The 114,922-nt window shown below is 74.4% G+C and carries 102 protein-coding genes, 1 tRNA gene and 1 riboswitch (1 of these 104 cut by a window edge); of the genes, 45 read left to right on the top strand and 58 right to left on the bottom strand.

The genetic code is table 11. From position 1 onward, the window contains the following. Both EDF32_RS04580 and dapE read right to left on the bottom strand, forming a co-directional pair. Positions 1–343: the 5' portion of a TIGR00730 family Rossman fold protein gene (locus EDF32_RS04580; RefSeq protein ID WP_123307353.1), read on the bottom strand. It extends 521 nt beyond the left edge of the window; only the first 343 of its 864 coding nucleotides appear in the window; it begins with the start codon at positions 341–343; its stop codon lies off the left edge, out of view. Between the two features lie 48 nt (positions 344–391). Next, a complete protein-coding gene (dapE, locus tag EDF32_RS04575) occupies positions 392–1,513 on the bottom strand; it encodes a succinyl-diaminopimelate desuccinylase (protein WP_123307352.1) in 1,122 nt (373 codons plus the stop codon). A 46-nt stretch (positions 1,514–1,559) separates the two neighbouring features. Here dapE and dapD point away from each other — a divergent pair, with 46 nt between their 5' ends. Both dapD and EDF32_RS04565 read left to right on the top strand, forming a co-directional pair. After that, a complete protein-coding gene (dapD, locus tag EDF32_RS04570) occupies positions 1,560–2,540 on the top strand; it encodes a 2,3,4,5-tetrahydropyridine-2,6-dicarboxylate N-succinyltransferase (RefSeq protein ID WP_123307351.1) in 981 nt (326 codons plus the stop codon). 5 nt (positions 2,541–2,545) lie between these two features. Next, entirely contained in the window at positions 2,546–3,505 is a 960-nt protein-coding gene (locus EDF32_RS04565) for a hypothetical protein (protein ID WP_199734820.1), read from the top strand. Positions 3,506–3,541: 36 nt separating this feature from the next. Here the strand turns inward: EDF32_RS04565 and EDF32_RS04560 are convergent, their stop codons facing one another. The 3 genes from EDF32_RS04560 to fdxA form a co-directional block, all read right to left on the bottom strand. Next, positions 3,542–4,840 (bottom strand): citrate synthase, encoded by a 1,299-nt coding sequence (locus EDF32_RS04560; protein ID WP_123307350.1) that lies wholly within the window; start codon positions 4,838–4,840, stop codon positions 3,542–3,544. A gap of 248 nt (positions 4,841–5,088) precedes the next feature. Next, positions 5,089–6,267, bottom strand: coding sequence for a succinyldiaminopimelate transaminase (gene dapC / locus EDF32_RS04555; RefSeq protein WP_123307349.1), 1,179 nt, complete (start codon positions 6,265–6,267; stop codon positions 5,089–5,091). A 7-nt stretch (positions 6,268–6,274) separates the two neighbouring features. Next, on the bottom strand, positions 6,275–6,592 hold the full coding sequence (gene fdxA / locus EDF32_RS04550; protein ID WP_123307348.1) for a ferredoxin: 318 nt from the start codon (positions 6,590–6,592) through the stop codon (positions 6,275–6,277). Positions 6,593–6,708: 116 nt separating this feature from the next. Here fdxA and EDF32_RS04545 point away from each other — a divergent pair, with 116 nt between their 5' ends. Beyond that, a complete protein-coding gene (locus EDF32_RS04545) occupies positions 6,709–6,993 on the top strand; it encodes a hypothetical protein (protein WP_123307347.1) in 285 nt (94 codons plus the stop codon). On the opposite strand, the gene EDF32_RS04540 is transcribed toward EDF32_RS04545, so the two are convergent. The 12 genes from EDF32_RS04540 to EDF32_RS04485 all read right to left on the bottom strand — a co-directional run bounded on the left by EDF32_RS04540 (position 6,983) and on the right by EDF32_RS04485 (position 23,127). Further along, on the bottom strand, positions 6,983–8,020 hold the full coding sequence (locus EDF32_RS04540; RefSeq protein WP_123307346.1) for a prephenate dehydrogenase/arogenate dehydrogenase family protein: 1,038 nt from the start codon (positions 8,018–8,020) through the stop codon (positions 6,983–6,985). The two genes, EDF32_RS04545 and EDF32_RS04540, sit on opposite strands and share 11 nt — an antisense overlap. Next, positions 8,017–8,982, bottom strand: a complete 966-nt coding sequence (locus EDF32_RS04535; RefSeq protein ID WP_123307345.1) for a prephenate dehydratase domain-containing protein — start codon at positions 8,980–8,982, stop codon at positions 8,017–8,019. The genes EDF32_RS04540 and EDF32_RS04535 overlap by 4 nt, the downstream gene beginning before the upstream one ends. After that, positions 8,979–9,863 carry a hypothetical protein gene (locus EDF32_RS04530; RefSeq protein WP_123307344.1) on the bottom strand — a complete coding sequence of 295 codons (885 nt, stop codon included), beginning with the start codon at positions 9,861–9,863 and terminating at the stop codon, positions 8,979–8,981. Before EDF32_RS04530 ends, EDF32_RS04535 begins: the two co-directional genes overlap by 4 nt. Positions 9,864–9,933: 70 nt before the next feature. Then, entirely contained in the window at positions 9,934–11,694 is a 1,761-nt protein-coding gene (locus EDF32_RS04525) for a VanW family protein (RefSeq protein ID WP_148061564.1), read from the bottom strand. A 54-nt stretch (positions 11,695–11,748) separates the two neighbouring features. Further along, complete coding sequence (locus EDF32_RS04520; RefSeq protein WP_199734819.1) at positions 11,749–12,213, bottom strand: DUF6113 family protein; 465 nt, start codon at positions 12,211–12,213, stop codon at positions 11,749–11,751. Between the two features lie 31 nt (positions 12,214–12,244). Beyond that, positions 12,245–13,267 (bottom strand): PIG-L family deacetylase, encoded by a 1,023-nt coding sequence (locus EDF32_RS04515; RefSeq protein WP_123307342.1) that lies wholly within the window; start codon positions 13,265–13,267, stop codon positions 12,245–12,247. Between the two features lie 16 nt (positions 13,268–13,283). Further along, positions 13,284–15,212 carry a translational GTPase TypA gene (gene typA / locus EDF32_RS04510; protein ID WP_123307341.1) on the bottom strand — a complete coding sequence of 643 codons (1,929 nt, stop codon included), beginning with the start codon at positions 15,210–15,212 and terminating at the stop codon, positions 13,284–13,286. Between the two features lie 183 nt (positions 15,213–15,395). Next, positions 15,396–17,399, bottom strand: a complete 2,004-nt coding sequence (locus EDF32_RS04505) for an ABC transporter ATP-binding protein (protein WP_123307340.1) — start codon at positions 17,397–17,399, stop codon at positions 15,396–15,398. After that, complete coding sequence (locus tag EDF32_RS04500; RefSeq protein ID WP_123307339.1) at positions 17,396–18,379, bottom strand: ABC transporter permease; 984 nt, start codon at positions 18,377–18,379, stop codon at positions 17,396–17,398. The genes EDF32_RS04505 and EDF32_RS04500 overlap by 4 nt, the downstream gene beginning before the upstream one ends. Continuing rightward, positions 18,372–19,298: an ABC transporter permease gene (locus EDF32_RS04495; protein WP_123307338.1), complete on the bottom strand. Its 927-nt coding sequence runs from the start codon at positions 19,296–19,298 to the stop codon at positions 18,372–18,374. Before EDF32_RS04495 ends, EDF32_RS04500 begins: the two co-directional genes overlap by 8 nt. A gap of 142 nt (positions 19,299–19,440) precedes the next feature. Then, the gene (locus EDF32_RS04490; RefSeq protein WP_123307337.1) at positions 19,441–21,072 is read right to left on the bottom strand and encodes an ABC transporter substrate-binding protein; all 1,632 of its coding nucleotides are present in this window, start codon (positions 21,070–21,072) and stop codon (positions 19,441–19,443) included. A gap of 243 nt (positions 21,073–21,315) precedes the next feature. Beyond that, positions 21,316–23,127: a BCCT family transporter gene (locus EDF32_RS04485; protein WP_233565704.1), complete on the bottom strand. Its 1,812-nt coding sequence runs from the start codon at positions 23,125–23,127 to the stop codon at positions 21,316–21,318. 235 nt (positions 23,128–23,362) lie between these two features. On the opposite strand from EDF32_RS04485, the gene EDF32_RS14975 reads away from it, so the two are divergent. Together EDF32_RS14975 and EDF32_RS04475 are read left to right on the top strand one after the other, a co-directional pair. Further along, positions 23,363–24,001 (top strand): CHAD domain-containing protein, encoded by a 639-nt coding sequence (locus EDF32_RS14975; protein ID WP_123307336.1) that lies wholly within the window; start codon positions 23,363–23,365, stop codon positions 23,999–24,001. Beyond that, positions 23,910–24,539, top strand: a complete 630-nt coding sequence (locus EDF32_RS04475) for a CHAD domain-containing protein (RefSeq protein WP_158614054.1) — start codon at positions 23,910–23,912, stop codon at positions 24,537–24,539. The genes EDF32_RS14975 and EDF32_RS04475 overlap by 92 nt, the downstream gene beginning before the upstream one ends. A 79-nt stretch (positions 24,540–24,618) precedes the next feature. On the opposite strand, the gene EDF32_RS04470 is transcribed toward EDF32_RS04475, so the two are convergent. The 6 genes from EDF32_RS04470 to EDF32_RS04445 all read right to left on the bottom strand — a co-directional run bounded on the left by EDF32_RS04470 (position 24,619) and on the right by EDF32_RS04445 (position 29,302). Further along, a complete protein-coding gene (locus EDF32_RS04470) occupies positions 24,619–25,113 on the bottom strand; it encodes an HIT family protein (RefSeq protein ID WP_123307334.1) in 495 nt (164 codons plus the stop codon). Next, positions 25,110–25,409 (bottom strand): HigA family addiction module antitoxin, encoded by a 300-nt coding sequence (locus tag EDF32_RS04465; RefSeq protein WP_123307333.1) that lies wholly within the window; start codon positions 25,407–25,409, stop codon positions 25,110–25,112. The genes EDF32_RS04470 and EDF32_RS04465 overlap by 4 nt, the downstream gene beginning before the upstream one ends. Continuing rightward, positions 25,396–25,677 carry a type II toxin-antitoxin system RelE/ParE family toxin gene (locus tag EDF32_RS04460; protein ID WP_123307332.1) on the bottom strand — a complete coding sequence of 94 codons (282 nt, stop codon included), beginning with the start codon at positions 25,675–25,677 and terminating at the stop codon, positions 25,396–25,398. Before EDF32_RS04460 ends, EDF32_RS04465 begins: the two co-directional genes overlap by 14 nt. A 33-nt stretch (positions 25,678–25,710) precedes the next feature. Beyond that, positions 25,711–26,796: a redox-regulated ATPase YchF gene (gene ychF / locus EDF32_RS04455; protein WP_123307331.1), complete on the bottom strand. Its 1,086-nt coding sequence runs from the start codon at positions 26,794–26,796 to the stop codon at positions 25,711–25,713. A 62-nt stretch (positions 26,797–26,858) separates the two neighbouring features. Continuing rightward, entirely contained in the window at positions 26,859–28,442 is a 1,584-nt protein-coding gene (locus EDF32_RS04450; protein WP_123307330.1) for a hypothetical protein, read from the bottom strand. After that, the gene (locus tag EDF32_RS04445; RefSeq protein ID WP_123307329.1) at positions 28,424–29,302 is read right to left on the bottom strand and encodes an ABC transporter ATP-binding protein; all 879 of its coding nucleotides are present in this window, start codon (positions 29,300–29,302) and stop codon (positions 28,424–28,426) included. Before EDF32_RS04445 ends, EDF32_RS04450 begins: the two co-directional genes overlap by 19 nt. Positions 29,303–29,460: 158 nt before the next feature. On the opposite strand from EDF32_RS04445, the gene rmuC reads away from it, so the two are divergent. After that, a complete protein-coding gene (gene rmuC / locus EDF32_RS04440; RefSeq protein ID WP_123307328.1) occupies positions 29,461–30,801 on the top strand; it encodes a DNA recombination protein RmuC in 1,341 nt (446 codons plus the stop codon). A gap of 23 nt (positions 30,802–30,824) precedes the next feature. On the opposite strand, the gene EDF32_RS04435 is transcribed toward rmuC, so the two are convergent. Next, positions 30,825–31,811 (bottom strand): 4-hydroxy-3-methylbut-2-enyl diphosphate reductase, encoded by a 987-nt coding sequence (locus EDF32_RS04435; protein ID WP_123307327.1) that lies wholly within the window; start codon positions 31,809–31,811, stop codon positions 30,825–30,827. A gap of 250 nt (positions 31,812–32,061) precedes the next feature. Here EDF32_RS04435 and xseA point away from each other — a divergent pair, with 250 nt between their 5' ends. The 5 genes from xseA (at position 32,062) to EDF32_RS04410 (ending at position 36,937) form a co-directional block, all read left to right on the top strand. Next, positions 32,062–33,300: an exodeoxyribonuclease VII large subunit gene (xseA, locus tag EDF32_RS04430; RefSeq protein ID WP_233565703.1), complete on the top strand. Its 1,239-nt coding sequence runs from the start codon at positions 32,062–32,064 to the stop codon at positions 33,298–33,300. Positions 33,301–33,388: 88 nt separating this feature from the next. Beyond that, a complete protein-coding gene (locus EDF32_RS04425) occupies positions 33,389–33,685 on the top strand; it encodes an exodeoxyribonuclease VII small subunit (protein WP_123307325.1) in 297 nt (98 codons plus the stop codon). Then, positions 33,682–34,692, top strand: a complete 1,011-nt coding sequence (locus EDF32_RS04420; protein ID WP_370449912.1) for a carbohydrate kinase — start codon at positions 33,682–33,684, stop codon at positions 34,690–34,692. The genes EDF32_RS04425 and EDF32_RS04420 overlap by 4 nt, the downstream gene beginning before the upstream one ends. A gap of 98 nt (positions 34,693–34,790) precedes the next feature. Further along, positions 34,791–35,462 (top strand): carbonic anhydrase, encoded by a 672-nt coding sequence (locus tag EDF32_RS04415; protein WP_123307324.1) that lies wholly within the window; start codon positions 34,791–34,793, stop codon positions 35,460–35,462. Between the two features lie 47 nt (positions 35,463–35,509). After that, positions 35,510–36,937 (top strand): aspartate ammonia-lyase, encoded by a 1,428-nt coding sequence (locus EDF32_RS04410; protein WP_123307323.1) that lies wholly within the window; start codon positions 35,510–35,512, stop codon positions 36,935–36,937. An 84-nt stretch (positions 36,938–37,021) separates the two neighbouring features. Here EDF32_RS04410 and EDF32_RS04405 read toward each other — a convergent pair whose 3' ends face one another. Continuing rightward, positions 37,022–37,645 (bottom strand): NTP transferase domain-containing protein, encoded by a 624-nt coding sequence (locus EDF32_RS04405; protein ID WP_233565702.1) that lies wholly within the window; start codon positions 37,643–37,645, stop codon positions 37,022–37,024. Between the two features lie 140 nt (positions 37,646–37,785). On the opposite strand from EDF32_RS04405, the gene EDF32_RS04400 reads away from it, so the two are divergent. Genes EDF32_RS04400 through EDF32_RS04385 form a run of 4 tightly spaced genes read left to right on the top strand, consistent with a single transcriptional unit; the run spans position 37,786 to position 41,400 of the window. After that, positions 37,786–38,865: an ABC transporter substrate-binding protein gene (locus EDF32_RS04400; protein WP_123307322.1), complete on the top strand. Its 1,080-nt coding sequence runs from the start codon at positions 37,786–37,788 to the stop codon at positions 38,863–38,865. Beyond that, the gene (locus EDF32_RS04395; RefSeq protein ID WP_370449927.1) at positions 38,862–39,698 is read left to right on the top strand and encodes an ABC transporter ATP-binding protein; all 837 of its coding nucleotides are present in this window, start codon (positions 38,862–38,864) and stop codon (positions 39,696–39,698) included. The genes EDF32_RS04400 and EDF32_RS04395 overlap by 4 nt, the downstream gene beginning before the upstream one ends. Continuing rightward, positions 39,695–40,498: an ABC transporter permease gene (locus EDF32_RS04390; RefSeq protein ID WP_123307320.1), complete on the top strand. Its 804-nt coding sequence runs from the start codon at positions 39,695–39,697 to the stop codon at positions 40,496–40,498. Before EDF32_RS04395 ends, EDF32_RS04390 begins: the two co-directional genes overlap by 4 nt. Beyond that, positions 40,495–41,400, top strand: a complete 906-nt coding sequence (locus EDF32_RS04385) for an ABC transporter permease (protein WP_123307319.1) — start codon at positions 40,495–40,497, stop codon at positions 41,398–41,400. Before EDF32_RS04390 ends, EDF32_RS04385 begins: the two co-directional genes overlap by 4 nt. Before the next feature lie 79 nt (positions 41,401–41,479). Here EDF32_RS04385 and EDF32_RS04380 read toward each other — a convergent pair whose 3' ends face one another. The 3 genes from EDF32_RS04380 to EDF32_RS04370 form a co-directional block, all read right to left on the bottom strand. Continuing rightward, the gene (locus EDF32_RS04380; RefSeq protein WP_233565745.1) at positions 41,480–42,823 is read right to left on the bottom strand and encodes a PhoH family protein; all 1,344 of its coding nucleotides are present in this window, start codon (positions 42,821–42,823) and stop codon (positions 41,480–41,482) included. Positions 42,824–43,155: 332 nt separating this feature from the next. Then, positions 43,156–44,850 (bottom strand): DHA2 family efflux MFS transporter permease subunit, encoded by a 1,695-nt coding sequence (locus EDF32_RS04375; protein ID WP_123307318.1) that lies wholly within the window; start codon positions 44,848–44,850, stop codon positions 43,156–43,158. After that, positions 44,847–45,452, bottom strand: coding sequence for a PadR family transcriptional regulator (locus tag EDF32_RS04370; RefSeq protein ID WP_123307317.1), 606 nt, complete (start codon positions 45,450–45,452; stop codon positions 44,847–44,849). Before EDF32_RS04370 ends, EDF32_RS04375 begins: the two co-directional genes overlap by 4 nt. Before the next feature lie 127 nt (positions 45,453–45,579). Here EDF32_RS04370 and EDF32_RS04365 point away from each other — a divergent pair, with 127 nt between their 5' ends. The 3 genes from EDF32_RS04365 to nhaA (EDF32_RS04355) are packed head-to-tail and all read left to right on the top strand — an operon-like array spanning position 45,580 to position 49,045. Further along, positions 45,580–47,082, top strand: coding sequence for an amidase (locus tag EDF32_RS04365; protein ID WP_123307316.1), 1,503 nt, complete (start codon positions 45,580–45,582; stop codon positions 47,080–47,082). Continuing rightward, a complete protein-coding gene (locus tag EDF32_RS04360; RefSeq protein ID WP_123307315.1) occupies positions 47,079–47,636 on the top strand; it encodes a DUF1697 domain-containing protein in 558 nt (185 codons plus the stop codon). Before EDF32_RS04365 ends, EDF32_RS04360 begins: the two co-directional genes overlap by 4 nt. A 41-nt stretch (positions 47,637–47,677) precedes the next feature. Beyond that, positions 47,678–49,045, top strand: coding sequence for a Na+/H+ antiporter NhaA (gene nhaA / locus EDF32_RS04355; protein ID WP_233565701.1), 1,368 nt, complete (start codon positions 47,678–47,680; stop codon positions 49,043–49,045). On the opposite strand, the gene EDF32_RS04350 is transcribed toward nhaA (EDF32_RS04355), so the two are convergent. Beyond that, on the bottom strand, positions 49,042–50,583 hold the full coding sequence (locus EDF32_RS04350; protein WP_233565700.1) for an XRE family transcriptional regulator: 1,542 nt from the start codon (positions 50,581–50,583) through the stop codon (positions 49,042–49,044). The genes nhaA (EDF32_RS04355) and EDF32_RS04350 overlap by 4 nt on opposite strands. Before the next feature lie 264 nt (positions 50,584–50,847). On the opposite strand from EDF32_RS04350, the gene aceA reads away from it, so the two are divergent. Both aceA and aceB read left to right on the top strand, forming a co-directional pair. Further along, positions 50,848–52,173, top strand: a complete 1,326-nt coding sequence (aceA, locus tag EDF32_RS04345; protein ID WP_123307634.1) for an isocitrate lyase — start codon at positions 50,848–50,850, stop codon at positions 52,171–52,173. A gap of 10 nt (positions 52,174–52,183) precedes the next feature. Beyond that, the gene (gene aceB / locus EDF32_RS04340) at positions 52,184–53,881 is read left to right on the top strand and encodes a malate synthase A (protein ID WP_123307314.1); all 1,698 of its coding nucleotides are present in this window, start codon (positions 52,184–52,186) and stop codon (positions 53,879–53,881) included. A gap of 117 nt (positions 53,882–53,998) precedes the next feature. Here the strand turns inward: aceB and EDF32_RS04335 are convergent, their stop codons facing one another. The 4 genes from EDF32_RS04335 to eda form a co-directional block, all read right to left on the bottom strand. After that, positions 53,999–54,283 carry a DUF3175 domain-containing protein gene (locus EDF32_RS04335; RefSeq protein WP_123307633.1) on the bottom strand — a complete coding sequence of 95 codons (285 nt, stop codon included), beginning with the start codon at positions 54,281–54,283 and terminating at the stop codon, positions 53,999–54,001. A 132-nt stretch (positions 54,284–54,415) separates the two neighbouring features. Continuing rightward, positions 54,416–55,378, bottom strand: a complete 963-nt coding sequence (locus EDF32_RS04330) for a bile acid:sodium symporter family protein (RefSeq protein ID WP_123307313.1) — start codon at positions 55,376–55,378, stop codon at positions 54,416–54,418. Positions 55,379–55,415: 37 nt separating this feature from the next. Next, complete coding sequence (locus EDF32_RS04325) at positions 55,416–55,643, bottom strand: hypothetical protein (protein WP_123307312.1); 228 nt, start codon at positions 55,641–55,643, stop codon at positions 55,416–55,418. Further along, positions 55,640–56,353 carry a bifunctional 4-hydroxy-2-oxoglutarate aldolase/2-dehydro-3-deoxy-phosphogluconate aldolase gene (gene eda, locus EDF32_RS04320; RefSeq protein WP_123307311.1) on the bottom strand — a complete coding sequence of 238 codons (714 nt, stop codon included), beginning with the start codon at positions 56,351–56,353 and terminating at the stop codon, positions 55,640–55,642. The genes EDF32_RS04325 and eda overlap by 4 nt, the downstream gene beginning before the upstream one ends. Positions 56,354–56,496: 143 nt before the next feature. On the opposite strand from eda, the gene EDF32_RS04315 reads away from it, so the two are divergent. Further along, positions 56,497–56,886: a universal stress protein gene (locus tag EDF32_RS04315; RefSeq protein WP_123307310.1), complete on the top strand. Its 390-nt coding sequence runs from the start codon at positions 56,497–56,499 to the stop codon at positions 56,884–56,886. A gap of 46 nt (positions 56,887–56,932) precedes the next feature. Here EDF32_RS04315 and EDF32_RS04310 read toward each other — a convergent pair whose 3' ends face one another. Next, entirely contained in the window at positions 56,933–57,943 is a 1,011-nt protein-coding gene (locus EDF32_RS04310; protein ID WP_233565699.1) for a LacI family DNA-binding transcriptional regulator, read from the bottom strand. Positions 57,944–58,164: 221 nt separating this feature from the next. Between EDF32_RS04310 and EDF32_RS04305 the strand changes: the two genes are divergently transcribed. From EDF32_RS04305 to EDF32_RS04290, 4 genes are read left to right on the top strand one after another with little or no spacing between them, the layout of a single operon-like run. Further along, positions 58,165–59,496: an extracellular solute-binding protein gene (locus EDF32_RS04305; RefSeq protein WP_123307308.1), complete on the top strand. Its 1,332-nt coding sequence runs from the start codon at positions 58,165–58,167 to the stop codon at positions 59,494–59,496. After that, a complete protein-coding gene (locus EDF32_RS04300; RefSeq protein WP_123307307.1) occupies positions 59,496–60,389 on the top strand; it encodes a carbohydrate ABC transporter permease in 894 nt (297 codons plus the stop codon). The genes EDF32_RS04305 and EDF32_RS04300 overlap by 1 nt, the downstream gene beginning before the upstream one ends. Beyond that, positions 60,386–61,330 (top strand): carbohydrate ABC transporter permease, encoded by a 945-nt coding sequence (locus EDF32_RS04295; protein WP_233565698.1) that lies wholly within the window; start codon positions 60,386–60,388, stop codon positions 61,328–61,330. Before EDF32_RS04300 ends, EDF32_RS04295 begins: the two co-directional genes overlap by 4 nt. A 46-nt stretch (positions 61,331–61,376) precedes the next feature. Further along, on the top strand, positions 61,377–63,749 hold the full coding sequence (locus tag EDF32_RS04290; protein WP_123307306.1) for a glycoside hydrolase family 3 N-terminal domain-containing protein: 2,373 nt from the start codon (positions 61,377–61,379) through the stop codon (positions 63,747–63,749). A gap of 36 nt (positions 63,750–63,785) precedes the next feature. Here EDF32_RS04290 and EDF32_RS04285 read toward each other — a convergent pair whose 3' ends face one another. Continuing rightward, on the bottom strand, positions 63,786–64,718 hold the full coding sequence (locus EDF32_RS04285; RefSeq protein ID WP_123307305.1) for a VOC family protein: 933 nt from the start codon (positions 64,716–64,718) through the stop codon (positions 63,786–63,788). Positions 64,719–64,826: 108 nt separating this feature from the next. On the opposite strand from EDF32_RS04285, the gene moaA reads away from it, so the two are divergent. After that, positions 64,827–65,906 carry a GTP 3',8-cyclase MoaA gene (moaA, locus tag EDF32_RS04280; RefSeq protein ID WP_199734818.1) on the top strand — a complete coding sequence of 360 codons (1,080 nt, stop codon included), beginning with the start codon at positions 64,827–64,829 and terminating at the stop codon, positions 65,904–65,906. A 55-nt stretch (positions 65,907–65,961) separates the two neighbouring features. Beyond that, positions 65,962–66,651 carry a vitamin K epoxide reductase family protein gene (locus tag EDF32_RS04275; protein ID WP_123307304.1) on the top strand — a complete coding sequence of 230 codons (690 nt, stop codon included), beginning with the start codon at positions 65,962–65,964 and terminating at the stop codon, positions 66,649–66,651. Between the two features lie 30 nt (positions 66,652–66,681). Here EDF32_RS04275 and EDF32_RS04270 read toward each other — a convergent pair whose 3' ends face one another. Further along, on the bottom strand, positions 66,682–67,137 hold the full coding sequence (locus tag EDF32_RS04270; RefSeq protein ID WP_233565697.1) for a molybdenum cofactor biosynthesis protein MoaE: 456 nt from the start codon (positions 67,135–67,137) through the stop codon (positions 66,682–66,684). After that, on the bottom strand, positions 67,134–68,360 hold the full coding sequence (gene glp / locus EDF32_RS04265; protein ID WP_123307303.1) for a gephyrin-like molybdotransferase Glp: 1,227 nt from the start codon (positions 68,358–68,360) through the stop codon (positions 67,134–67,136). The genes EDF32_RS04270 and glp overlap by 4 nt, the downstream gene beginning before the upstream one ends. Positions 68,361–68,450: 90 nt before the next feature. On the opposite strand from glp, the gene nhaA (EDF32_RS04260) reads away from it, so the two are divergent. After that, positions 68,451–69,842, top strand: coding sequence for a Na+/H+ antiporter NhaA (nhaA, locus tag EDF32_RS04260; protein ID WP_233565696.1), 1,392 nt, complete (start codon positions 68,451–68,453; stop codon positions 69,840–69,842). On the opposite strand, the gene EDF32_RS04255 is transcribed toward nhaA (EDF32_RS04260), so the two are convergent. The 4 genes from EDF32_RS04255 to EDF32_RS04240 all read right to left on the bottom strand — a co-directional run bounded on the left by EDF32_RS04255 (position 69,830) and on the right by EDF32_RS04240 (position 74,929). Beyond that, positions 69,830–70,396 carry a DsbA family protein gene (locus tag EDF32_RS04255; RefSeq protein WP_123307302.1) on the bottom strand — a complete coding sequence of 189 codons (567 nt, stop codon included), beginning with the start codon at positions 70,394–70,396 and terminating at the stop codon, positions 69,830–69,832. The genes nhaA (EDF32_RS04260) and EDF32_RS04255 overlap by 13 nt on opposite strands. 21 nt (positions 70,397–70,417) lie before the next feature. After that, positions 70,418–71,536 carry a DUF2235 domain-containing protein gene (locus EDF32_RS04250; RefSeq protein ID WP_123307301.1) on the bottom strand — a complete coding sequence of 373 codons (1,119 nt, stop codon included), beginning with the start codon at positions 71,534–71,536 and terminating at the stop codon, positions 70,418–70,420. Positions 71,537–71,715: 179 nt separating this feature from the next. Continuing rightward, a tRNA-Met gene (locus EDF32_RS04245) sits at positions 71,716–71,789 on the bottom strand. 86 nt (positions 71,790–71,875) lie between these two features. Further along, entirely contained in the window at positions 71,876–74,929 is a 3,054-nt protein-coding gene (locus EDF32_RS04240; RefSeq protein WP_233565695.1) for a UPF0182 family protein, read from the bottom strand. A 193-nt stretch (positions 74,930–75,122) separates the two neighbouring features. On the opposite strand from EDF32_RS04240, the gene EDF32_RS04235 reads away from it, so the two are divergent. Continuing rightward, positions 75,123–75,740: a PPA1309 family protein gene (locus tag EDF32_RS04235; protein ID WP_233565694.1), complete on the top strand. Its 618-nt coding sequence runs from the start codon at positions 75,123–75,125 to the stop codon at positions 75,738–75,740. Positions 75,741–75,757: 17 nt separating this feature from the next. On the opposite strand, the gene EDF32_RS04230 is transcribed toward EDF32_RS04235, so the two are convergent. Continuing rightward, entirely contained in the window at positions 75,758–76,930 is a 1,173-nt protein-coding gene (locus EDF32_RS04230) for a PDZ domain-containing protein (protein WP_233565693.1), read from the bottom strand. 151 nt (positions 76,931–77,081) lie between these two features. On the opposite strand from EDF32_RS04230, the gene EDF32_RS04225 reads away from it, so the two are divergent. Continuing rightward, on the top strand, positions 77,082–78,623 hold the full coding sequence (locus EDF32_RS04225; protein ID WP_123307299.1) for a zinc-dependent metalloprotease: 1,542 nt from the start codon (positions 77,082–77,084) through the stop codon (positions 78,621–78,623). Between the two features lie 21 nt (positions 78,624–78,644). Here EDF32_RS04225 and EDF32_RS04220 read toward each other — a convergent pair whose 3' ends face one another. Then, the gene (locus tag EDF32_RS04220; protein WP_233565692.1) at positions 78,645–79,208 is read right to left on the bottom strand and encodes a YgjP-like metallopeptidase domain-containing protein; all 564 of its coding nucleotides are present in this window, start codon (positions 79,206–79,208) and stop codon (positions 78,645–78,647) included. A gap of 136 nt (positions 79,209–79,344) precedes the next feature. On the opposite strand from EDF32_RS04220, the gene EDF32_RS04215 reads away from it, so the two are divergent. Next, positions 79,345–80,556, top strand: a complete 1,212-nt coding sequence (locus EDF32_RS04215) for a ThiF family adenylyltransferase (protein WP_123307298.1) — start codon at positions 79,345–79,347, stop codon at positions 80,554–80,556. On the opposite strand, the gene EDF32_RS04210 is transcribed toward EDF32_RS04215, so the two are convergent. The 3 genes from EDF32_RS04210 to EDF32_RS04205 form a co-directional block, all read right to left on the bottom strand. Next, entirely contained in the window at positions 80,545–80,961 is a 417-nt protein-coding gene (locus tag EDF32_RS04210) for a WhiB family transcriptional regulator (protein WP_123307297.1), read from the bottom strand. The genes EDF32_RS04215 and EDF32_RS04210 overlap by 12 nt on opposite strands. Positions 80,962–81,114: 153 nt before the next feature. Beyond that, positions 81,115–81,258, bottom strand: a complete 144-nt coding sequence (locus EDF32_RS14540; RefSeq protein WP_158614053.1) for a hypothetical protein — start codon at positions 81,256–81,258, stop codon at positions 81,115–81,117. Positions 81,259–81,363: 105 nt separating this feature from the next. Next, complete coding sequence (locus EDF32_RS04205) at positions 81,364–83,442, bottom strand: ATP-dependent helicase (RefSeq protein ID WP_199734831.1); 2,079 nt, start codon at positions 83,440–83,442, stop codon at positions 81,364–81,366. A 164-nt stretch (positions 83,443–83,606) separates the two neighbouring features. Here EDF32_RS04205 and EDF32_RS04200 point away from each other — a divergent pair, with 164 nt between their 5' ends. Then, positions 83,607–83,873 (top strand): mycoredoxin, encoded by a 267-nt coding sequence (locus EDF32_RS04200; RefSeq protein WP_123307295.1) that lies wholly within the window; start codon positions 83,607–83,609, stop codon positions 83,871–83,873. 21 nt (positions 83,874–83,894) lie between these two features. Here EDF32_RS04200 and nudC read toward each other — a convergent pair whose 3' ends face one another. After that, a complete protein-coding gene (gene nudC, locus EDF32_RS04195; RefSeq protein ID WP_233565691.1) occupies positions 83,895–84,947 on the bottom strand; it encodes an NAD(+) diphosphatase in 1,053 nt (350 codons plus the stop codon). An 82-nt stretch (positions 84,948–85,029) separates the two neighbouring features. On the opposite strand from nudC, the gene EDF32_RS04190 reads away from it, so the two are divergent. Then, positions 85,030–85,944, top strand: coding sequence for a phosphotransferase (locus tag EDF32_RS04190; RefSeq protein WP_123307294.1), 915 nt, complete (start codon positions 85,030–85,032; stop codon positions 85,942–85,944). Between the two features lies 1 nt (position 85,945). Here EDF32_RS04190 and EDF32_RS04185 read toward each other — a convergent pair whose 3' ends face one another. Continuing rightward, a complete protein-coding gene (locus EDF32_RS04185; protein WP_123307293.1) occupies positions 85,946–89,323 on the bottom strand; it encodes an ATP-dependent DNA helicase in 3,378 nt (1,125 codons plus the stop codon). Next, positions 89,320–92,652, bottom strand: a complete 3,333-nt coding sequence (locus tag EDF32_RS04180; protein WP_233565690.1) for a UrvD/REP family ATP-dependent DNA helicase — start codon at positions 92,650–92,652, stop codon at positions 89,320–89,322. The genes EDF32_RS04185 and EDF32_RS04180 overlap by 4 nt, the downstream gene beginning before the upstream one ends. Before the next feature lie 89 nt (positions 92,653–92,741). Here EDF32_RS04180 and EDF32_RS14655 point away from each other — a divergent pair, with 89 nt between their 5' ends. Together EDF32_RS14655 and EDF32_RS04170 are read left to right on the top strand one after the other, a co-directional pair. Continuing rightward, positions 92,742–93,338 (top strand): TetR/AcrR family transcriptional regulator, encoded by a 597-nt coding sequence (locus EDF32_RS14655; protein ID WP_199734817.1) that lies wholly within the window; start codon positions 92,742–92,744, stop codon positions 93,336–93,338. Positions 93,339–93,461: 123 nt separating this feature from the next. After that, positions 93,462–93,686 (top strand): DUF3107 domain-containing protein, encoded by a 225-nt coding sequence (locus tag EDF32_RS04170; protein WP_123307292.1) that lies wholly within the window; start codon positions 93,462–93,464, stop codon positions 93,684–93,686. A gap of 21 nt (positions 93,687–93,707) precedes the next feature. Here EDF32_RS04170 and EDF32_RS14535 read toward each other — a convergent pair whose 3' ends face one another. Beyond that, positions 93,708–94,475 carry a ferritin-like fold-containing protein gene (locus tag EDF32_RS14535; RefSeq protein WP_158614052.1) on the bottom strand — a complete coding sequence of 256 codons (768 nt, stop codon included), beginning with the start codon at positions 94,473–94,475 and terminating at the stop codon, positions 93,708–93,710. Between the two features lie 364 nt (positions 94,476–94,839). On the opposite strand from EDF32_RS14535, the gene EDF32_RS04160 reads away from it, so the two are divergent. Beyond that, positions 94,840–96,516, top strand: coding sequence for a DEAD/DEAH box helicase (locus tag EDF32_RS04160; protein WP_123307290.1), 1,677 nt, complete (start codon positions 94,840–94,842; stop codon positions 96,514–96,516). A gap of 144 nt (positions 96,517–96,660) precedes the next feature. Here EDF32_RS04160 and EDF32_RS04155 read toward each other — a convergent pair whose 3' ends face one another. Both EDF32_RS04155 and EDF32_RS04150 read right to left on the bottom strand, forming a co-directional pair. Then, positions 96,661–97,290 carry a MarC family protein gene (locus EDF32_RS04155; protein WP_123307289.1) on the bottom strand — a complete coding sequence of 210 codons (630 nt, stop codon included), beginning with the start codon at positions 97,288–97,290 and terminating at the stop codon, positions 96,661–96,663. 18 nt (positions 97,291–97,308) lie between these two features. Further along, positions 97,309–98,148, bottom strand: coding sequence for a PHP domain-containing protein (locus tag EDF32_RS04150; RefSeq protein ID WP_123307288.1), 840 nt, complete (start codon positions 98,146–98,148; stop codon positions 97,309–97,311). Positions 98,149–98,244: 96 nt separating this feature from the next. On the opposite strand from EDF32_RS04150, the gene EDF32_RS04145 reads away from it, so the two are divergent. Further along, positions 98,245–99,096 (top strand): alpha/beta fold hydrolase, encoded by an 852-nt coding sequence (locus EDF32_RS04145; RefSeq protein WP_123307287.1) that lies wholly within the window; start codon positions 98,245–98,247, stop codon positions 99,094–99,096. Further along, positions 99,093–100,649, top strand: coding sequence for an aminopeptidase P family protein (locus EDF32_RS04140; protein ID WP_123307286.1), 1,557 nt, complete (start codon positions 99,093–99,095; stop codon positions 100,647–100,649). Before EDF32_RS04145 ends, EDF32_RS04140 begins: the two co-directional genes overlap by 4 nt. 45 nt (positions 100,650–100,694) lie before the next feature. Here the strand turns inward: EDF32_RS04140 and EDF32_RS04135 are convergent, their stop codons facing one another. Then, positions 100,695–101,684 (bottom strand): general stress protein, encoded by a 990-nt coding sequence (locus EDF32_RS04135; protein ID WP_123307285.1) that lies wholly within the window; start codon positions 101,682–101,684, stop codon positions 100,695–100,697. Positions 101,685–101,771: 87 nt separating this feature from the next. Here EDF32_RS04135 and EDF32_RS04130 point away from each other — a divergent pair, with 87 nt between their 5' ends. The 6 genes from EDF32_RS04130 (at position 101,772) to galK (ending at position 108,433) form a co-directional block, all read left to right on the top strand. Next, on the top strand, positions 101,772–103,193 hold the full coding sequence (locus tag EDF32_RS04130) for a magnesium transporter MgtE N-terminal domain-containing protein (protein WP_123307284.1): 1,422 nt from the start codon (positions 101,772–101,774) through the stop codon (positions 103,191–103,193). After that, positions 103,186–103,713 (top strand): DUF1003 domain-containing protein, encoded by a 528-nt coding sequence (locus EDF32_RS04125; RefSeq protein ID WP_123307623.1) that lies wholly within the window; start codon positions 103,186–103,188, stop codon positions 103,711–103,713. The genes EDF32_RS04130 and EDF32_RS04125 overlap by 8 nt, the downstream gene beginning before the upstream one ends. 30 nt (positions 103,714–103,743) lie before the next feature. Then, positions 103,744–104,907 carry an Mrp/NBP35 family ATP-binding protein gene (locus tag EDF32_RS04120; RefSeq protein WP_123307283.1) on the top strand — a complete coding sequence of 388 codons (1,164 nt, stop codon included), beginning with the start codon at positions 103,744–103,746 and terminating at the stop codon, positions 104,905–104,907. 126 nt (positions 104,908–105,033) lie between these two features. After that, positions 105,034–105,879 carry a DeoR/GlpR family DNA-binding transcription regulator gene (locus EDF32_RS04115; protein WP_123307282.1) on the top strand — a complete coding sequence of 282 codons (846 nt, stop codon included), beginning with the start codon at positions 105,034–105,036 and terminating at the stop codon, positions 105,877–105,879. Positions 105,880–105,908: 29 nt separating this feature from the next. Continuing rightward, on the top strand, positions 105,909–107,174 hold the full coding sequence (galT, locus tag EDF32_RS04110; protein ID WP_123307622.1) for a galactose-1-phosphate uridylyltransferase: 1,266 nt from the start codon (positions 105,909–105,911) through the stop codon (positions 107,172–107,174). Further along, positions 107,171–108,433, top strand: a complete 1,263-nt coding sequence (gene galK / locus EDF32_RS04105) for a galactokinase (protein ID WP_123307281.1) — start codon at positions 107,171–107,173, stop codon at positions 108,431–108,433. Before galT ends, galK begins: the two co-directional genes overlap by 4 nt. Positions 108,434–108,448: 15 nt before the next feature. On the opposite strand, the gene EDF32_RS04100 is transcribed toward galK, so the two are convergent. From EDF32_RS04100 to EDF32_RS04080, 5 genes are all read right to left on the bottom strand, one after another. Further along, on the bottom strand, positions 108,449–109,258 hold the full coding sequence (locus EDF32_RS04100) for an exodeoxyribonuclease III (RefSeq protein WP_199734816.1): 810 nt from the start codon (positions 109,256–109,258) through the stop codon (positions 108,449–108,451). Between the two features lie 4 nt (positions 109,259–109,262). Further along, a complete protein-coding gene (locus tag EDF32_RS04095) occupies positions 109,263–110,582 on the bottom strand; it encodes an MFS transporter (RefSeq protein ID WP_123307280.1) in 1,320 nt (439 codons plus the stop codon). Positions 110,583–110,592: 10 nt separating this feature from the next. After that, positions 110,593–111,468, bottom strand: coding sequence for a bifunctional methylenetetrahydrofolate dehydrogenase/methenyltetrahydrofolate cyclohydrolase (locus tag EDF32_RS04090; RefSeq protein WP_123307279.1), 876 nt, complete (start codon positions 111,466–111,468; stop codon positions 110,593–110,595). Positions 111,469–111,632: 164 nt separating this feature from the next. Beyond that, positions 111,633–112,928 carry a serine hydroxymethyltransferase gene (gene glyA / locus EDF32_RS04085; RefSeq protein ID WP_123307278.1) on the bottom strand — a complete coding sequence of 432 codons (1,296 nt, stop codon included), beginning with the start codon at positions 112,926–112,928 and terminating at the stop codon, positions 111,633–111,635. A 119-nt stretch (positions 112,929–113,047) separates the two neighbouring features. Next, positions 113,048–113,136: riboswitch (ZMP/ZTP riboswitch) on the bottom strand. Between the two features lie 13 nt (positions 113,137–113,149). Next, positions 113,150–113,665 (bottom strand): GNAT family N-acetyltransferase, encoded by a 516-nt coding sequence (locus EDF32_RS04080; RefSeq protein WP_123307277.1) that lies wholly within the window; start codon positions 113,663–113,665, stop codon positions 113,150–113,152. 92 nt (positions 113,666–113,757) lie between these two features. Between EDF32_RS04080 and purU the strand changes: the two genes are divergently transcribed. After that, positions 113,758–114,609 carry a formyltetrahydrofolate deformylase gene (gene purU / locus EDF32_RS04075; protein ID WP_123307276.1) on the top strand — a complete coding sequence of 284 codons (852 nt, stop codon included), beginning with the start codon at positions 113,758–113,760 and terminating at the stop codon, positions 114,607–114,609. Positions 114,610–114,922: the final 313 nt, after the last annotated feature.

Here is a 114,922-nt window from a genome sequence, read left to right as displayed (position 1 = left end):
CCTCCATGATGCCGGGACCGCCGCCCGTGATGACGGCGTAGCCCTCCTCGACGAGGCGGCGCCCGACGTCCTCGGCGAGCGCGAAGTCGGGGTGCTCGGGGCGCGTGCGCGCCGAGCCGAAGACGGAGACCGCGGGGCCGAGCTCGGCCAGCGCGCCGAAGCCCTCGACGAACTCGCTCTGGATCCGCAGCACCCGCCACGGGTCGTTGTGCACCCAGTCGGCGTCCTGCGTGGAGTCCAGCAGCCGGGCGTCGGTGGTCCGTCGCGGGATCTGGGAGCCGCGCAGCAGCACCGGACCCTTGCGGTAGCCCGAACCGGACTGCGGGAGGCCTTCGTCGCTCATGCCGCCGAGCCTACTGGTGCCCGGCCGAGGGGCGCGGAGGCCGCACGCTCAGCGCGTCAGCCACTCCCGCAGGGCCGCGTAGCAGGTCCGCACGTCGGCGACCGGGCACCGCTCGTCGTCCTTGTGCGCCAGCAGCGGGTCGCCCGGACCGAAGTTCACGGCGGGCACGCCGAGGGCGGAGAAGCGCGCCACGTCCGTCCAGCCCTGCTTCGCGGCCGGCTCGACGCCGGTGAGCCCGAGCACCGTCGCGGCGAAGTCCCGGGCCAGCGGCGAGTCGAGGCCGGGGCGCGCGCCCGGCGCGGCGTCGGTCACGACGACGTCGTACCCGTCGAAGAGCTCGCGCACGTGCGCCTCCGCCTCCGCGACGGTGATCGACGGCGCGAAGCGGTAGTTGACGGTGACGGTGCAGCGGTCGGGGACGACGTTGTTCGCGGTCCCGCCGGCGATGCGGACAGCGCTCATCCCCTCGCGGTACACGAGGCCGTCGACGTCGACCTCCCGTGCCCGGTACGCGGCCAGGCGCCCGAGCACCTCCGCCGCCGCGTGCACCGCGTTCCGGCCCGCCCACGGCCGGCCGGAGTGCGCGGCCACGCCCCTCGTGGTCACCTCGGCACGCAGCGTGCCCTTGCACCCGCCCTCGATCCCGGCGTTCGTCGCCTCACCGAGGATCGCGAGGTCGCCCGCGAGAAGCTCGGGACGGTGGCGCACGAGACGCCCGAGCCCGTTGAGGTCGGCCTGCACCTCCTCGTGGTCGTAGAAGACCCAGGTGACGTCCTTCGCCGGCGCATCGAGCGCGACGGCGAGCGCCAGCTGCACCGCCAGTCCCCCGAGCATGTCGACGGTGCCCCGGCCCCACAGGACCGCGTCGTCGCCCTCGCCCTCGAGCCGCGTGGGCAGGTTCGGCGGGTCCGTCAGCGGGACGGTGTCCAGGTGCCCGGCGACCACGACGCGGTGCTCGCGACCGAGGTCCGTGCGCGCGACGAGGGCGTCGGCGTCGCGCACCACGTCCAGGTGCGGCGCGGCCCGCAGCGCGTCCTCCACGAGGTCCGCGAGCGCCGTCTCGTCGCCGCTGACCGACGGCACATCGCACACCGCGCGCCACAGCCGGACGAGGTCTCCGGAGGGGTCGAGCGGCGGGTACGTCGGGCCGGGGGCGGCGGTCTCATGCATGGGACGCGACTCTAGCGCGCGGGCGCCCTCCGTCTAGGCTGGCGCCATGACCTCCGCGCGCACCGCACCCCCCGAGAGCCCGGCCCCCGGCGAGAGCCGTCGCGCCTGGGCGGACGGCCTCGCCACCGTGGCCGACGACGGCACGACCCTCGACGTCTGGTACCCCGCGCCCGCTCTGGGCGAGCCGTCGGGCCCGGTGCCGGAGTCGCTCGCCCTGCTCGCCGAGCGCGACGAGGCGCGTCGCGTCGACGTCCGCGCCGTCCGCACCTCGATCGACCTGGACGCCGCGCCGGCGGACCCGGCGGACGCCTACCTGCGCCTGCACCTGCTCTCCCACCGCCTCGTGCGCCCGCACGGGCTGAACCTCGACGGACTCTTCGGCGTGCTGACCAACGTCGTCTGGACCAGCCAGGGCCCCTGCGCGGTCGAGGGGTTCGAGGAGACCCGCCTGCGCCTGCGCGCCGCGACCGGCCAGGCGGTCACCGTCTACGGCGTGGACAAGTTCCCGCGCATGGTCGACTACGTCGTCCCGAGCGGCGTCCGGGTGGCCGACGCCGACCGGGTGCGGCTCGGTGCGCACCTCGCGCCGGGCACCACGGTCATGCACGAGGGCTTCGTGAACTTCAACGCGGGCACGCTGGGCACCTCGATGGTCGAGGGGCGGATCTCCGCCGGTGTCGTCGTCGGCGACGGCTCCGACGTCGGCGGCGGCGCGTCCGTCATGGGCACCCTCTCCGGCGGCGGCACGGAGGTCATCTCGATCGGCCGCCGCTCGCTCCTCGGGGCGAACGCCGGCGTCGGCATCCCGCTCGGCGACGACTGCGTGGTCGAGGCCGGCCTCTACGTCACGGCGGGCACCAAGGTGAGCGTCGTCGCCGGCGGCGGCGAGCCCACCGTGGTCAAGGCGCGCGAGCTCGCCGGCCGGGACAACCTCCTGTTCCGCCGCAACTCGCTGACCGGCGCGGTCGAGGTCGTCGCGCGCGCCGGGACCGGCATCGAGCTCAACGCCGCGCTGCACGCGAACTGACGCCGGTGACCGGTCGCACCCCGCACCGCGCGCGGCGCACGCTGCTCGCCGTCACGGGGGTGGTGGCCGCCGGCGCCCTGGCGATCGGTGGCGTCGTGGTCGGGCTGAAGGTCCTCGACGACCGCCGGCCCGTCACGGAGCGCTGCACCGCCGCGGTCGACGGGACGAGCGCCGACCTCACGCCGCAGCAGGCCGACGTCGCGGCGCTGGTCGCGGTCACCGCCGAGCGTCGCGGGATGCCCGCGCGGGCCGCGACGATCGGCCTGGCCACCGCGTCGGCCGAGTCCCACCTGCGCAACCTCGACCACGGGGACCGCGACTCGCTCGGGATCTTCCAGCAGCGCCCGTCCCAGGGGTGGGGCACCGAGGCGGAGGTCACCGACCCGGTGCACGCGACGAACGCGTTCTACGACGCGCTCGAGGACGTCGACGGCTACACGCGCATGCGGGTGACGGAGGCCGCGCAGGCCGTGCAGCGCTCCGCCTTCCCGGAGGGCTACGCGCCGCACGCGACGCGGTCCGGGATCTGGGCCTCCGCGCTGACCGGCTGGTCGCCGGCCGCGCTGACCTGCACGCTGCGCGACGTCGCGCAGCCCGCTCCCGCGCCCGACGCCGTGGCGGAGCTCGAGGGGCGCGTGGTCCGCGACCTCGGCGACCTGCCGACGCGGACCGCCGGTGTCGGTGCGGCGCCGCAGGGGCGCGCCGGCGTGGAGGTGGACGCGCGGGGGCTCGGCGGCACCGACCCCGGCGACGCGTCGGCCGCGGCGCGGTCCGCCTGGTCCGTGGCGCAGTGGGCGGTCGCCACCGCGAGCACCACCGACGCCGTGGCCGTCGCCGTCGACGGTCAGGTGTGGACGCGCGAGAGCGCGGCGTGGAGCCGTCCGGACGAGGACGACGACGGGCCCGCTGGCGCCGGTCCCCCGCCGGCACCGGGCCGCGTCGCGGTCACCGTCGCGACGTCCTGAGCCTCCCGGGGACCGGGCGGCTCGGCGCCGCGGGGCTCAGCGCTCCTCGACGGGGACGTACGGCCGCGCGGGCGCGCCCGTGTAGATCTGCCGCGGGCGGCCGATCTTCGTCTGCGGGTCCTGCATCATCTCGCGCCACTGGGCGATCCACCCCGGCATGCGCCCGAGCGCGAACAGCGGCGTGAACATCGCCGGCTCGAAGCCCATGGCCTTGTAGATCAGGCCCGTGTAGAAGTCGACGTTCGGGTAGAGCTTGCGCTCGATGAAGTAGTCGTCGTTGAGCGCGATCTCCTCGAGCCCCATCGCGATCTCGAGCAGCTCGTCGTTCTTCCCGAGGCTGGAGAGCACGGCGTGGGCGCTCTCCTTGACGATCGCGGCGCGCGGGTCGTAGTTCTTGTAGACGCGGTGCCCGAACCCCATGAGCCGGACGCCGTCCTCCTTGTTCTTGACCTTGGTCATGAACGCGTCGACGTCGACGTCGCTGCCCTGGATCTGCTGGAGCATGTCGAGGACCGCCTCGTTCGCCCCGCCGTGCAGCGGCCCGGAGAGCGCGTTCACCCCGGCGGCGACGGACGCGTAGAGGTTCGCGTTGCTCGAGCCGACGATGCGGACCGTGGAGGTCGAGCAGTTCTGCTCGTGGTCGGCGTGCAGGATGAGGAGCTTGTCCAGGGCGTCCACGACGACCGGGTCCGCCTCGTACTCCTGGTACGGGCGGGCGAAGGTCATGCGCAGGAAGTCGTCGACGTAGCCGCGAGAGTAGTCCGGGTACAGCAGCGGCTCGCCCGAGCGGCGGCGGTGCAGGTAGGACGTGATGGTGCGCGTCTTCGCGAGCAGGAGCACGGTGGCCAGCTCGACCGTCTCCGGGTCGTGCGGGTCGAGCGACTCCGGGTAGAAGGTCGAGAGCGCGTTGATCGCCGAGGCGAGGACGGCCATCGGGTGCCCGTCGCGCGGGAACGTGCCCATGAACGTGCGGAAGTCCTCGTGGACGAACGTGTGGCGGTTGACCCGCTCCACGAACGCCTCGAGCGCCGCGGTGTCGGGCAGCTCGCCGTGGATCAGGAGGTAGGCGACCTCGAGGAAGGTGGAGCCCGCGGCGAGCTCGTCGATCGGGTACCCGCGGTAGCGCAGGATGCCCGCGTCGCCGTCGATGTAGGTGATGTCCGAGCTGCAGGAGGCGGTGTTCATGAAACCGGGGTCGACGGTGACCAGCCCGGTCGACTTCAGGAGGCTCGACACGACGATCCCGTCGTTGCCCTCGACGGCCCGCACGACCGGCAGGTCCTGGGTCTCGCCTCCGGCGGTCAGCTGCACCGTCGCGTTGTCCGTGCTGGTCATGGGTGTCCTTCCTGCGGCCCGTCGCCGGGTCTCTCGTGGAGCCGGCGTGGACGTGTGGTCCGATGTGACATCACGGTCGCCCGCGCGCGGCGGGCCGATCGCAGGCACGCGCGCGAGGGACGTCGCTGCCCAGGGCGACGCTATCCCGGAACAATCTCACGTGACCAATCCGGAACCGTCACAGAACCGACACATGGGTGTGATCCGGGTCACAGCGTCACGCTCGTCACCGGGCGGTCAGCCGCGCGTCACGCACCCGCCAGGCGGGCGGCGGCCTCGCCGACGCGCTCGTCCGGCGCCGTGAGCGCCAGCCGCACGTGACCCGCCCCCGCCGGCCCGTAGAACGTGCCGGGGCCCACCAGGATGCCGAGCCCGGCGAGCCCGGCGACCAGGTCCCAGCACGGCGCGGCGGCCGGGTCGACGGCGTCGCCGACGCCCCGCGCGTCGGGCGCGCCCGAGGTGCCGCCCTCGGCGCGGACCCACAGGTACAGCCCCGCCTCCGAGCGGTCCACCACCAGGCCCGCGGCCTCCAGCCCGCCGCGGAGCACGGCGCGACGGCGCGCGTACACCGCCCGCTGGGCGGCGACGTGCGCGTCGTCGCCCAGCGCGGCCGCGGTCGCGGCCTGCACGGGCGCCGGCACGATCATGCCGAGGTGCTTGCGGGTGGCCAGCAGGTCGGCGACGAGGTCGGCGTCGCCGGCGACGAACGACGAGCGGTACCCGGCGAGGTTCGACTGCTTCGACAGCGAGTAGACGGCGAGCAGGCCGTCGTGGGACCCGCCGCACACCTGCGGGTCGAGGATGCTGGGCACGCCCGCGCTCGCGTACGGCTCCTCCCAGGCGAGCTCGGCGTAGCACTCGTCGCTCGCGACGACCGCGCCGATCTCCCGCGCGGCGGCGACCACGCGTGCCAGGTGCTCGCGGCTCGCGACGGCGCCCGTGGGGTTGCTCGGCGAGTTGACCCAGACCAGGCGCACGTCGGCCCGCCCGGCCCACGCCTCGACGTCGTCGGTCGCGAGGGTGGACGCCCCGGCGAGGCGCGCGCCGACGTCGTACGTCGGGTACGCGACCTCCGGGTGGACGACGACGTCCCCCGCACCCAGGCGCAGGAGCGAGGGCAGGAGCCCCACGAGCTCCTTCGAGCCGACCGTCGGCAGCACGGCGTCCGGCGAGAGCGACGGCACGCCGCGCCGGCGGGCGAACCAGGCGCTGACGGCCTCGCGCAGCGCCGGCGTGCCTTGCGTCGTCGGATAGCCGGGGGCGTCGGACGCGCCCGCGAGCGCGTCCCGGACGACCTCCGGGGTCGGGTCGACGGGAGTGCCGACCGACAGGTCGACGATCCCTCGCGGGTGCGCCCGGGCCGTCACGGCGTAAGGCGCCAGCGTGTCCCAGGGATAGGCGAGACCGCTCAGGTCACCGAGGCCCACGGCAGGCTCAGGCCTGGGGCGGGAGGGCGGCGATCATCGGGTCGTCCTTCGCGATGAGTCCCATCTTCGCCGCACCGCCGGGCGAGCCGAGCGAGTCGAAGAACTCGACGTTCGCGCGGTAGTAGTCGCTCCACTCCTCGGGCACGTCGTCCTCGTAGTAGATCGCCTCGACCGGGCAGACCGGCTCGCACGCCCCGCAGTCCACGCACTCGTCCGGGTGGATGTAGAGCGAGCGCTCGCCCTCGTAGATGCAGTCGACCGGACACTCCTCGACGCACGCCTTGTCCTTGACGTCGACGCACGGCAGGGCGATCACGTAGGTCACGACGCGGTCCTCTCAGGGTCGGGGTGCCGGTGCCGGAGGCACTCTGGCACCCTAGTATCTCTCAGCGCCCGACCCGGTCGAGCCGCCGTCCACCCGCCGGACCCGAGGAGCGCGCCGTGCCCGAGCAGCACCCCGGACCGCCGCCGGGCTGGGCGTCGTGGCCGGCGGGCACGCGCGCCGTCGTGCGGGCGCGGGTCCACGAGCCGGGCGCGACGTACGCGGACGTGCTCGGCGTGGTCGTCTCGGCCGACGCCGGCGGCATCGTCCTGCGGCGCGACACCGGCCCGCGGGCAGGCACGCTGGAGCGCATCGGGGCCGACGACGTCGCGCTCGCCAAGCGCGTGCCGCCGCGGCCCGCGCCGCGTGCCCGGCGGGAGCGGCCCGGGCGGCCTACGCCCTGACGTGCTGCAGGACCGTCGTGCCCGCGGGCCCCTCCTCGACGCCGACGACGACGGCTCCCGCGGCACCGGCCCCGAGGAGCCGTTCCCGCCACCCGGGCGCCCCGAGCAGCTCCCGCCCGGGCGGGGTCCCGGCGCGCGGGCCGGGCACGACGGAGCCCCGGTCGAGCGCCTCGCGCACGGGGTCGGGGGCATCGAAGAACCCCGCCACCGCGGCGCCGCGCTCGAGCCGCTGCGCGAGCGCCGACAGCGCGTCCGCGGCCTCGCGCAGCAGCGGCGCGACGGCCGACGCGTTCTGCACGACCATCGCCTCCGTGCGCCGGGGGTCCGTCCGGGCGACCCGCGTGCCGTCCCGGAAGCTGCCGGCCGCGAGGGCGAGCGCGGGGCCGGCGGAGCCCGAGCGGGCGACGAGCCCCAGGAGCTCCGTGGCGAGCACGTGCGGCACGTGGCTGACGAGCGCGACCGCGCGGTCGTGCGCGGCGTCGTCCAGCAGGGTCACGGTGCCGCCCAGCGGACCCGTGACGAGGTCCAGCACGGTCGCCAGCGCGTCGGGGCGCGTCCCCGGTGCGACGGTGACCGCCCAGCGGGCGCCGGGGAGCAGGTCCGCCGAGGAGGCCTCGAAACCCGAGCGCTCCGTGCCCGCCATCGGGTGCGCGCCGACGTACCGCTCCCCCAGCCCCGCCGCGTCGACCGCCGCGCGCACGGCAGCCTTGACGCTGCCGACGTCGGTGAGGACCGTCCCCGCGCCCACCAGGGGCGCGACGGCCGCGGCCGCGGTGCCCATCGCGCGCAGCGGCACGGCGAGGACCACGACGGACGGCGCACCGACCGGACCGCCGCCCGGCCCGCTCGCCCCGGCGATCCCGGTGGCGTCGGCGACCGCCGCGATGCCGCAGGCGCGGGCGGCGGCCCGCGTCGCCGGCGACGGGTCGACGCCCACCACCCGGTGGCCGCCCGCGGCGAGGGTCCGCGCCACCGACCCGCCGAGCAGCCCCAGCCCGACGACGACGACCGCCCCCGAGACGTTCACCGGGCCGCCCCGGGCGGGGTCTGCGCCCAGACGAGCGCCGCGTCCAGCTCCGCGGGGGACGCGTCGCGCGTGACCCCGCCGCCCGGCAGGTGCTGCACCCCGACCGACTCGTCGAGCTCGCCGCGCACCGGGAAGACGCCGAGGGTCTTGAGCGAGCTGCCGTCCTCGAGCAGCGCGCGGAGCACGGCGCGCAGGCCCGGCTGCCACGGCGCGGCGTCCACCGTCAGGACGAAGACGTACCAGCCGTCGCGGGCCTTGAGCGGACGGGTGATGAGGCTCGACAGGTTCACGCCCGAGCCCGCGAACGCCGCGGTGATCCGGGCCAGCACCCCCGGCCCGGTGACCACGGGCGTGACCGCGAGCATCGTCCGCCAGCCGCGGGCGACGTCGTCGTCCCGGTGCGCGGCGAGCAGGTCGCGGGCGACGGCGCGGCGCGCGAGCGTCAGGAACCGGGTGCGCGCCCCGCGGAAGTCCTGGACGCCCCGCGCGAGGGTCGTCAGTCCGTACAGGTCGCCGCAGATGCTCGGGCCGAGCGCCACCTGGTGCGGCCCGACGTCGCGGCACGCCGCAGCGTTGGACTGCGCCGGGACGGGCGTCAGGCCGCTGGACCCGATGAACCGCCGGCACTGCGCGAGCCCGTGCGGGTGGGCGGTGACCTCGCTCGCCTCACCGTGCCCGGGCGCCACGAAGGCGTCGAAGGAGATCTCGAGGACCGTCTCGTCGACCGCGACGACGTCCCGGGCCTCGACGATCGCGTCGAGCGACGGGACGACGTACCCCTCGACGGTGTTCTCGATCGCCACGACCCCGAGCTCGTGGGTGCCGTCGGCGACCGCCGCGTACACGTCGCCGACCTCCGCCAGCGGCACCACCGCGGGCGCGGGTCCCGGGCGGCACGCCGCCCACGCGAGCGCCGCCTCGTGGGTGAACGTGCCCTCCGGGCCGAGGTAGGCGACGCTCACCGCGCGCCCCCGACGGCGTCGGACCAGCGCGGCGCGAAGGCGGGCGGCGACGGGACGAACGCGCGGCCCGGGAGCACGGCCAGGACCCGGTGCGCCACGCCCCGCGACCGCAGCCCGGCCGTGAGCCGCTCGAGGACGTCGCGGCCGGGGCACCCGAACGACGCGAAGAAGACGTGCGGGCCCCCCGAGGACGGGTGGCTGCGCAGGTGGTCGAGGTCGATGCCGACGTCGGCGACCACGCCGAGCGTCTGCTGCAGCGAGCCGCGGTGGTCGTCGCGGGGTCCGAACGCGACCCAGACCTGCGCGCCCCCGTCCGCGATCGTCGCCTCCGCCCGGGACTCGACGAGGCCGTACCAGACCGGGTCGCCGTCGACGAGCCGCGCGCTGCCCGCGAGCTCGACGTGACCGGCAGGGATGCGCTCGCGCTCGAGGACGAGCGAGCCGTTCGGGCCGGCGAGCTCCACCCGCTCCGCGACCGTCGTGCGCGAGGAGACCAGGCGCGGCGACGCGCCGGTCGCGCGCAGCGCGTGCCGGCAGTCGCGCATGCCCGCCTCGTCGACGACGACCTCGCCGCTCGCCTCCGGGGAGCGCCCGACCCAGGCCCAGCTCGGCACGACCGCGACCGCGTCGGTGACCACCAGCGTCGGGTCGGCCGCCAGCAGCGCCTGCTCGAGGTCGTCCGAGGGCTGCAGCGGGTGCCCGAGGTGCAGCACCGCGCGCAGCCCCTCGATCCGGGCGGCGGTCGCCAGCGTCGCGCCCGTCGTGCCGAGGTCGAGCAGCTCGGACTGCCGTTCCGACCCGTCGTCGTCCCGCGCCCACCCCGCCGCCTCGACGGCGTGGCGGACATGGGTGCCCGAGTCCCTCTCGCTGCGTCCGAGCATCGTCCTGCTTTCGACTCGCGCCCCGCTCGACGTGAACGGGGCGGCTGGTGGTGGTGGCCCGGCCGTCACGCTACTTGCACACGACGGCGTTCTCCGGCTGGTAGGTCCACGTCTTGTGCTCGTCCTTGTCGACCTTCCCGGCACGGGAGACCTTGCGGTCCACCGTGATCGTGAAACCGTCGTTGCCCGCGGACTGGGGCGTGCAGCCCGCGCTCGTGTCCGTGGTCGTCGTCGTCGGGACGACGTCGCGGTGCGGGCCGCTGTGCGACGTCACGGTCCAGTACTTCGTGCTCCACGCCGCGGTGTGCAGGCGCCCGCCCGAGACCCACGCCTGCAGGAGCACCCCGAAGGGCGTGTCGTTCTCCCAGACCATGTCGATCTGGCCGATGTACATCGTGGACTCGCGCCCGGCCGGGTAGCGGTCGTACCAGTAGGAGTGCGGCTTGTGCGTGATGCTCTCGTAGCCCGCGAGGAAGCCGATGTTGTACGTGTTGGTGGCCATCTGGGACAGCCCGCCGCCGATGGCGTCCGTGGTGCGGCCGTCCGTGACGACGTGCGCCTGGCCGTACCCGGCCTCCGGGGTGATCGGGCTCAGGGCGTCCGTCACCGAGAACCGCTTGCCGGGCTCGACGAGCGTCCCGTCCACGTGGGCGGCACCGACCCTGAGGTTCTGCGTGCGGACCGCGTCGTCGGTCAGCGGCGTGGAGAACTCGACGATGCGGTCCTTGACGCCGAGCTTCGACAGGTCCGCCTTCGAGTGCTCCGGCTCGACGGGGACGAGCTTCGTGGTGGCCGTCCGGTCGTCGTCGGACGTCGCGGCGGCGTCGACCGCCTTCGTCAGGGCGTCCGGGTCGAGCGACGCCCCGTCCGTGCCGCCTCGGATCACGGGCTTGGCGTCGACGAACACGAAGTGCGCGTCCTTCGGGCTCGACTCGAGGTCCTTCGTCCGGTCGTCGACCGCCGCGACGAGGGCGTCCTCGTCCCACGTCAGCGCCAGGTCGCCGTCCTTCGCGGGGAACGAGGCGGAGTCGCCGAGCGCGTCCGGCGGCAGCTCGGCACGCTGCCCGCCCACCTCCACCACGACCGGCGCGGACACGACCTGCTGCGCGACGGCGAGCGCGGCGTCGGTCTCGTCCTGCGTGACGTCCGGCTCCGTCGGGTGCGAGGGGAGCACGATCGGCGGCTCGGTGACGAGCCACTTCGTGCGGATCGTCGCGGCCGCGGCGTCCACGTCCACGCTCGTGCCGGCCGAGGCCTCGGTCGAGCGCGCCTCGTCGCCCGAGAACGTCACCGTGCCGTCGACCGGGGCCACGTCGACGCTCTTCGCCGCCCCCTCGACGCCGTCGCGGAGCTCGTCGGGGTCCACGTGGACCACCGGCGGGCGATCGGTGCCGCCGAAGACCTGCTCCCACAGCCGCTGGGGCCGCAACGAGAACGAGGTGAGCGCGTCCGCCGTCGCCCGGGTGTCGAGGGTCAGGCCCGAGGCGGCGGGGTCGATCGAGGTCGTCGTGCCCGCCAGCTCGACCGGCAGCGGCTCGCGGGCGACGGGGCCCAGCTGGTCGTCCAGGGTCGCCTTCGCCTCGGCCGAGCTCTGCCCGCCGACGTCCACCCCGGCGACGGTGGTGCCGGTCGGCACCGTGTCCGCCAGCGCCCACTGGGCCCCGACGTACAGCCCGGCGAGCACGACGACGCCGATCCCGGCCCAGAGGGCGACCTTCGGCACGCGGCTCGGGGCCGGCTCGGCACCGACGCCGGACAGGAGCGACGGGTCATGCTCCGCGCTGGTGCCCTCGGGCACCCGCTGCGGGTCCGTCTGCGGATCAGGTCCCATGCGAGTCTCCGGGGGGTCGGCGAAGGACGGCGCACCGGCGTGCGCGCGCCGATTCTATGCGGTCGGCGGGGGCTGATCGTCCGCCGGCTGCGGCTGTCCTGGTCGCGGTCCTGCTGCCGCGTCGGAGAACCACCGCCGCGGCAGGAGGGCCGCGACGAGGACGAGCACGACCCCGCCGTAGGACCAGACGTACCCCGTGGGGTCGGCGACGATGAGGACGTCGCCGCCCGGGCCCTCGAGCGCCATGAGCTGGACCGCGAGGAGCCAGCCGACCCCGAGGGCCAGCACGCCGGCCCCGCGCGCCCACGCGCGGGCGACCACGGCGGCCGCGAGGGTGAGCGCCCCGGCGAGCACGAGCCCGAGCGGCAGGTGGCCGAGCACCTGGGTGCGGTGGGTGACGGTACCGATCACGCCGACGAGCACCCCGAGCAGGAGGCACAGCACGACCCGCAGGACGGTGCGGGCGACCGAGGTGCGGCGCGGCGTCTGAGTCGGGGGCGCGGGGATCGAGGTCGTCACGCGGGCCACGCTACCGGGGATCTGCCGGGGGCTACCGCGAGCCGGGCACGGCGACGTCGGCCGACGCCGCCCCGCCCACGGCTGGGCGGACGACGGCATGGTGCTCGTACGCCGGCACCGGTGCGAGGACGTCGTTGCTCAGCGCGTACCGCGCGAGGACGGTGCGACGGTCGGCGGCCGCGACGTCCTCGGCCCGCGCGTCGGCGGCAGGGGCGGGCCCGTCCCCCAGCTTTTCGACGGCCCGGACCTGCGTCGCGTGCGCGCGCAGCGCCGCGAGGACGCGCCCGAGCACGGGCCCGACGGGCACGGCCACCAGCTCGCCCGGGGCGTCGTCCGGCACGGCGACGGGCGGCAGCGGCCCGTCCGGGTCGGGCAGCGTGAGCCCCGCCGGGACTCCGGCCGCGCACAGCGCCCGGCGCCCGGCGCGGGCCAGGGACTCGGGGACGACGGCGCACCACAGCTCTTCGACGAAGCTCTCGCCCGCCGCGGCGTGCGCGAGGTCCACGGCCGCCACCGTCACCTCGTGGGCCCGCACGTGGTCCGGGTGCCCGTACCCGCCGCCCGGCTCGTACGTGGCCACGACGCGCGGGCGCCGGTCGAGCAGCACCTCGGCGAGGCGGCGGGCGGCGTCGTCGAGCGGCACGCCGACGAACGCCCGCTCGGGCAGCGCGGCACCGGCGGCGGCGATGCCCGGGGCGAGCCAGGCCATGCCGGAGTCCTCGAAGCGGCGGCCGGCGGCGCTCGCGCCGGGGCCGCCGGCGGCGCCGGCGCCCACGGCGTCGAGGAACACCTGGTCGCGCACCCCGAGCGCGTCGAGCGCCGCCGCGAGCTCGGTCTCCCGGTGCGCGGCGAGCGCGGGCCCGTCGCCCTCGAGGTGCGCGAGCCCCTCGCCGATCACCTCGCCACGCTCGCCCCTGGTGCAGGTGACGAGCGTGACGGGCAGGCCGGCGCGGGACCACGTCGCCAGCAGCGCGCCGCTGGTCAGCGTCTCGTCGTCCGGGTGCGCGTGGACGGCGAGGAGCCCTCCGGCGGGCTCGACGGGACGGACCTGCACCGCGCCGGCACCGGCGTCAGGCGCGCTTGAGACGAGCGACCGCGCGGGCGCGGTCCGTCGCGTCGAGCAGCACCTTGCGGATGCGGACGAACTCCGGGGTGACCTCGACGCACTCGTCCTCGCGGGCGAACTCGAGCGACTCCTCGAGCGTGAGGTGCTTCGGCGGCGTGAGGTTCTCGAACGTGTCGCTCGAGGCGGCACGCATGTTCGTGAGCTTCTTCTCCTTGGTGATGTTCACGTCCATGTCCTCGGCGCGCGAGTTCTCGCCGACGATCATGCCCTCGTAGACCTCCTGCGTCGGGTCCACGAAGAACGACCCGCGCTCCTGGAGGTTGATCATCGCGAACGGCGTCACGACGCCCGAGCGGTCGGCGACGAGCGAGCCCTGGACGCGGGTCTCGATCGGGCCGGCCCACGGCTCGTAGCCCTCGGCGATCGAGGACGCGATGCCGGTGCCGCGCGTGTCGGTGAGGAACCGCGTGCGGAAGCCGATCAGGCCGCGCGCCGGGACCATGAACTCCATGCGCACCCAGCCGGTGCCGTGGTTGCTCATCGACTCCATGCGGCCCTTGCGCTGCGCGAGGAGCTGCGTGACGGCGCCGAGGTACTCCTCGGGCACGTCGATGGTCATCCGCTCCATCGGCTCGTGCACCTTGCCGTCGACCTGGCGGGTGACGACCTGCGGCTTGCCGACGGTGAGCTCGAAGCCCTCGCGGCGCATCTGCTCGACGAGGATCGCCAGCGCGAGCTCGCCGCGCCCCTGGACCTCCCAGGCGTCCGGGCGGTCGGTGGGCAGGACGCGGAGCGAGACGTTGCCGACGAGCTCCTTGTCGAGGCGGTCCTTGACCTGGCGGGCGGTGACCTTGTGGCCCTTGCCGCCCTTGCCGGCGAGCGGCGAGGTGTTGATCCCGATGGTCATCGAGATCGCGGGGTCGTCGACCGTGATGAGCGGCAGCGGGCGCGGGTCGTCCGGGTCGGTGAGGGTCTCACCGATCGTGATGTCCTCGATCCCGGCGACGGCGACGATGTCGCCCGGGCCGGCGGAGTCCGTCGAGACGCGCTCGAGCGCCTTGGTCTCGAGGAGCTCGGTGATCCGGACGTTCTGCAGCGTCCCGTCGTGGCGCGCCCAGGCGACCGTCTGGCCCTTGGTGATGGTGCCGTTGAAGATGCGCAGCAGCGCGAGGCGGCCGAGGAACGGCGACGCGTCGAGGTTCGTCACGTGCGCCTGCAGCGGCGAGCCCTCGTCGTACGACGGCGCGGGGATCTTCTCGAGGATGGTGCGGAACAGCGGCTCGAGGTCCTCCGACGCGGGGAGCGTGCCGTTGTCCGGCTGCTCGATCGACGCGCGTCCGGCCTTCGCGGAGGCGTACACCACGGGGACGTCGAGGATCGCGTCGAGGTCGAGGTCCGGGACCTCGTCGGCGAGGTCGCTCGCGAGGCCGAGCAGCAGGTCGGTCGACTCGGCGACGACCTCGTCGATGCGCCCGTCGGGGCGGTCGACCTTGTTGACCACGAGGATCACCGGGAGCTTCGCGGCGAGCGCCTTGCGCAGCACGAACCGGGTCTGGGGCAGCGGCCCCTCGGACGCGTCCACGAGGAGCACGACGCCGTCGACCATGGACAGCCCGCGCTCCACCTCCCCACCGAAGTCGGCGTGCCCCGGGGTGTCGATCACGTTGATCGTGATGCCCTCGGGCTCGCCCACGGCCGCCGCGGCGGGACCCGCGTAGCGGATCGCGGTGTTCTTGGCGAGGATCGTGATCCCCTTCTCGCGCTCGAGCTCGCCCGAGTCCATGGCGCGCTCGTCCACGTGCTGGTGGCTCGTGAAGGAGCCAGCCTGGTGGAGCATCGCGTCCACGAGTGTCGTCTTGCCGTGGTCGACGTGGGCGACGATCGCGACGTTGCGCAGGTCGGAGCGCACGGAACGCGCTGCGGGCACAGTCATGGAAGGGCTTCTCATCTCGATCTGGGGGGACGCGCGGAGATCGCGCACGACCATCGTACCGTTCGGGGGCAACGCGCAGGCCGGAACGTGCCCCGTCTCACAACGACGACGGCGCGCACCCCGCGGGGTGCGCGCCGTCGTCGGCCGTACGGGACGCCGGGCCGGCCGGCGGCCGGGCGGCGGTCAGACGACGGGCGGAGCGCCCGTCCCGATCTCGAGGCTCGCGCCCGGGATGGCCGCGAGCAGCTCGCGCGTGTACTCCTGCTGGGGGTTGTCGAACACCTCGTCGGTGGTGGACTGCTCGACGATCTTGCCCTGCTTCATCACGCAGACGCGGTCGGCGATCTGACGGACCACCGCGAGGTCGTGCGTGATGAACAGGTAGCTGAGGCCGAGCTCGGCCTGCAGGTCGTTGAGCAGCGTGAGGATCTGCGCCTGGACCAGCACGTCGAGCGCGGAGACGGCCTCGTCGCAGACGATGACCTCCGGCTCGAGCGCGAGCGCCCGCGCGATGGCGATGCGCTGGCGCTGTCCGCCCGAGAGCTCGTTGGGGAACCGGCGCATGGTCGCCTGCGGGAGCGAGACCATGTCGAGCAGCTCGCGCACCCGCTTCTCCCGGGACCTCTTGTCCCCGACCTTGTGGATGCGCAGCGGCTCTTCGATGGACCGGAAGATCGAGAACATCGGGTCGAGCGACCCGTAGGGGTTCTGGAAGATCGGCTGGACCCGCCGGCGGAACCGGAACATCGCCTTCTTGTCCAGCGTGCTCAGGTCGACGCCGTCGAACACGATCTTGCCGGACGTCGGCTCGAGCAGGCTGAGCACCATGTTCGCCGCGGTGGACTTCCCCGAGCCCGACTCCCCCACGAGCGCGAGGGTCGTGCCGCGAGGGAGCGTGAAGCTGACGTCGTCCACGGCGGTGAAGTCCGTGTGCGACCCGGGGCGCTGACCCGGCAGACGGAACACCTTGGTGAGGTTCTCCGCGACGATGATGTCGTCCTTGACGACCTCGTCCAGGTGCGACGCGAGCACCTCGTCCGTCTCGATCCCTGCCGCGCGCGCGCTCTGGATGCGCCGCGAGGTGAGCGAGGGTGCCGAGGCGACCAGCCGGCGGGTGTACGGGTGCTTGGGCGCCTCGAGGATCTGCCGGGCGGGGCCCGACTCGACGACCTTGCCCTGGTACATGACGATCAGGTGCTCGGCACGCTCGGCCGCGAGACCGAGGTCGTGCGTGATGAACAGCACCGCGGTGCCCAGCTCGGACGTCAGCTCCTCGAGGTGGTCGAGGATCGTGCGCTGGACGGTCACGTCCAGCGCCGACGTCGGCTCGTCGGCGATGAGCAGGCGCGGCCGGGCCGCGAGCCCCATCGCGATGAGCGCGCGCTGGCGCATGCCGCCCGAGTACTCGTGCGGGTACTGCCGGGCACGACGCTCGGCGTCCTTGAGCCCCGCCTCGGCGAGCAGCCCCGCCACCCGGTCGTCCGTGGACGCGCCCTTGACGAGCGCGTTCGTGCGGGCCTCCGCGTCGGGCAGGCCCGCCTCGGTGAGCACGGCGCGGGCCCGGCGACGGGTCGTCGATCCGACGTGCAGGGCGTCGTCGGCACGCTGGACGACCGCGTCGACGTCGTCGGCACCCGCCCTGGCGGTCCGCAGCTCGGCCAGCAGCGCCTTCTTCGCGGCGCTCGACATGTAGAGGTCGTCATCGCTGTTCAGCTCGTTCGCGACGAGACCGCTGGTCAGGGCGTTGCGCTCGGCGCGGGTGGACGAGATCCCGTTGGCCCGCAGGGCCTCCTTGATCTGGTAGCCGATGCGCCACACCGGGTTGAGGTTCGACATCGGGTCCTGCGGGACCAGGCCGATCTTGCGCCCGCGCAGGTCGACGAAGTCCTTCGTCGAGCCGTGCGTGATGTCCTTGCCGTCGAAGAGGATCTGGCCGCCGGTGACCTTGCCCGTACCGGGCAGGAGGCTGATCACCGCGTGGGCCGACGTCGACTTGCCGGAGCCCGACTCGCCGACGATCGCGACGGTCTGGCCCGGGTAGACGGAGAAGCTGATCCCCTTGACGGCCTTGACCTCGCCGGCCGCCGTCGAGAAGGACACCTCGAGGTCGCGGACCTCGAGCAGGGGCCGCTCGTCGGACGCCGGGGTCGCCGGGGTCGCCGGGGTGCTGTTGTCGGTTCCGCTCATCGCTTACGCGCCTTCGGGTCGAGGGCGTCGCGCACGACGTCGCCCATCATCATGAAGCTCAGGACGGTCAGGCCCAGGGCTCCTGCCGGGTAGAAGAGGACCTGGGCGTTCGTCCGGATCGCCGACTGGGCGAGCGAGATGTCGCCGCCCCACGAGACCGTCGTCGGTGGCAGGCCGATGCCCAGGTAGGACAGCGTCGCCTCCGCCACGATGAACGTCCCCAGGGACACGGTCGCGATGACGATGATCGGGGCGATCGAGTTCGGCATGATGTGCCGCGCCAGGATGCCCGGCCGGGAGAGCCCGAGCGCCTCGGACGCCGTGACGAACTCCGAGCTGCGCACCGTGAGCACCGCGCCGCGCGTGATCCGGGCGATCTGCGGCCAGCCGAAGATGATCAGGACCCCCGAGACGGTCCAGACGTTGCGGTCGTCCGAGAGCACCGACATGACCACGATCGCCGCGAGCAGCAGCGGGATGGCGAAGAAGATGTCGCCGATGCGCGAGAGGACCGAGTCGACCCACCGGCCGTAGAAGCCCGCGATCCCGCCGATGATCGCGCCGAGGACCACGACACCGATCGTCGTGACGAGGCCGACGACGACCGACGCGCGCGCGCCGTAGATCACGCGGGAGTAGATGTCGCAGCCCTGCCGGGTGAACCCGAACGGGTGCCCGTCGGACGGCGGGCCGTAGTTGTCGACGAGGTCGCACTGCCGCGGGTCCACCGAGGTGAACAGCTGCGGGAACGCCGCGACGAGCACGACGAGCAGGATCAGCGCCGCGGAGACCCAGAAGAGGGGCCGGACCTTGACCTGGTTCCAGGCGTCCTTCCACAGGCTGGTGGGAGGCACGTCCTCCTTCGGCGCATCGACGGACGCCAGCGCGATCGGCTGGTCCTCCTGTGCGAAGAAGTGCATCTGGGTCGGGCGGACCGTGCGCTCGGCGGCCGAGACGCCGGTCGGGATGTTCTCAGGCATAACGGATCCTCGGGTCGAGCACGGCGTAGAGCAGGTCCACGAGCAGGTTGGCGAGCAGGAAGACGATCACCAGCACCGTGACGATGGAGACGACGGACGGCGAGTCCTGCGCCTTGATCGCGTGGTACAGCGCGTTCCCGATCCCGGGGACGTTGAAGATGCCCTCGGTGACGATCGCGCCGCCCATCAGGGCTCCCAGGTCCACGCCGAGGAAGGTCACGACGGGGATCAGCGAGTTCCGCAGGACGTGGACGTTGATCACGCGGCGCCGCCCGAGGCCCTTCGCGGTCGCCGTGCGGACGTAGTCGGCCGACAGGTTCTCCGCGACGGTGGTGCGCGTCAGGCGCATCACGTAGGCGAAGGAGACCGATCCGAGCACGAGCGCCGGCAGCATCAGCGTGTACACCGAGACGTCGGAGCCGACCGTCGTCGGGAACCAGCCGAGCTTCACGCCGAAGACGAACTGGGCGACGAAGCCGATCACGAAGATCGGGACCGCGATGACGAGCAGCGAGACGACGAGGAACGTCGCGTCGAAGATCCCGCCCTTGCGCAGGCCGGCGATCAGGCCGACACCGATGCCGAGGACGGCCTCGATGATCAGGGCCATCACGGCCAGCTCGAGGGTCGTGGGGAACGCCTGGGCGATGATGTCCGAGACCTCACGGCCCGAGAACGAGACGCCCAGGTCGAACGAGAACAGACCCTTGAGGTAGAGCAGGTACTGGACGATGAACGGCTTGTCCAGGTTGTAGTGGGCCCTGAGCTGATCGGCCACCGCGGGTGACAGACCACGCTCTCCGCCGAGCGCCTGGATCGGGTCGCCGGGGAGCAGGAAGACCAAAGAATAGATGAGCAGCGTCGCCCCGAGGAACACGGGGATGAGCTGCAGGACCCTACGGGCCACGTACCACGCCATCAGGATGCCTTTCTTCCGGTCGTCGCCGTGCGGCAGACGTACGCGGGGTGCATGGCACCCTATCTCCGCACGTCTGCGAACGGCGAACCGCCGCGTCGGTCCGGGCCCGGGGGGCCCGGACCGACGCGGCGGCAGCGCGGGGTCAGTTCTTCGTGACCTCGTACAGGATCGGAACGCTGTTCCACCCGAACTCGACGTTGTCGACGGTCTCGGCGGAGCCGCCCGTCACGTTCGAGTACCAGAGCGGGATCGCGGGCAGGTCCTTGAAGAGCATCTCCTGGGACTGCTGGTAGAGCTTGTTCGCGTCGTCGATGCTGCTGGCAGCACCGGCCTGGTCGAGCAGGGCGTCGAAGTCCTTGTTCGAGTAGTCACCATCGTTCGAGCCGGCACCGGTCTTGTAGAGCGGGCCGAGGAAGTTCGACAGCGACGGGTAGTCCGCCTGCCAGCCGGAACGGAACGCGCCCTTCATCTTGCGGTCCGTGATGTCCTGGCGGAGGTCCGCGAAGGACGGGTACGGCTGACCCTCGGACTTGATGCCGAGGACGTTCTTGATCGAGTTCGTCGTGGCGTCGACCCAGGCCTGGTGGTCGGAGTCGGAGTTGTACGCGATCGTGAACGTGTCGTCCGCCGGCCACTTCGAGATGGCGTCGGCCTGGGCCCAGAGGTCCTTGGCCTTGGCGGCGTCGAAGTCGAGGACCTCGTTGCCCGGGATGGAGTCGGACCAGCCGTCGATGACCGGCGACGTGAAGTCCTTCGCCGGGGTGCGGGTGCCCGCGAAGATCGCGTCGGTGATCGTCTTGCGGTCGATCGCCTCGGAGATCGCGGCGCGGCGCAGCTTGCCCTCCTCGCCCTTGAAGTGGGCAAGGGTCTGCGGGATGGTGAACGACTGGAAGATCGCGGCCGGCTGGTTCACGGCGCGGTCGCCGAGGTCGTCCTTGAACGTGTCGAAGGCGCTCGCGGGGATGTTCGTGACGATGTCCAGCTGGCCGGAGAGCAGGTCGTTGTAGGACGAGTCCTCGGTCTGGTAGAACTTCACGTCGATCCCGCCGTTCTTCGGCGTGCGCTCACCCTTGTAGTCCGGGTTCGGCTTGAACGTCGCCTCCGCGTCGTGCGTCCACTTGTCGAGGAGGTACGGGCCGTTGCCGACCGGGTTCTCCCCGAACGCGTCCGTGTCGTCGAAGAACGACTCGGGCAGCGGGTAGAAGGCCGAGTAGCCCAGGCGCAGGGGGTAGTCCGACTCGGGCTGCTTGAGCTTGACCGTGAAGGTGTGGTCGTCGACCACGTTCAGGCCCTGGCCCTTGAGCGCGGACTCCTTGTCGTAGCTGAAGCCCTCGATGTCGTCGAAGAAGTAGCTCGAGAGCGTGGCGTTGCTGAGCAGCGCTGCCCAGTTCCACGAGTCGACGAAGCTGGACGCCGTGACCGGGGTGCCGTCCGAGAACGTCCACCCGTCCTTGATCTTGATCGTCCAGGTCTGCTGGTCGTCGGAGTCGATCGACTCGGCGACCTCGTTGTGCGTCGCACCCTTGGCGTCGTAGTACACGAGGCCGGAGAAGAGCTGGTCGAGGAGCAGACCGCCGCCCACCTCGTTGGTGTTGGCCGGGATGAGCGGGTTCTGCGGCTCGGTGCCGTTGACCGAGACGATGCCGGTGCTGGTACCGGACGACGCGCTGTCGCTGCTGCTGGAGTCGTCGTCCGACGAGCTCGAGCAGGCCGTGAGCGCGAGGGCACCGGCGGCAACGACCGCCGTCAGCCCTGCGAAACGCTGGATCTTCACTGTTCCTCCTAGGACATCGACGGTGGATCGCTCCGTCGACGGGACCACGGGTCACGCGGGGGCTCCCAGGTCAGGATGTCCCGGACTCGCAGCGTGACCTTACGTTCGGACGGCGTGAGCCTACGACGGTGCGCGCACGGTTGGTCCCGTTCGCGATGATTGCCGTGGCTCCGTTATCGCATCGGTACTGGCCGGTAACAACCGTTACCGTTCCGTGATCCGGTGGACACTTGACGGCGACCTTTATGACCCATTCGGCACGTCCTCGGCGCCCTCGGCTCCCCGGACGCGACGCCGTCCGCCCCGTCCGCGGTGCGTCGACGTCGGCCCGGCGATCGCAGAGCCCACACCGAACCACTCCCCGAACTGCGTGGTGATGGTGTCCGTGACGCTCGACGAGACGCTGGTCGTCAGGCGCTCGTGCACTGCGCGGCGCTCCGCCCGGACCATCACCGAGTGCTCCTCGCGGAACGCCTTGAGGACGGAGACGAGCATCCCGATCGTCACGAAGGAGAACGGCAGGGCGATGAGGATCGCCGCCGTCTGCAGCGCGTCCAGGCCCCCCGCCAGCAGCAGCGCCGCCGCGACGAGCCCCTCCGTGACCGCCCAGAAGATCCTGCTCCAGACCGGCGGGTTCGGGTCGCCTCCCGAGGCGAGCATGTCGACGACGAGCGAGCCCGAGTCCGAGGACGTGACGAAGAAGAGCGCCACCAGGATGATCGCGAGACCCACCCAGATCGAGCCGCCGGGCAGCGCGCTGAGGACGTCGAACAGCGCGGTGTCCTGGTCCACGCCGTTGCCCGCGGCGATCGAGGCCCCCGAGACCGGGTCGTCCGTGAACATGTTGCGGTACAGCGCGCTGCCGCCCATCACGGAGAACCAGAGGAACGTCACGACCGTCGGGACCAGCAGCGTGCCCGCCACGAACTCGCGCACCGTGCGGCCCTTGGAGATCCGGGCGATGAACACGCCGACGAACGGCGCCCACGAGATCCACCAGCCCCAGTAGAACGTCGTCCACGACGCCTGCCAGTCGCGCCCGGCCTCGCCCTGGAACACCGTGTTGTCGAAGGTCATCTGCAGCACGTTCGCCAGGTAGTAGCCGATCGACTGGACGAAGTTCTCCAGCAGGAACAGCGACGGGCCCAGCACCAGGACGACGACCAGGAGGAACGCGGCGGCGATCATGTTCCCGTTGGACAGCCACTTGATGCCCTTGCCGAGCCCCGAGACGACCGACAGGGTCGCGATTCCCGTGATGAAGGCGATGAGCACGATCTGCAGGGTGGTGCTGGAGTCCACCACGTCCTCGTACTCGAGGCCCGCGCTGATCTGGAGCACGCCGAAGCCCAAGGACGTCGCGACGCCGAACACCGTGCCGATGATCGCCACGACGTCGATCGCGTCCCCCCACCACCCCTTGACCCGGTCACCGAGGACCGGTTCCAGCGCCCAGCGGATGGACACGGGCCGGCCCTTGCGGTGGATCGAGTACGCGAGAGCCAGGCCGACGATCACGTAGATCGCCCACGCGTGGATCCCCCAGTGCACGTAGCTCTGCGACAGCGCCTGCTGGGCGAGCCTCGACGGCGAGCCCTCGACGCCCGGCTTCGGGTCGACGTAGTGCGAGAGCGGCTCCGCCACGCCCCAGTACACGAGCCCGATCCCCATCCCGGTCGCGAACAGCATCGCGAACCAGACGGGCATCGAGAACTCCGGCTCGTCGTCGTCCTGGCCGAGCACGATGTCGCCGAACCGGCTGACCCCGATCCAGATCGCCACCGCGACGAACACCGCGACGAGCAGGATGTAGTACCAGCCGAACCCTCCGACCACGTCGCGCTGCAGGGTGGCCATCACCGACGTCATCGTGTCCGTGAAGATCAGCGTGAACGCGACGAAGACGAGGATCAGGGCGGCCGAGGGGATGAACACCCGCCGCGCGACCGAGTGCAGCCCGGGGCGCCTGGCCGGCCCGGCCGACGCGCTGTCGTCCGGGGCGACGGCCGGCTCCGGCGCGTCCTCGGCGCCCGGCGTCCTCGAGGGCTCGCTCACGGTCGTCCTCCCGTCGTCGGGAGCCCGTCGGCAGCGGGCTCACCTGCGACCAGACTGGCCGAGGGTGACGAGGGGCACAACCGGGCGAGAGCACCGGCCCCCGGCGACGCTCCTGAGCGCCGGGTCGACCAGACGTCCGTAGCAGGGCGGGCGAGATCCGCGCCCCGGGGGGGGAGACCGCATGAGCACGCACCGCGAGGCCGAGACCACCTAGGCGCCCGACGCCGATGCCGAGGTGCCCGACCTCGGCGCCCTGGACGCCGTCCAGCAGGTCCGGGGCGAGCCGTCCGTCGACCTGGACGCCGTCTACCTCGACACCGCGGGCCTCGTGCTGACGCAGAGCCGGGGTGAGCCTGCGCCGGCGCACCGGGGCGCCGGTGCGCCGGGGCGCCGGGGCGCCGACGAGGGATGGCACCTCAAGGTCCCGTCCGGAGAGGCGCGCCTCGAGATCCGGCGACCGCTCGGGAGCGCGACCGCCCGACCGCCCAAGGCGCTCCTCGAGCTCGCCGACGACGACGTCACGTCGACGCCGGACGTCGGCGTGGCCCGGAAGATCGACCGGGTGCTCGGCGACCGCGCCGCGGCACCGGCGCCGCCTCCGCGTCCGCGGCGCACGAAGCCTGTCGCCCGGCTGGTCCGCGCGCGCCTCGTGGAGCAGCTGCGGATCCTGGCGCTGAGCGACGTCGGTGCCCGGCAGGGCGACGACGGGGCCGTCCACGACATGCGGCTCGCATGCCGGCGCCTCCGTGCGCTGCTGGCCACCGTCCGTCCCGTCCTCGAGCGTGACGTCACCGACCCGCTGCGCGGCGAGCTGCACTGGCTCGCCGGCGCGCTCGGCCGGGCGCCCGACCTACGACGGGCGCGGCGAGCCTGAGCTGCGGGCGGCACTGGGGTCGCCCCGCCACCTCCGGCTGCGCGAGAGGCTGGAGCGGCTGACCGCCGAGCCTCCGTGGACGGACCTGGCCGCGCCGTCGGCGCGCGAGGTCGCTCCGGCGCGACTGCGCAAGGAGATGAAGCGTTTCCGCCGGCGCGCCGAGGCGGCCGCTGCGGCCGACGACGCCGCCGTGGCGCTGCATTCGGCCCGCAAGGCCGCGAAGCGGTTGCGGTACGCCGCCGAAGCGGTCGAGCCCGTGGGCGGGAAGGCCGCCCGCCGGCTCGTCCGGGACGCCCGCCGGGTCACCTCCCGGCTCGGCGAACTGCAGGACACCATGGTCAGCCGCAGCGAGCTGCTCGGCCTCGCGCGGGCCGCCGACGCGGGCGGTGGTGAGCCGACGTTCGTCTGCGGGCGTCTGCACGCCCGTGAGGAGGCGCGGGCGGAGCGCGTCGCCTCCGCGTACGAGGGGTCGGACGCGGTGGGTGCGCTGCACGCCGGCACGAAGAAAGCGCGCACCGCCGTGCGCACGAGTGGGTAGGGCGCTGCCCGAGCGCGACGTGCACGTCGTCCAGGACTCCGCGGGCTCCCGCTCCCCCGAGGTGCTCCGCCCGAGGTCGCTAGACGTTGAACCGGAACTCCACCGCATCCCGTCGTGAGTCCACCTCTGCGGTCAGCACAGCGCGAAGCTCGTCGTGACCGGGCCCCAAGGCCGTCGCAGGGTCACGCCACCGTTCGGCGGGGTACAACCACACGGGCTTGCCGACGATCGTCGGCGGCTCCCACTCGTAGCGCGGCCAGATGTGACAGTGCAGGAACGCGTCCGTATTGCCGAGGATCTCGACGTTGACCCGTCGGAAAGCGGGATCGAGCCGCCGGCACGCCACCTCGACGGCGTCGGCGACGAGGTCGACGTCGGCGAGGTACCGGAGCCGTTCGGATCGCGGCAGGTCAGAGAGCCTGTCGACGCCGGGGACCTTCGTCAGCGCGAGCGCGTAGCCAGGGAGGAACTGCACGTCGCCTATCACCGCGTACGAAGCGGTCAGTTCCGCGAGCACCGTCGGGTTGCGCCCTTGGTTCGCCGCCTGGACCCGGTCTTCTCGCCAGCCGATCATGCCGAGATCGGCGTGATCGCGTCGATCTGTTCCGACACGCGATCCTCTGCCAGGTCCAGGTCGTAGTGCGTCTGCAGGTTGAGCCAGAACTGCGCGGACGTGCCGAAGTACTTGCCGAGCCGCAGGGCCGTGTCGGCCGTGACCGCGCGATTGCCGTGCACGATCTCGTTGATCCGACGCGGCGGCACACCGATCGACACGGCAAGCTTGTTCTGCGTAATGCCGAGGCCCTCGATGAAGTCCTCCATGAGCACCTCACCGGGATGGATCGGCGCGATCTTGTCAGTGGTAGTCAACGATCTCCACCTCCTCCGGACCCGCATCGGTCCACACGAAGCAGATCCGCCACTGGTCGTTGATTCTGATGCTGTGCCGCCCGGCTCGATCGCCCTTCAACGCCTCGAGCCTGTTTCCCGGTGGCACACGGAGGTCATCGAGCGACTCCGCGGATCCCACCTGACGAAGCTTGCGCAGCGCGACTCGATGGATCCGAGGATCGATCGAGGGCACGCGTTCACGACGCCACAGCCGCTCGGTGTCCCTGTCGCCGAACGATCTGATCACGCGAGCAGCGTATAACGCACTGCGTCAATAACGCTAGACGTTAAACCTGAACTCCACCACGTCGCCGTCGGCCATCACGTAGTCCTTGCCCTCGATCCGCGCCTTGCCCGCCGCCCGCGCCGCCGCGACGGACCCGGCGGCGACGAGGTCCTCGAACGAGACGACCTCCGCCTTGATGAACCCGCGCTCGAAGTCGGTGTGGATGACGCCGGCCGCCTGCGGTGCCGTCCAGCCCTGGTGGATGGTCCACGCGCGGGACTCCTTGGGGCCGGCCGTGAGGTAGGTCTGCAGCCCGAGCGTCTCGAAGCCGACGCGCGCGAGCTGGTCGAGGCCAGGTTCGTCCTGCCCCGTCTCGGCGAGCATCTCTGCAGCCTCCTCGGGCTCGAGCTCCACGAGCTCCGACTCGAACTTCGCGTCGAGGAACACGGCGTGGGCAGGGGCGACCAGCTCGCGCAGCCGCTGCTGGCGCTCGGTGTCGGCGAGCCCGGCGTCGTCCGTGTTGAACACGTAGATGAACGGCTTGGCCGTCAGGAGCTGGAAGGACGCGACGTCCGCGAGGTCCAGGCCCGCGCCCGCGGCACCCTGGTACAGCGTGGTGCCGGACTCGAGGATCGCCTGGGCCTTCTGCGCGGCGGCGACCAGGGCCGGGTCGCCCCGCTTGATCTTGACCTCCTTCTCGAGGCGCGGCAGCGTCTTCTCGAGAGTCTGGAGGTCGGCCAGGATCAGCTCGGTGCTGATCGTCTCGATGTCGCCCGCGGAGTCCACGGAGCCCTCCACGCGCACGACGTCGGCGTCGTCGAACGCGCGCGTCACCTGGCAGATCGCCTCGGCCTCACGGATGTTGGCGAGGAACTTGTTGCCGAGACCCTCGCCCTCGCTCGCACCCTTGACGATCCCGGCGATGTCGACGAACGAGACCGTCGCGGGCAGCACCTTCTGGCTGCCGAAGATCTCGGCGAGCGTGGTCAACCGCGGGTCAGGCAGCGGGACGACGCCGATGTTCGGCTCGATCGTCGCGAACGGGTAGTTCGCCGCGAGAACCTGGTTGCGGGTCAGCGCGTTGAAGAGGGTGGACTTGCCGACGTTGGGCAGGCCGACGATGCCGATAGTGAGAGCCACGTGTCCAGAGTCTACGGTCGGGGCGCGCGGGCGTGCGACGGGGCGGCCCGGCGACGCGACGCTCAGCGGTAGGAGAGCACCTGCTGGAGCAGCTCCGGGGCGCGCCGGTCGTAGATCGCGCCGCCGCGCCGCATGCCGAGGACCAGCGCCACGCCGCCGACTGCCAGCCCGACGGCGAGGGTCGCCCAGCCGAGCACGTCGTTGCCGAGTGCCAGCGTCAGCACGGCCAGGACGAGCGTCGGCAGCCCGAGCACGAACACCGCGAGCATCGCGATGCTCTGCCCGACCAGGGAGGCGGTCACCGAGCCCTGCGGCTGCTTGAACGGGCTCTCCCCCGGCTTCGGCACCGGGTACAGGTAGAGGGCCGAGACGACGCCCGAGACGCCGAGGGCCACGCCGAGCGAGCCGAGCGCCAGGCCGAGGACCGCGGGCAGCAGGTCCCAGCGCCCGGTCAGCGCGACGGACGCCACCGCGAAGACCAGGACGACGGGGAGGCTGAGGACCAGCGCCGGAAGGCAGCGCCCCCACCGGTCGGCGCGGCCGGAGACCCCGACGGCAACGTGCAGCGCGAAGGCGGTGTGGTCGTACGCGAGGTCGTTCGAGACGCTGTAGCCGAAGAGCACAGCGACCAGCGGCGCGGCGAGCAGCAGCACCGGCGCGTGCAGGTCCCCGCCCGAGACCACCACGAGGACGACCGGCATGAGCGGCACGATCGCCAGGGACCCGGCGTACCGGGGGTCGCGCAGCCAGTACGTGGCCGTGCGGGCGGCCACCGCACCCGTGGGGCTCGCCGGCAGACGGCCGAACCAGCCGAGGCCCTCCTGGCGCGATCCCTCGACCGATCGGGCCGGCGTGACCATCGCGGCCGCCAGCGCCCGGGACCACCACCACCCGCAGAGCGCGAGCGTCGCACCGGTGATCGTCAGCCGCACGAGGAGCGCCGCCCACGCACGGTCCGCGACGTCGCCGGCGAGCGCCCACGGCGCCCCGAGCGGCGTCCATGCCGCGACGTGCGCGACCGAGGCGGCACCGTCGCGCAGCCCCTGCGGGCTCAGGCCGACGTCTCCGCTGGTGAGGCGCACGAACGCGAACCATGCGACCACGGCGACGACCAGCGCGGCGACGCTCGTCAGCTCGCGCACGCGGCGTCCCTCGAGCACCGGGGCGAGCCCCGCGGTCAGCGCGCGGGACCCGACGACGCACACGAGCGCCCCGAGCGCGCCGCCGACGAGCGCGACGGGGACGAGCGCGGGGCTGCGCACCCAGGCGAGCGACGAGCCCGCGGAGAGCAGCACCAGGGCGGTGCCCCCGACGCCCACGAACGCGGCGACGACGAGCGCCGTCGCCAGCCGTCGCGCCGGGATGCCGAAGAGCACGAAGTGCTGCGGGTCGAGCGTCTGGTCCTGGCCGAAGAAGAGCAGCGGGAGGAGCCACCAGCCGACGACGAGGAGCGCACCACCGACGACGACCGCGTCGCGAGCCGTCGCCGGCTCGCCGACGCCGAGCGCGGCCGTCCCCGCCACGGCGAGGCCCACGAGCACCAGCACGTAGACCGCCGCGACGAGGAACCCGACGGTCTGCCAGGCGCTGCGCCGGAACCCGTTGACGAGGAGCGTCAGCCGCAGCCTCAGGACGTCCGCAACCACGAGAGCCCCTCCGTGCCGCGACGCCCGCCCACCAGGTCGACGAACCGGTCCTCGAGGCTCCGGCCCGCCCGGACCTCGTCGACCGTGCCCGCGGCGAGCACCATCCCGTCGGAGACCACGGCGACGTGGTCGCACATGCGCTGGACCAGGTCCATGACGTGCGAGGACACGATCACGGTGCCGCCCGTGCGGACGAACGCCGCGAGGATCTCGCGGATGTTCGCCGCCGAGACCGGGTCGACCGCCTCGAACGGCTCGTCGAGGACCAGCAGGGCGGGGGCATGGATCAGCGCGCACGCCAGGGCGACCTTCTTGGTCATCCCCGCGGAGTAGTCCACGACGAGCCGCCCGGCGTCGCCCACCAGGTCGAGCGCCGCGAGGAGGTCCTGCGTGCGGTCCGCCACCGTGTCGCGGTCCATCCCGCGCAGCAGGCCGGTGTAGGTGATCAGCTGGGCTCCGGTCAGCCGGTCGAACAGCCGCACGCCGTCGGGCAGGACGCCGACCGTGCGCTTGACGGCGTCCGGGTCGGCCCACAGGTCCCGCCCGCCCACGTGGACGCTGCCCGCGTCAGGTCGCAGGAGCCCGGTGGCCATCGACAGCGTCGTGGTCTTGCCCGCTCCGTTGGGCCCGACGACGCCGTAGAACGACCCGCGGGGGACGTCCAGGGAGATGCCGCGCACCGCGACCGTGCTGCCGAAGCTCTTCCACAGCCCGCGCACCGCGAGCGCCGGCGGGGTCCGCGCGTCCGCGACGCCCGGCGTCGCAAGGCCGGGCGGGGCCGCGGGGTCGTGCGGGGTCGCGGGGTCGGGGGCGGCCTCGGACCCGTGCTCGGTCGGCGGTTCTGCCGGCGGGACGGACATGACGGACACGTTAGGCCATCCCGGGTCGGCGCACGAGGGTCGCGAGCGCTCTGTGGATCCTCCGGCGGACTCCCCCCGTGAGCCCTCGTCGGTCTCCCGTCGGGCTCCGTCCGGCTCTCGGTCCGACCGTGTCGGTGGCACCTGCCAGGGTGCGAGCCATGGATACCGGAGCACAGGTGCTGATCGTCGTCGTCCTCCTGGTGGGCCTGGCGGTGGGCGCTGGGGTGGGGTGGCTGGCCGCCTCCGCGCGCCAGTCCGTGAGGGCGCGCGGGCTCGAGGCGCGCGTGACCCGGGCGGAGGCCGCCGTCGGCGCCGAGCAACGAGCGGCCGAGCAGCGCATCCGCGGCATGAACGAGGACCAGGCGCGGCTCGCGGAGCGGTTCCACAGCCTCGCCGGCCAGGCGCTGGCCGCCAACAACGAGCAGTTCCTCGGGCTCGCGGAGCAGCGCCTGCGCGCCTCCCAGGTCGAGGGCGAGGCGCAGCTCGCCCGGCGCGAGGAGTCGGTGCGCACGCTCGTCGCGCCCCTGGCCCAGTCGCTCGAGCGGGTGCGCGAGCAGGTGACGGGCGCGGAGCAGGCGCGCGCCGCCGGCGCAGGCGCCCTGCAGGAGCAGGTGCGGGCGATGCGCGAGTCCTCGGAGGCGCTGCGCAGCGAGACGAACCAGCTCGTGACGGCGCTGCGGTCGTCGCAGGTCCGCGGCGCGTGGGGAGAGCTCCAGCTGCGCCGGGTCGTGGAGTCGGCCGGCATGCTCTCGCACGTCGACTTCGTCGAGCAGGCGCAGGTCTCGACCGACGACGGCGCGCTGCGTCCCGACATGGTGATCCGGCTCGCCGGCGGCAAGAACGTCGTCGTCGACTCCAAGGTCGCGTTCCTCGGGTACCTCGACGCCCAGCAGAGCGACGACCCGACGGTGCGCGCCCAGCGCATGGCCGCGCACGCGCGCCACTTCCGCAAGCACGTCGACGACCTGGGCGCGAAGCGGTACTGGGACCAGTTCTCACCGGCGCCCGAGTTCGTGGTGATGTTCGTCCCAGCCGAGTCGTTCCTGTCGGCCGCGGTCGAGCAGGACCCGTCGATCCTCGAGTACGCCGTGCAGAAGAACGTCGTGATCGCCACGCCGATGACGATGGTCGCTCTCCTGCGGACGGTGGCCTACGCCTGGCGCCAGGACGCGCTCGCCACGAACGCCCAGCAGGTCCTGACCCTCGGCAAGGAGCTGCACGGCCGGCTCACCGTCATGGGCGGGCACCTCGCGAAGCTGGGCCGCGGCCTGCAGAGCACCGCCGATGCGTACAACCGCACGGTCGGCTCGCTCGAGACCCGGGTCCTGGTCAGCGCACGCCGGTTCGCCGACCTCGGGGTGGTCGACGGCGCCCTCGACTCCCCGCCCGCGGCCGATCTGCGCCTCACCTCGCTCAGCGCCCCCGAGCTGCTCGCGTCGGTGAACGAGTCCGTCGTGGCGATCGACGAGGACGGGGACGACACCGCCGCGAGCGCGTGACCGGCGGGTCGACCGGGCGTCACTCAGCCCGGCTGCACCGGGAGCGCGCGCCGGTGCCCGCGCGCGGGTGCTGGGCCCGCCGCGGCGAGGTCCGTGCGCAGCTCCCGAGGCAGGGAGAACATGAGGTCCTCCGTCGCGGTGCGCACCTCCTCCACCTCGCCGAACCCGCGCGCCGCGAGCATGGCGAGCACCTCGTCGACGAGGACCTCGGGGACCGACGCACCCGAGGTGACTCCCACGGTCCGGGCCCCCGCCAGCCAGGCCTCGTCGATCTCCGCGGCCCGGTCCACGCGCCGCGCGTCCCGCGCACCCGCTCCCAGCGCCACCTCGACGAGGCGGACGGAGTTCGAGGAGTTCGCCGACCCGACGACCACCACGAGGTCGCACTCCGGCGCCAACTTCTTCACCGCGACCTGGCGGTTCTGCGTCGCGTAGCAGATGTCGTCCGAGGGCGGGTCCTGCAAGGTCGGGAAGCGCTCGCGCAGGCGCCGGACCGTCTCCATCGTCTCGTCGACGGAGAGCGTGGTCTGCGAGATCCACACGACCTTGTCCGGGTCCCGCACCACGACGTCGTCGGCCGCGGCGGGCGACGTCACCAGCCGGACGTGCTCGGGGGCCTCGCCGGCGGTCCCCTCGACCTCCTCGTGGCCCTCGTGACCGATGAGGAGGATGTCGTAGTCGTCGCGCGCGAAGCGCGCGGCCTCCTTGTGGACCTTCGTCACCAGCGGGCACGTGGCGTCGATCGTGTCGAGACCACGCTCCTGTGCCGCGTCACGGACCGCGGGCGAGACGCCGTGGGCCGAGAACACGACCCGGGCGCCGCGCGGCACGGCGTCGGTCTCGTCGACGAAGACGGCGCCCCGGCGTGTGAGCGTCTCCACCACGTGCGTGTTGTGGACGATCTCCTTGCGCACGTAGACGGGGGCGCCGTAGTGCTCGAGGGCCTTCTCCACGGCGACGACGGCGCGGTCCACCCCGGCGCAGTACCCCCGCGGCGCGGCGAGCAGCACGCGCCCGCGGGCCGGAGCCGGGCGCCCCGGCGCCGCACCCTCCGCACCGTCCGCACCGTCCGCCGCGTCCGCACCGTCCGCCGAGAAGTCGAATTCCGCCTCGGAACTCGAAGGATCAGGGGCGGAATTCGACTTCTCGGCGGAGGGGCCGGGGGCCGGTCCTCGAGTCGCAGAGCTCACCGGACCATCTAAGCACCCGGCCCGCGGACGCACCGGACCGATGTCGGAGGGGTGGTGCAGAGTGTTACCCGTGACTGACGCACCGGCCGCACCGACGCAGCTCCCCGAGCGCGCCGCCGAGACGACGCCCGAGCACCCCTGGCCGGTGCGACTGCTCTCGCACAAGATCAAGGAGTACGTCGACCGCATGTCGCCCGTGTGGGTCGAGGGCCAGGTCGTCCAGCTCAACCGGCGGGCGGGCACCTGCTTCCTCACCCTGCGCGACACCGACCTCGACCAGTCCCTGTCCGTCTCGTGCGCGACCCGCGTGGTCGAGTCCTCGGACGCCCCGCTCGCCGAGGGCTCGCACGTCGTCGTCCACGCCAAGGCCCAGTTCTGGACCAAGCGCGGCGCGCTGCAGATGCAGGCGCGCGAGTTCCGCACCGTCGGCGTCGGCGAGCTGCTCGCCCGGATCGAGGCGCTGCGGCGCGTCCTCGCCGCGGAGGGCCTGTTCGACGCCGCGAACAAGCGGCCCCTGCCGTTCCTGCCGGCGGTCGTCGGGCTCGTCTGCGGCCGCGACTCCAAGGCGGAGCACGACGTCGTGGTCAACGCGCGCGACCGCTGGCCGCAGGTGCGCTTCGAGATCCGCGAGGTCGCCGTCCAGGGCGCGGACGCCGTGCCCCAGGTCGCGTCCGCGATCGAGGAGCTCGACCGCGAACCGTCCGTCGAGGTCATCGTCGTCGCCCGCGGCGGCGGGGCGGTCGAGGACCTCCTGCCGTTCAGCAACGAGCGCCTCGTCCGGGTCGCTGCCGGGTGCCGCACGCCGCTCGTCAGCGCGATCGGGCACGAGACCGACGCGCCGCTGCTCGACCTCGTCGCGGACTACCGCGCGTCCACGCCCACGGACGCTGCGAGGCGCGTCGTTCCCGACGTCGCGGCCGAGCGCCTCGGCCTCCAGCAGTGCCGGGGCCGGATGGCCTCCGCGGTCGTCGCCCGCCTCGAGCGCGAGCAGCACGGGCTCGACGCCGTCCGGTCGCGGCCCGTCCTGCAGGACCCGACGACGATGGTCACCACGCGCGAGCGCGACGTCGCCGAGTCCGTGCGGCGGGCCCGACAGTCCGTCGCCCACCGGATCGCAGTGGCCGGGGGCGAGGTCGACCGGCTGCGCGCCCAGGTGCGCGCGCTGTCCCCGGCGGCCGTGCTCGAGCGCGGCTACGCCGTCGTGCACGGCCCGGGCGGCGCGGTCGTGCGGGACCCGGCGGAGGTCTCGGCCGACGACCGGCTGCGCATCCGGCTCGCGCACGGAGACCTCGCGGCGCGCGCCGGGTGAGCCGGTCCGCGCGCCCGGGGCGCCGCAGGACGGCGACCCGCACCGCACACGCACCGACCAGACCGACCGGAGCAGGGAGAGCACGACGATGACCACGAAGAGCGTGCCAGGGGCCCCGGCCCCCGGCAGCAACGAGGGCTCGGGTCCGACGATTCCCGAGGACGTCGCCGCCCTCGGGTACGAGGACGCGAAGGACGAGCTGATCCGCGTCGTCGCGCGCCTGGAGTCCGGGGGCGAGCCGCTCGAGGCGTCGCTCGCGCTCTGGGAGCGCGGGGAGGCGCTCGCCGCCCAGTGCCAGCGACGGCTCGACGGCGCGCGCGAGCGCCTCGAGCAGGTCCGCGCGTCGCGGACCGCACCCACCACCACGACGGAGGACGACGAGTGAGCGCAGCAGGGACGACGGCAGAGGGCGTGCCGGAAGCGGGCACGACGACGCGGGACGCTCCCGGCAGCCCGGCCGGGGGGCACGTGCTGGTGGTCGGCGAGGCGCTGGTGGACGTCGTGCACCGGGCCGACGGGACGGTGGACGAGCACCCCGGCGGCAGCCCCGCGAACGTCGCGCTGACCCTCGGGCGCCTCGGCCGGGCCGCCACCCTCGCGTGCCGGCTGGGGCCGGACGAGCACGGCGCGGCGGTCCGCGACTGGCTCGCCGAGTCGGACGTGACGCTCGCCCCCGGCAGCGAGGGCGCCGAGCGCACGAGCGTCGCCGCGGCGACCCTCGACGGCACGGGCGCCGCGACCTACGAGTTCGACATCACCTGGGACCTCGAGGCCGGCCCCCTCGTCCACGAGGGCGCGCTCGCCGTGCACACCGGGTCGATCGGCGCGGTCCTGCAGCCCGGCGGCGCCGCCGTCCTCGAGCTGGTCCGCGGCGCGCGCGAGCACGCGACGATCACCTACGACCCGAACGCCAGGCCCTCGCTCATGGGACGCCCCGAGGACGTCGGGCCGCAGATCGAGGAGCTCGTGCGCCTCGCCGACGTCGTCAAGGTCAGCGACGAGGACCTGGAGTGGCTGGTGCCGGGACGCGCCCCGCTCGACGTCGCGCGCGAGTGGCAGCGCGGCGGTCCGGCGCTCGTCGTGGTGACGCTCGGCGGGGACGGCGCCGTCGCGATCACGGGCGACGGCGGGACCCAGCGGGAGACGACCGTCGACGCGCCGGCCACCACGGTGGTGGACACCGTCGGCGCGGGCGACTCGTTCATGGGCGCGCTGCTCGACGGCCTGTGGACGGAGGGGCTCCTGGGCGCGCACCGCCGCGACGCGCTCCGCGCGGTCGACCCGGTGCGCCTCGGGCGCGTCCTCGCCGGGTGCGTGCAGGTGGCGGCCGTCACGGTGTCCCGCGCGGGCGCCAACCCGCCGCGCCGCGCCGAGCTCGCCGCGCGCGGCTGACACCGCGCACCACCGTCGTTCGCCCCCACGGCGGCGGCGGGCTCGACCGCAGTGCGGACGAGCCCGCCGCCGCCGTGGGGGTGCGCGAGGATGTGCCCATGACCACGGAGCGCGATCCCAGGACCCTGACCCCCCGCGACGCGTGGAAGGCACTGCGCGACGGCAACCAGCGGTTCGTCTCGGACGCCGCCCAGCACCCCTCGCAGGACGCCGCGCGACGCGCCGAGCTGAGCGCTGCGCAGCACCCCTTCGCGGTGGTCTTCGGCTGCTCCGACTCCCGGGTCGCAGCGGAGATCATCTTCGACCAGGGCCTCGGCGACGCCTTCGTGGTGCGCACGGCCGGGCACGTCCTCGACACCACCGTGATCGGCTCCATCGAGTACGGCGTGCAGCTGCTCGGCACCCCGCTCGTCGTCGTCCTCGGGCACGAGTCCTGCGGCGCGATCGCCGCCGCCGCGCACACGCTCGAGACCGGCGAGCAGCCGCCCGGCTTCGTCCGCGCCGTCGTCGACCGCGTGATCCCCACCATCGTCAACATCACCTCCACCGGCCGCGGCGTGCGCGGGGTCGACGGTCAGGTCGACCCCGACCTGCTGCGCCGCGAGCACGTGCGCCACACCGTCTCCATGCTCCTGTCGTACTCCGCAGGGCTGTCCGCCGCCGTCGCGGCGGGCCGCTGCGCCGTCGTCGGTGTCGAGTACACGCTCAGCGACGGCCGTATGACCCTCGTGGAGGTCGCCGGGGACGTCGGCGAGGACCCCGTCGTCTGACCCGGCGCGGGTCCCGGGCACCCGCGCCCGTGCGGCACGATAGGAGCATGAACTCCTCCACCGACACCGAGGTCAGCGCGGACGGCGCCTTCCGCATCGAGCACGACACGATGGGCGAGGTGCGCGTCCCGGCGCACGCGCTCTACCGTGCCCAGACGCAGCGCGCCGTCGAGAACTTCCCCATCTCCGGCACCCCGCTCGAGCGGTCGCACATCGAGGCGCTCGCGCGGGTCAAGAAGGCCGCCGCCCGCACGAACGCCGAGCTCGGCGTGCTCGACCAGGCCGTCGCCGACGCGATCGTCGCCGCGGCCGACGAGGTCGCCTCCGGGGCCCACGACGCGCACTTCCCGGTCGACGTGTTCCAGACCGGCTCCGGGACGTCGTCGAACATGAACACCAACGAGGTGCTCGCGACGCTCGCGACCCGGGCCCTCGGCCAGGACGTGCACCCGAACGACCACGTCAACGCCTCGCAGTCCTCGAACGACGTGTTCCCGACGTCGGTGCACGTCGCCGCGACGTCCGGCGTCGTCAACGACCTGGTCCCGGCGCTCGAGTACCTCGCCACCTCGCTCGAGGCGAAGGCGACCGAGTACGCGCAGGTCGTCAAGTCCGGCCGCACCCACCTCATGGACGCGACGCCGGTCACCCTCGGCCAGGAGTTCGGCGGGTACGCCGCGGCGGTCCGTTACGGCGTCGAGCGCCTGCAGGCCGTCCTGCCCCGCGTGGCGGAGGTCCCCCAGGGCGGGACGGCGGTCGGCACCGGCATCAACACGCCCGCCGGTTTTCCGCAGCGTGTCATCGAGCTGCTCGTCGAGGACACCGGCCTGCCCCTGACCGAGGCCCGCAACCACTTCGAGGCGCAGAGCTCGCGCGACGGCCTCGTCGAGCTCTCGGGCGCGCTGCGCACCATCGCGGTGTCACTGACCAAGATCTGCAACGACCTGCGCTGGATGGGCTCGGGACCCAACACGGGCCTCGGCGAGATCGCGCTGCCGGACCTGCAGCCCGGGTCCTCGATCATGCCCGGCAAGGTCAACCCCGTCATCCCGGAGGCCGTCCTCATGGTCTGCGCGCGCGTGATCGGCAACGACGCCACCGTCGCGTGGTCGGGCGCCAGCGGCGCGTTCGAGCTCAACGTGCAGATCCCGGTGATGGCCCTGGGCACGCTCGAGTCCCTGCGCCTGCTCTCGAACGCCGCGCGGGTGCTCGCGGACAAGACGATCGACGGGATCACCGCCAACGTCGAGCGGGCGCGGGCGCTCGCCGAGTCGTCGCCCTCGATCGTCACCCCACTCAACCGGGTGATCGGGTACGAGGCGGCGGCGAAGGTCGCCAAGCACTCCGTCAAGGAGGGCATCACGGTGCGCGAGGCGGTCGTCGACCTCGGGTACGTCGAGCGCGGCGAGGTGACCGAGGCCCAGCTCGACGCGGCCCTCGACGTGCTGTCGATGACGCGCCCGCCCCAGGGCTGACCCTCCCGCCGCCGCCGAGCGCGTCATCGGTCGGCCCACCGGGCCGGATCGACCCACCGATGACGCGCTCGGCGGTGGTCTGCGCTAGGACCGGTACTGCGGGACGTCGACGTCGTCGCCGCCGCCCAGGTCCGTGCAGTCGACGCGCCGCGCCCCGTGCGCCTCGAGGTAGACCCGGGCGCCGACGTCGCCGGCGAGGGAGGCACGCAGCGCGCCCCAGTGCGCGCGCCCGATCAGCACCGGATGGCCCGGCGCGCCGCCGTAGCCGGCCTGGCACAGCGCCGTCGGCGGGTCCGCCGCAGCCGCCACGACCCGCCGCACGGCGGCCGGCGAAAGCTCGGGGAGGTCCACGAGCGTCACGACCGCCGCCGACCACCGCGGCGCCCCGGCCCCGCCCACCGCGCCCGCCTCCTCCACCGCCCGCAGCGCTGCGCCGAGCGACGCACCCACGCCCTGCGCCCACCCCGTCACCCGCGCCACGCCGACCCCCTCCGGGACGAGCCGCGCGGCCTCGTCCGCCCGTGCGCCGAGAGCGACGACGACGTCGTCCGCCCCACCGTCCCGCAGCGCCGCGCAGGCCCGCCGGACCCAGGGGACGCCGTCGTCCCCCCGCACCAGCGCCTTGGGCATGCCGTACCGGCGCCCGGCGCCCGCCGCAAGGACGATCCCGACGACCCCGCCGACGTCCGCCACCTGTCGCTCCCTCACCGTCGATCGTTCGTCACACGGGGGGCCACCTGGTAACCGCGCCGAAACGCGATGCCCGGACCCCGGAAATCTCGGCTCCCTACTGTCCTCAGCATCCCGGCACCGCGCCGGAACTCACGCCGATCGAGAGCGAGACCCCGATGCCCATCTTCTCCCGCCGCCCCCGCTGGGCGCGGCGCACCGTGGCCGCCGCCGTGGCGGTCACCGCGACCGTGTCCCTCGCCGCGTGCTCGAGCGGCTCCGACGCCGGCTCCTCGACCAGCAGCGCCGGGGCGGCCGACTACGGAGACATCTCGCTCCAGCTCTCCTGGATCAAGAACGCGGAGTTCATCGGCGAGTACTTCGCCGACAGCAAGGGGTACTACGCGGACGCCGGGTTCGGCGACGTGAACCTCGTCGCCGGACCGAGCACCGGGGTAGCCGAGCTCGTCTCCGGGCAGAGCTTCGCGGCCCTGAGCGACGCCATCTCCGTCGGCACCGCCGTGGCCAACGAGCAGGCGCCCGTGAAGATCGTCGGCGCGACGTTCCAGAAGAACCCTTTCACCATCCTCTCCCTCAAGGACGGCGGGGACATCGCCACGCCCGCCGACCTCAAGGGCAAGAAGATCGGCGTCCAGGACAGCAACGTGTCGCTGTTCAAGGCCCTCCTCGCCGCCAACGGCCTCACCGAGGACGACGTCACGGTCGTCCCCGTCCAGTACGACCCGTCGGTCCTGACGAACGGCGAGGTGGACGGGTTCGTCGCCTACCTGACCAACGAGTCGCTGACCGTCGCGGCCCAGGGCTTCGACACGGTCAACCTCCCGTTCGCCGACAACGGTCTCCCGTTCGTCGCCGAGACGGTCACCGTCACGGACGACAGCATCAAGAACGACCGCGACAAGGTCAAGGCGCTGCTCAAGGCGGAGGTGCAGGGCTGGACGGATGCTCTCGCCGACCCCGACGGTGGCGTCCAGCTGGCGATGGACGACTACGGCAAGGACCTCGGCCTCGACAAGGACACCGAGGTCGCCGGCGCCACCGAGCAGAACACCAAGCTCGTCGTCTCGGACGAGACGGCCGAGAACGGTCTGTTCACCGCCTCCGAGACGCTCCAGGAGCAGACGGTCAAGAGCCTCGCGGGCGCGGGTCTCGACGTCACCGCGGACGACATCTTCGACATGTCGCTGCTCGACGAGGTCTACCAGGAGAACCCCGGGCTCAAGGACTACGAGGGCTGACCGTGACCGCCACGCCGCTCGCCGGTGCCCAGGGCGCGCACGCGCCCGACCTGGGCACCGGCGTCCAGATCCAGTCCCTGAGCAAGACCTTCCGCCTCGGGTCCTCCAGCGTCACCGCGCTGCAGGACACCGACCTGCACACCGACCGGGGCAGCTTCCTGTCGCTGCTCGGCCCGTCGGGCTGCGGCAAGTCGACGATCCTGCGCATCCTCGCCGGGCTCGAGACCCCGACCACCGGCTCGGTGCGGGTCGACGGGCGCACGCCGGCCGATCTGCGCCGCACCCACGAGCTCGGCATCGCGTTCCAGGACTCCGCCCTGCTGCCCTGGCGGAGCGTCGCGTCCAACGTGCGCCTGCCGTACGAGGTCGCGGGCATGCCCGTGGACGACGCCTACGTGCGCGAGATGATCGAGCTCGTCGGCCTCGAGGGCTTCGAGAAGGCCAAGCCGGCCCAGCTCTCGGGCGGCATGCGCCAGCGCGTGTCGATCGCGCGGTCGCTGATCCTGCGGCCGTCGGTCCTGCTGCTCGACGAGCCGTTCGGGGCGCTCGACGACATGACGCGCCAGCGGCTCAACCTCGAGCTCCTGCGGATCTGGACCGAGCGGCCCGCGACGACGCTCATGGTCACGCACGGCATCACCGAGGCGATCTTCCTCTCGGACCAGGTCGCCGTGATGAGCGCCCGGCCGGGCCGCGTGAAGAAGGTCATGGAGATCGACCTCCCGCGCCCGCGGACGCCCGAGATGCAGCGCACGCCGGAGTTCCACGCGTACGTCGACGAGGCCTCGGAGCTCCTGTTCGGCGACGGCGACGGCACCGGGGTCGAGGCATGAGCCGCGCGGCGCGTCTGCCCTCGTGGGCCGTCGGCACGCTCGGGGCCCTCGCTCTGGTCGCGCTGTGGTGGGTCGCGGCGCTCACCGTCTTCTCCGACGTCGGTCCCGGCGCCGCCCAGGCGATCCCCACGCCCCTGCAGGTCGCCCAGCAGTGGGCCGACGACGGCTGGGCCCTGTACGCGAAGAACTTCGCCGTCACGCTCGCCGAGGCCGGGCAGGGCTTCGTCTGGGGCAACCTCCTGGCGATCGTCCTGTCCGCGCTGGTGCTCGTCGTCCCCCGGCTCGAGGGGGCCGTGACGCAGCTGGCGATCATCACCTACTGCGTCCCGATCGTCGCGATCGGCCCGCTGGTGCTCATCGTCATCGGTGCTCCGGAGCCCGGGCAGCCGTCGGGGACCGCGATCTTCCTCGCCGCCCTGAGCTGCTTCTTCACCTCGGTGGTGGGCTGCCTGCTCGGGCTCAAGGCCGCCGACCGTGCGGCCCTCGACCTCGTGGCCGTCTACGGCGGCGGACGGTTCGCCCAGCTGCGCAAGGTACGGCTCGTCGCGGCCCTGCCGAACATCGTCTCCGCGCTGCAGATCGCCGTCCCCGCCGCCTTCCTCGGCGCCATCCTCGGGGAGTACGTCGGCAAGGTGGACGTCGGGCTCGGGCCCGCCATGGTCAACGCCCAGCAGTCGCTGATCGCCGCGCGGGTGTGGGGTCTCGCCCTCGCCTCGGGTGCGGTCGCGCTGCTCGGGTACGGGTTCTTCGGTCTGGTGCGCCGGGCCGTGACGCCCTGGTCGCGCGGGGTGCCCGCATGAGCGCCCCGGTGGGCGACGCGCCCCGGGTCCTCTCCCACGGCGCGGGGCCCAGGACGACGACGGCGGACGTCGCCCTCCAGCGCCGGGCCGTGCGCCGCGAGGCCGTCGGCGGCGTGCTGGCGGCCGTGGGCCGCGGGCTGGTCACCTTCGCGATCACCCTCGCCGTCGTGCTGGTGCTGTGGTGGGGCACGATCGCCGTGTTCGACCTCAACGCCTACGTGGCCAAGGGACCGGTCGACGTGTGGCGGTGGCTCGTCAGCGACCCGGACGCCGCCGCGAACCGCGCCTCGGTCGCCGCGCCGCTCGGGGTGACGCTCGGGCACGCGTTCGTCGGGTTCGTCTCGGGCCTGGTGGTCGCGCTCGTCGGAGCGGTCGTGTTCCGGCTCTCGAAGGGCGTGGAGAGCGCCCTGATGCCGGTGGCGATGCTCCTGCGCTCGGTGCCGCTGATCGCGATGGCCCCGGTGATCATCCTGGTCTTCGGCCGGGACGTGACGACGGTCGCCGTGATGGGCGGCGTCGTCGTCCTCTTCCCCGCCCTCGTGACGATCACCGCCGGCCTGGAGTCCGCGTCGCCGCAGATGGCCGACGTCGTCGCCGTCTACGGCGGCAGCCGGTGGACCGTGCTGCGCAAGGTCGCCCTGCCGGCGTCGGCCCCGTCCTTCTTCGCGGCCGTGCGGATCTCCGTGCCGGGCGCGATCACGGGCGCGCTGCTGGCCGAGTGGCTCGCGACGGGGGACGGGGTCGGCGCGGCGATCGGGGCCGCCATCACCCAGGTGCAGTTCACGTTCCTGTGGTCCTGCGTCGTCGCCGTCACGGCGGTCTCGCTGGTGCTCTACAACCTCGTGCAGATCCTCGAGAACGCGGTGCTCGCCGCCTCCGGGACGGGGCACGGTCGCTCCTGAGGACCCCGCCGAGCCGTCGAGCTCGGCCCCTGGTCCGGTCGGATCAGGGGCCGAGCTCGATGTCTCGGCGGACGCGGGCTCAGACCTCGAGCGACTCCAGCATCTCCGTCACGAGCGCGGCCACGGGTGAGCGCTCCGAGCGGGTGAGCGTGACGTGGGCGAACAGCGGGTGGCCCTTGAGCGCCTCGGTGACGGCCGCGACGCCGTCGTGCCGGCCCACGCGGAGGTTGTCGCGCTGGGCGACGTCGTGCGTGAGCACGACCCGCGACGACTGGCCGATCCGGGAGAGCACCGTCAGGAGGACGTTGCGCTCGAGCGACTGCGCCTCGTCGACGATCACGAACGAGTCGTGCAGCGAGCGCCCGCGGATGTGCGTCAGGGGCAGGACCTCCAGCAGGCCGCGGTCGATGATCTCCTCGACGACCTCGGTCGAGACGAGGGCACCCAGCGTGTCGAACACCGCCTGCGCCCACGGGCCCATCTTCTCGTTCTCCGACCCGGGCAGGTAGCCGAGCTCCTGGCCGCCCACGGCGTACAGCGGGCGGAACACGACGATCTTGCGGTGCTGCTGCCGCTCGAGGACCGCCTCGAGACCCGCGCACAGCGCGAGCGCCGACTTGCCGGTGCCGGCCCGCCCGCCGAGCGAGACGATGCCGATCGACTCGTCGAGCAGGAGGTCGATGGCGATGCGCTGCTCCGCCGAGCGCCCGTGCAGGCCGAACACGTCCTGGTCGCCGCGCACGAGCTGCACGTGCTTGTCCGCGGTCACCCGCCCGAGGGCCGAGCCGCGCGGCGAGTGGATCACGAGCCCGGTGTGGCAGCGCATCGGCCCGGCGCCCTCGACCACGGCCGGGTCCAGGGAGGCCAGCTCGATCGACTCGTGCTCCCACAGCTGCGACATCTGCTCGTCCGCGACGTCGATCTCGCTCATCCCGGTCCAGCCGGAGTCGACGGCGAGCTCGGCCCGGTACTCCTCGGCCTGCAGCCCGACGGCGGACGCCTTGACCCGCATCGGCAGGTCCTTGGAGACCACCGTGACGTCGGCACCCTCGGCAGCGAGGTTCGCCGCCACGGCGAGGATGCGCGTGTCGTTGTCGCCGAGGCGGAAGCCGGCCGGCAGCACGGTCGGGTCGGTGTGGTTGAGCTCGACGCGGATCGTGCCCCCCGCAGGCCCGGCGGGGACCGCCGCGTGCAGGGAGCCGTGCTCGATGCGCAGGTCGTCGAGCATCCGCAGCGCCGACCGGGCGAAGTACCCGAGCTCGGCGTGGTGCCGCTTGGCCTCGAGCTCGGTGATCACGACGACGGGCAGGACGACGTCGTGCTCCGCGAACCGGTGGATCGAGCGCGGGTCCGACAGGAGGACGGACGTGTCGACGACGAAGGTGCGCCGCCCGTCCGGCGGCGACCCGGCGAGGGAGGCCACGGGGCTCGTGCCGGCCCCCGGGTCCTCGATACCCGCCCGGGTGCCGGACGACGGTGTCCCCGGCTCGAACGGTCCGCTCGACCCGGGCGTGGCGGTGGTGACATCGGTGTGGCCCACGGCAGGCTCCCTCCGGCGCGTCGCGCCGCTATCGCTCGGTGGGGCGGTCGGCCGACCCGGACGAGCGGGCCGGGACCGGCCCTCCCGCGCGGAGCTGGTACTCCATGGGCCTGCCTCCCGGAGGACGACGCGTGTCGCCCGTCACACGAAAACTACGCCCGTGTGATTCGACCCACCACCCCCGGACCGGCGCGGCGCGAAGATGTCACCCAGTGTTAACCGACGGACTCGGTCGACGGCGCGGCGGCCGGGGCGGGCGAGCCGCCGCCGAGCTCCTCCGTGTGCTGCTCGGAGCGCATGAGGACCGCGCACACGACCCCGACGACCAGGGCCGCCGCGACGACGAGCAGCGTCTGGGCCGCAGCGTCCGCGAAGCCCTGGTGGAACGCCGTGGTGGCGGCGTCCTGGACCTGGGCGGCGACGTCGGCCGGGACCCCGGGCGGAAGCTTCAGCGACCCGGCACCCATGGTCGCGGCGTCCCCGCCGACCGTCGCGAACCCGTCGACGAACGCGCCGCGGTACTGGGCGGGCAACGACGCGGCGGCGTCCTGCGCGGCGGCCGGCAGCTCGACGGCCAGCCGCGACGTCAGTGCGGCCACGACGGCGGCCGAGCCGATCACGCCACCGACCTGGCGGAACGTGTTGAACGCCCCCGCGCCGGCGCCGGCCGTGCGGTGGTCCAGGCCGGAGGTCGCGAGGTTGGACAGGGGTGAGAACACGCATCCGGTCCCGAGGCCGAAGAGGGACATCACGGGGATGAACGCCCACACCGAGACGTCCGGCGCGATCACGGCGCTGAGCCACAGCACGGAACCGGCGATCGCGGCGAACCCGAACGCCACGACCCACTTGGCGGGCAGCCGGTCGGAGAGCCGGCCGGCGAACGGCGCGACGACGCCCGAGACCAGCGAACCGGGCAGGTTGACGAGCGCCGCCTCGATGGGCGAGAGCCCGAGGATCGACTGGAGGAAGATCGTCAGCGGGAAGAAGATCCCGATCATCGCGAACGTCACCGCCATGCCGTCGACGTTGGCGAGCGAGAAGTTGCGCGACCGGAACAGCCGCAGCGGCAGGAGCGCGTCGGCGCGCAGGTGCCGCTGCCACAGCACGAACGCCACGAGCAGCACGAGCCCGGCACCGATCACGCCCCACACGGAGAACGGGCCCCAGATGTGGCCCCAGTCGTAGGTCTCGCCCTCCTGGATGCCGAAGATCAGCGCGCCGAGCCCGAGCACCGAGAGCACGACACCGACGAGGTCGAGGCGCACGGCGTGGCTCGAGCGCAGGGTCGGCAGCCGCGTCGCCGACATCCACAGGGCCACGACGCCGACCGGGATGTTGACGTAGAAGATCCACTCCCAGCCCCACGTCTCGACGAACACGCCGCCGAGCAGCGGCCCGGCGATCGTCGCCACGCCCGCGGTCGCGCCCCACAGGCCGAGGGCCGCGCCGCGCTGCTTGGCCGGGAAGACGCGGGTGATCATCGACATGGTCTGCGGCGTCATCAGCGCCGCGCCCACGCCCTGCAGGGCACGGAAGCCGATGAGCCAGCCGATCTCGGGGCTCGAGCCGATCTCGCCGGAGTAGCCGCACAGGAACGAGAAGACGGTGAACACGACCAGGCCGGCCACGAACACCGCCTTCGGCCCGTACCGGTCCCCGAGACGCCCGGCGAACAGCATGAGGGCGGCGTAGGAGAGCAGGTAGGCGCTGTTGACCCAGCCGACGGCGACGAGCGACGCGCCGAAGGCGGTCGTCAGCGACGGGATCGCGATGTTCACGATGGTCGTGTCGACCATGATCATGAAGAAGCCGAGGATCAGCGGCGGCAGGACGCTCCAGGCGCTGCGGCCGTGCAGGTCGACGAGCGGCGTGACGGCGCGCCCGCCGCCCGGTGCGGTGGTGGTCATGAGGTCTCCTGGGTGGTTCGGTGGGGGCACCGGCGCTCGTCGTGCCAGTCCAGCGCGCCCGAGCGGAGCTCGGCCACGGTCGTGTCGAGCCAACGCACCTGGGCGTCGGCGATCTCGATGTCGAGCAGGGCGTCGAGCAGGTAGCGGCGCGGGACCTCGCGCCCCAGCGCGTCCTGCACGCGGGCACGCAGGCCCCGCGCGCGCTCGGCGGTCGCCTCGCGCCGGTCGTGCAGCAGCCGCGCGGCCTCGTCGGCGTCGAGCTCGTCGAGCATCGACAGGCCGACCGGGAAGCGCGGGTACTCCGGCGTCGGGTCGGCGACGAGCTCCCCGACGCGGCGCACGAGCGCCTCGGCGCCCGCGGGCGTGACGGCGTACGTCGTGCGGGCCGGGCGGTTGCCCTCCTGCTCGACCCCCACGACCCGGACGTACCCGCCCGACCCGAGCTTCTCGACGGCGTGGTAGACGGCGCCGGCGTTGAGCCGCACGAGCCGGTCGTCGCCGCGCTTGCGCAGCGTCGCGAGGATCTCGTACGGGTGGTTCGGGCCCTCGCTGAGGACGCTGAGCACGAGGGTCGCCACGGGCGTGAGCAGCTCGGTCCCCATGACCCTCCTCCGATTGTTCCCGCTCGACTATTCCGGCTGAAATATATCCGCGCACGCGAACCCGGTCCACCCGCGCCGACGCCGCGGGCGGTGCCGTCCGTCACACCCGCGCCCTAGGCTCAGCGGCATGACCAGCCTGCGCCCGTCCCCACCGTCCGCGCTCGCCGAGATGTCCGCGCTCGAGCTCGCCGCCGCCGTCCGCGCCGGCGAGCTGGGCCCGGTCGAGGTCCTGGACGCGACGCTGGAGGCGATGAGTGCCGTCGGCCCGCGGGTGGGCGCGTTCGTCGAGGCCGCCCAGGCCGCGGCCGAGCGCCTCGCGCGGGCACAGGCGCTCGAGGCGGAGGCCGCCCTCGTCCGCGCGCGCCGCGACGGGGAGGTCGACGCGCTCCCGCCGTTCCTCGGCGTCCCGCTCCCCATCAAGGACCTGACCATGGTCGCCGGCGTCCCGATGTCCGCCGGCTCGGCCGCCCTGGCGGGGTTCGTCCCGCCGGTGGACGACGGCGTCGTCCAGCTCCTGCGGGCCGCCGGCACGCTCATGGTGGGCAAGACCGCGACGCCCGAGCTCGGCCTGCCGCCCTACACCGAGCCGGACACCGGGCCGCCCGCGCGCACGCCGTGGGACCTCGCGCGCTCGGCCGGCGGGTCGAGCGGCGGCGCCGCGGCGGCCGTCGCGGCCGGCATCGTCCCCGCCGCCCACGGCAGCGACGGCGGAGGCTCCCTGCGCATCCCCGCGAGCGCCTGCGGGCTCGTCGGGCTCAAGCCGTCGCGCGGGCGCGTCTCGGCCGGGCCGTACGGGACCGACGGCCCGGGGCTCGCCGTGCACGGGACCCTGACCCGCACGGTCCGCGACACCGCGGCCCTCCTCGACGTCCTCGCCCGGCCCTGGCCCGGGGACACGTTCACGCTGCCCGCGCCGGGCGACCTGTCGCGCGGCGCGACGTTCCTCGGTGCCTGCGAGGCGCCGCCCGGTCGGCTGCGGGTCGGGCTGCTCACCGACCCGGTGATCGTCGCCGACGCCCCGGTCGACCCGGCGTGCACCGCGGCGGCCGAGGCGACCGCGGCGGCGCTCGCCGACCTGGGCCACGACGTCGTCGACGCCCCCGTCCCGTTCCCGGCCGAGCGCTGGGACGCGTTCGAGTCGCTGTGGGCCGCCGGCGCGCTCGCCGCGCCCGTCCCGGCGGAGGCCGAGGAGCTCCTCGTCCCGCTCACCCGCTGGCTGCGCGAGAAGGGGCGCTCGACCTCGGGCGTCGAGGTGCTCGGGGCGCTGACCGCGGTCCAGCAGATCACCCGGGAGGTCGCGGCGGCGTGGGCCGGGCTCGACGTGGTCCTGTCCCCCACGCTCGCCCGCCTCCCCGCCCCGGTCGGTTCGCTGCGCGACGACACCGACCCGGGCGCGGACTTCCGCGCGCAGATGGCCTACACGCCCTGGACGAGCGTCGCGAACCTCACCGGGCGGCCGTCGGTCAGCCTGCCGCTGGGCTGGGCCGACGACGGCCCGGGCGGCGGTGCCCTGCCGGTCGGGGTGATGCTCACCGGGACGCTCGGCGCGGACGCCCGGCTGCTCTCGCTGGCGGCCCAGCTGGAGTCGGCCATGCCCTGGGCGGGCCGGCGCGCGGCGGTGCACGCATGAGCCGGGTCGCGGTGCTGCTGCGCGCGGTCAACGTCGGCGGCGTCAAGGTGAGCTCCGCACAGCTGCGCGAGACCGCGTCCGCCCTCGGCCTGGGCGACCCGGTCACCCACCTCGCGACCGGGAACCTCGTCGTCGCCCCGGGCACGTCCGGTGCCCGCGACGCGGACGACGTCGCCCGGCTCGTCGCGCAGGCGCTCACGGACCTGGTGGGACGCGAGGTCCAGACGACCGCGCGCACGCACGCGCAGCTCGCGGGGCTCGTCGGCGCGAACCCCTTCGCGGAGGCCGCGCGCGACGACCCGTCCCACCTCGTCGTGCTCTTCCATCCCGTGCTGACCACGCACGCGGCCGGGCCCGTGGACCTCACCGGCACGACCGGCGTCGTGCACGAGGAGCTCGTCACCGCGGGGGCGCACACCTACGCCTGGTTCCCCGACGGCATCGGCACCTCCGGGCTGACGGCGGCCCGGCTCGCGCGCGTCCTCGGCACGTGGGGCACGGGACGGAACTGGAACACCGTCGCGCGGCTCGTGGAGCTGACCGGGGGCGGCTGAGGCCCGCCCCCTACGATGGTCGGACCGACCTGGGGAGAGCAGTGAGCGCAGCGCACGACACCGATCCGCCGACCGACGTCCCGACGACGCACGACGGCCGGCCGCTGCCCCCCGGGGACGGCGTGGGCCCGCGCGTGCAGCGCGCGGGCAACCGCACGCGCGGCTGGGTCACGCGCGAGACCACGAGCGGCGCGCTGCTGATCGGCGCCGCGCTGCTGGCGCTCGCCTGGGCGAACTCCCCGTGGCGCGACGCCTACTTCACGCTCGCGCACACCGTGGTCGGGCCCGCGGACCTCGGACCGTGGCACGTGCACCTCGACCTGGACCTCGCCACCTGGGCGGCCGACGGCCTGCTCGCCATCTTCTTCTTCGTCGTCGGCGTCGAGCTCAAGCAGGAGTTCGTCGCCGGCTCGCTGCGCAACCCGCGCGAGGCGGGCGTGCCCATGCTCGCCGCGGTGGGCGGCATGGCGATGCCCGCGCTCATCTACGTGGTCATGGTCCACGTCCTCGGCGACCCCGGGGCGTCGGGCGGCTGGGCGATCCCGACCGCGACCGACATCGCGTTCGCGCTCGCCGTCCTGGCCGTGTTCGGCAAGGGGCTGCCGTCGGCGATCCGCACCTTCCTGCTCACGCTCGCGGTGGTGGACGACCTCCTGGCGATCGTCGTCATCGCGATCTTCTACACCGACGAGGTGCACCCGCTGCCGCTCGCGCTCTCCCTCGTCACGGTCGGCGTGTTCGCCTGGTGCGCACGACGGCGCCGGATGCGGTGGTACGTCCTCGGGCCGCTGGCGGTCCTCGCGTGGGTGCTCATGCACTCCTCCGGCGTGCACGCGACCATCGCCGGCGTCCTCCTCGGGTTCATGGTCCCGGCGGTGGCGATGCACGGGGAGCGCCGCTCGCGCACGCAACGGCTCGAGCACGACGTCCGCCCGGTCTCCGCGGGCATCGCCCTGCCGATCTTCGCGTTCTTCGCCGCAGGCATCTCGGTCGTCGACGAGGGCGGCTTCCTCGAGCTGATCAGCCAGCCGGTCGCGGTCGCCATCGTGGTCGCCCTCGTGGTGGGCAAGCTCCTCGGCGTCCTCGGGACGACGGCCCTGCTGACCCGCGTGACGCCGCTGCGGCTCGCCGACGGGCTCGGCGTGCGGGACCTGCTGCCCGTCGGGCTCCTCGCCGGGATCGGGTTCACCGTCTCGCTGCTGATCGCGGAGCTGTCGTTCCCCGAGGACGGCGAGCACACGGGCGCCGCGAAGATCGCGATCCTCGTCGCCTCGCTCGTCGCCGCGGTGCTCGCCGGGATCTCCCTGCGCTGGGACTCCCGGCGCGCCCGCAGCGCCGACATGAACCGCGACGGGCGTCCCGACGACGTGCACGACTTCATCGGGACGCCCGAGGACCTCGACCGCTAGGCGCGCCCGCCCGGGGCGCCGCTCCCGCCCGACGACGGGGCATGGCTCTCGAGGAACCGGTACACCTCGGTCTGGTCGACCCCGGGGAACGCCCCGGCCGGCATCGCGGCGAGCATGCTCGCGTGCGGCCGGGCGCTCGGCCAGGAGTGCTCGGACCAGCGGTCCTCGAGCGGCCCCGGCGGGCGCCGGCAGCACGTCTCGTCCGGGCAGCGCGACGTCGCCCGCTCGGCCGTCTCCCTCCCCCGGAACCAGCGCGTGTGCGCGAACGGCACCCCCACGCTGACCGAGAACTCCCCGTCGGCCGAGCCCTCCACCCGCGAGGTGCACCAGTACGTGCCCGACGGCGTGTCCGTGTACTGGTAGTACGGGCTGAGCCGGTCCTCGACGCCGAAGACGGTGCGGGCGGTCCAGGAGCGGCACACGTGCTGGCCCTCGATGGCGCCCAGCGCGTCCTGGGGAAACCGCACGCCGTCGTTCTCGTACGCCTTGTGCACCGCGCCCGACTCGTGGACCTTCATGAAGTGCACCGGGATGGCCAGGTGGCGCGTGGCGAGGTTCGTGAACCGGTGCGCGGCCGTCTCGTACGTCACGGCGAACGCGTCGCGCAGGTCCTCGATCGAGATCGCGCGGGCCTCCTTGGCCTCGCGCAGGTGGGCGACGGCGTCCCGCTCGGGCAGCAGCATCGCCGCGGACAGGTAGTTCGACTCGACGCGCTGGCGGAGGAACTCGGCGTAGTCGTGCGGCTCGGCGTGCCCGAGCACGTGGCTGGCGAGCGCCTGCAGGAGCGCGGTGCGGGACCGGGCCGAGCTGGACGGCAGGTAGACGCGGTGGTGACGCTGGTCGATCACCGAGCGGGTCGAGTGCGGCAGGTCGTGCACGTAGTGCAGCGTGAAGCCCAGGTGGGCGGCCAGGTCGCCCGCGACGCGCTGGGACATCGGCCCGCGCACGTGCCCGACGTCGTCGAGCAGCTCGCGCGCCTTGACCTCCAGCTCGGGGAAGTAGTTGTCCTGCCCGCGCATCACGCGACGCAGCGCGGCGTTGGCCCGGCGGGCCTCCTCGGGCGTGGCGGCCCGCTCGGCGTGCAGCCGCTGGATCTCGTGCTGCAGCGCGACGATCGCCTCGAGGGCGTCGTCGGGCAGCCCCTTGCCCACCCGCACCGGCGGGAGGGTCAGCGAGGAGAACAGGGGCCCGCGCTGGGCGCGCTCGAGCTCGATCTCGAGTGCGTCGCGGCGCGTGGGCGGCTCGGGCGCGAGCAGGTCCTCGACGTCGGCGCCCAGCGCCATCGCGATCGCGCGGAGCTGGCTGAACTTGGGCTCGCGCTTGCCGTTCTCGAGCGTCGAGACCTGCGAGGGCGCGCGGTCGATGGCGGTCGCGAGCGCCTCGAGCGTCATGCCCCGCCGCGTGCGCAGGTGGCGGATGCGGCGGCCGATGACCAGCGCGTCCGGCTCGTCGTCGAGAGGGATCCGGCCGAGGCCGGGTGTCCTGTCGGGTGCCCGGCCGTGCGATCTCGTCGAGATGACCATGACCGAGGGTGACATACGCCACTCCTTCTGAACAAGAGAAGAAGTCGAAAACTTCTCCCCGGTTCACAGTTGTGGCGGCGCCGTGCCGCGAAGGACAGTCGTTGTGCACGACGACCGACGCACCACCCGCCGCACCACCCGAAGCACAGGAGGCACCCCGTGACCACCCCGACAATCATCAGCCGCCGCGACGACTACGCCGCCGCCCGCCGGTCCACCAGCGCGGGTGCGGTCTCGGCGGCGGTCGCCACGTCGTCGGGCACCACCGTCAGCGAGCGCATCCCCACCCGCCCCGGCGACCAGACCCAGACGGCCGACGAGCTCGAGCGCGAGTGGATCACCGACCCGCGCTGGGCCGGCGTGCGCCGCGACTACACCGCCGAGGACGTCGTCGCGATCCGCGGCGCCGTCCGCGAGGAGCGCACCCTCGCCCGGCGCGGCGCGGAGAAGCTGTGGGAGCTGATCCAGCGCGGCCCCGACGCGACCGGCGAGCCGCAGTGGGCCGCCGCGCTCGGCGCGCTCACCGGCAACCAGGCCGTGCAGCAGGTCCGCGCCGGCCTCGAGGCGATCTACCTCTCCGGGTGGCAGGTCGCGGCCGACGCGAACCTCTCGGGCCAGACCTACCCCGACCAGTCCCTCTACCCGGCCAACTCGGTGCCGGCCGTCGTGCGACGCATCAACAACGCGCTGCTGCGCGCCGGGCAGATCGAGCACGCCGAGGGCGACGCCGAGCGCGACTGGCTCGCCCCGGTCGTGGCCGACGCCGAGGCCGGGTTCGGCGGCCCGCTGAACGCCTACGAGCTCATGCAGCAGATGATCGAGGCCGGCGCTGCCGGCGTGCACTGGGAGGACCAGCTCGCCTCGGAGAAGAAGTGCGGCCACCTGGGCGGCAAGGTGCTCGTCCCGACCGCGCAGCACGTCCGCACGCTCAACGCGGCCCGCCTCGCGGCCGACGTCGCCGGCGTGCCGACGATCGTCATCGCCCGCACCGACTCCCTCGCCGCCGACCTCATCACCTCGGACGTCGACGAGCGCGACCAGCCGTTCCTCACCGGCGAGCGCACGGCCGAGGGCTTCTACCGGACCACGCCGGGCGAGGACGTCGTCGTCGCCCGCGCGCTGGCCTACGCCGAGTACGCGGACATGATCTGGGTCGAGACCTCCGAGCCCGACCTCGAGCTCGCCCGCCGGGTCGCGGAGGCCGTGCACGCCCGCTTCCCCGACAAGAAGCTCGCGTACAACTGCTCGCCGTCGTTCAACTGGAAGAAGCACCTGGACGACGAGACGATCGCGCGGTTCCAGCGCGACCTCGCGAGCTACGGCTACACGTTCCAGTTCATCACCCTCGCCGGCTTCCACGCCCTGAACCACTCGATGTTCGAGCTGGCCCGCGCGTACAAGCGCAGCGCCATGACCGCCTACGTCGAGCTGCAGGAGGCGGAGCTCGCCTCCGAGCAGCACGGGTACACCGCCACCCGCCACCAGCGGGAGGTCGGCACCGGCTACTTCGACCGCGTCTCCACCGCCCTGAACCCGGCGAGCGCCACCCTCGCGCTCGCCGGCTCGACGGAGACCGCCCAGTTCTCGCCCAGCCGCACCCTGTGAGGAGCAGATCATGACCATCACGACCGAGCAGCCGCGCACCGCCACCGCCCCCCGGCCGACGACGGCCCCCGGCCCCCGCATGCGGGTCGACGCCCGCCTCGGCGACCGCTACGAGGAGATCCTCACGCCGGAGGCCCTCGCGTTCGTCGCCGAGCTCCACGAGGCCTTCGGCGGGCGCCGCCACGACCTGCTGATGGAGCGTCAGCGCCGCCGCGAGGAGGTCGCCGCCGGCGCCGACCCCGACTTCCGCGCCAGCACCCGCCCGGTGCGCGACGACCCGACCTGGCGGGTCGCGCACGCCGCGCCGGGCCTCGAGGACCGGCGCGTGGAGATCACGGGCCCCACCGACCCGAGGATGACGATCAACGCGCTGAGCTCGGACGCGAAGGTGTGGCTCGCCGACGCCGAGGACGCCTCCTCCCCCACGTGGCGCAACGTCGTCGGGGGGCAGCTCGCCCTGCACGACGCGATCCGCGGGGAGCTGACCTTCACGAGCGAGGCCGGCAAGGAGTACGCGCTGCGCACCCCGGTGCTCACGCAGATGCCGACGATCGTCTTCCGGCCCCGCGGGTGGCACCTCGCCGAGACGCACCTGCGCTACGTGGACCGCGCCGGGACGGCGAACGCCGCGTCGGCGAGCCTCGTCGACTTCGGCCTCTACCTGTTCCACAACGCCCACGAGCTCGTGGCGCGCGGGCGCGGGCCGTACTTCTACCTGCCCAAGCTCGAGGGCTACCGCGAGGCGCGGCTGTGGAACGACATCTTCGTGCTCGCCCAGGAGCGCCTCGGGCTCCCCCAGGGCACGGTCCGGGCGACCGTGCTGATCGAGACGCTGCCCGCGGCGTTCGAGATGGACGAGATCCTCTACGAGCTGCGCGAGCACTGCGCCGGCCTCAACGCCGGCCGCTGGGACTACCTCTTCTCGATCATCAAGGCGTTCCGCACCCGCGGGGACTCCTACGTCCTGCCCGACCGCGACCAGCTCACCATGACCGTCCCGTTCATGCGGGCCTACACCGAGCTGCTCGTGCAGACGTGCCACAAGCGGGGGGCGCACGCCATCGGCGGGATGAGCGCGTTCGTCCCCGACCGGCGCCGGCCCGACGTCACCGCGGCGGCGCTCGAGAAGGTGCGCGCGGACAAGCGGCGGGAGGCCGGCGACGGCTTCGACGGGACCTGGGTCGCGCACCCGGACCTGATCCCGGCCGCCCGCGAGGAGTTCGACGCCGTTCTCGGCCGGATGCCGCACCAGGTGCACCGCCTGCGCGACGACGTGCACGTGGGGCAGCACGAGCTCCTGGACATCGGCTCCGCGCGGCGCGAGGGCGCGACGGTGACCGCCGCCGGCCTGCGGGCGAACGTCTCCGTCGGCGTGCGGTACGTCGAGTCGTGGCTGCGCGGCGTGGGAGCGGCCGCGATCGACCACCTGATGGAGGACGCGGCCACGGCCGAGATCTCGCGGTCGCAGGTGTGGCAGTGGATCGCCTCGGGCACGCGCACCGCGGGCGGCGCGACGATCACCCGCGACCGCGTCCTCGCCCTGCTCGAGGAGATCGTCGACGACCTGCCGCGCCCGCCCGGCAACCGGGTGGAGGACGCCGCCGAGGTGTTCCGGGCCGTCGCGCTCGCCGAGGACTACCCCACCTTCCTGACGATCTCCGCGTACTCGCGCTACCTCGTCGGCTCGGCGGTGGACCTGCCGGGGTGAGGGACGGCCCCGCCCACCCGCCGAGATGTCGAATTCGGCCCCTGATTCTTCGAATCGAGGGGCCGAATTCGACGTCTCGGCGGACAGGGACGGTGCGGGCGAGAGTGCCCGACGGCGTCAGTCGCGCCCGTAGAGGCGGCGCAGCTCCTGCTTCGCCTCGTCGAGCACGTCGCGCCGCTCGGCGGGCAGCTGGTCGCCCGCGCGGTTCATGTAGAACGTGAGCATCGACATCGCCGAGGCGTACGGGGAGCTCTTGCGCCGGTCGCTCGATTCCGCGGAGCGCTGCAGCGACCGCGCGATCTCCGCGGGGTCGTCGAGCGTGAACACGCCGTCGTCGAGGTCTAGCGAGTCGCTGCCCTCGGTCACGTCCTGGGACCAGCGGTCCTTCTTCGAGGCTGCCATGCCACGACGGTAGGACGACGGCGCCCGCTCGACCACCGCCGAGCGCGTCATCTGTCGGTCGAAACGGCCGATCCGGCCGACCGATGACGCGCTCGGCGGTGGGGCGGGGCGGTGGGGCGGTCGACGCGGAGCTCACTCCGTGCGCAGCGCCAGACGCCGCGCGAGCACCGCGCAGACCACGAGCTGCAGCTGGTGGAAGACGATCAGCGGCACCGCGACCGTCCCGGCCTCCGCCACCGGGAACAGCACCGCCGCCATCGGCAGCCCCGTCGCGAGCGACTTCTTCGAGCCGCACATGAGCAGCGCGACCCGGTCCGGGAGCCCCAGCCGCAGCGCCCTGCCCCCGAACCACGTGCTGCACAGCATGATCGCGAGCACCACCCCGCACACGGCCAGCAGCCCGACGAGCGCCCAGCCCGTCACCTGCGACCACGCGCCCTCGGCCGACGCGGCGGACACCGAGGAGAACACCACGAGCAGGATCGAGCCCCGGTCCACGACCATGGAGATCCAGCGCCGGGCCCGGATCCACTCCCCGACGAACGGCTGGAGCAGCTGCCCGACGACGAACGGCAGCAGCAGGTGCAGGAGCACGTCGCCGACCGCGCCGAACCCACCGGCCGACCCTGAGGCCGACATCAGCCACAGCACGAGCAGCGGCGTGAGCACCATGCCGAGGAGGTTCGAGATCGTGGCGCCGCAGATCGCCCCGGCGACGTTCCCCCGCGCCACCGCGGTGAACGCGACGGACGACTGGACCGTCGACGGCAGCAGCGACACGAACAGGACCCCGGTGGCCAGCGCCGAGCCGATCAGCGGTGTCACGGCGAGCGAGACCACGAGCCCGACGACGGGGAACACCACCCACGTGGCGGCGAGGATCCCGCCCTGGAGGCGCACGTTGCGCAGCCCGGCCCAGACCTCGCGCGTGGACAGCCGGGCGCCGTAGACGAGGAACAGCAGGAAGACCGCGACGTCGGCCGCCCCGTCCACGACGCCCCGGGCGGCGTCCGGCACCGGCACGACGAGTCCGAGCAGCAGCGCCAGCAGGATGCCGACGACGAACGGGTCGACCCAGCGGCGCACCTGACGCACGTGCTCTCCTCGCTCTCGGGTCCCGACCCCGCGCAGTCTAGGCGCGCCCCGCTCCGCGCAGCTCGAGCGCGAGCTGGGCACGCAGCACGAGCGCGTCGCGCCGGGCCCGCTCCGACCCGCGGCCCTCTCCCCCGAACGCGGCGTCGAGCACCGCAGCCGCGCGGCGCGGCTCGCCCGCCGCCCGCAGCGCGCGGGCGTGCGCGACGGCGAGCGTCAGGTCGAGCGGGGAGGGCCGGGACGCAGGCGACGTGTCGTCGCCGCTCACGACCAGTCGTCGTCGGCGGACCCGACCGTGCCCGCGTCGCCGTCGGGGTGCGGGAGGGGCCGCATCGCCATGACGCGCTCGGCGACGTCGACCGCGTCCCGGCTGCGCCGCGAGATCTCGTCCCAGTTCTCGCCGTGCACGAGGGCCGGGTCGACCATCCAGTCCGCACCCACCGCAACCACGCGCTCGAGCATGAGGTAGTCGCCCATGTCGCGGGCGTCGATCCCGCCCGTGGGCAGGAAGGACAGCCCGGGGAACGGCTGGGACAGCGCCTCGACGGCGGCGGGGCCGCCGAGCGTGGCGGCCGGGAACAGCTTGACGGTCTCGATCCCCAGCTCGATCGCCCGCATGATGTCCGACGGCGTCGCGACGCCCGGCACGATCGCCACGCCGCGCTCGCGCGCCCGGGCGACGACGGCCTCGGACAGGCCGGGCGAGACGACGAACCGGGCGCCGGCCTCCACGACCTCGTCGACCTGGTCGGGCCGCACCACCGTCCCGGCGCCGACGAGCACCTCCGGGTAGTCCTCGGCGACGGCCGCGATCGCGGCGACGGCTCCGGGTACGCGCAGCGTCATCTCGGCCACGGGCAGGCGCCCGTGCAGGAGCGCGGAGGCGACGTTCAGCCCCTGGTCGGCGCCGCCGGCGACGACGACGGGCACGATGCGCGAGCGCGTCACCGCGGCGAGGAAGTCCTGCTGTGCGGACACGGTCCACCCTTTCCGGCGTCGTCGCTCGACCCGTGCGCACCCTAGCCGACCTGTCAGACTCCGGCTCGGCCCGAGCGGAGCGAGAGTCTGACAAGTCCGGTGTGAGAAGGTGACCGGAGCACCGAGACGAGGGAGACCGTGCGATGACCGTGCTGGTGGCGTACAACGACTCACCGCAGGGCGAGGCCGCGCTGCGGCGGGCGGTCGACGAGGCCCGGCGGCGGCGGACGACGCTGGCGGTGCTCGGCCTCGACCCGCAGGACCCCGCGGAGCCGGCCCCCGCGACCCTGGCCGCCGTCCTCGCCGAGGTCGCCGCGGACGGCGACGTCGAGGCGGGTCCGGTCACCTACCGCGACCCGGCGACCGACCCCGCGGACGCGATCCTCGACGCGGCGGACGACCCCGCGGTCGAGCTCGTCGTCCTCGGCTCGCGCAAGCGCTCGCCCGTGAGCAAGTTCCTGCTCGGCTCGACGACGCAGCGCGTCCTGCTGGACACCTTCGCGCCGGTGCTGGTGGTCAAGGCCGCCTCCTGAGGCAGGGCCGCGCCAGACCACCGCACCCCGCCGCCGCCCGCCCGTCTCAGACGCGGGGCGGCGCCGTCGACCCCCGCACCACGAGGCTCGTCGCGAGCTCGATCTTGCGGGCCGACGTCGGGTCGTTGCGCCGCAGGTCCAGCACGATGCGCGTCGCCTCGCGCGCCATCTGCGCGAGCGGCTGGCGCACGGTGGTCAGCTGGGGCGAGACCCACTCGCACAGCTCCACGTCGTCGAACCCGACGACGGAGAGGTCCTCCGGCACCCGCAGCCCGCGGGCCCGCGCGGCCTCGTAGACCCCGTAGGCCTGCTGGTCGGACCCGGCGAAGATGGCGGTCGGCGGCGTCCGCAGGGACAGCAGGTGCTCGGCCTGCGCCCGCCCCCCGGAGACCTGGAAGTCGCCATAGCGCACGAGCGGGTCCGGCACCGGGACCCCGGCCCGCAGCATCGCGGTGCGGAACCCGTCGAGGCGGTCCTGGGAGCACTGCAGCGACTCCGGCCCCGTGATGATGCCGATCCGCCGGTGCCCGAGCGCGAGCAGGTGCTCGGTCGCGGAGATCCCGCCCGCCCAGTTCGACGCCGCGACGGTCGGCATCTCCTCGCTCGCCGCGGCCCGGTCCGTGGTGCCCACGGGGTCCACGAGCACGAACGGCGTGTTCAGCCGGTGCAGCTCGTCCTCGATGTCCTCCTGCAGCTGGGAGACGACGAGCACGATCCCGTCGGTGCGCCGCGCGACGATGTGGCGCAGCCAGTGCTGGTTGCCGAAGCGCCGCCCGTGCGTGGCGGTGACGACGAGCCCGACGCCGGCCCGCGCCGCCTCGCGCTCGGCCCCGCGCACCAGCTCGTTGGCCCACAGCGAGTTCAGGTCGCGGATGACGAAGTCGACGAGGCCCACGCTCTGGCGCCGCTCGGCCCCGCGGCGGCGGTACCCGTGCTCGTCGAGGAGCGCCTGGACGCGCTCCCGGGTCTCGTCGGAGACTCCCTGGCGACCGTTGAGCACCTTCGAGACGGTGGGGACCGAGACCCCGGCGAGGTCCGCGACGCGGGCGATGGTCACGCGTCCCGCGTCGCGGCCTGTCTCCGAGCTGACGAGCGACGTCATCGTTCGCCCTACCTTTCCGCCGACGATCCCGATACTTTCGCTGCAACCTATCGCACTCGGCCTCGATGCGTTGACCCGGTTTCCCGTCGACCCGTACGTTTCTGAGACGAAGACCGGACGGAAAGTTTCGGCTCGCGATCACAGGAGATCGCGGATTCTCTCGACGAGGAGACGACATGCGCACCCCACTCTTTCGCGGCCGGCGCCGCGCGCTCGCGACCGTCGCCACCGCCGGCGCGCTCGCGCTCGCACTGACCGCCTGCGGGTCCTCCGGCCCGTCCGACACCTCCGCGGACGGCGGCGACCGCGGCAGCAGCACCGGCGACATCTGGGTCATCACCGACGCCAGTCTCAACCCCGTCCAGGAGAAGTCGGCCGAGACCTTCGCCACGAGCGGCGACGTGACCTTCACGGTGAGCAACTACGCGAACGACCCGTACAAGCAGAAGCTGCAGACCGCCATCGGCTCCCCCAACCAGCCGGACATCTTCTACAACTGGGGCGGCGGCAACCTCAAGCAGTACGTCGACGCCGGGCAGGTCGCCGACCTGACGTCCGCGGTCGACGGCGACGCCGACTTCAAGAGCAAGCTCATCCCGTCGGTCCTGGACGTCGGCACCATCGACGGCAAGATCTACGGCCTGCCGATGCAGGGCGTGCAGCCCGTCATGATGTACGGCAACGACGACGTCCTGAAGAAGGCCGGCGTCGACGGCATGCCCGCCACCTGGGACGACCTGCTCGCCGACGTCAAGGCGCTCAAGGCCTCCGGGGTCACCCCGATCGCGCTCGCGGGCTCGCAGTCGTGGACCGAGCTCATGTGGCTCGAGTACCTGCTCGACCGCGTCGGCGGGTCCGACAAGTTCGCCGCCATCGCCGCGGGCGACGACGGCGCATGGTCCGACCCCGCCGTCATCGAGTCCCTGACGATGATCCAGCAGCTCGTCGACGCCGGAGCCTTCGGCACCAACTACTCGGCCGTCGGCTACGACGACCAGGGCACGCAGGCCCTCATCGCCGGCGGCAAGGCCGGCCTCGAGCTCATGGGCTCGTGGGAGGTCTCCGCGCTGAACGCCTCGTTCCCCGACTTCGCCAAGTCCGACTCGCTCGTCTGGGGCACCTTCCCGACCGTGGACGGCGGCAAGGGCGACCCGAGCGCCGTCGTCGGCAACCCCTCGAACTTCTACTCCGTCACCGACGGCTCGAAGGTCAAGGACGGCGCGACGCAGTACCTGCTCGACACGCTCACCAGCGACGAGTACGTCGACGGCCTGCTCAGCATCGGCCAGGTCCCGGCCATCACCGGGCTGGAGGAGAAGGTCAAGACCGGCGACTTCGCGCACTTCAACGCCTTCACCTACCAGATCGTCAACGACTCGTCGTCCTTCACGCAGTCGTGGGACCAGGCGCTCGACGCGGCCACGGCCCAGACGATGCTCACCAACCTGCAGAAGGTCTTCCTCGGTCAGATGGAGCCGCAGGAGTTCGCCGACGCGATGGCGAAGTGATGGCTCGCACCACCGTCGGCACGGGACGGCCCGGAGCACTCTGGGCCGTCCCGGCGCTCGGGTTCTTCGGGCTGTTCGCCCTGCTGCCCATGGCGATCGTCGTCTACCTGTCCTTCACGCAGTGGTCCGGCATCGGCTCGCCGGTCTTCACCGGGACGGACAACTGGACGAAGCTCGCGCACGACACGCAGCTCATGCCCTCGCTCCGCCTGACGATCGGGCTGACGATCGTCTCGTGGCTCCTGCAGACCGCGATCTGCCTGCCCCTGGGCGTGTGGCTCGCCCACCACGGGCGCGGGCGGGCGGTCCTCGCGGCCGTGTTCTTCGTCCCGCTCCTCATGTCCTCGGCCGCCATCGCGATCCTCTGGGGCGGCCTGCTCGACCCGAACTTCGGGCTGGCGAGCGTCGTCGGCCCGCTGATCGGGGTGCCGGACGGCAACTTCATCGGTGACCCCGACCTGGTGTTCTGGGTCGTCGTGGCCGTCGTCGCCTGGCAGTTCGTCCCCTTCCACGTGCTCCTGTACCAGGGTGCGACGCGGCAGGTCCCGGGCTCGCTGTACGAGGCGGCCCGGATCGACGGCGCCGGCCGGTTCCGTCAGTTCACCGCGATCACCGTGCCGCAGCTCAAGCACACGATCATCACGTCGTCGGTCCTCATGCTCGTCGGGTCGATGACGTACTTCGAGATCATCCTGATCCTCACCGGCGGCGGGCCCGGCACCGCGACCCGCGTCCTGCCGCTGCACATGTACATCGAGGGCTTCCAGTCGTTCGACATGGGCTACGCGAGCGTGCTCGCCGTGCTCCTCCTGGTGCTCGGCACCGCGCTGTCGCTCTTCGTCACGCGCGCGACCGGGTTCCACCGGATGGACAGCCAGAAGGAGGGACTGTGAGCACCACGACCAGCTCCGACGCGCGCGCCCGGGCCGGGCGCGCCGGGACCGGCGGCGGGACGGGCACCGGCGGGGCCGCGGGCACCGGGGACGGGCGCCCCCGCCAGCGGCTGCGGCGCGAGCGCCGCGAGGCGCCCGCGCCCGTGGGCTGGATCGGCGCCATGGTGTGGTTCGTCATCGTCGCCGTCCCGCTCTACTTCCTGATCACGACGTCGCTGCGCACCTCGAGCGAGTACCTGCTGTCCGGGCCGATGTCGGTCCCGAAGGACCTCTCCTTCGCGAGCTACCGGCTCGTGCTGGAGTCGGGCTTCGGGCTGCTGCTCCTCAACACGGCGATCGTGACCGTGGCGACGGTCGCCATCGTGCTCGCGCTCTCGCTCCCGGCCGCCTACGCCATCGTGCGCTCGCGCAGCCGGTTCGTGCGGCGCACGTTCTCGGTGGTGCTGCTCGGCCTGGCGATCCCCGCGCAGGCGACGATCATCCCGATCTACCTGATGATCACTCAGCTGCACATGTACGACACGCTGCTCGCGATCGTGCTGCCGACCGCGGCGTTCGCCATCCCGCTGTCGATCCTCGTGCTCACCGCGAGCCTGCGCGACGTGCCGGGCGAGCTGTACGAGGCGATGAACGTCGACGGCGCCTCGCCGGCCCGGACGTTCTGGACCCTCGCGCTGCCGCTCTCCCGGGGCGGCATCACCACCGTCGGCATCTACACGGCGATGGGAGCATGGAACGGCTTCATCTTCCCGCTGGTGCTGACGCAGTCCGAGAGCGTGCGTGTGCTCACCCTCGGCCTGTGGACGTTCCAGAGCCAGTACGGCGTGAACGTGCCCGCGATCACCGCGGCCGTGACGCTGTCGCTCCTGCCCCTGCTCGCCCTCTACCTGATCGGACGCCGCCAGCTGCTCTCGGGGCTCACCGCCGGCTTCGGCAAGTGACACCCGGGGCGGCCGGCCGGCCGTCACGACCACGGACAGGACCTCCATGAACACCACCGTCACCACCGACGACGTCGCGGCGCCGTCCCGCCGCCCGACGCCGCCGGGCACCCCGTCGGCCGCCGAGCGCACCAGGGCGCGCGAGCGCGCCGCGGAGCTGCTCGGGCGCATGACCCTCGAGGAGAAGGTCGCCCAGATCGTCGGGGTCTGGGTCGACCAGGGCGGCGAGGGCGTGGCCCCCATGCAGGGCGAGATGGCCGGCGAGGTCCGCACGGACGACGATGGGCTGCGCGACTTCGCGCGGCACGGCCTCGGCCAGATCACCCGGGCCTACGGCACCCGCCCGGTGGAGCCGGCCGAGCGGCGCCGGTGGCTGCAGGAGATGCAGCGGTGGCTCGTCACGCGCACCCGCCTCGGCATCCCCGCCCTCGCGCACGAGGAGTGCCTCACGGGCCTGGCGGCGTGGAAGGCGACGACCTTCCCGACCCCGCTGGCGTGGGGGGCGGCGTGGGCGCCGGAGGTCGTGGAGCGCATGGGCGCGGCGATCGGCACGACGATGCGCTCGCTGGGCGTGCACCAGGGTCTCGCCCCGGTGCTCGACGTGATCCGCGACGCCCGCTGGGGGCGCGTCGAGGAGTGCATCAGCGAGGACCCGCTCGCCGTGGGGACGATCGGGACGGCGTACGTGCGCGGCCTGCAGTCGGCCGGCATCGTCGCCACGCTCAAGCACTTCGTCGGGTACTCGGCCTCCCGGGCCGGGCGCAACCTCGCGCCGGTCCACGCCGGGCCGCGCGAGCTGCTGGACACGCTGCTGGTCCCCTTCGAGATCGCCGTCGTCGACGGCGGCGTGCGCTCGGTGATGCCGTCCTACGCCGAGATCGACGGGCTGCCCGTCGCGGCGGACCCCCGGCTCCTCACGGACCTGCTGCGCGAGCGGTGGGGCTTCGAGGGGACCGTGGTCGCCGACTACTTCGAGGTCGCCTTCCTGCAGCACCTGCACGGGGTCGCGGCCGACCTGGGCGACGCGGCGGGCCAGGCGCTGGCCGCCGGCATCGACGTCGAGCTCCCCACGGGCAACGCCTACCTCGCCCCCCTCGTCGAGCGGGTGCGCTCGGGCGCGGTGGACGAGGCGCTCGTCGACCGCGCCGTCCTGCGGCACCTGGCCCAGAAGGCCGAGCTGGGCCTCCTGGACGAGACGTTCGACGGCCCGCTCGACGACGGCGTCGACCTCGACCCGGCCGCGCACCGCGCGATCGCGCGCGAGCTCGCCGAGGCGTCCGTCGTGCTCGTGACGAACGACGGCACCCTGCCGCTCTCCGGACCCGGCCGCACGCCGCCGGCGCGGGTGGCCGTCGTCGGGCCCAACGCGGACCGCGCCCAGGCGATGTTCGGCTGCTACTCCTTCACCAACCACGTGCTCGGCCAGCACCCCGGCACGCCGCTCGGGATCGAGGTCGCCACGCTCCGCGAGGCCCTCGGCGCCGAGCTGGGCGCGCCGCTCGCGTTCGCCCGCGGCTGCGCGGTGGACGACGACGACCGGTCGGGCATCGCCGAGGCCGTCGCCGTCGCGCGGGACGCCGAGACCGCCGTGGTCGTCGTCGGCGACCAGGCCGGCCTGTTCGGCCGCGGGACCGTCGGCGAGGGCTGCGACCGCGACAGCCTGGAGCTGCCGGGCGTGCAGCGCGAGCTCGTCGAGGCGGTGCTGGAGACCGGGACCCCGGTCGTGCTGGTGCTGCTCACCGGGCGCCCCTACGCGGTGGACTGGGCGGTCGGGCGCTGCGCCGCCGTCGTCCAGGCGTTCTTCCCGGGCGAGGAGGGCGCCGGGGCCGTGGCGGGCGTGCTGAGCGGGCGCGTGAACCCCTCGGGCCGCATGCCGGTCAGCCTGCCGCGATCCTCGGGCGCCCAGCCGTACTCCTACCTGCACCCGGTCCTCGGCGGCCCGGGCGAGGTCTCCAACCTGGAGAACCTGCCCGTCGTCCCGTTCGGCCACGGCCTGTCCTACACGAGCTTCGTGCACGAGGACCTCGTGGTCGAGGACGGCCCGACGACGTCGGGCGGCTTCCGCGCGAGCGTCACCGTCCGCAACACCGGCGACCGGGCAGGCGACGACGTCGTCCAGCTCTACGCCCGCGACACGGTCGCGTCCGTCACCCGCCCGACGGCGCAGCTCGTGGCGTTCTCCCGCGTCGCCCTCGCCCCGGGCGGGTCGGCGCGGGTGACCTTCCGCGTGCCGGCGGCGCGACTGGCGCTCGCGGACCGCGACCTCGTGCGCGTCGTCGAGCCCGGCGACGTCGAGCTCTGGGTCGGGCCGTCCTGCACGACGAAGGAGGCGACGGCGTCGCTCGTCCTCGCCGGCGAGGTGCACCGCCTCACGGTCGAGGACGCGCGGCTGCCCGAGGTCGAGGTCGAGCGCGGCTGAGCGGCTGAGCGGCCGGCCGGCCGGCCGGCCGGCCGGTCAGGCGGCCGCGCGGACCTCGACGAGCGTGCCCCACGGGTCGTCGAACCGCAGGCTCGCGCCGTCGTGCCGGCCGGTGAGCCCCGCGTGGGCGAGCCGGTCGGCGAGCGCCGCGACGTCGTCGGGCGCCGGCACGGTGATCGAGACCTGACCGAGCCCGAGGCTCGCCGCCCGCGGCCCGGCGCCGCGGCTGTTCCAGGTGTTCATCGCGAGGTGGTGGTGGTAGCCGCCCGCGGAGACGAACAGCGCGCCGGGCACGCGGGCGGTCTCCGCGAAGCCGAGGACGCCGACGTAGAACTCGCGGGCGACCGCCACGTCGCCGACCTGCAGGTGCACGTGCCCGACGCCGGCACCCGAGCCGGTGGCCGGGCGCCGCCCCGGAGACCGGGGCTCGGGCGCGAGGTGCTCGGGAGCGAGGTGCTCGTCGAGGAAGGCGCGCGGGTCCAGGTGCCGGGTGTCCATCGCGACGCGGCCGCCGTCCCAGCGCCACGTGTCCCGCGGTCGGTCGACGTAGAGCTCGACGCCGTTGCCCTCGGGGTCGGTGAAGTAGAAGGCCTGCGAGACGAGGTGGTCGGCGCTGCCGACGAAGGTGCCCGGCGCGAGCCCGGCGAGCCCGGCGACGGAGCCGGCGAGGCCCGCGGCGTCGTCGAACAGCAGCGCCGTGTGGAACAGGCCTGCCTGCCCGGCAGGCGCCGGCGGCAGGTCCGGCTCGTGGCGCAGCACGACGAGCGGGCGCCCGCCGCGGCCCAGCGCGACCGTCGCGGCGCGGGGGTCGGCAGCCGCGGCGGCCGCCTCCGGTCCCAGGGCGGGCGCGTCGTCCAGCACGTCCAGCCCGATGCCGTCGCGGTAGTAGCTGGTCGTCGCGTCGAGGTCGCGCACGTGCAGCGTCACCGCGTCCATCCGTGTGCTGTCGGCGATCCGGTCGGTGCTCATGCGTGCTCCTGGCTCTGCGGGCGTGCGCGGGTATGCGCTGTTGAACCTTCAACCAGACGCTCGCCCGGACCATTCCGGACCGGCGCCCGCGCGGGTAGCATCGCGACCGTGGCCGTCGTTCTCGGGATCCCCAGCGTGCGCCCCGCGCCGGGGCGGGCGCCGTCGACGGCCGGGCGCCCGGACACCGACGCGCTCGTCGACCGGTTCGGCCGCGTCGCCCGCGACCTGCGCATCTCGGTGACCGAGAAGTGCTCGCTGCGCTGCACCTACTGCATGCCGGCGGAGGGCCTGCCCGCCGTCGCGCGCGAGGACCTGCTGACGCCTGCGGAGATCGGCCGCCTCGTGCGCCTCGCCGCACAGCGGTTCGGCGTCACCGACGTCCGCCTCACCGGCGGCGAGCCCCTGGTCCGCCCGGAGATCGTCCAGATCGTCGCCGCCTGCCGTGCCGCGGCCCCCGGCGCGTCGCTCTCGATGACGACCAACGCCATCGGCCTCGACCGGAAGGTCGGCGCGCTGCTCGCCGCGGGCCTGGACCGGGTCAACATCTCTCTCGACAGCGTGGACCGGGCCCACTTCGCCGAGCTCACACGGCGCGACCGGCTGCCGGCCGTGCTGCGCGGCGTCCGGGCCGCGCTCGCCGCGGGGCTCGCCCCCGTCAAGCTCAACGCCGTGCTCATGCCCGAGACGCTGCGCGGCGCGCGCGACCTGCTCGCGTTCGCCGTCGCGCACGGCTGCCACCTGCGGTTCATCGAGCAGATGCCGCTGGACGCCGACCAGCGCTGGGCCCGCGAGCACATGGTCACCGCCGAGACGCTGCTCGCCGAGCTCGGGCGGGACTTCCGCCTCGCCCCCCTGCAGCGCGACGACCCGGCCTCCCCCGCGGAGGAGTGGCTGGTCGACGACGGCCCCCAGACGGTGGGCGTCATCGCCTCCGTGACCCGCTCGTTCTGCGGCGCGTGCGACCGCACCCGGCTCACGGCCGAGGGGACGGTGCGCGCCTGCCTGTTCGGCGACCAGGAGACCGACCTGCGCGCCCTGCTCCGCTCGGGGGCGGACGACGACGCGCTCGCGGCCGCCTGGCAGGTCGCCATGTGGGCCAAGCCGTGGGCCCACGGGTTCGACGACGGCGCGCCCGACCCCGAGACCTTCGCCCCGACCCTGCGCTCCATGGGAGCGATCGGGGGCTGACGCTATGCTCGGGGCGCTCGCCCCACCCCACCGGACGACCACGACTGCCGAGGCCATGACCGACGACACCACCGCTGCGCGTCCCGCGGCCCGCGAGGACCTCGACGACCTCGACCTCGGACCGGCCGCCGCGCGTCCCGACCGGCCCGCCGGGTTCTTCCACTCCCGGGCGTGGCTGTTCGGCGAGATGCTCGTGGGCGCGATCGTCTCGCTCGTCGCCTCGTTCGTGCTCTCGGTCGACGCGATCGAGCTGGCCACGAACCCCGGCACGGTCCTGTCCTGCGACATCAACGCGATCGTCTCCTGCGGCACCGTGGGCTCCGCGCCGCAGTCGGCGCTGTTCGGCTTCCCCAACTCGTTCCTGGGCCTGGTCTCCGAACCGGTGGTCATCACCCTCGCCGTGCTGGGGCTGTCCCGGATCCGGTTCCCGCGGTGGTTCCTGGTCGCCGCGCAGAGCGTCTACCTGCTGGGCGTGATCTTCGCCTACTGGCTGCTGTACCAGTCGATGTTCGTCATCGGGGCGCTGTGCCCGTGGTGCCTGTCGGTCACCGCCGCCACCACGCTGGTCTTCCTCTCGATGCTGCACTGGAACATCCTCGAGGGGACCGTGCCGTGGCCCCGGCGGGTGCAGTCCGTGGCGATGACGGTGGTCCGGTCGGGCGCCTACGGCTACCTCACCGCGACGTGGTTCGTGCTCCTCGCCGCCGCGATCCTGCTCAAGTACGGCTCGGCGCTCTTCGCCTGACGCCGGGCACCTGCCGGGCCGGCCGCCCGGTCAGAGCCCGACCCACTCCGACGGACCGTCGGTGAAGTGCTGGCGCTTCCAGATGGGCACCTCCGCCTTGATGCGCTCGACGAGCAGCGAGCAGGCCTCGAACGCCTCGCGGCGGTGGCCCGCGGACGCCGCCGCCACGAGCGCCACGTCGCCCACCGTCAGCGCGCCGTAGCGGTGCACCGCAGCGACCCGCAGCCCCGTCTCGGCCGTGACCGCCGCGCAGCACGCGCGCAGCACCGCGGTCGCGTCGGGGTGCGCCTCATAGTCCAGGTCGCGCACCGGGCGGCCGTCGTCCACGTCGCGCACCACCCCGCGGAAGGTCACGACGGCCCCGCACTCGGGCGCGGAGACGGCGTGCTCGACGGCGCGGGCCACCGCGTCGTCGAGCACGTCCTGCGTCACCCGGCTCACCTCGTCCTCGCCCACCTGGTCCTCGCTCACCTGGTCCTCGCTCACAGCGGCCACACCTCCACCTCGTCGCCCGCGGCGAGCTCCGTCGTCCCGGGGGGCACGTCGATCAGCACGTCGGCCCGCGCCATGGACGCCACCAGGTGCGAGCCCGGTCCGCCGACGACGCGCACGCTCCCCCCGGGCCCGAGCGCTCCCCGCAGCAGCTGGCGCCGCCCGGCGGGCGAGGTCGTGCCGCTCTGCAGCCGGCGGCGCTCGTGCCGCTCGCCGGAGCGTGCCGCGCGGCCCGCGCCCGCCTCGATCAGCTCCCGGAGGAACACCACGAACGAGACCTGCGCGCTGACCGGGTTGCCGGGGAACGCCAGCAGCGGCGTGCCGCGGTGCCGGCCGAGCCCCTGCGGGCCGCCCGGCTGCATCGCGACCGACCGGAACTCGACCGTCGACGTGCCCGCGAGCACGTCCTTGACCACCTCGTACGCTCCCTGGCTCACCCCGCCCGACGTCACCACGAGGTCGGCCACGAGGGCCGCGTCCGCGAGCGCCGCCGCGAGCGCGTCCGCGTCGTCGCCGCAGCGCGCCTCGAGGGCCACCGTCCCGCCGGCGCGGCGCACGGCCGCGGCGAGCGCCGGGCCGTTCGCGTCGTAGACCTGCCCTGGCCCGAGCGCCTCGCCCGGCGCGACGATCTCGCTCCCGGTCGAGACGACCGCGACCCGCAGCGGGACGACCACCTCGACCTGGGCGAGCCCGCACGCCGCGACGGCGGCGACCTGCGCGGGTCCCATCTCGGTCCCCGCGGGCAGGACGACGTCCCCGGCGGCGACGTCGCTCGCCGCCTCGCGCACGAACGCTCCGGCCGCGACCGCGTCGAGCACATCGACCTGCGCCGGGCGCTCGCCCGCCGTGAACCTCCCGAGCGTGGTCGCCTCGACGGGGACGACGGCGTCGGCCCCCGCGGGCACGGGCGCGCCGGTCATGATCCGGGCGGCCGTGCCGGGCGCCAGCGGCGCGGGCTCGCCGGACCCGGCCGGGACCTCCGCGACGACGGCGAGGCGCGCCCCACCGTCGGGCACGTCGGCCGCGCGCACCGCGAAGCCGTCCATCTGGGAGTTGCGGAAGGCGGGGACCGCGACGGGGGCGACGACGTCCGCCCCCAGCACGCGGTCGAGCGCCTCGGCGAGGGGCACGCGCTGCACGGGCCGCTGCGCGACGAGCGGGGCCAGGAGCGCAGCGACGTCGGCGCGGTGCTGATCGACGGGCACGGGTCGGTTCACGGGCCCACGGTAGCCCGCACGCGACCCGCTCCCCCGCCGGGACCGACGGCTGCCGTTGCGCTCCGCGCCCCGGGCCGCGACCGTTGACCCGTGACCGACGCACCGCCACCGAGGCCCGGACCCCCGCTGCGCCTCGCACGCCGGCCGGTGGCACCGCAGATGCTGCGCTTCCTGCGCACCGAGGCCGGCAGCGCCGTCCTGCTCCTCGCGGCGGCGGTGGTCGCCGTGGTGTGGGCGAGCTCGCCCTGGGCGGGCGCCTACCGGACGCTGTGGGAGACGCCGGCGGGCGTCACCGTCGGCGGGCGTGGCCTGACGATGGACCTGCAGGCCTGGGTCGACGAGGCCCTCATGGCGGTCTTCTTCTGCGTCATCGGGCTCGAGATCAACCGCGAGCTGACGACGGGCGAGCTGCGCAACCGGCGCACCGCCGCGGTCCCTGCACTGGGGGCGCTCGGCGGCCTCGTCGTCCCCGCGCTCGTCTTCCTGGCGATCGCGGGCCGCTCGGACGGCGCGAACGGCTGGGGCATCCCGATGTCGACGGACACGGCGTTCGTCGTGGGCGTCCTCGCCCTGTTCGGGCCCCGCTGCCCGGACCAGCTGCGCCTGTTCCTGCTCACCCTCGCGGTGGTCGACGACATCGGCGCGATCGCCGTGATGGCCGTCTTCTACACCGACCACGTGTCCCTGCCGTGGCTGGCGGTCTCGGCCGCGCTCGTCGCGGTCCTGGTCGGCCTGCGGGTGCTGGGCGAGTGGCGCCTGACGCCCTACGTGCTGACCGGCCTCGCGCTGTGGGGCGCCGTGCACGCCTCGGGCGTGCACGCGACGCTCGCCGGGGTCGTGTTCGGCCTCCTGGTCCCGGCCGGGCTCGCCCGCCGGGAGGACGTCGAGCGCGTGCCCCACTACGCCCGTTCGCTCTCGCGCGACGCGACCGCCGAGAGCGAGCACCTCACGGAGCTCGCCGCCCGGGCCGCCGTGCCGGCCGCGGAGCGCCTGCAGCGCGTGCTGCACCCGTGGAGCGCGTACGTCGTCGTCCCGCTGTTCGGCCTCGCGAACGCCGGGATCGACCTCACGGGAGGGTCGCTCGGCGAGGTCGCCTCGTCTCCGGTCACCGTGGGCGTCGTCGTCGCGCTCGTGGCCGGCAAGACCGTCGGCGTGTTCGGGGCGTCGGCGCTCGCGCTGCTCAGCGGCGTCGGCGAGCTGCCGGGCCGCGTGCGCTACACGCACCTGCTCGGCGGCTCGCTGCTGACGGGGATCGGGTTCACCATCTCGCTGTTCATCACCGGCCTCGCTTTCGACGATCCCGCGCTGGTCGAGCAGGCGAAGGTCGGCGTGCTCACCGCGTCGGTCCTCGCGGCCGTCCTCGGGTCGGTGACGCTGCGCTTCTTCGGGGAGCGCTCGCCCCTGTGCACGCCCGACGACGACGGACCGCCCGCCGCGCTGCCGCCGCGGCCCTGGGTCGCGCCGGAGGCTCAGCCCCGCTGACGTGCGCGCGCCGCGTCCACCGCCGCGCGGACGCTCGCCCGCGTGATCCGCCCGGTCAGGCGCGCACCGTCCACGAAGACCGTGGGCGTGCCCTCGACCCCCGCCGCCACGGCGTCCGCGTAGTCCCGCTCGACGACGTCGCCGAACCGCTGCGCGGCCTGCCCGACCACCGCGGCGCCGTCGAGCCCGTCGACGCCGAGCGACGCGGCGACCCGGGCCAGGCCGGCGTCGGTGAGGTCGTCCTGGTGCGCGAAGAGCGCGTCGTGCATCGCCCAGAAGGCCCCCGCCTGCGCGGCCGCCTCGGCGGCCAGGGCCGCCGTCAGCGCGTGCGGGTGCACCGCGAACAGCGGGAAGTGGCGGAACACCAGGCGCACCTGCCCGCCCGACGACGCCACGGCGTCGCGCAGCACGGGCGCGGCGTCGCGGCAGTACGGGCACTCGAGGTCGCCGAACTCGACGATCGTCACCGCCGCGCCGGGCTCGCCGAGCACGTGCGCGCCCGCCGGCACGAGGCCCGCGGCGTCCCGGGCGGCGTCCGGGGTCGAAGGGCTCATGCGCTCAGGCTCCCACGCGCCTCACAGCACCACGAGCCGGCGCTCGTCGTGCTCGGCGAACGCGATCGGCTCGACGGCGCCGCCGAAGTCCTCGCCGGCGCGCTCGCGCCACCAGCCGATGTTCCGCGCGAACGCGCCGTAGTCCCCCGCGCCCGGTCCGCTCAGCCGCACGGCGGTCGAGGAGATCCGCACGCCGTCCCCGGGGCTCGTCGGCTCGAGCACCCGCCGGTCGCCCCGGAACCCCGGGTGCCGGCGCAGCCGGCGCCACAGGTTGATCGCCGCGTACAGCGGCCCGGGCGCGCACCGCAGCTGGAACAGCGGCTCGTCGTCGAGCTGGGCGTCCAGCCGCTCGGGGTCGACCACGAGCCCGAGCGCGCGCGCCTCCTCGAGCATCCACCGCAGCGTCACGTCCGAGAGCGCCTGGTGCTGCGTGCCGCCGCCGACGTCGCTGTGCGCGCCCGGGAACCAGACCTGCTTGACGCGACCGGGCGCGGCGCCGTCGGGCACCTCCCACAGGCAGGGTGCGAACTTCAGCCGGCGGTCGTCGATCGAGAGCGCCTGCCGGGCGCAGCGCACGTCGTCGGACAGGCGCACGTCGTGGAAGCGGCTGCGACGGCTCGTGACGCCGGGGACGCCCAGCTCCCCGACGGTGTCGAAGACGCCGAGCATCGCGACCGGGAGGGTCCGGTAGGCGAACTCGTCGCGGAACGCCTGCCGCTCGGCCGCGTTCGCGTCGCTGCGCGCCCGGTAGAGGCGCTCGGCGTCGCGCAGCCGGTTCTGCAGGACCGCCCCGGGCCGCAGCAGCCCGACGGCGGCGGTCATCCCGACGATCGAGCGCGCCGTGTACGCGCCGCGGCTGAAGCCGAAGACGTAGACCTCGTCGCCCGGCTCGTAGTTGAGGGCCAGGACCCGGTAGCCGTCGACGACGTGCTGGGTGAGGCCGTAGCCGAACGCGCCGCCCAGCAGCCTGTCGACGGTATAGCCGCCGGCGCCGACGCCGCCGACCGTGAAGACCACCTGCTCCACGCCGTCGGGCATCACCCCCGTGTCGACGGCCCGGGCGATCTTCTCGACGTTCGACACGCTCTCGCGCACCGGCGAGTTCCACGTGCCGTCGCAGCACAGCACCAGCCGCTTCATGTCGTCCTCCGTGCTCCCCCGCGGCCGTGGCCCGCAGGCCTCGGTGCCGGCAGATCGAACGGTCACCCGGAGGGAGGGCTCCTCGGCGGCGCCTGATACACCCGGCACTCCCGCGGCACGGTCCGGGAACGACGAAGGCCCGGACCGTATGGTCCGGGCCTTCGTGCTACTTCCCTGAGTAGCGGGGGCAGGATTTGAACCTGCGACCTCTGGGTTATGAGCCCAGCGAGCTACCGAGCTGCTCCACCCCGCGTCGGTAAGCACCACTCTACGCGGCGACGGGCCCCAGGCCAAATCGCCTGGGGCCCGTGGGGCATGACGCCCGTCACACCCCGCGGATCAGGAGCCCTCGACCGCGTCCTGCGCGGCCACCGCGCGCTTGATCGCGTCGTCCAGCGCGTCCTGCGCCTTGCCGTACGCGGCGAAGTCGCCGTCGGCGAGCGCCGCGTTCCCGTCGTCGAGCGCCTCCTGCATGTCGGCGAGCGCCTTGTCGAGGTCGGCCGACGGGTCGTCGCTCGTCCCGCCCGTGCCGGAGGACGGCTCGGCCGAGGGCTCGGCGGAGGGCTCTGCGGTGGCCGTGTCCGTCGGCGTGGGGGTCGGGGTCACGTCGCCGCCCTCGCCGTCCACGGGCGCGTCGGGGACCTCGGAGTCGGTGCTGCCGCCGGCGTCGCCGGCGTCCGCGCCCGAGTCGCCGCCGAACACCTGGTCCAGCGCCTCGTCGAGCGTGTCCGCGAAGCCGACGTCGTCGCCGAACGAGACCAGGACCTTGCGCAGCAGCGGGATCTTCACGTCACCCGTGGACTGGATGTACACGGGCTGCACGTACAGCAGGCCGCCACCGACCGGGAGGGTGAGCAGGTTGCCCTTGATGACGTCCGAGTTGCCGCGCGAGAGGATGTTGATCTCGTTGGCGACGGTCGGGTCGGTGTCGAAGGTGTTCTGCACCTGCCCGGGGCCCGGCACCGTCGAGTTCCTCGGCAGCTCCAGGAGCCGGAGCTTGCCGTAGTCGGGCGACTTCTTGCCCTTCTCGTTGCCCGCCTCGGCGTCGACGGCGAGGAACCCGGTGAGGATCTCGCGGTCGGTGTTGCCACCCGGGATGAAGCTCGACGTGAGCGAGAAGGTCGGCTCCTTCTGGTCGGGCATCTGCAGGGTCAGGTAGTACGGCGGCTGCAGCGGCTTGTTCTGGCCGTCCACCGTGGGGTCGGCCGGGTTGCGCCAGTAGTCCTGGCCGGAGAAGAAGTCCGACGCGTCGGTCACGTGGTACTTCGTGAGCAGCTCGCGCTGGACCTTGAAGAGGTCCTCCGGGTAGCGCAGGTGGTTCATCAGGTCCGCGCTGATGTCGGACATCGGCTTGATCGAGGACGGGAAGACCTTCTCCCACGCCTTGAGCATCGGGTCGTCCGGCTCCCACGAGTACAGGTCCACCGAGCCGTCGTACGCGTCCACGGTCGCCTTGACCGAGTTGCGCATGTAGTTGACCTCCTCGGGGGCGATCGCCTGGATCGACGCCGAGGTCCCGGTGAGCGAGTCGGCGGTGGCCTCGTCGATGGCGCGCTGCGCGGAGTACGGGTAGGCGTCCGTCGTCGTGTAGCCCTCGACGATGTACTTGACGCGACCGTCGACGACGGCCGGGTACACGCGCCCGTCGAGCGTCAGGTACGGCGCGACCTTCTGCACGCGCTCGCGCGGGCTGCGGTCGTAGAGGATCTGCGACTTGTCCGTGACGCGGTCGGAGAACAGGATCTGCTCGGAGCCGAACTTCAGCGCGTACAGCATCTTGTTGAGGAAGCTGCCGACGCTCGGCCCGGCGACCGTGCCGTCCGTGCCGAACGTGTTGTTGACCTGCCCGCCCGCGTCGTCGTCCGGGTAGTCGAGCTCCCAGGGCTTCGTGTCCTCGGGCGCGCCGACGATCGAGTAGTCCGTCGCCTGCGGGCTGAAGTAGATCCGCGGCTCGTAGCCGTCGCCCAGGTCCGTGAGCGCGCCCTCGGCGGGGATGTCCCCCTCGAAGAAGGCGGGGCGCCCCTCGGGACCGGTCTGGTTGCCGTACGCCGCGACCACGCCGAACCCGTGCGTGAACACGGTGTGGTCGTTGACCCAGTTGCGCTGGTCCTGGCCCAGCCCGTCGAGGAAGAGCTCGCGCACCGCGATGACGGTGTCCTCGCTCTGGCCCTCGAGCGTGTAGCGGTCGACCGACAGCGTGGGCTCGAAGTTGTAGTACTGCTTGTTCTGCTGCAGCTGGCGGAACGTGGGGCTGACGATCTGCGGGTCGAGCAGGCGGATCGAGGCCGTGGTCTGGGCGTCGGCACGCAGCGCGCCGGCCTCCGCCTGGGTCTTCGCGTCGTAGGGCTCGGCCTCCACCTTGTCCAGCCCGAACGCCTTGGTGGTGGCGTCGATGTTGCGCTGGATGTACGGCGCCTCGAACTCCTGGGCGTTCGGGTTGACCTGGAAGCGCTGGACGACGGCGGGGTAGATCCCGCCGATCGCGATCGCCGAGACCACCATCAGGCCCACGCCGATGGTCGGCAGGCGCCAGTTCCCGCGGAACGCGGCGACGACGAACAGCACCGCCACGCCGATCGCCACGATGGCGAGGATCGTCTTGGCGGGGATCACCGCGTTGACGTCCGCGTACGAGGCGCCGTCGAACTTCTGGTTCGTGTCCGTCATCAGCGAGTAGCGGTCGAGCCAGTACCCGAGCGCGATGACCACGAGGAGGACGGCACCGGTGATCGCCAGCTGCACGCGCGCCGCCTGCGTCATCCCGGCGCGGCTCCCGCTCTGCCCGCCGATCCGCAGCCCGCCGTACAGGTACTGCGTGATGACCGCGCCGATCGCGGCGACGATCACGACCGCCAGGAGGAAGCCGGAGAGGAACTTCAGCAGCGGGAGCGTGAAGACGAAGAACGAGACGTCCATGCCGAACTGCGGGTCCTTGGTCCCGAACGACGCCTGGTTGAACGCGAGCAGCACCGTCTGCCACTGCGACGCCGCGGCGGTCCCCGCGAAGAAGCCCACGAGGATCGGCGCGCCCCAGGTGACGACCTTGCGCAGCGGCTCGACGGCCTCGCGGTACTGGTCGAGGGTCGCCTGCTCCGGCGTCGACGGCGCGTAGATCGGCCGCGTGCGGTATGCGACCGACAGCGAGGCGAACAGCGCGCCGCCCATCAGGACGAAGCCCACGACGAACAGCGCCGCCCGCGTCCCCCACTCCGTCCACAGCACCTGCTGGAAGCCCAGCTGAGTGAACCAGAGGACCTCGGTCCAGAACTGGGCGAGCAGGAGCAGCACGACGACGAGGACCGCCACCACCACCAGCGCCAGGATCAGCGGGTTCCTCCGTCGCGACGGCGGCGGGCCGTCCGGGGCCTTGCGGGGTGCTGCGGAGAATGTCACGGGTACCTCTTCGTTGGGTCCTGCGTCGACGACGACCGGGTCCGGGAGTGCGACGGTGCTGGCACGTCCAGCAGCCCGACAAGTTTCCCACACACGACCTTCTCGTGGGCTGACGTGGCACAGACGTTCACCGGCTCGTGACCTTCGCCCGCGGCCGTGCGCCCGTCGGCACCGCGTCTGGGAGGCTTGACCCATGCCGCACGACGACGACCTCTCCCCCGCCGGTCCCGACAGCCCCCCCGGCGAGCCCTCCGGCGCCCCGGCGCCCGCGACCCTCGCGACCGGCACCGTCGCGCTCGCGGAGGCGGTGCGCGAGATCGAGCAGCACGTGGCGGCCTCCGGGTGGGACGGCCCGCCGCGCCTGTTCGCGCTGGTCGAGACGGAGCGCGCCCTCGCCGACGACCCGTCGCTCGCCGCGCGCCTGCCCGACGACGTCGTCGCCGCCGCGCGGACCGGCTCGGGGCACCTGACCTCCGTCGAGCAGGAGATCGAGGCGACCGACGACGTCGAGGGGCTCCTCGCCCGGGTCGGGTGGCCCGGCGCGGTGCACGGCGCGGCCATCGTCGTCGAGCGCATCGTGCTGCCGCCGGAGGCGGAGCAGGACGTCCCTGCCGACCAGGACGAGGCGCTGGCCTACCTCGCGCAGCACCCCGCCCGCGAGGACGTGCGCATCGCCGCCGGCGTGCTCCGCGACGGGACCAGCTGGTGCGCGCTGCGTTCACGGTCGCACGACGACGACGGTCAGGTCGCGTTCGGGGCGGACCTCGTGCCGGGGCTCGTCGAGGCGCTCGGGGCGACCCTCCAGGACTGATCTGCAGGACCGACCGGTCAGCCGGCCGCGGCGACGTCCTCGCACGACGTGAGGCCGGAGCCCTTGCCCGAGCCGATCGCCGTCATCGCGTCGACCGCCTCGTCGAGGGTGCCGACGGCGGCCACGTGCAGACCGGGCGGGACGTGGCCCACGACCTCGTCGCAGTTGGACTCGGGGGCCAGGAACCATGCGGCCCCGTCGCGCTGGGCACCGTAGAGCTTCTGCCGGATCCCGCCGATCGGCCCGACCACCCCGTCGACGCCCATCGTCCCCGTGCCGGCGATGACCTTGCCGCCGGCCTCGTCGGCGGGCGTGAGCTTGTCGACGATCCCGAGGGCGAACATCGTCCCCGCGCTGGGCCCGCCGATGTCCCCGATCTGGATGTCGACGTCGACCGGCATGTCGAAGTCCGTCCCCAGCAGCACGCCGAGGACGGTCCTGCCGTCGCTCCCGCCGGTCGTGACGGTCACGTCCTTCGCGGCGCCGTCGCGGCGCACGCCCACGACGACGTCGTCGCCCGGCGTGGTGGCGTCCAGGCGGTCGATGAGGTCCTGGTAGGTGACGATCTTCTCGCCGTCCAGGGCGACGATCACGTCGCCCTTCTCCAGGACGCCGTCCGCGCCGCTGTCGGGCACCGTGCCCTGCACCGTCAGGGTGACCGGCACGTCGTAGCCCGCCTCCGTGAGCGCGGCGACCGTCGCGCTCTCCTGGGAGGACACCATGTCGGCCTCGTTGCGCGCCGCGACCTGGTCGGCGGACTCGTCGGGCGGGAACAGCTCCTCCACCGGGTAGACCGAGTCCTTCGCGTCGAGCCACCCGCGCACGACGGCCGGGGCCTGCGCCGGGTAGCCGGGGCCGCCCGAGACCGAGACCGTCGTCAGCCGCAGCTCACCGCTCGCCGGGTAGGTCTTGGCGCCGCTGATGGTGATGAGGTCCTTGCCGTCCTGCGTGCCCAGGGTGTTCTCGGTCGGGCCCGGCGCACGCACCGCGTAGGGAGCCGGCAGCAGCACCATCACCGCGAGCAGGCCGAGCATCACGACGAGCGCGACGCCGAGCGTGGTGGACCGCGGCGTCGGACCGCGCAGGCCGCGGAAGAGGCGCTCGTCCTGCGGCGCGGCGTCGTACCCGGCGTCCCCGGCGTGCTCGCCCGCGGGCTCGGTGCGGTCGCTGCCGCGGTTCTCGGTGCTCACCGCCCCATCATGACCGATCCCGGGACCCACCTCCGCAGCACCCGCCTGCTGCGCCCTGAGCGAACCGACCCCCTCGGCGGGCGTGCGGAGGCCGCGCCCGCACCCCGGATGTGGTTACCGTGACGGGACGCAGCCGACGCGAGGAGCACCGATGAGCAGCCAGACGCCCGACGACGGCACCGGACCCGGCGAGCAGCAGTGGGAGCAGTTCCTGCGCTCGATGCTCGGGGACGACGCCGACGAGGCGATGCGCCAGATGCGCGAGCGCGGCCTCGACCCGCAGGCGCTCGCGCGCGGCGCCGGGGTCGGCGACGACCCGCGCGCCCTCGAGGCGGTCCTCGCCCAGGTCCAGCGGGTGCTGGCGTCCTCGGGCGACTCCCCGGTGAACACGGACGTCGCCCACGACGTCGCCCGCCAGGTCGCCGTCACCGGCGGGGACCCGGTCGTCGTCGCGAGCCAGGCGAAGGCCGCGCGGGACGCGCTGTCCGTCGCGGAGCTCTGGCTCGACGTCGTCACGGACCTGCCACCGGCGGGCGGCGGCGCGAAGGCGTGGAGCCGCTCCGAGTGGGTGGAGGCGACGCTGCCCGCGTGGGGACGGCTCGTCGCGCCCGTCGCCGCCTCCGTCTCCGAGGCGCTCGCCACCGTGCTCGGCGACCAGATGGGCGAGCTGGGCGGTCTCGACGCCGACGCCTCGATCCCTGGTCTCCCGCCGGGCGCGCTGGGCGGCGTGCTCGGGCAGATCGACCCGGCGAGCATGATGCGGCGCATGGGCTCCGCGGTCTTCGGCATGCAGACCGGGCAGGCCGCGGGCACGCTCTCGCGCGAGGTCTTCGGCGCGACCGACGTGGGCGTCCCCCTCCTCGAGGAGGACGTCACCGTGCTCGTGCCGAACAACGTCGAGGCGTTCGCGGAGGGGCTCGACGCGCCCCTCGAGGAGGTACGCCTCTTCCTCGCGCTGCGCGAGGCGGCGCACGCCCGGCTGTTCGCCCACGTCCCGTGGCTGCGCGCGCACCTGCTGGGCCTGGTCGAGGAGTACGCGCGCGGCATCACGATCGACCTGGAGACGCTCGAGGAGCGCGTGCGCTCCATCGACGTGAGCGACACGACCGCGCTGCAGGACGCGCTCAGCGGCAACGTCTTCCGCGGGGAGAACACCGACGAGCAGAAGGCCACGCTCGTGCGGCTCGAGACCACGCTCGCGCTCGTGGAGGGGTGGGTCGACGAGGTCACGGCGACCGCCGCGCTGCCGCACCTGCCGCACGCCGTGCCGCTGCGCGAGATGGTCCGCCGGCGACGCGCGGCCGGCGGTCCCGCCGAGCAGGTCTTCTCGGCGCTCGTCGCGCTGCGGCTGCGCCCCCGCCGCTCCCGCGACGCCGCCGCCCTCTGGGCGCACATCACTGCCGCCTCCGGTCCGGCGGGCCGCGACGCGGTCTGGGACCACCCCGACCTCCTGCCCGGCACCGTCGACCTCGACGACCCCGCCGGCTACGCGCAGCGGGGCGCGACCGCGCGCGCCGAGGAGGCGGACCTCGACAAGGCGCTGGAGGCGATCCTCGCCGGGGACACGGCCGGCATCGACGACGCGGGCAACCAGAGCGGCGGGGCGCCCGGCGACGACCGCGCTGACGGACCTGGCGACGGACTTGCCGACGGCCCTGCCGGCGACGGGCCCGAGGGCCCCGGCGCGCGCTAGGGGTCCCCGGCCGGGCGGCGGTCAGTCGTCCGGGTCGTCGACCTCGCCGCCCGGGCGAGGGCCGTCGTCGGGCAGGTCGCGGCCGAACGCGACCCCCTCGAGGAAGCCCTTGGCCCGGTCCGTGCGCGGGTAGGAGGCCAGCAGCTCCCAGAACGCGGGTCCGTGCCCGGCGTGGAGCAGGTGCGCGAGCTCGTGCAGCAGCACGTAGTCGAGGACCCAGGACGGCATGCCCTGGACACGCGAGGAGATCCGGATCGAACCGTCGATCAGCGTGCACGAGCCCCAGCGCTTGCCCTGGTTCCCCGACCAGCGCACGCTCGACGGATGGGCGCGCCCGCCCAGGTAGGTCAGCGACAGCGCCGTCGCGCGCTCGAGCAGCTCGGCGTCCGAGGGCCTGCGGCGGGCCTCCTTGTCGGCGAGGCGCGCGAGCATCCGCTCGACCCACTCGCGCTCCTCCGCGCGCGTGAACCGGGCAGGGATCGACACGACCGTGCGCGCGCCGTCGCGGTACGCGCTGACGGTGCTCTTGCGCCGGCGGCTCCGGCGCACCTCCACGCTCACGGTCGCGTCCGCGTCGTCCACCACGGTCGAACCGTACCGGGTGACGTGAGATGGCGCACACCTCCCGCACCGCCGCGGAGCGGACCGCTCCTGTGGACGACGGCCGACGGTCCGGGCGCCCGTGCCAGGCTGATCGCGACGACGGCCCGAGGAGGATCCCGTGACCAGCACCGCGTCGACCAGCACCGCGTCGACCAGCACCGCGTTCCCGGCTCCGGGCGACGGCACCGCGACGCCTCCCGGAGCGCGGGGCGAGGGCCCGCGGGGCGGGCCCGTGCGCCGCGTGCTGCGGCACGGGAGCGTCGTCGTGCGCTACGAGGACCCGATCTCCGGTGCCCCCGGCGTCCAGCTCGGCGTGGACGACCGCTGGGCCGTGCGCCTGCCCGGTCTCACGCCCCACGAGACACGGTGGCTCCAGCTGCTCGCCCGGCGGGCCGACGCGGACCCGTGGGACGCGGCCGGCACGCTCGGCCTCGACCCGGGGCGCGCTCGCCGGCTCTGGTCCGCGCTCGACGCGGCCGGTGCCCTCGTGCCCGACGACGCCCCGCACCCCGACACGATCACGGCGCCCGGCCGGGGTGCCGCGGACGCTCGGGCGCTCGGGCAGGTGCAGGCCGACCGCGGCGGGGGCGCCGTCCTCGCCCGGCGGGCGGGACGGCGGGTAGGCGTCGTCGGCCTGGGCCGCCAGGGGCTCGCGATCGCCGTCGTCCTGGCCAGCGCGGGCGTCGGCACCCTCGTGCTCGCCGACCCGGGCGTCGTCCAGCTCAGCGACGTCGGGCTCGGCGGCTACCGGCTGCGCGACGTGGGGACGCCGCGCGAGGCCGCCGCGCGGCGGGTCGTCACGGACGTCGCCGCGGTCCGCACGCCGGCGCGGCTCGGCGCGGACGGGCTCGACGCCGCGGTCGTCGTGACGTCGTGGGTGAGCGACCCGCACGGCGCCACGCGCCTGATGAACGACGGCGTCCCGCACCTGTCCGTCGTGGTCGGCGAGGCCGGGGTCAGCATCGGGCCGACGGTGCGGCCCGGGTCCACGCCCTGCCTGGGCTGCGTCGAGCTCGCCCGGGCGGACCGCGACGAGGGCTGGCCCGCCGTCGCGCCCCGGCTGCGCGAGCGCGCGCGTCTCGAGGCGACCGACGAGTCGTCGACCGCCGCGGTCGCTGCGGGGATCGCTGCCGCCCAGGTCCTGACGCTCCTCGACGGGGACGCCACCTGGACCTCCGGCGCCGTCGTCGACGTCCTGCTCCCCGGCGCGGTCCCCCGCACGCGCGACGTGGCCCCGCACCCGGCGTGCGGGTGCGGGGCCTTCGCCGTCGTCGAGGAGCGGCGCGCGCGGGCCGCCGGCGCGGTGGTGACCGCCGCGTCAGGCGGCTGACTCCTCCTCGTGCTGCTCGTCGCGCTCGCGCTGGCGTGCGAGCTGCTCGGCCTTCGAGGGCCGCCCCCGCCCGCGCTTGCGGGCTACGACGGCTCCGTCGACGAAGACCTCGCCGCCCCAGACGCCCCACGGCTCGGCGCGCTCGACGGCACCGGCGAGACAGCCGGCCCGCAGCGGGCAGTCCGCGCACAGGGCCTTGGCGCGCTCGACGTCAGCGGTGCGCTCGGCGAACCACAGCTCGGGGTCCTCGTTGCGGCAGGGGATGACGCCGGCGAGCAGCCGGTCGAACTCGGCGGCGTCGGTCGGGGTGAGCGGGGCAGCCGGCCTGGGGTTCGCAGATCGCGCGAGCCGTTGCCCGGCACCACCGTCGGTGGTCAGGGTGTCGAGCAGCGTGGTGAGCCGCACGATGGTCCTCCAGTGTCCTGTTCGTGATACTTCGTCGTGTCACAGGACCCTGCCGTCGGCGTCCGCCGTGCGACGGCTGCGCCGTCGTGGGTGCGGAAGATGCAGAAGGCCGCGGGTCCTGGGGGACTCCGCGGCCTGGATGCGTCCGGTCTGCTACGAGACCGGAGACCTCCGGGAGGCGGAGTCGGGTGCGGGACGTGCGAAGGCGCCGACCGCGCGCAGGCGCGCGGAATCGATCCCCGTCGTCAGGTACGCCGTGCTCGTCACGGTCGTCCCGCCGGTGTTGTCGGTCTTCATCGCTGCACCTCACCCCCTCTCGTCTCGGCACGTGCCTCTCGGCGACGCGCCCGTTGCATCGGACTCCTGAACAGTAGGTCCGGTCCGGGGGGACCGCCAACTTATTTACGAGATCGGTTCCGCGGGGTCCTTGCGGCCGTCGGCGCGACCCACGATCTCGAGCAGCGAGGCACCGTACCTCTCGATCTTCGCGGGCCCGATCCCGTTGATCCGCGCGAGCTCCGCGACCGACGACGGCCGGGTCTCGGCGACCGCGGCGAGCGTCGCGTCCACGAGGATCGTGAACGCCGGCTTGTCGGTCTCCTGGGCCACCCCGCGCCGCCACTCGCGCAGCTCGTCGAAGAGCGCCTCGTCGTACTCGCCGCTCAGGCTCGCCCGCGCCGCGCCCTTCGCGGGACGCCGGTGCTGGGTGCGCGGCGCGTCGGGCCACATGCCGTCGAGGAACCGGGTGCGCCGGCGCGTCGCGCGGCCCCCGGGGTTGCGCGAGCGCGCGAAGGAGATGTCGAGGTGCTCGCGCGCCCGCGTGATGCCGACGTAGAGGAGCCGGCGCTCCTCGGCGACCGCTGCGTCGGTGTCCGCGAGCGAGATCGGCATCAGCCCCTCGCTCATGCCCGCGAGGAAGACCGCGTCCCACTCGAGGCCCTTCGCCGCGTGCAGGGAGGCGAGGGTGACGCCCTCGACGGTCGGGGCGTGCTGGGCAGACGCCCGCTCGTCGAGCTCCGCGACGAACCCCGCCACCGTCGCGGGGGACTCCTCCTCCGCGAGCGCCGCGACGTCGTCGGCCAGGGCGACGAGCGCCTGCAGCGACTCCCAGCGCTCCCGGGCCGCTCCGCGGGACGCGGGGGGCTCGGCGGACCAGCCGGCCGAGATCAGCACGTCGCGCACCGTCTCGGGCATCGGGACGTCCGCGTCCGCCGAGCGCGCCGCCCCGCGCAGCAGCACCAGCGCGTCCCGCACCTCCTTGCGCTGGAAGAACCGTTCCCCGCCCCGGACGAGGTACCCGATGCCCGCGTCGGCGAGCGCGGACTCGAAGGCCGCGGACTGGGAGTTGGTGCGGTACAGCACCGCGACCTCGCTCGGCGGCGTGCCCGCCGCCACGAGGCGCCCGATCCGTTCCGCGATGCCCGAGGCCTCGGACTCGTCGTCGTCGTACGTCGTGAACGCGACGGGCGGCCCGGCCGGTCGCTGGGCCACGAGCTCGAGCGGACCCTGCCCGCCCCGGCGCCCGGTGCGGGCGAGCAGCCGGTTCGCCGCGGCGACCACCTGCGGCGTCGAACGGTAGTCCCGCACCAGCCGGATCACCTGCGCGCCCGCGTACCGCGAGGAGAACCCCAGGAGATGGCGCGGGGTGGCGCCCGTGAAGGAGTAGATCGTCTGGCTCGGGTCGCCGACCACGCAGATCTCCTTGCGCCCACCCAGCCACTGGTCGAGCAGGAGCTGCTGGAGCGGCGAGACGTCCTGGTACTCGTCGACCACGAAGTGCCGGTACTGCCGGCGCACCTCGTCGGCGACCTTGCCGTACGAGGCGAGCATGTCGGCCAGCATGAGCAGCACGTCCTCGAAGTCGATGACGGCGCGTTCCGTCTTGACCTCCTCGTACGCCGTGATCAGGCGCGCGACCGTGCGGTGGTCGTAGCCGGACACCGGCGGGCGCGAGATCGCGGCGCAGGCGCGCTCGTAGTCCTCCGCGGTGACCAGCGACACCTTGGACCACTCGACCTCGGAGGCGAGGTCCCGGACGGCGATCCGGTCGACCGAGATCCCGACGCGACGTGCCGCCTCGGCCACGGCCTGCGCCTTGTGCTCGAGGATGCGCGGCGGGGCACCCCCGACGACCTGGGGCCAGAAGTAGCCGAGCTGGCGCAGGGCAGCGGCGTGGAAGGTGCGGGCCTGCACCCCCGTCGCCCCGAGCTCGCGCAGCCGGGTGCGCATCTCCCCCGCCGCGCGCGCGGTGAACGTCACCGCCAGGACGCTGGTGGGGTTGTACGCGCCGGTGCGCACGCCGTACGCGATCCGGTGCGTGATCGCGCGGGTCTTGCCCGTGCCGGCGCCGGCGAGCACGCAGACCGGCCCCGTCAGCGCGAGCGCGACGTCCCGCTGGTCGGGGTCGAGCGCCTCCAGCAGCGCGTCGGCAGTTCGGGCAGGCAGACCCCGGGCGGGCAGACCCTGGGGGGGCAGAGGCATCGTCGAGGACATCGCACCGATTCTCGCAGGCTCCACCGACACGCGGGAGCGGTCCACAGGCCGCCGGGAACAGCCGCGGACCCCCGCGCGTTCGCCCTGGCGTCAGACAGCACGCACCCGTATCCAGCACCGCCAGACACCCGCCAGACCCGGAGGCCCGTCCCATGCCCGTCTCACCCACCACGCCCGACGCCGGAACCGTCGTCATGTACTCCACCACGTGGTGCGGCTACTGCCGCCGGCTGAAGTCGCAGATGGACGCCGCGGGCATCGGCTACAGCGAGGTCAACATCGAGGAGCACCCGGCCTCGGCCGAGTACGTCCAGGAGGTCAACGGCGGCAACCAGACCGTGCCGACCGTCGTCTTCCCCGACGGCAGCGCCGCCACGAACCCGTCGCTCGCCGAGGTCCGGTCGCGGCTCGGGCTGTGACCTGCGGCGGCCGCCGGGCGCTCACGCGCCGGGCAGCGCGCCGCCGAACCAGTCCTCGATGAGCGCACGGGCGATGGACGAGCGCCCCGGCAGCCCGACGTCGCCCGCGCGCACCGCCGCGAGCAGCTCGTCGCGCGTGAACCAGCGCGCCTGCGTCACCTCCACGGCGTCGACCTCGATCGCCGTGGAGGTCGCGTGCGCCGTGAAGCCGAGCATGAGCGAGGCGGGGAACGGCCAGGACTGGCTGCCCCGGTAGGCGACGTCGCCGACGACGACCCCCACCTCCTCGAGCACCTCGCGCCGCACCGCGTCCTCCAGCTCCTCGCCGGGCTCGACGTACCCGGCCAGGGTCGAGAAGCGGCCCGCGGGCCAGCGTGCCGCGTGCCCGAGCAGCAGCCGGTCGTCGGCGTCGAGGACCGTCATGATGACCGCCGCGTCCGTGCGCGGGTACTCGTCGACGTCGTCGACCACGCAGTGCCGCACCCAGCCCGCCTGCACCACGTCCGTCGGCTCCCCGCAGCGCGAGCACCGCGGGCTGCGGGCGTGCCACGCTGCGAGCGCCACCGCCGTCGTCGCCGCGGCCGCGTCCACGGGCCCGAGGCCGGGCGACAGGTCACGCAGCCCGCGCCACTCGTGCGCGCCCACGAGCACCCCGGCGGGCTCGTCGGCCACGACACCCTCGATGCCGGCGTCCGCGGCGTCGGCGGCGTCGGCCAGCACGAGCGCGAGGAGGTCCTCCCCCGTGCCGAGGTCGCGACCCAGGAAGAGCCGGGCGGCGATCCCCCGCTCCCCCGGCCCGGCGCCGACCAGCGCCGCGAGCGCCTGCGCCGCCGGGCCGTCCGCGGCAGGGCCGTCCGCCGCCTCGCCGGGCGGCCGGGTCGTCGCGGGGACCAGGCGGGCGAGCGCCGTCGGCCCGGCCGTCGCGAGGCGCCCGCGGTGCACGAGGAGCACCCGCGTCGCCGGTCCGGCGAGCAGCGCGTCGACCAGGCCGGGCTCCGTGCGGCGGTGCGCCTGCGGGTCGAGCCGGGGGCCCGAGCGGGCAGGGGAAGGGCGTCCGAACGGTTCGAGGCTCACGCACCGACCCTAGGCGACCGGGATGGCGAACACACCGCCACGGCGGTCCACCGCCACCTCGGGGAGCGGCTACCGTGAGCGCGTGCCTCGTTCCGCTCTCACGCTGGCCGCGCTGGCGACCGCAGCCGTCCCCGGGCTCGACGCCGTCTCGGCCCGCCGCCTCGACACGGGACCGGACGTCGACGCCGCCGAGGTCCGCGCCGCCGACGGCGACGCGTGGGTGGTGCGTTCCCCCGTCGACGCGGCGAGCGGCGCCGCGCTCGAGGCCGAGGTCGCGCTCCTCGGCTCGCTCGCCCACTACGTGACGTCGGGCGTGCTGCCCTTTGCCGTGCCGCGGCCCGCGGGCTCGGCGCCGCTGCCCGAGGGCGGGCGCGCCGTCGTGCACCGCGCGCTGCGCGGGACCCCGCTCGTCGTGGACGAGCTCGCCCCCGGCCCCGGCACGGCCGCAGACCTGGGACGGTCCATCGCCGCCGTCCACGAGCTGCCGGCGTCCGTCGTCGAGGACGCGACCCTCCCGACGTACACGAGCGCGGAGTATCGCGAGCGGCGGCTCGCGGAGCTCGACGACGCCGCGTCCACCGGGCACGTGCCGCCGACCCTGCTGCGCCGCTGGGAGCGCCTGCTCGAGGACGTCTCGATGTGGCGGTTCCAGCCGGTCGTCGTGCACGGCGACCTCAGCGCCGAGCACGTGCTCGTCGACGCCGGCCGCGTCGCGTCCGTGACGGGCTGGGCCGAGGCCCGGGTCGCCGATCCCGCGGACGACCTCGCCTGGATCCTGGTCTCGGCGCCGGAGGACACCGCCGACGCGATCCTCGAGGCCTACCAGCTGCGCCGCACCGAGCTCACCGACCCGCACCTGGCCGACCGTGCGCTGCTCGTCGGGGAGCTCGCGCTCGCGCGCTGGCTGCTGCACGGCGTGCGCCACCACCTCGACGACGTCGTCGCCGACGCGATCGACATGCTGGCCGAGCTGGACGAGCAGACGCGCGAGGAATGAGTCAGGCGGCCCCGCCCGCGCTGCGGACCAGGGCCTCGAGACCCGCCTCGTCCAGCAGCTCGTCCGGGCGCACCGTGGTGCCCGTCGCGACGTAGCAGAACGCCGCGTGCACCCGCTCGACGGGCAGCCCCGACCACCGCGACCACGCGAGCCGGTACACCGCGAGCTGCACCTCGCGCGCGCGGCGCGACGCGGCGTCCCGCGGCTCCTGGCCCGTCTTCCAGTCCACGACGACGACCGACCCCGGCGCACCGGCGCCGGGTTCCTCCGGGAAGACGGCGTCGATGCGCGAGCGCAGCATCGTCCCGGCGACGGGGGTCTCGACGTCGACCTCGACCGCCACCGGCGTGCGGCGCGCCCAGGGCGAGGCCAGGAACCTCTCGCGCAGCTGCGCCACCTCGGCCTCCACGCCCGCACCCGGGCCGGTCGCTCCGGGCCCGGCAGGAGTCTCGGCGTCCGTCGCGTCCTCGAGGTCCGTGAGGTCCGTGAGGTCCCACAGGTCGAGCAACGACGACGAGGTGAAGTACTGCTCGACCCAGGCGTGGAACCCGGTGCCGACGCGGGCGTGGCGCGTCGGCCGGCCGGGCACCGGCCGCCGCAGCTGTCGCAGGAACTCGTCGCGATCGTCGGCCAGGCGCACCATGGCGGACGCCGAGAGGTGGGCCGGGAGCGCCGGGGCGTCCTGCTCCCGCCTCCGCGAGCGTTCGGCGAGCAGGAGCCGGGCGAGCCGGACCAGCTCGCCGGCGGCACCGGGCGTCGGGTCCTCCGGCGTCCCGCCGACGAGCCCGGGCACGTCCGTGCCGTCCGCCTCGCGCACGCGCCGGGCGGTGCGGCGCAGCAGGTCCTCGACGCCGCCGGGCGCCGGTGCACGCGGCCACACGGGCTCCTCGGCGTCCGCGCCGCGCGGGTTGTCACCCTCCGGCTCGCCGGCCCAGCCGTCGGGGTCCACCACGCGGGCGTCCGCGAGCTCGGTGAGGAACGGAGACGGGGGCACCGGCCGCGCGCCCCCGCGCCACCATGCGCCCGCCAGCAGCAGGTCCCGGCGCGCCCGGGTGAGGGCGACGTACGCCAGCCGACGCTCCTCGGCGACCTTGTGCTCGCCCGCCTCGGCCTTGAACTCCTGGAGCAGGTCCCGCAGCTCGCGCGAGCTCTCGGCGTCGGCGACCGCGATCGCGGGGAGGTCCGCGCGGTCGCCGCGCAGCGGGTACGGCAGGGCGCCGAGGCCCGTGAGCCAGCCGGAGTCGCGCGGTCCGTCATCGCCGGACGCGGTCGAGGGGAACACGCCGTCCGACAGGCCGGGCACCGCGACGACGTCCCACTCGAGGCCCTTGGCGGCGTGCACGGTCACCACCTGCACCGCGTCCGGGTCCGGCGGGCGCAGCGGGAGGTCGAGCCCGCGCTCGTGGGTGACGGCGGCACCGAGCCACGCGAGGAACGCCCCGAGCGTCGGGACGTCCGACTGCTGGGCGAAGCTGGCGGCGACGTCCCGGAACGCGTCCAGGTGCGCGCGACCCCGGTCCCCGGACCCGACGTCCGTGCCCCGCAGCGCGCTCAGGTGCTCGGCGAGGCCGACCTCGATGTCGAGCCCCAGCGCCCGCTCGGCCTGCCCGACGAGCTCCGGCAGGGACAGGTACGTCTCCGAGCGCAGCGTGCGCAGCGTCCGGGCGAGCGCCGTCAGGCGGGCGTGGCCGGCGTCGCTCAGGACCCGGCCGTCGCGCGCCGGGACGCCCGGGGCCGGCAGGTCGTCGAGCGCGTCCACGATCGACCGGTGGTCGACGACGTCGCCCGCGACCACCGCGGCCGGGGTCCCGTCGGCCGGGCTGCCGGACGAGCCGCCGTCCCCGCGGGGCGCGTCCGCCCGCGCGAGGTCGGCGGCGCGGCTCGCCAGGGCGTGCAGGTCGGCCGCGCCCAGCCGCACCCGCGGACCCGTGAGGATGCGCGCGAGGGCGTCGCCCCGCGACGGGTCGTGCGCCGCCTCGAGCAGCGCGACGACGTCCACCACCTCGGGCGTCGTGAGCAGCCCACCGAGCCCGACGACCTCGACGGGCAGCCCGCGCGCGCGCAGCGCCACCTCCAGCGGGACGAACTGCGACCGCGCCCGGCACAGGACCGCCGCCGTGACCCGGCCCGTCCCGGCGGCGTCGGTCGCCGGCCGCCAGCGCTCCTGGACGAACGCCGCGACGGCCTCCGCCTCCTCCTCGACCGTCGTCGCGTAGACGGCGCTCACCTGGCCCGCGCCCGCGCCGGGCCGGACGCCGAGCTGCGGGACGCGGACGCCGGACGCACCGCGCAGCGGCTCCGCCACGAGGTTCGCCGCGTCGAGCACCGCCTGGTCGTTGCGCCACGACGTCGCCAGGTAGTGCACCGGGGCCGGTGACCCGTCGGACCGCCCGAACCGCTCCGGGAACCGGGACAGGCCCGACGCGCTCGCCCCCCGCCAGCCGTAGATGGACTGGTGCGGGTCGCCGACGGCGGTCACGGGGTGCCCGTCGCCGAACAGGGCGGCGAGCAGCTCGGTCTGCGCGTACGAGGTGTCCTGGTACTCGTCGAGCAGGACGACGTCGTACCGCGCCCGCTCGGCGTCCCGCACGTGCGCCGAGCCGCGGGCCAGGCGGGCCGCGACCGCGATCTGGTCGCCGAAGTCGAGCGAGTCGGCCAGGCGCTTGCGCTCCCGGTAGTCCTGCACGAGGTCGACGACGCGGCGGCGGTCCGCGAGGAGGCGCAGCAGCGCGGTGACGTCGGCGTAGTGCGACGTCCGCCTCGCGCCGAACGGCACGGCCTCGATCTCCCGCACGATCGCGTCGATCCCCGCCCGCGCGTCGTCCGGGCCCACGAGGTGCTCGCTCATCGCCCCCGAGAGCTCGAGCACCGCCCGCACGGCCGTCGAGAACGCGGGACCGGTCTCGAGGTCGCCGGTCCACGACTCGACGACCTCGGCCGCCACCTGCCACTGGCTCGCGTCGCTCAGGAGCCGCGACCCGGGCTCGATGCCGGCCCGCAGCCCGTGGTCCGAGACCAGCGAGCCCGCATAGGCGTTGTAGGTCGCGACGGTGGGTCGCTCGAGCACCGACAGGTCGTCCGGGCGCCCCTGCGCCCGCGCGAGGCGCGCGAGACGAGCGCGGACCCGCTCGGCGAGCTCGCCCGCGGCCTTGCGGGTGAAGGTCAGACCGAGGACGGACTCGGGCGCGACGAGGCCGTTCGCCACGAGCCACACGACCCGGGCCGCCATCGTCTCGGTCTTGCCCGAGCCGGCACCGGCGACCACGAGCATCGGCTCCAGCGGGGCCTCGATCACGGCGCGCTGCTCCGGGGTGGGCAGGTGCCGCCCGAGCAGGAGCGCGATGTCGTCGGCGCCCAGCAGCGCGGTGCGGCCGCTCACGCGACCACCTCGCGCCCCTCGGGCTGTGCCGGGCAGGACCGGCGCACCGGGCACGCCGCGCACAGCGAGTTCTGCCGTGCGCGGAACACCGACGAGGCCATGGTGTCGGCGACGTCCTCGACGAGCCCGTGCGCCCACGTGCGCCCGTCGTCGTCCGGCTCGAGCGCGGGCTGCTCCCGCAGGGTCGCGTTCCTGCCGGCGCCGAGATAGACGAGCCGACCGCCGGCGCTGCGCGTGCCCCCGGGAAGGTCGAACGCGCCTCCGTCGACAGCGAGCTGGTAGGCGCCGAGCTGAGGGTTGACCTCGGCGTCGGCCCGCGTCACGGCGCTCGCGCCCGTCTTGAGGTCGCTGACGAGCACCTGCCCGTCCTCGGCGCGCTCGATCCGGTCCACGACGCCCTTGAGGACGGCGCGCCCGACGCGCAGCTCGAACGGCGCCTCCACGGCGAGCACCTCCCCGGCGCCCTTGACGTAGCCGGCGAGGCGCTCGATCATCCGGTCGGCGCTCTTGCGGGCGCTCGTCGTCGCCCAGCCGGGCGCCGTGCCGAGCTCCGGGAAGCGGCGGTCGAGCTCGGCGGCCAGCTCATGGTGCGTCCCGTCCGGCAGGTCCTGGGCGATGGAGTGGATCAGCGTGCCCAGCGTCTGGGCGGTCGCGTCCGGGGCCGTCGCCCCGCCCGACTCGAGCGCCCAGCGCAGGGCGCACCGGTCGACGGACTCGACCTTCGAGGGCGAGACGCGCACGTCGTCGTCGGCCGACCACAGCGGGACGCTGCTCGAGACGTCGTGCACCGCGTACCAGCGCTCGGGGTCCGCCTCGGCGACCCCCGCCGCACCGAGCGCCGCGAGCAGCCGCGCAGCCAGGTCGCCGCCCGCCGTCGGCTCCTGCCCGGCGGCCTCGGCGGCGAGCAGCGACCGCGCGCCGGCGACCACGCCCCGCAGGTCCAGCGGGTGGCCCACGCTCGCCCGTCGGCGGTCCGCGGTCGATGCCTGCCCCGACGCCTCGTCGCCCGCCGGGCCCCCGTCGACGAGGTCGCAGAACACGGACGGCGACGAGTCGACGTCGTCGACGGCCGTCACGATCAGCCGGCGGCGGGCGCGCGAGGAGGCGACGGCGAACGCCCGCAGCTCGTCGTCCAGCACCGCGCGCCGCGCCTCACGACCGGCCGTGCGCCCGTCCGGGGACCGGCCCGCGAGCAGGTCGACGAGCGCCTGGCTGCCGAGGAGGGAGTCCCGCAGGCGCAGGTCGGGCCACAGGCCGTCCTGCACGCCGGCCACCACGACGACGTCCCACTCGCGTCCCGCCGCCCCGGCGGGCGTCACCGCGTCGACGGCGCCGACTCCGGCCGCCGTGGCGGCCAGCGAGTCGGCGGGCAGGTCCTGGGACGCGAGGTGCTGCACGAAGGCGAGCGCCGAGGCGCCGGGCATCCGGTCCACGAACGTCTCGGCCGCCCGGAAGAGCGCCAGGACGGCGTCGAGGTCGCGGTCCGCGCGCGCAGCCGCGGGCCCCCCTGCCAGAGCGGCCGCCCGCCAGGGCCCGGCGAGCCCCGCCGCGTCCCACACGGCCCAGAGCACCGACTGAGGGTCGGCACCCGGCGCCGCCACGGCCGCCGACGCGGCCGCGACCACCCGGGCGACCTGCAGCGCACCGCGGCGCACCCCGGACGGCAGCGTCGCGGCCCGCGTGGGATCCACGAGGACGTCGACGAGGAGCTCGTCCGACGTACGGCCCCCGCCACCGGCGAGCTCCTCCGCCCGCAGCGCGCGTCGCAGCCGGCGGAGCGCGACCACGTCGGTCGCCCCGAGCGGCGACGTCATCAGCGCGACGGCGGTCTGGGCCGCCAGCGGGTCGTCGTCCCCGGCGGCGACCGCGGAGCCGACGCGCACGGCGTCCAGGAGGGGTGCGACCGCCGGCTCGTCGCGCAACGGGACGTCCGAGCCCGTCGTGGCGACGGGCACGGACGCGGCGAGGAGCCCGCGGCGCAGCGTCGCGAGCTGCGAGCCCGAGCGCGCCACCACCGCCATTCGGGACCAGGGCGTGCCGTGGAGCAGGTGCTCGGCGCGCAGCTCGCGCGCGACGAACGCGGCCTCCTGCGCGGCGCTGGGCAGCACGGCGACCCACGCTCCCTGCGTCCCGGCGCCGTCCGCAGCGCGCTCGGGCGCGGCTCCGTCGGCAGGCCGCTCCGGCTCCCCGGCGGGCATCTCCTCGACCGGCGGCTCCGCCGACCGGTGCTGGGCCCCGCCGACGACCCCGATCCGGGTCGTCACGGCCCGGGTCACGGCCCGCAGCCCGGGGGCCTGGCGCCACGCCGTGCGCAGCACGACGCGGTGCGCACCGAGCTCGCCGTCCCAGTCCGTGCCGGCTCCCGCCGAGGGCGCGTCGGCGCGACCGACGAGCCCGGGCACGGCGCCGCGGAACGCCTGCACGGAGGCGTCGGGGTCCGCGAGGAGCAGCAGCCGGGCCCCCGCACCGTGCACCTCGCGCAGGAACGCGGCGGTGGCGGCCGTGGCCTCCTGGTAGTCGTCGACGACCACGAGGTCCCATCCCGGCCTCGGTGCGCCGTCGACGAGCGTCGACCACCCGGCCAGGAGCGCCGTCGCCTCGTCGAGCACGACGGCAGGGTCGACCCGCGCACCCGCGTCGGGCGTCCCGGTACCCAGCGCCATCACGTCGAGGTACTCCTCGTACAGCCGCGCCGCCGTCGACCACTCCGGCCGCCCGTGCCGGCGGCCCAGGTCGTCGAGGTCGGCGGGGCCGAGGCCGCGCTCCGCGGCGCGCATGAGCAGGTCGCGCAGCTCCTGACGGAACCCGCGCAGGGCGAGGACCTCCTCCTCCAGGCCGGGCGGGAGCTCGAGCGGCGCGGCGTCGCCCGCGACGTGCCCCGCGAGGAGGTCGGCGAGCACGAGGTCCTGCTCGGGACCGGTGACCAGCGTCGGTGCGGGGGCTCCGGACGCGGCGGCCCCGGTGCGCAGCACAGCGAACGCGGCCGAGGCCGGGGTGCGCACGAGCGGCGTGCTGGTGGTGCGCCCCGTCGCCGCCGCCACGCGGTCCCGCAGCACCGCGGCCGAGCGCCGGGACGCCGCGAGCACGAGCACCCGTCGCGGGTCGAGCCCGCGCGCGACGACGGCGTCCACCGCGGCCGCGACGGCGAGGGTCGTCTTGCCCGTCCCGGGGGCGCCGACGACGAGCGTCGCCGCCCGCGACCTGAGCGAGTCCAGGGCCTCGCGCTGGCCGGCGTCGAGCGCCGGGAGTCCCGCCGTCCCCGCCTGGGCGAGGGTGTGCTCGGCGGATACCGGTGCGGCGAGGGTCGGGGACCCGGGTGGTGCGATCACGAGCGAGATCACACCACGGGCCACCGACACCGGACCGCATCCTGATACGACGGCCGCGTCCGCGCCGCGCCCGGATAGTCTTGCCCGGCATGGAGCGCGCAGCGGAGCGGGACGACGAGCGGACGCAGGCCGGCGCGCGCATGCCGCGCCGTGAACGACGCGCACAGCTCCTCGCGCTCGCGGCGCAGATGTTCGCCCGCCGCGGCTACCACCACATCTCGATGGACGACATCGCCGAGCACGCCGGCGTGACCAAGCCGGTGCTCTACCGCCACTTCTCGTCCAAGCTCGAGCTCTACCTCGCGGTCGTCGACCTGCAGGGCGCGGCGCTGGTCGACGCGGTCCGCGCCGAGCTCCGGCTCCTCGACGCCCCGGACACCCTCGAGGTCGTCGACGCCGTGGTGCGCGGGTACCGGGGCTACGCCCGCGCGGCGGGACCCGCCGCCAGCCTCCTCTTCGAGTCCGACGTGATGCGCGACGACGTCGCACGGGCGCACGTGCTCGGGCCGCACGACACCGTCACGCTCGCCGCGGCCGAGGCGCTGCGCGCAGGCACCGACGCGACGGACGCGGACGCCGTCGGGCGCGCCAGCACGGCCGTCGCCCGCGCCGCGCTGCTGGACGGCGGCCCGACGCTGCCGCGGCTCGCGGTGCACGGGCTCGCGCCGACGCCGGCGGCAGGCTGAGCACGCGGTTCTACGCCCGCAGCGATCACGCCCCCGGGTGCGCTCGGCGGCCCGGGCCGACGGCTATCGTTCAGGTGCGCCTCTGCCGGCCGGCAGGACGCCCCCAGCCCCAAGGAGTGTCCGGTGGAAGTCACGATCGGTGTGCAGAACCTGGGTCGCGAGATCGTCGTCGAGACCGACGAGTCCGCGGACGCCGTCACGAAGGCCGTCGAGAAGGCGCTGAAGGACGGCACCGTCCTGCAGCTCACGGACATCAAGGGCCGGCGCGTCGTGGTACCGACGACCGCCCTGGGGTACGTCGAGATCGGCGCGGAGCTCCAGCGGCGCGTCGGCTTCGGCTCCGTCTGACCGCTCGCCCGGGCTCGCCGCTCAGGCGGTGAGCCCGAGGCGCGCCATCCGGCGCGTGTGCTCGGCGGTCAGCTGGCCGAGCACCCAGGACTGGTGCTCCTGCGGGGACGCGGCGTCGGCGCCGCTCCCCCCGCGCCGGGCCGCGCCGTCGGCCACGAGCCGGGCCAGCCCGGGCCGCGAGACGAGCAGGCCCTGGGCCACGCCCAGCGCCTCCCCGACCAGCCGCCGCCCCCACAGGGCGAGCCGGGACGCGAGGACCGGGTCGCGTCCCGCCGCGTCCGCGAGCACGGCGGCCGAGCGCTCGTCCGTCCGGCCGTCCTCGATCACCTCGAGCACCACCTCCCGGCTGCGGTCGTCGAGCCCGTCGACCGCGAGGCGGCAGAAGTCGTCGACGACGCCGTGCCCGACGTACCCCTTGAGCAGCCGCTCCCACCAGCCGCGCGGCCTCGTGCGCGCGTCGTAGTCGCTGTAGGTCCCGTCGAACGCCTCGAGCGCCGCGTCCGGGTCCCCGCCCAGCTCGGCGACGCGCTCGAGCACCCATTCCTGACGCGTCACGGCGTTGCCGGCGCGCCGCGCCAGCTCTCGCCGCTCCCGCGTCCCGGGCGCCCGACGAGAGCTCTCCGCGAGACGGGTGAACGTCGTCAGCTCGGTGTAGGCCAGCAGGCCCAGCAGCGCCTGGACGTCGGCGTCCGACGCTGCGGCGTCCGACGCCGCGGAGGCCGAGCGCAGCGTCGGGTCGGAGGACATGCGTCCCGCGTCGTCGTCGCCCGTGCTGATCGTCTCGCCCACGCGCCCAGGATAGGGCGCGGTGCCCGCGCGTGACGTGCGCGACGTTCTCGCGCGCGGCTCTGGCCCCCGCGGGGCCCTCTCCGATACCATGGTGGTGTACATCGGTTGCCCGGTCGTCCTGAAACGACCCGCCGGCTCGCGCCGGCACGCCGCACCGGTGGCCGCGTCGGCCCCGACGTCGCAAGGCCCGGGCGCCCGACGAGGCCCATCGACGGTGAGAAATCCACGATCGGCTGCCGGCCACAGGGAGCGCCGAACGCGCCCGCCGCAGCATCGTGAGCCGCCCGCGAGATCACGTCCGCGAGCACACGCACGCGAGCCGGGGCGCGCCGCTGCCCCCTCGAGACGAACGAGGCACCCCCCAGTGACCACCACCACGTCCGACGAGAGCATCGTCGACCCCGAGAACGTCGTCGAGACCGTCGAGGAGGCCGTCGCGGCCGCCGCGCCGGGCACGACCTCCTCCAGCATCCAGGCCGCGGACGTCACGTTCGCGGACTTCGCCGTCCGCCCCGAGATCGTCGAGGCGCTCGCCGAGAAGGGCATCGTCGCGCCGTTCCCCATCCAGGCCATGACGCTGCCCGTGGCCCTCTCCGGCCACGACATCATCGGCCAGGCCAAGACCGGGACGGGCAAGACGCTCGGCTTCGGCGTCCCCCTCCTGAACCGCGTCGTCGCCCCCGGCGAGCCGGAGTTCGACCTGCTGCCCGCACCGGGCAAGCCGCAGGCGCTGGTGATCGCCCCGACCCGAGAGCTCGCGAGCCAGGTGGCGCGCGACCTCGAGACGGCGTCGACCAAGCGGTCCGTGCGCGTCCTCCAGGTCTACGGCGGGCGCGCGTACGAGCCGCAGGTCGAGGCGCTCCAGCGGGGCGTCGAGGTCGTCGTCGGCACGCCGGGCCGCATGCTCGACCTGCTGAACCAGGGCCACCTCGACCTGACGCGCGCGTCGACGGTCGTGCTCGACGAGGCCGACGAGATGCTCGACCTGGGCTTCCTGCCCGACGTCGAGAAGATCCTCGCCCGCACCCCCGCCAAGCGGCACACCATGCTGTTCTCGGCGACCATGCCGGGCGCCGTCGTCTCGATGGCGCGCCGCTACATGTCCCAGCCGACGCACATCCGCGCCAACGACCCCGACGACGGCGGCCAGACCGTCAAGAACATCGAGCAGGTCGTCTACCGCGCCCACGCGCTCGACAAGGTCGAGGTCCTCGCGCGCATCCTGCAGTCCGAGGGTCGCGGCCGCACCATCGTCTTCGCGCGCACCAAGCGGACCGCGGCGAAGGTCTCCGACGAGCTGCGCGACCGCGGGTTCGCGGCCGGCGCCATCCACGGCGACCTGGGCCAGGGCGCGCGCGAGCAGGCCCTGCGCGCCTTCCGCAACAACAAGATCGACGTCCTCGTCGCGACCGACGTCGCCGCCCGCGGCATCGACGTCGACGACGTCACGCACGTCGTGAACTACCAGTGCCCCGAGGACGAGCGCACCTACCTGCACCGCACGGGCCGCACCGGCCGTGCCGGCAACAAGGGCACCGCCGTCACCTTCGTCGACTGGGACGACACCCCGCGGTGGGGCCTGATCGACAAGGCCCTCGAGCTCGGCATCCCCGAGCCCAAGGAGACGTACTCGACGTCCCCGCACCTGTACACCGAGCTGCACATCCCCGCGGGCACCACGGGGCGCCTGCCCCGCTCGAAGCGCACGCACGCCGGCCTCGACGCCGAGGTGCTCGAGGACCTCGGCGAGACCGGCAAGCACGCCGGCGGGGCACCCTCGCGCGGAGGCCGTGACGGCGGCCGCGACGGCGCCCGGGACCACGGTCGTTCCGGCGAGGGCCGCGGCCGCTCCGGCGAGGGCCGCGGAGGCTCCGACGCCGGGCGCGGTCCCGCGGGACAGACGGCGACGCCGGAGGCCGGGGCGGACGGCGCCCCGCGCCGCCGCAGCCGCCGCCGCACGCGCGGCGGGCGCCCGGCCGACCAGCAGCAGGGCACGGACGCCGCCCAGACGAGCGCCCCCGCGACGCAGCCGGAGGGCTGACCCGGGCCGGGCACCGGCCCGAGCCGCCCGGCGGGGCGTGCGGTCGCTCTCGTGGCCGCACGCCCCGCCGTCGTCTGCGGGCGCGCCGCCGTCGGCCGCCGCCACCGTGCCGTCAGCAGAGTGACGGCACGGTGGCGGCGTGGCTCAGGCCGCCTGGACCATCGCGGTGATCGCCGTGGCGAGGGACTGCACCGCGATGGCCGAGAGCAGCAGACCGGCGATGCGGCTGATCAGCGTGGTCCCGGACACCCCCAGGACCCGGTGCACCACGTTCGCGAAGCGCATGGCCGCGTACAGGCACGCGCACACCGCGAGGACGCCGACCGCGACCGACACCCACGGCGCCGCGCCGCCCTCGGCGCCCGCCCGCTGGACGAAGACCATGGTCGCGACGATCGCGCCCGGGCCGGCGAGGATGGGCGTCCCGAGGGGCACCATCGCGACGTTCGCCCCGCGCCCGCCCGCGGGCTCGGGCACCTCGAAGCGCCCGGTGAGCAGCTGCATCGCGACGAGCAGCAGCAGCAGCCCGCCGGCCGCCTGCAGCGCGGGCAGCGACACGTGCATGTACGCCAGGACCTGCTGGCCGAACGCCGCGAAGCCCACGATCACGCCGAAGGCGACGAGGATCGCCGTTCCCGCCGCGCGGGTGCGCTGGCGGGCCGTCATCGCGCCGGTCAGGCCGAGGAAGATCGGCACCTGCCCCGGCGGGTCCATGATCACGAACAGCGTCACGAACACCTCGGTGAAGAGGCGCACGTCGAAGACCTCCGCCACGGGAGCCTCCCCGCCCCGTCAGCGCAGGACCGGGAGCGTGCCGAGCTCCTCGATCCGCGCGAGCGCCTCGGGCGACGTCGTGTTCTCGCCCAGCACGTTGGGCTTGCCCGCGCCGTGGTAGTCGCTCGAGCCCGTCACGAGGAGCCCGAGCTCGTCGGCGAGGGCGAGCAGCCGCTCGCGCTGGTGCAGCGAGTGGTCGCGGTGGTGGACCTCGAGCCCCGCGAGGCCCGCCTCCGCCATCTCGCGCACGACCCGGTCCGGGACGATCGGCCCCTTGACCTCGGCGCCCGGGTGGGCGAAGACCGCCACGCCGCCCGACGCGCGGATCGCCTCGACGGCGACGGCGGCCGACGGCGCGTAGTGGTGCACGTGGTAGCGGCCGCCGCTGGCGAGGACGTCGGCGAAGGCGGCGCTGCGGTCGGGGAAGTACCCCGACGCCACCAGGGCGTCGGCGATGTGGGGCCGCCCGATCGTGGTCCCGGGCGCCGTCTGGGCGAGCACGTCCTCCCAGGTGATCGGGAGGTCGGCCGCGATGAGCTCGACCATGCGCCGGGCCCGCGTCTCCCGCGAGGCCCGCGCCCGGGTCGTCTCCTCGAGGAGCGCGGGCGCCCGCGGGTCGTGCAGGTAGCTGAGGACGTGGATGCTCGACCCTTCCGACTGCGCCGAGACCTCCGTGCCGCGCACGAGGGCGATCCCCCGCCGGGAGGCCTCCTCGGCGGCATCCTGCCATCCCGCGGTCGTGTCGTGGTCGGTGAGCGCGACGACGTCGAGCCCGGCCGCGGCGGCGGCCGCCACGACGTCGCCCGGCGCACCGGTACCGTCCGAGGCCGTGGAGTGGGTGTGGAGATCGATGCGCATGGGGGCAACGATAGTGACCGCGCGCCGGGCCGGACCTCCGTACCGTCCGCCCCCGCGGGCGTGACGGCGCGGCCCCGGAGGGTCCACCATCGAAGGATGCAGCCGACCGCGCCCCGACCGTCCGTCGTGTTCGTGCACGGGCTGCGCACCTCGTGCCGCATCTGGGACGCCCAGGTCGCCCACGTGCGCGCCTCCGGGAGCCTGGCCGTCGCGCTCGACCTGCCGGCGCACGGCGCCCGCCGCGACGCGCCGTTCTCGATGAGCGAGGCATTCGCCGGGATCGACCGCGCGATCGCCGCGCTGCCCGTCGACCGGCCCGTGCTGCTCGTGGGCCTCTCGCTCGGCGGCTACACCAGCCTCGCGTACGCCGCGCGCAACGACCGGGTCGCGGGCGTGGTCGCCGCCGCCTGCACGTGGAGCCCGCGCGGCAAGCCCCTCGGGCTCTACCGCGGCGCCGCCCACGGGTCGGTCTCCGCGTGGACGGGCGCCCTGACCGGGCTGCAGGGCGCCGCCCGCGGCGTGCGCGCGGCCGGCACCCTGCTCGCGGGCCTCCTCCCCCGCCCGCTGCCCGACGCCGGGACGGGCACCCTCGCTCCCGTCGCTCCCTCCGCCGTCGCGCCGCCGTCCGACGTCGCGGGTCCCGCGGGCCCCACGGCGTACCGGCCGGGCTGGGACGTGGTGACGGCGGCGCTGGGCGAGCTCGTGGGCCGGTCGTCGCTGCGCGACGCGGGCGACGTCGTCGGGCCGGTGTGGTTCGTCAACGGCGCCCGCGACCCCATGCGCCTCGAGGAGCGCCGCCACCTCTCCCGCGCCCGCGAGGGCCGGCTCGTCGTCGTGCCGGGCGCCGGGCACGACGTGAACACCGACGCGCCCGAGGCGTTCGCCGCGGTGCTCGACGAGGCGCTGCTGCGCGTCGCCGAGCACCCCGGTGCCACACTGGAGGCATGAGCACCGAGCAGGTCCCGGCCGAGGGTGCGAGCCACCCCACCGCCGAGCAGGCCATCACCGACCGCGTCAACAACCGCTCCGAGCGACCCTCGTCGGACGCCTTCAAGGCGTTCATGACGAGCGGGTGGGCGCCCCGCCCCGACCTGGGCGTCGCCCCGCTCGCCGTGGCCCCGTACTCGGCCGCGCGGCGCCGGGCGCTGTCCGGGTCGTTCCCGGGCGCACGCCTCGTCGTCCCCGCGGGCGGGCTGAAGGTGCGCTCCAACGACTGCGACTACCGCTTCCGCCCGCACTCGGCGTTCGCCCACCTGACCGGCCTGGGGACCGACCGGGAGCCGGACGCCGTCCTGGTGCTGCACCCGGTCGCGGCCGGCACCGGCGACGACGGCGGCGACCACCACGCCGTGCTCTACGTGCGGCCGCTCGCCTCGCGGGACACCGAGGAGTTCTACGCCGACGCCCGGTACGGCGAGTTCTGGGTCGGCGCGCGCCCGACGCTCGACGACGTGAGCGTCGAGACCGGCGTCGAGGCGCGGCACGTCGACGAGCTGCGGGACGCGCTGGCGAAGGACGTCGGCGAGGGCGGGGTGAGCCTCCTGCTCGTCGAGGGGGCGGACGAGGACATCGCCGCGCTCGTGGACGCGATCCGCGCCGAGGCCGGGCTGTCGGACGCCGCGCAGACCGCGACGTCGGACGACGCGCTCACCGAGGCCGTCTCCGAGCTGCGCCTGGTCAAGGACGCCCACGAGATCGAGCAGATGCAGCTCGCCGTGGACACCACCATCGCGGGCTTCGCGGAGATCGTGCGCAACCTGCGGCGGGCGAGCGGGCACCGCCGCGGCGAGCGCGTCATCGAGACGACCTTCGACGCGCACGCCCGGCTCGAGGGCAACGCCGTCGGCTACGAGACGATCGCCGCGGCGGGCGCGCACGCCACGACCCTGCACTACACGACCAACGACGGCGCGGTCCGCCAGGGCGAGCTCGTCCTCGTCGACGCCGGCGTCGAGGTCGACTCGCTCTACACCGCCGACGTCACCCGCACCCTGCCCGTGGACGGCGAGTTCGGCGAGGTGCAGCGCCGCGTCTACCAGGCCGTCCTCGACGCCGCGGACGCGGCGTTCGCCGTCGCGCGTCCGGGATCCCGGTTCCGCGACCTGCACGCCGCCGCGATGGAGGTCCTCGCGGCGCGGCTCGAGGAGTGGGGCATGCTGCCGGTGCCGGCCGCGGAGTCGCTCTCCCCCGAGGGGCAGCAGCACCGCCGCTGGATGGTGCACGGCACGAGCCACCACCTGGGGATGGACGTGCACGACTGCGCGCAGGCGCGCCGCGAGATGTACATGGACGGCGTGCTCGAGCCGGGCATGGTCTTCACGATCGAGCCCGGCCTGTACTTCAAGGCGGACGACACCACCGTCCCCGAGGAGTACCGCGGGATCGGCGTCCGGATCGAGGACGACGTCCTGGTCACCGAGGACGGCAACGTCAACCTGTCGGCCGCGCTGCCCCGCACCCCGGACGGCCTCGAGGAGTGGATGCGGTCCGTCCGGGGCTGACGGCGCGCCCGCCCGTGGGGCGCACGCTCCCCCGGCGGGCGGGCGTCACTCCTCGGTGCGCTCGGCGGGCTTCTCGCCGTCCGCGGGCGCGTCGCCGTCCGTCTGGCGGGCGCCCGACGACGGCTCCTGGGCCCGGCGCGCCGCCTCGGCCTCGCGGGCCCGGGCGTCCTGCGTGGCCTGCGCCGGCGGGTAGTCGGAGATCATCGCGCCGTAGCGGGGCGCGCCCGACGGCGTGACGAAGCGCGGGTCCGGGGCGCGCTCCGGCTGCGGCCCGCCCCCCTCCACCGGGGTGTCGACCGGGGCGCCCTGCGCGGGCGGCGTCGGCCAGGTGGGCGGGGTGCCGTGCTGCCCGGGCGCCTGGCCTCCCGGCGGGGCCTGGGGCGGCTGGCCGTACTGACCGTGCTGGCCGGGCTGACCGTACGGGCCGGGCTGACCGTGCTGGCCCGGCCGGCCACCGCCCTGCGGCGGGTACGGCGGGATCGGGCCCTGCCCCTGCGGCGCGCCCTGCCCGGGTCCGCCCGGACCGTCCTGACCCGCCGGCACCCCGGCCGCCATCCGCCCCAGCACCTGCCGGGCCTCCCCCGAACGCTCCGGGGCGCACAGGATCGAGTAGTCCGAGGCCACGATCTGGCTGGAGGACGTGAAGTCCCGCTTGCGCCCCGACATCGCGAACGTCAGGACCGAGAACAGCAGGCCGAAGCCGGCGCCCAGCGCGATCGCCGTGACGATCAGGCCGCCGGCGCTGCCGCCGGACGCCGAGCCGAAGAGCACGAGCAGCAGACCGACGAACAGCCCGAACCACGCCCCGGACGCCACGCCCGCGAGCGCGACGCGCCCGTAGGTGAGGCGGCCGATGACCCGCTCGACCATCTTGAGGTCGCTGCCGACGATGGTCACGTACTCGACGGCGAAGCGGCTGTCGGCGAGGTAGTCGACCGCCTTCTGCGCCTCGAGGTACGAGGTGTAGGTGGCGACGACGTCGCCGCGCGGGAGTGTGGGCACCTTGAGGGGCGTGTTCGGACGCGACATGCTCATGGGGCCAGTGTCCCGCAGGGCGCCGGGAGAAGCGAGGCTTGCCCTCCCGGGCACGAGGGCGGCCCCGGGAGTGCGTAGTCTTGCCGCGTGAGTGCAACGACCCGCGTCTACGTCGCGCGCCTGGCCGGGACGACCGTCTTCGACCCGCTGGGCGACGAGGTCGGCAAGGTGCGCGACGTCGTCGTCATCGTCCGGCCGAAGGGCGCGCCCCGCGCCGTCGGCCTCGTCGTCGAGGTGCCGGGCCGGCGCCGCGTCTTCCTGCCCCTGACCCGGGTCACGAGCATGGACGGCGGCCAGGTGATCAGCACGGGCCTGCTCAACATGCGCCGCTTCGAGCAGCGTGCGCTCGAGACGCTCGCGGTCGGTGAGCTGCTGGAGCGCATGGTCACGCTCGCGGACGGGACCGGGACCGCGACGGTGCTCGATCTTGCGATCACCAAGCAGCGCACCGGCGACTGGCTGGTCGACAAGGTCTTCGTGCGGCGCCAGGCCACGCACAAGGGCCCGCTCGGCATCCGTCGGCGAGGCGAGACGCTCACCCTGGCGATCACCGAGATCTCCGGCCTGGCGCGGACGTCGGGCGACCAGGGCGCCGCGATGCTGCTCGCGGCCTACGACGACATGAAGGCCGCCGACCTCGCCGACGTGCTGCACGACCTGGCGGACCGCAGACGGTTCGAGGTCGCCCAGGCGCTCGACAACGAGCGCCTCGCCGACGTCCTCGAGGAGCTCCCGGAGGACGACCAGGTCTCGATCCTGTCGAACCTCGACACCGAGCGCGCCGCCGACGTCCTCGAGGCGATGCAGCCCGACGACGCCGCCGACCTCCTGCACGAGCTGTCCGAGTCCCAGGCCGCCGAGCTCCTCGAGCGGATGGAGCCCGAGGACGCGCGCGACGTGCGCCGCCTGCTCGCCTACGACGAGGACAGCGCGGGCGGTCTCATGACCACCGAGCCGGTGATCCTCTCGCCAGAGACCTCGATCGCCGCCGCGCTCGCGAGCATCCGCCGCAAGGACCTGCCGGCGGCGCTCGCCACGATGGTCTTCGTGACGCGGCCACCGCTCGAGACGCCGACCGGCCGCTTCCTCGGCGTCGTGCACTTCCAGCGGCTGCTGCGCGAGCCGCCGCACGAGGCCGTGGGCACCGTGCTCGACACGGACGTCGAGGGGGTGCCGGAGTCGGCGTCGGTCGAGCGCGTCACCCGCGAGCTCGCGACCTACGACATGCTCTCCGTGCCCGTCCTCGACGCGGAGCGACGCCTCGTGGGCGCGGTGAGCGTCGACGACGTCCTCGACCACGTCCTGCCCGACGACTGGCGCGAGACGGACGACGAGCACGACGACGGCGGCAGCGACCGCGACGCCGGCGAGGTCCGCACGGTCCCGGGGCGCGCGCAGCCGTTCCGCGCGGCGTTCGCCTCCGGCGCCGCCGCACGGGACGCCGCGCGCCGCGACGGCCGCCCGGCCCGGGGCGCGAGGCGCGGGTCGGGCGGTGACGGCCGTGGCTGACCGCCTCGACCAGCCGCGCGAGCCGCGCCGGTCGCTGGTCCCGCGCCTGAACTTCGGTGGCGACGACGCGTCGGGGAAGATCTCGGAGTCGATCGCGCGGTTCCTCGGCACCCCGCGGTTCATCCTCTACCTGACGCTGTTCTGCATCGTGTGGATCGCGTGGAACGTCTGGGCTCCGAGCGACCTGCGGTTCGACAGCGCGGCCAACGGCTTCACCGCGCTCACCCTGATGCTCTCGCTGCAGGCGTCCTACGCCGCGCCGCTGATCCTGCTCGCGCAGAACCGGCAGACGGACCGCGACCGCGTGCAGGCCGAGCAGGACCGCCAGCGCGCGGAGCGCAACCTCGCCGACACCGAGTACCTCGCGCGGGAGATGGCGGCGCTGCGCATCGCGCTCGGCGAGGTCGCCACGCGCGACTTCGTCCGCTCCGAGCTGCGCAGCCTCCTCGAGGACCTCGAGGAGCAGCGGCAGTCGGAACGGGACGCCGAGCACGGCGAGCGCCGCACCGACCGCGCCTGACCCGCCGGGGCGCGCACCTACGATGGACGCATGCCCGCCGAGACCGACCTCCCGACCCTGGACGCCCTGACCGCCGAGGTCCGTGCCGCCCTCGCCGGCGTCGACGACCCGGAGATCGGGCGGCCGATCACGGACCTGGACATGGTCCGCTCCGTCGTGCTGTCCGCGGTACCGGGCGGGGGCGCGCACGCCGTGATCGGGATCGACCTGACGGTGCCCGGCTGCCCGATGAGATCGCGGATCGTCAAGGACGTGACGGCGGCCGCGCTCACTGTCGCGGGCGTCGACGACGTCGAGGTCGAGCTCGGCGCGATGTCCGCCGACCAGCGCGAGGCGCTGCGCACGCGGCTGCGCGGCGGCGTCGGCGAGCCGGTGATCCCCTTCGCCCAGCCCGGCTCGCTGACCAAGGTGTACGCGATCGCCTCCGGCAAGGGCGGCGTCGGCAAGTCGACGGTGACGGCGAACCTCGCCGTGGCCCTGGCCGCGCAGGGGCTGAAGGTCGGCGTCGTGGACGCCGACATCTACGGCTTCTCGATCCCGGGGATGCTCGGCGTGGACCGGCAGCCGACCCGGGTGGACTCGATGCTCCTGCCCCCGGTCGCGCACGGGGTCAAGGTCGTCTCCATCGGCATGTTCGTCCCCCGGGGCCAGCCGGTCGTGTGGCGGGGACCGATGCTGCACCGCGCCCTGCAGCAGTTCCTCGCCGACGTCTGGTGGGGCGACCTCGACGTGCTCCTCCTGGACCTCCCGCCGGGCACCGGCGACATCGCGATCTCCGTGGCGCAGCTCCTGCCGGGCAGCGAGATCCTCGTGGTCACGACCCCGCAGGTCGCGGCGGCGGAGGTCGCCGAGCGCGCGGGCGCCGTGGCGACGCAGACCCACCAGGGCGTTGTCGGGGTGCTGGAGAACATGTCGTGGCTCGCCCAGCCCGACGGCTCGCGGCTCGAGATCTTCGGGTCCGGGGGCGGGCGGCGCGTCGCGGAGAACCTCAGCACGACGACCGGCACGCCCGTCCCGCTCCTGGGGCAGGTCCCGCTGGACGTCGCGCTGCGCGAGGCGGGCGACGGCGGCACGCCGGTCGTGCTCGAGCACCCCGACTCCCCGGCGGCCGTCGCGCTCCGGGGCGTCGCGGACGCGCTCGCGTCGCGCGCGCGCGGCCTCGCGGGCCGCTCGCTGGGCATCTCGCCCGTCTGATCCGTCGGCCGCGAGCTCCGGGCAGACCCAACCAGCGCCTCGCAGACCTCGCGAACCGGAGAAACCCGCCGGAGCCGACACGCCCGAAGTGTTGCCTTCTGTGCGTTCGTGTTGAACACTGTCAGCATGCTTGCTCAGCAACGTCACGAGCGCCTCCTCGCAGAGCTGCGAAGGCACGGGGCCATCCGCATCGCGGACGCGGCCGAGTCGCTCGACGTCTCCGACATGACCGTCCGCCGCGACCTCGCGGAGCTCGCCGAGCGCGGGCTCGTCGAGAAGGTGCACGGCGGCGCCGTCCTGCCCCACGCGACCGTCCACGAGCCCGGGTACGGCGCCAAGTCGACGCAGAACGTCGCGGAGAAGGACGCCATCGCCCGCGCCGCCGCCGCGTTCATCACCCCAGGCACGGCCATCGCCGTCTCGGCGGGGACCACGACGGCGCTCCTCGCGGCGCGGATCGCCACCGACCCCGGCCTGCGGCCGCTGACGGTCGTCACCAACTCCGTGCCCGTCGCCGAGATCCTGCACGCGACGGGCGACCCGGGGCTGGAGACGATCCTCACGGGCGGGTCCCGCACCCCCTCGGACGCGCTCGTCGGCCCGGTCGCCGAGCGGTCGCTCGCGTCGCTGCGCGTCGACCTCGTCTTCCTCGGGGCGCACGGCGTCAGCGCGGACGCCGGGCTCACCACCCCGAACATCGACGAGGGCGCGACCAACTCCGCCCTGGTCCGCTGCGCGGCCCGCACGGTGGTCCTGGCCGACCACACGAAGTGGGACGAGACGGGCCTCGCGCGGTTCGCCGCGCTCGAGGACGTCGACGTCCTCATCACCGACGACCGGCTGCCCGGTGACGCCCGCACCGCCGCGACCGAGCTCGTGGGCGAGCTCGTCGTCGCCGAGCCGGCCACGGGCACCACGACGAGCGCCTCCGGCGCGACCACCGCCGAGGAAGGCACCAGGGCTTCTCTGTGAACGTGAACATCCGCCGGACCAGCACGCGCATGGCCGATGGGCGCGAGCTCGTCTACTTCGACGACGACCCGCGCCACGTCTCCGGCGAGCTCGGCCGCGAGCTCCGGGACACCCGCCCGCTCGGCGACCGGTTCGCCCCGGTCGAGGACGAGGACGGGACGCAGCGCCCGTTCCAGGGTCCCGAGATGCGCCGCGACGTGCTCACCGGCGACTGGATCCCGCTCGCGGCCCACCGCATGAACCGCACGTTCCTGCCGGCCGCGGACTCCTGCCCGCTGTGCCCGGCGACCCCCGGCGCCGCCTATCAGGACGGCGAGGTGCCGGCGACCGACTACGACGTCGTCGTCTTCGAGAACCGCTTCCCCTCCCTCATGCGCGTGCCCGGCGCACCGCTGCCCGAGGAGGTCGAGCAGAGCGACCCGCTGCACGCGAGCGCGCCCGCCGCCGGCCGGTGCGAGGTCGTGTGCTTCTCCAGCGACCACCGCGGCTCGCTCGCGGCCCTTCCCGTCGGCCGCCTGCGCACCGTCATCGAGGCGTGGGTGGACCGCACCGCGACGCTCGGCACCGAGCCCGGCATCGCCCAGGTCTTCTGCTTCGAGAACCGCGGCCCGGAGATCGGCGTCACCCTCAACCACCCGCACGGGCAGATCTACGGCTACCCGTACGTCACCCCGCGCACCGAGCGGCTCCTCGAGCAGGCCCGCGCGTACCGCGACGCGACCGGCGGCAACCTGCTCCGCGACGTCCTCGCGTCCGAGCGCACGAGCGAGCGCCTGGTGCTCCAGGGCGAGCACTGGTCCGCCTACGTGCCCTACGCCGCGCGGTGGCCCGTCGAGGTGCACCTCGCACCGCACCGCGACGTCGCCGACCTGACCGAGCTGACCGCCGCCGAGCTGGACGACCTCGCGGTGGTCTACCACGCGCTCCTGCAGCGCCTCGACCAGTTCTTCGTGGACGCCGACGACGCGGCCATCCCGCTGCCGTACATCTCGGCCTGGCAGCAGGCCCCGGTGACGGCCGGGCGCGCCGGGACCGGGCCGTCGGCCGGCGGGGCGCGGGGCGCGCACGCCGCCGGCGGACCGGACGGCGACGCCACGGCGGACGGGGCGCCGCTCGCCCGCCTGCACCTGCAGGTCTTCTCCGTGCTGCGCGCGCCCGGCAGGCTCAAGTACCTCGCCGGCTCCGAGTCGGGCGCCGGCGCCTGGATCAGCGACACCACCCCGGAACGGATCGCGGCACGCCTGCGCGAGCTCGGGCCGGTCGACCTGCACGACGCGGAAGGGACCCGACGATGACGGCGCTGCACGAGGCATGGTCCGACGAGGACGGCGTGGCCCGCGTCCGCGAGCTCTTCGGGGCGACGTTCGGCGGGGCCGGGGACGACGCCGTCGCCGTGTGGTCGGCGCCCGGCCGGGTGAACCTCATCGGCGAGCACACGGACTACAACGCGGGCCTGTGCCTGCCCGTGGCGCTGCCCCACCGCACCTTCGTCGCGCTGCGCCGCCGGGACGACACGCTCGTGCGCATCGCCTCCGCGCAGGAGCGTGTGGACGGCACGCCGCAGCTGCGCGAGCTCGACCTCGCGGACGTCACCCCCGGCTCCGTCGAGGGCTGGCCGGCGTGCGTCGTCGGCGTCGCGTGGGCGCTGCGCGAGGCGGGGCACGACGTGCCCGGCTTCGACGCCGTCGTGGACTCCTGCGTGCCCTACGGCGCGGGCCTCTCGTCGTCGGCGGCCATCGAGTCCGCCTTCGCGGTCGCCCTCGACGAGATCTCCGGCACCGGTCTCGCGGCGTCCGACGCCGGGCGCGTCGAGCTGGTCGCGGCCTGCATCCGCGCAGAGAACGAGATGGCCGGCGCGCCGACCGGCGGCATGGACCAGGGCGCGTCGCTGCGCTGCTCGCCGGGCACCGCGCTGCTCCTCGACTGCCGACCCGAGCTCGCGGCCGACGAGACCGCGACCCACGTCCCCTTCGACCTCGACGCCGCCGGGCTCGCCCTGCTGGTGATCGACACGCGCGCCGAGCACCAGCTCGCCGACGGCCAGTACGCCCAGCGCCGCTCGACGTGCGAGGACGCCGCGCGCACCCTCGGCGTCGCGCACCTGCGCGAGCTGGCCGACTCCCTCGACGCGCAGGGCGACGCGGGCGACGGTCTCGCGGCGGCGCTCGAGCGCCTGCCCGACGACGTCTCCCGCGCCCGGGTCCGGCACGTCGTCACCGAGATCGGTCGCGTGCGGGAGTTCGTCGCCCTCGTCTCCGACGGGCGGACCGCGGAGGTCGGCCCGCTCATGGACGCCTCGCACGCCTCCCTGCGGGACGACTACGAGGTCTCGTGCGCCGAGCTGGACGTCGCGGTCGAGGCGGCGCGCGCGGCCGGTGCGCTCGGCGCGCGCATGACGGGCGGCGGGTTCGGCGGGTCCGCGATCGCGCTGGTGCGCGCGGACGTCGTCGACGCGGTCGGCGACGCGGTCGTCGCCGCCTTCGCGGACGCGGGCTTCACCGCCCCCGACCTGCTGGTCGCGACGGCGTCGGCCTCGGCGGACCGCTCCGCCTGAGGGCGGACGGCCCCGCTACAGGTCGTACGTCGCGACGACCGGCGCGTGGTCGCTGAACCGCGCGTCGTACGTCTCGGCGCGGTCGACCTCGACCTTCACCGCCCGCTCGGCGAGCGCCGGCGTCGCGAGCTGGTAGTCGATGCGCCAGCCCGAGTCGTTGTCGAACGCCTTGCCGCGCCAGGACCACCAGGTGTACGGCCCGGGGCCCTCGCCGCCGAAGCGCCGGCCGAGGTCGGCGTAGCCGAGCTCGTCGAGCCACGTGTCGAGGTAGGCGCGCTCGCGGGGCAGGAAGCCCGCGGCGGTGCGGTTGCCGCGCCAGTTCTTGATGTCGACCTCGTGGTGGGCGATGTTGACGTCCCCGGCGACGACGGCGAGACGGTCGTCGGCGGCGAGCTCGCGCATCCGCGTCGTGACCCGGTCGAGGTGGGCGTACTTCGCGGTCATCGTCTCCGGCTTCGCCACCGTGCCGGAGTGCAGGTAGGCGGACACCGCGGTGACGGCGCCGCCGTCCGGCAGCTCGACGTCGGCCTCGACCCACCGACCGGTGTCCACGGCATCCTCGGCGTCGGAGCCCAGGCCGACGCGCACCGCGGACAGCGGCAGGCGCGAGGCGACGACGACCCCCGCGCGGCCCTTGACCTCCGACGCCTGGTGCGCGACGTGCCAGCCGTCGAGGAGGCCGTGCAGCACGTCGTCCGGGGCGCGCACCTCCTGCAGCAGCAGCACGTCCGGCGTGCGCCGGGCGATCCAGGTGTCCATGCCGCGCCGGACGGCGGCGCGGATCCCGTTGACGTTGACCGTGGCGATGGTGAGCACGGGAGCCATCAGATCACGGGGCGGTGACACTCCCGGAGTCCGCGGGCACCCGCTGCTCCACGAAGCGCCCCGCGAGCAGGGCGGACAGGGACGCGAGGAGCGCGAGCGCCACGAGCCCGAGGCGCAGGTGGTCCGCCGTCGCGAAGACCCCCGTGAGCACGCCCCCCAGCACCGCGCCCACGTAGGTGAACACGTTGAGCCGCGCCAGCGCCTGGTCCGTCACGCGCTCCAGGTCGCCCGGCGCCGCGACCTCTCGAGCACGGTCCCCGATCGCGGAGAACGCCATCGGGGCGACGACCCCGATCCCGAGCCCGACGGCGGCGAACCCGACGAGGGCGAGGGACCAGTGCGGCGAGAGCGCGACGAGCACGAACCCCGCCGTCCCCAGCAGCCCGCCCGAGCGCACCAGGCGCACGCGGCCGAGCCGCGCGACGAGCGTGTCGGCGGCGACCCGCGACGCGATCACGGCGAGCTGGTACGCGGCGTAGGCCAGGGGGGCGACGACGGACCCGCTGGCCAGCACGTCGTGCAGGAACACCGACCCCCAGCTCGAGACGGCCGAGTCGCCGACCGGGTAGGCGACCATCGCGACGCCGAGGACGACGACGACGCCCGCACCGACTCCCGCACCGGCTCCCGGAGCCCCGGCCCGTGCGGTCGGCGACGTGCCTGCCACGGCCGACCCGCCGCCGTCGGGCACGACGCCCGACGGCGTCCCCGGCCGGCCGGCCGGGGCTACGGGGCCGCCCCGGACGACGGTGCGCACGAGGCCGGGAGCGAGCAGCGCGACCGCGGCCAGCACCACCACGGCGATCAGCGCGTGCGAGACGCCGAGGCCCAGGCCCCACAGCTCGACGCCCGAGACGGCGAGCGCACCGAGCACGCCGCCCGCGGCGTTCGCCGCGAAGAACGAGCCGAGCAGGCTCGTGCCGCGCAGCCGCTCCAGGTCGACGCCCTGCATGTTCAGCGCCGCGTCGACCGCCCCGAGCACCAGCCCGTACAGGACGAACGCGGCGAGGAACAGGGGCAGCGTCGGCGCCAGCCCCACCGCGGCGACGCCCAGCGCCGCCACGACCAGGCCGCCCGTGACGACCCGTCGCGAGCCGGCGCGCGCCGCGACCGGCCCCGCCAGCGCGCTGCCCGTGCCCGCGGCGACGCACACGCAGCCGAACGCGAGCGTGATCGCGTCGTCCCCCACCCCGAGCGCGTCCTTGTACGCCGGGATGTGCGTGAGCATCACGGCGAAGCCGAAGCCCTGGACGGCGTACGCCCCGGTGAGGGACGCGCGGGGGCGGTCGGTGGCGACGTCGCGCACCGCTCGGAGGACGCTCATGGGTGGGACCCTAGGCCCGTTCGGCCGCGTCCACGACGTTGGCGAGCAGCATCGCGCGGGTCATCGGACCCACGCCCCCGGGGTTCGGGGAGAGCCACGACGCGACCTCGGCCACCCCGGGGTCGACGTCGCCCCGCAGCCGGGCCTTGCCCGTCTCCGGGTCCACGACCCGGCTCACGCCGACGTCGAGCACCACGGCCCCCGGCTTGACGTGCTCCGCCTTGACGAACCCGGCCACGCCCGCGGCGGCGACGACGACGTCCGCGCCCCGCAGGTGGGCGACGACGTCGCGCGTCCCGGTGTGCGTGAGCGTCACCGTCGCGTTGATCGCCCGGCGCGTCAGCAGCAGCCCGATCGAGCGGCCCACCGTCGTCCCGCGGCCGAGCACGACGACGTCCTTGCCGGCCAGGTCGATGCCGTGCCGCCGCACGAGCTCGACGATCCCGGCGGGCGTGCAGGGCAGCGGGGAGTCGATCTCCTCCGCGACGCGCAGGACGAGCCGGCCGAGGTTCGTGGGGTGCAGGCCGTCCGCGTCCTTCGCCGGGTCGATCCGCTCGAGGACCGCGTTGGTGTCGATGCCCGCGGGCAGCGGCAGCTGGACGATGTACCCGGTGCACGCCGGGTCGGCGTTGAGGCGGTCCACCGCGGCCTCGACGTCGGCCTGGGTAGCGTCGCCGGGCAGGTCCTCGCGGATCGACGCGATGCCGACCTCCGCGCAGTCGCGGTGCTTGCCGCCCACGTAGGACACGGAGCCCGGGTCGTCGCCCACCAGGACGGTCCCCAGGCCGGGGACGACGCCCAGGGCCGCCAGCGCGGCGACCCGCTCGGCGAGCTCGGACTTGATGGCGGCGGCCGTGGCCCTGCCGTCGAGGATCTGTGCGGTCATGGGTGCTCCCTGGGTCGAGGGTGTCTCGCGTGCCGCCCCGCGCGCGTGTCTGCCCGCCGAGCATGTCGTTGTCGCCCCGCCGGCACGGGGTCGGCGCCGGATCAGCTCGGCTGATCCGGCGGAGACCCCGTGCTCGGCGGACAAGCGACGGTGGCGCTCGCCGGTCAGTGCTGCTGGAGCTCCGGGTACAGCGGGAAGTCCGCCGTGAGGCGCGCGACGCGGGCGCGCAGGGCCTCGACGTCCGCCGCGCGGCCGGCCTTGAGCGTCTGGGCGATGATCTCGGCGACCTCGGTGAACTCGGTGTCGCCGAACCCGCGGGTGGCGAGCGCCGGCGTGCCGATCCGCAGGCCCGACGTCACGCGCGGGGGGCGCGGGTCGAACGGCACGGCGTTGCGGTTGACGGTGATGCCGACCTCGTGCAGGAGGTCCTCGGCCTGCTGACCGTCGAGCTCCGAGTGGCGCAGGTCCACGAGGACCAGGTGCACGTCCGTCCCGCCCGTCAGCACCGAGACGCCGGCCTCGACGACGTCCGCCTGGGCGAGGCGGTCGGCGATGATGCGCGCGCCGTCGAGCGTGCGCTGCTGGCGCGCCCGGAAGCTCTCCGAGCCGGCGACCTTGAACGAGACGGCCTTCGCGGCGATCACGTGCATCAGCGGGCCGCCCTGCTGGCCCGGGAACACGGCGGAGTCGATCTTCTTGGCGAGCTCCGCCGTCGACAGGATGAACCCCGAGCGGGGGCCGCCGATCGTCTTGTGCACCGTCGAGGAGACGACGTCGGCGTGCGGGACCGGCGAGGGGTGCAGGCCCGCGGCGACCAGGCCCGCGAAGTGCGCCATGTCGACCCACAGCCGCGCGCCGACCTCGTCCGCGATCGAGCGGAACGCCGCGAAGTCGAGGTGGCGCGGGTAGGCGGACCAGCCGCCGATGATGACGTCGGGGCGCTCCGCGAGCGCCTTCTCGCGCACCTGGTCCATGTCCACCCGGTGCGTCTGGGCGTCGACGCCGTAGGCCGCGACGTCGTAGAGCCGGCCGGAGAAGTTGATCTTCATGCCGTGCGTCAGGTGCCCGCCGTGCGCGAGCTCGAGGCCGAGGATCTTGTCGCCCTTGTTGATCAGCGCATGCAGCACGGCGGCGTTCGCGGTCGCGCCCGAGTGCGGCTGGACGTTCGCGTGCTCGGCCCCGAAGAGCGCCTCGGCGCGGGCCTTCGCGAGGTTCTCCGCGATGTCGACCTGCTCGCAGCCTCCGTAGTAGCGGCGCCCAGGGTAGCCCTCGGCGTACTTGTTGGTCAGGACGGAGCCCTGGGCCTGCAGGACGGCGCGCGGGACGAAGTTCTCGGACGCGATCATCTCGAGGGTGTCGCGCTGGCGCGCGAGCTCCCCGTCGAGGACGGCGGCGATCTCCGGGTCGAGCTCGGAGATGTTCTGGTTCATGACGTCGGCGGAGCCGGGCTGGTCGCTCATGCTTCTCCTCGGGGGCTGGTGCAGTCGTTCGGTCCAGGACGTGGTGGTGCGCTGGTCGTGAATCGATGAGGGACCGCGCCCGCCGGGTTCACGCACGGGCACGCACCCTCACGGGTGGTGACCGGGGCCCAGGCGAACGACCCGAAGTCTGCACAGCTCGTCGCTCCCCGGTGGTGATCCACCTGATGCGCCAGTCGCGACGTGGTCATCCTAGCCGACCGTCAGCGGCCGACGGAGTCCGCCTCGTTGCGCGCGTCCGCCTCGCCGAGGATGCGGCGCAGGTAGGTGTAGGTGAGGTCGCCCGCCGTCTTGTCGTACTGCTCCTCGTACCCCTGCTGCTGGTAGAGGGCGAGGTTGTGCCGCGAGTCCTTGCCGGTGAAGACCCAGATCTCCGTGGTCTCCTCCGGCAGGTAGGGCAGGACGGCGAACATCAGCCGCGTGCCGATCCCCCGGCCCTGCATGTCCGGGGCCACCGCGAGCCGGCCGAGCGTGGCCTTGCCGCCCTCGAGCTCGACGCGCACCGACCCGACGAGCCGGTGCCCCTCCCACGCGCCCAGCGTGATGACCGAGTCCAGCGCCATGTCCTCGTGCAGCTCGTGCAGCGTCTGGGTCAGGGGCGGGATGTTGGGGTCCCCGTAGACCTGGGCCTCCGTGACGAATGCGGCACGGCGCAGCGTCAGCAGCTCGCCGGCGCTCTCGTCGGGGACGACGTCGATCGTGAAGTCGGTGCTGGTCATGGTCACATCGTGTCACGGCCCGCGGTACGGGTCGTGCGCTCGGCGGGTGGATCTCGCGGTCTGCGTCGCGCACGTCTCGCTACGCTGCACGGGTGAACACCTCGACCCACTGGATCCTCACGCTCTCCTGCCCGGACCGCCCGGGGATCGTCCACGCGGTGACCGGCACGCTGGCCTCGCGCGGGGGCAACATCACCGAGTCGCAGCAGTTCGGCGACCCCGCCTCCGGCCTGTTCTTCATGCGGGTCGAGGTCGCCTCGGGGGCGACCCGCGAGGAGCTCGTCGCCGACTTCGCGCCCGTCGCGGAGCGCTTCGCGATGACCTGGGAGCTCGACGTCGTCGGGCGCCGCATCCGCACCCTGCTCATGGTCTCCCGCGCACCGCACTGCCTGGTCGACCTGCTGTACCGGGAGCGCCACCAGGCGATGCCGATCGACGTCGTCGGCGTCGTCGGGAACCACACGGACCTGGCGGAGATCGCCGAGTTCTACGGCAAGCCGTTCCACCACGTGCCCGTGACCCGCGACACGAAGGCCGACGCCGAGGCGCGGCTGCGCGAGATCGTCGGCGAGCTGGACGTCGAGACGGTGGTGCTGGCCCGGTACATGCAGATCCTCTCCGACCAGCTGTGCCGCGACCTCGACGGCCGGGTGATCAACATCCACCACTCGTTCCTGCCCAGCTTCAAGGGCGCGCGGCCGTACGCGCAGGCGCACGAGCGGGGGGTCAAGCTCATCGGGGCGACCTCGCACTACGTGACCGGCGACCTCGACGAGGGCCCGATCATCGAGCAGGACGTGGAGCGCGTCGACCACTCCCGGTCCGTGGAGGACCTGGTGGCGCTGGGCGAGGACGTCGAGCGGCGCACGCTCGCCCGCGCGGTGCGGTGGCACGCCGAGCACCGGGTGCTCCTCAACGGGCACCGCACCATCGTCTTCCGCTGACCGCCGTCCGCCGGACCCGTCCGCCGAGAAGTGGGGGTGGGGCCCCCGCGGGGGGGGGGGGGGGGGGGGGGGGGGGGGGGAGGGGGGGGGGGGGGGGGGGGGGGGGGGCGGGCGCGGGGGGGGGGGGGGCGGGGGGGGCGGGGGGGGGGGGGGGCCCCGCGGGCCCCCCCCGCCCCCCCCCCCCCGGCCCCCCCGCCCCGGGCCGCCCCCCCCCCCCCCCCCCCCCGGGCGGGGGGGCGGGGGGGGGGGGCCCGCCCCCCCCCCACCGGCGCCGGCCCCCTGCCGACGTGCGGGAAGCCTAGGCGCGATCGCG

The sequence above is a fragment of the Cellulomonas sp. PhB143 genome, assembly GCF_003752595.1.
GTDB lineage: Bacteria > Actinomycetota > Actinomycetes > Actinomycetales > Cellulomonadaceae > Paraoerskovia.
The sequence above is the reverse complement of the archived record's forward strand: the minus strand, read 5'-3'. Positions and strand labels throughout refer to the sequence as shown.

Coding starts and splice junctions, on each gene's coding strand:
- dapE (WP_123307352.1), bottom strand. CDS start 1,513: ATGCATGAGACCGCCGCCCCCGGCCCGACGTACCCGCCGCTCGACCCC.
- dapD (WP_123307351.1), top strand. CDS start 1,560: ATGACCTCCGCGCGCACCGCACCCCCCGAGAGCCCGGCCCCCGGCGAG.
- EDF32_RS04560 (WP_123307350.1), bottom strand. CDS start 4,840: ATGACCAGCACGGACAACGCGACGGTGCAGCTGACCGCCGGAGGCGAG.
- EDF32_RS04530 (WP_123307344.1), bottom strand. CDS start 9,863: ATGCTCGGACGCAGCGAGAGGGACTCGGGCACCCATGTCCGCCACGCC.
- EDF32_RS04525 (WP_148061564.1), bottom strand. CDS start 11,694: ATGGGACCTGATCCGCAGACGGACCCGCAGCGGGTGCCCGAGGGCACC.
- typA (WP_123307341.1), bottom strand. CDS start 15,212: ATGACTGTGCCCGCAGCGCGTTCCGTGCGCTCCGACCTGCGCAACGTC.
- EDF32_RS04505 (WP_123307340.1), bottom strand. CDS start 17,399: ATGAGCGGAACCGACAACAGCACCCCGGCGACCCCGGCGACCCCGGCG.
- EDF32_RS04500 (WP_123307339.1), bottom strand. CDS start 18,379: ATGCCTGAGAACATCCCGACCGGCGTCTCGGCCGCCGAGCGCACGGTC.
- EDF32_RS04495 (WP_123307338.1), bottom strand. CDS start 19,298: ATGGCGTGGTACGTGGCCCGTAGGGTCCTGCAGCTCATCCCCGTGTTC.
- EDF32_RS04470 (WP_123307334.1), bottom strand. CDS start 25,113: ATGATCGGCTGGCGAGAAGACCGGGTCCAGGCGGCGAACCAAGGGCGC.
- EDF32_RS04445 (WP_123307329.1), bottom strand. CDS start 29,302: ATGTCCGTCCCGCCGGCAGAACCGCCGACCGAGCACGGGTCCGAGGCC.
- rmuC (WP_123307328.1), top strand. CDS start 29,461: ATGGATACCGGAGCACAGGTGCTGATCGTCGTCGTCCTCCTGGTGGGC.
- EDF32_RS04425 (WP_123307325.1), top strand. CDS start 33,389: ATGACCACGAAGAGCGTGCCAGGGGCCCCGGCCCCCGGCAGCAACGAG.
- EDF32_RS04415 (WP_123307324.1), top strand. CDS start 34,791: ATGACCACGGAGCGCGATCCCAGGACCCTGACCCCCCGCGACGCGTGG.
- EDF32_RS04410 (WP_123307323.1), top strand. CDS start 35,510: ATGAACTCCTCCACCGACACCGAGGTCAGCGCGGACGGCGCCTTCCGC.
- EDF32_RS04400 (WP_123307322.1), top strand. CDS start 37,786: ATGCCCATCTTCTCCCGCCGCCCCCGCTGGGCGCGGCGCACCGTGGCC.
- EDF32_RS04390 (WP_123307320.1), top strand. CDS start 39,695: ATGAGCCGCGCGGCGCGTCTGCCCTCGTGGGCCGTCGGCACGCTCGGG.
- EDF32_RS04385 (WP_123307319.1), top strand. CDS start 40,495: ATGAGCGCCCCGGTGGGCGACGCGCCCCGGGTCCTCTCCCACGGCGCG.
- EDF32_RS04375 (WP_123307318.1), bottom strand. CDS start 44,850: ATGACCACCACCGCACCGGGCGGCGGGCGCGCCGTCACGCCGCTCGTC.
- EDF32_RS04370 (WP_123307317.1), bottom strand. CDS start 45,452: ATGGGGACCGAGCTGCTCACGCCCGTGGCGACCCTCGTGCTCAGCGTC.
- EDF32_RS04365 (WP_123307316.1), top strand. CDS start 45,580: ATGACCAGCCTGCGCCCGTCCCCACCGTCCGCGCTCGCCGAGATGTCC.
- EDF32_RS04360 (WP_123307315.1), top strand. CDS start 47,079: ATGAGCCGGGTCGCGGTGCTGCTGCGCGCGGTCAACGTCGGCGGCGTC.
- EDF32_RS04350 (WP_233565700.1), bottom strand. CDS start 50,583: ATGTCACCCTCGGTCATGGTCATCTCGACGAGATCGCACGGCCGGGCA.
- aceB (WP_123307314.1), top strand. CDS start 52,184: ATGACCATCACGACCGAGCAGCCGCGCACCGCCACCGCCCCCCGGCCG.
- EDF32_RS04335 (WP_123307633.1), bottom strand. CDS start 54,283: ATGGCAGCCTCGAAGAAGGACCGCTGGTCCCAGGACGTGACCGAGGGC.
- EDF32_RS04315 (WP_123307310.1), top strand. CDS start 56,497: ATGACCGTGCTGGTGGCGTACAACGACTCACCGCAGGGCGAGGCCGCG.
- EDF32_RS04305 (WP_123307308.1), top strand. CDS start 58,165: ATGCGCACCCCACTCTTTCGCGGCCGGCGCCGCGCGCTCGCGACCGTC.
- EDF32_RS04300 (WP_123307307.1), top strand. CDS start 59,496: ATGGCTCGCACCACCGTCGGCACGGGACGGCCCGGAGCACTCTGGGCC.
- EDF32_RS04290 (WP_123307306.1), top strand. CDS start 61,377: ATGAACACCACCGTCACCACCGACGACGTCGCGGCGCCGTCCCGCCGC.
- EDF32_RS04285 (WP_123307305.1), bottom strand. CDS start 64,718: ATGAGCACCGACCGGATCGCCGACAGCACACGGATGGACGCGGTGACG.
- EDF32_RS04275 (WP_123307304.1), top strand. CDS start 65,962: ATGACCGACGACACCACCGCTGCGCGTCCCGCGGCCCGCGAGGACCTC.
- EDF32_RS04255 (WP_123307302.1), bottom strand. CDS start 70,396: ATGAGCCCTTCGACCCCGGACGCCGCCCGGGACGCCGCGGGCCTCGTG.
- EDF32_RS04250 (WP_123307301.1), bottom strand. CDS start 71,536: ATGAAGCGGCTGGTGCTGTGCTGCGACGGCACGTGGAACTCGCCGGTG.
- EDF32_RS04235 (WP_233565694.1), top strand. CDS start 75,123: ATGCCGCACGACGACGACCTCTCCCCCGCCGGTCCCGACAGCCCCCCC.
- EDF32_RS04225 (WP_123307299.1), top strand. CDS start 77,082: ATGAGCAGCCAGACGCCCGACGACGGCACCGGACCCGGCGAGCAGCAG.
- EDF32_RS14540 (WP_158614053.1), bottom strand. CDS start 81,258: ATGAAGACCGACAACACCGGCGGGACGACCGTGACGAGCACGGCGTAC.
- EDF32_RS04205 (WP_199734831.1), bottom strand. CDS start 83,442: ATGCCTCTGCCCCCCCAGGGTCTGCCCGCCCGGGGTCTGCCTGCCCGA.
- EDF32_RS04200 (WP_123307295.1), top strand. CDS start 83,607: ATGCCCGTCTCACCCACCACGCCCGACGCCGGAACCGTCGTCATGTAC.
- EDF32_RS14655 (WP_199734817.1), top strand. CDS start 92,742: ATGGAGCGCGCAGCGGAGCGGGACGACGAGCGGACGCAGGCCGGCGCG.
- EDF32_RS04150 (WP_123307288.1), bottom strand. CDS start 98,148: ATGCGCATCGATCTCCACACCCACTCCACGGCCTCGGACGGTACCGGT.
- EDF32_RS04145 (WP_123307287.1), top strand. CDS start 98,245: ATGCAGCCGACCGCGCCCCGACCGTCCGTCGTGTTCGTGCACGGGCTG.
- EDF32_RS04140 (WP_123307286.1), top strand. CDS start 99,093: ATGAGCACCGAGCAGGTCCCGGCCGAGGGTGCGAGCCACCCCACCGCC.
- EDF32_RS04135 (WP_123307285.1), bottom strand. CDS start 101,684: ATGAGCATGTCGCGTCCGAACACGCCCCTCAAGGTGCCCACACTCCCG.
- EDF32_RS04120 (WP_123307283.1), top strand. CDS start 103,744: ATGCCCGCCGAGACCGACCTCCCGACCCTGGACGCCCTGACCGCCGAG.
- EDF32_RS04115 (WP_123307282.1), top strand. CDS start 105,034: ATGCTTGCTCAGCAACGTCACGAGCGCCTCCTCGCAGAGCTGCGAAGG.
- galT (WP_123307622.1), top strand. CDS start 105,909: ATGGCCGATGGGCGCGAGCTCGTCTACTTCGACGACGACCCGCGCCAC.
- galK (WP_123307281.1), top strand. CDS start 107,171: ATGACGGCGCTGCACGAGGCATGGTCCGACGAGGACGGCGTGGCCCGC.
- EDF32_RS04100 (WP_199734816.1), bottom strand. CDS start 109,258: ATGGCTCCCGTGCTCACCATCGCCACGGTCAACGTCAACGGGATCCGC.
- EDF32_RS04095 (WP_123307280.1), bottom strand. CDS start 110,582: ATGAGCGTCCTCCGAGCGGTGCGCGACGTCGCCACCGACCGCCCCCGC.
- EDF32_RS04090 (WP_123307279.1), bottom strand. CDS start 111,468: ATGACCGCACAGATCCTCGACGGCAGGGCCACGGCCGCCGCCATCAAG.
- glyA (WP_123307278.1), bottom strand. CDS start 112,928: ATGAGCGACCAGCCCGGCTCCGCCGACGTCATGAACCAGAACATCTCC.
- EDF32_RS04080 (WP_123307277.1), bottom strand. CDS start 113,665: ATGACCAGCACCGACTTCACGATCGACGTCGTCCCCGACGAGAGCGCC.